Raw genomic sequence first — 112352 nt, 5'->3', positions numbered from 1 at the left:
GAGCGGTCCCTGTCCGGGCTCACCGCGGTCGCCGCGATGGTGACGACGGCGGAGATCTACCTCGAGCACTACAAGGCGGGTTTCGGCAACAAGTGGATGTGGTCGCCGGTGCTGGTCACCCCTCCGGTCGTGGTGGCCGGCGTGGCCGGCGTGTTCAGCAAGCGCTGGGCCAAGACGGCGCTGCCGGTGACCGCCGCGGTCTACACGCTCAACGGCCTGGCCGGCGAGTACTTCCACGCTCGCGGCGTCTCTCGCAAACCCGGCGGCTGGAAGCTGGCGTCATACAACGTGCCGATGGGGCCGCCGATCGCCGCGCCGGGTCTGATGTGTGTCGTGGGCGGCATGGGGCTGCTCGCCGCGATCCTGCGCCGGGAGAAGTGAGGTCGATGACGAGCGGGAACACCGAACGGATAGACAGGACAAGGGCGAGCACCTGCCGCACCTGCGATCGGACGGCCAGCCGCCGCACCCGTCCTGGTTGCCGCGGCAGCGGCGCGGGACGACACCGCAGATGATCGGGCGCTACCCCGACTACGACGTGCTGGACAGTGCCGACAGCTGGGACGAGGTGACCCGCGCCGTGGTCATGGCGCGGTTGGATCCGCCCGGCCCGATGCGGTTCTTCGCGCCGGCGGAGGAGCCGACGCTGCGGGCGTTCTGTGACGTCGCGACGGGCCAGGACGCCGATCCGCGGGTGCCCGTTGCGGAGGCGGTGGACACCAAGCTCGCCGACGGCCGGCTGGACGGTTATCAGTACGCCGACATGCCCGACGATCGCGAGACGTGGCACAAGGCGCTGGTCGGCCTGGAGCAGACCGCGCAGCAACGGTTCGGGACGGCGCTCGCCGACCTGGAGATGCGCCAGCAGGAGCAGATCGTCGGAGATCTCTCGACCGGAGACCTCAGCGGCGGGGTGTGGGACGAACTGGACGTCAACCTGGTGTGGAAGGTGTGCATGCGCGCGATCCTCGCCGGCTTCTACTCCCATCCCTGGGCGTGGAACGAGATCGGTTTCGGCGGACCCGCCTACCCACGCGGTTACATGCGCACCGGTGCTCTGAACAGCACCGAACCCTTCGAGCGTCCCGGTGCGGACGCCGAGGACCCCGTCGCAGCCGTGCAGGACGACCCGGAGATGTTTCCGTCATGAGCGTGAAGAAGACACTGCGCACGATCGCCAAGGGCTCGATCGGCCCGGAGGACAACGATTCCCGCTACCTGCTGGACGTGCATTCACGCGCCCTGCCGGGCCGGAGGACGATGCAGCAGTACCGCGACGAGGACGAGGTCGACCTGGTCATCGTCGGTGCCGGAGCCGGCGGGTCGGTGCTCGCGCAGCGGCTGGCACGCCAGGGCTGGCGGATCGTGATCATCGAGGCCGGTCCCTTCTGGGATCCCGACCGCGACTGGGTGTCCGACGAGGTCGGTTCGCACGGCCTCTACTGGACCAGCAAGCGGATCATCGGTGGCGAAGATCCGATCGAGCTGGGCAAGAACAACTCCGGTCGCGGCGTCGGCGGCTCGATGGTGCACTACGCCGGTTACACCCCGCGTTTCCACCCCTCGGACATGGAGACCTTCACCCGCGACGGCGTGGGCGCGGACTGGCCGATCCGATACGAGGACCTGCTGCCGCACTACGAGCGCGTCGAGCGTGAGCTGCCGGTGGCCGGGCAGGACTGGCCGTGGGGGCATCCGCACAGTTATCCGTTCAGCCCGCACCCGGTCTCCGAGGCCGCCAACGTCGTATGGCGCGGAGCCGAGTCCCTCGGCATAGAGATGCGGGTCGGGCCGGTGGGCATCGTCAACGGCACCTTCGGCAACCGCCCGCACTGCATCTATCGCGGCTACTGCCTGCAGGGTTGCAAGGTCAACGCCAAGGCCAGTCCGCTGGTGACGCACCTGCCGGACGCGCTGGCGCACAGCGTCGAGATCCGTTCGGAGTGCATGGCGTCCCGGATCGAGCTGGACGAGACCGGCCGCGCCAAGGGCGTGGTCTACCTGTCCGAGCCCGGTGGTGCCGAGCGCCTGCAGCGGGCCAAATTCGTTGCCGTGGCTGGTTATTCGATCGAGACGCCGCGGCTGTTGTTGGCGTCGACGTCGGCGCGGCACCCGCACGGCATCGGCAACGACCACGACCTGGTGGGACGTTACGTGATGGTGCAGGGCGCGACCCAGACGGCCGGCCGTTGGTCGGAAGAGCTGCGGATGTACAAGGCGCCGCCGCCGGAGGTCTCCAGCGAGGACTTCTACGAGACGGACAGCTCGCGCGGTTTCGCGCGCGGCTTCTCGATCCAGACCGTCTCGCCGCTGCCGTGCGGCTGGGCGGAGCACGTGCTGGCCGACGGCCACTGGGGTCGCGCCATGCGTGAATACATGCGCGACTACAACCATTGGGCGACCGTGGGCGTGCTCAACGAGCTGCTGGCCGACCCGGACAACCGGATCACCCTGGCCGACGAGACCGACGCCTACGGGCTGCGGGTGGCGCGGATGGACTACTCGCTCACCGACAACGACAAGGCCAACATGGCGTACTCGACCAAGGTGATCACCGACATCCTCAAGGCCGGCGGTGCCCAGGACGTGCTGACCATCCACCGTTACGCCCACCTCATCGGCGGCGCGCGGATGGGCAGCTCACCCGAGACGAGTGTGGTCGACGCCAACCAGCGGTCGTGGGAGGTGCCCAACCTCTTCCTCGCCGACGGGTCGGTCTGCCCGACCCAGGGCTCGGCCAACCCGGCGCTGACGATCATGGCGCTCGCCTCCCGGCTCGCCGAACGGATGGCGGACGGCTCGGCCATGTCGGACGACCCCGAGCAACGCGCCGGCACAACACCTGCCCGACAGCAGGTCGGGTGATCGGCTGGCCGAAACCGCGAAGCACTTCTATTGCACTGCCAGGTAAGGAGATTCAGCATGAGTGACACCGTCAGCGATTTTGTGATCGACCGCCTCATCGAGTGGGACCTGCATCAGTTCTACGGGTTCCCCGGTGATGGGATCGGCGGTTTTGACGGAGCGCTGGAGCGGGGCGAGCGCGACGGGAAGGACTTCCGCTACATCCGCCCGACCCACGAGGAGATCGCTGCGTTCATGGCGTCCGCGCATGCCAAGTTCACCGGCGACGTGGGCGTCTGCATCGCCACCTCCGGGCCGGGCGCCATACACCTGCTGAACGGTCTCTACGACGCCAAGATGGACAACCAGCCGGTCGTGGCCATCGTCGGACAACAGGGCCGCGCGGCGTTCGGCAGCGACACGCAGCAGCAGGTGGACCTGGAGCGGGTCTTCCAGGACGTCGCCGGCTACGTGCAGACCGTGGTGACTCCCATGCAGGCTCAGCTGGTGGTGGACCGTGCGGTGCGTATCGCGGCGGCGCAGCGGACTCCCACCGTGGTGATCCTGCCGGCCGACGTGCAGAACCTGCCGATGCAGGCGCCGGCGAAGGAGCACTGGGTCGCACGCACCGGGGTGGGTTACGCGTCGACGGAGCTGACGCCCGACCAGGCCGAGTTGCAGCGCGCTGCCGAGGTGCTCAACGCCGGCAAGAAGGTGGCCATGATCGTCGGTCAGGGCGCCCGTGGCGCCACCGACGAGGTCATCGCCGTCGCGGAGCGGCTCGGTGCCGGTGTCATCACCGCGCTGCTCGGCAAGGATGTCGTGCCGGGCGACCTGCCGTATCACACGCAGCAGCTCGGGCTACTCGGCTCCAAGCCGAGCTACGACATGATGCAGGACTGCGACACGCTGCTCATGGTCGGCAGCAACTATCCGTATGCCGAGTTCCTGCCCAAGACCGGTCAGGCGCGCGGCGTGCAGATCGACCTGTCAGCAGGGCATCTCAGCTTGCGCTACCCGATGGAGGTCAACCTGGCCGGCGACACGAAGTCGACGCTTGCCGCGTTGCTGCCGTTGTTGCAGCGGCAGGAGGACCGTTCCTGGCAGGAGGGCGTCATCGAGGGGATGAAGGACTGGGAGACCGTCCTGCAGGAGGAGGCCGAGGCGAAGGCCGATCCGATCAACCCGCGGTACGTCTACCACGAGCTCAACAAGCGCATGCCGTCCAACGTCATCGTCACCGCCGACGCCGGTTCGACGGCCGACTGGTACGGCCACCACATCAAGCTGAGCCGGGAGGGCAGCGGCAACCTGTCGGGCATGCTCGCGTCGATGCTGGCGGCCATGCCGTATGCCGTCTCCGCCAAGTTCGCCCATCCGGACCGTCCGGTCGTGTGCACCATCGGTGACGGTGCGTTCCAGATGCTCGGCATGAACGAGATGATCACCGTCAAGCGGCACTGGAAGTCGTGGGACAACCCGACCTTCATCGTCCTGATCTTGAACAACGGTGACCTGACACAGGTTTCGTGGGAGATGCGCGAGGCCGGCGATCCGCGCTACGACACCTCGCAGCTGGTCGAGCGCATCGACTACGCCGGTTATGCCGAGCTGCTCGGGCTGAAGGGGATCAAGGTGGAGCGCCCGGAGGACGTGCCGGGAGCGTGGGATGCGGCGTTCGGCTCGGACCGTCCCGTCGTCCTGGACATCCACACCGACCCCAACGTCCCACCGCTGCCGGCTCACGTGTCGCTGAAGGAGGCCAAGGGTTTCCTGGCCGCCATGCGCAAGGGTGACCCGGCCGAGACGTCGGTCATCAAGGAATCCGTCCGTGCCGTCGGCGCCGAGCTGAAGGCAGGAGTCCAGAACGCGCTCGGTCGCGATGACTGATCGCGCGGCGGCCGGTCCAGCTGCCGTCCCGGTGCAGCGCATCGAGGTGGCGACCTACCGATTCCCTACCGACGCACCGGAATCCGACGGCACCTTCGCCTGGAACGCCACCACGATGGTGCTGGTCCGGGCACACGCCGAGGATGAGGTGGGGATCGGTTACACCTACGCCGGTCCGGCGGTCGCCACGGTGGTCGACCACTCGTTGTCCGACGTCGTGCAGGGCCGGGACGCCCTCACCCCGGGGGCGTCCTGGGCGGCGATGCAGCACCAGGTGCGCAACCTCGGCAAACCGGGCATCGCGGCGCAGGCGATCGCGGCCGTGGACATCGCGCTGTGGGACCTCTACGCCCGGCTGATCGGCCAGTCGCTGTCGGTCGCGGCCGGCGCCGTCCACGACGGTGTGCCGGTCTACGGCAGTGGCGGTTTCACGTCATACGACGATCAGCAGCTGGCCGGGCAGCTGGCCGGCTGGGTGGAGGCGGGCATCCCGCGGGTCAAGATCAAGGTGGGTCGTGAACCGGACCGGGACGAGCACCGGATCACTGTGTCCCGCAATGCGATCGGTCCGGACACCGAGCTGTATGTCGACGCGAACGGCGCCCACCAGCGCAAGCAGGCACTCGCGTGGGCGGAGCGCTTCGCAGCGCACGACGTGCGGTGGTTCGAGGAGCCGGTCAGCTCGGACGACCTGGCAGGTCTGCGTCTGCTGCGTGACCGCGGTCCGGCCGGAATGGACATCGCGGCAGGCGAATACGGCTACGATCTGCCCTACTTCCATCAGATGCTCGACGCCGGTGCGGTCGACTGTCTCCAGGTCGACGCCACCCGGTGCCTCGGCGTCAGCGGTGCGCTGCGGGTGTCCGCGTTGACCGACGCCCGCAGCATCGACCTGTCGCTGCACTGCGCGCCGCAGATCAGCGCGCACGTCGGCACGGCGATCTGGCACCTGCGGCACCTGGAGTATTTCCACGACCACTCCCGCATCGAGCAGCTGGTCTTCGACGGTGTGCTGCAACCGGATTCGGATGGTGTGCTCGTCCCGGACCGTAGCCGGCCGGGCCTGGGCGTGACGGTCCGCGAATCCGACATCGCGGACTACCGAGTCAACTGATCTGCGTTCCCTCGGAGTGCGCGGCCGGCCAGGCGGGTGCCGACCGGTCGGCATACGCCGCGGCGAGTATGTCGACCACCTGCTCCCGAGGGAGTGCACCGCTCCACCCGGTGAAGGCGTCGCTGATCTGCACCGAGCCGGCGACCGCCTCGGCGTCGCCGAGCACCGCGAACGCGTAGTCGCGGTGCGCTCGGCTCGCCCTGATGCGCGATCCGAGTGATCCGGACGCGTCCAACTGGGCCCGCAGACCGCGAGCCACCAGCGTATCCACGAACTCACGCGCGACGCCGTCGACCGCTTCGGAAACCGGCAGCGCGTGCAGCTGGACCGGGTTGAGCCACAACGGCAACCGCCCGTCATACCGTTCCAGAAGTGCTGCGGTGACTCGCTCCATGGAGCCGACGGTGCCGCGATGGATCATCACGACCAGATGGCGGCCGCCGTCGGCTCCGTCGTACCGTAGGTCGAAGCGCTGCGGCTGCACGAAGTCCACCTGCACGGTCGCAATGCTTTCCTCGTGCCCATTGCCGTCGATGATCTGCAGGTCGAGCTTGGGCCCGTAGAACGCGGCCTCTCCCTCCGCCTCCACCAGCTCCAGCCCGTATGCCGCCAGGTCGACTCCCGCGGCCGCCTGTCGCAGTGCTTCGATCGCGTCCGCCCACAGGTCGGGATCACCCAGGTAGCCCGGACCGTCGTCCGCGAGCGACAGCCGCACGTAGTCGACCGGCATGCCGAGGACGCGTTGTGCATGCAGCGCCGATCGCAGCGCGCGTTCGGCTTCGCTCGCGACCTGCTCCGGTCGGCAGAAGACGTGGGTGTCGTCCAGGGTGATCTGCCGGACGCGGGTCAGCCCGGACACCACGCCGGAACGTTCGGCGCGGAACATCGGCGCCAGTTCGTTGAAGCGGAGCGGCAATTCGCGGTAGGAGTGCTGGCGGGCGGCATACACCATGGCGTGATGCGGGCAGTTCGCCGGCCGCAGCACCAGCTGGTCGCCGGGCGGTTCGTCACCGAGCGCCATGGGAGGAAACATGTCGGCGGCGAACTTGGCCCAGTGCCCCGACTTCTCGAAGAGCTCCCGCTTGCCCAGCACCGGGGTGTGTACGCCGACGCAGCCGTCGGCGCGGGCGACGTCCCGCGCCAGTCGTTCGAGCTCGTCGCGGATCACCGAACCGGCCTGCAGCCAGAGTGGCAGCCCGGAGCCGACCAGCGGATCACTCGCGAAGAGGTCCAGATCGCGGCCCAACGCCCGGTGGTCGTGCGGTGAAAGGTGTTGCTCGTCAGGTGATTTCATGGTTTTCCTCGGGTGAAGCCCCGGGGACACCTGCGGCACGAAGAACGCCCCGGAGGTGACTCCGGGGCGCCAAAGTGCGGTTGGTTCAGTGCAGCACGGCTCGGCCGGAGGGATCCGGCGTCGTCGTCCGCTGCGCGTGATGCATGTCGGGAAGCGTACCCGTCGGCTCAGCGGTCCGCCACGAGATATGCCGCACCGGCGCTGACCGCAGCGGCGGCGAACACCGACGGCCAGGCGCCGATCTTCTTCGCCAGCGGGTGCGAGGCGCCGAACGACCCGAGGTAGATCGCGCTCAGCGCGGCGGTGCCGGCCGGACCGGACTTGGCCAGCCAGCTGCGGCCGGCATACGCGCCGGCCGCTGCCAGCACGACGCCGCCGAGCGGGCGGATGCCGGTCTCGCGGGCGGCGAGGAAGCCGCCCACCAACCCGAGGGCGGCGAGCGGTGCGGTCTGGACGTCGGTCGCGTTACGAAAGGCCATGTGAACGAGAGTAATCCGGGAGTCTGAGCGCTGCAGAGGTGGCTACTTGTTCGCCCAGGAGATCGTGACGCGACGGTTCTTCGCGCGGCCCGTCGGGTTGTCCGAGCCGTCGGGTGCGGTGTTGGCGGCGATCGGTTGCGACTCCCCGTTGCTGGCGATCTTCAGTTGTATGCCGGGCAGCTTGCTGCGCAGCTGCGCCGCGACGGCGTCCGCGCGCCGCTTGCCGAGCTTCAGGTTGAACGCGTCACTGCCCATGGAGTCGGTGTTGCCGACCACCGCGACGGTCTTGCCGTCGACGTGGGACTTGATCGAGATCGCCGTCTGGTCGACGACCTGCTCACCGGCCGGGGTGAGCTTCGCGCTGCCGTAGGCGAAGAGCACGTCCGCGTTCAGGTCGACCGTCGAGGTGTCGCCGACGTTGCAGACGACATACCGCCCGGCCGGCTTTCCGCCCGCGGGTGGTCTGCCGGCGACGGTCTTCTTGCCGGACTTGTCGACGTAGAACAGCCCGCTCTCGTCCGCGGCGCCCTTCGAGCCGTCGGACCCGACGAACTGCAGGCCCTGCTTGTTGGCGCAGGTGACCGAGCCGTCCGGCAGCACCCCGATGACGCCGGAGGGGTCGGAGATCACGCCGGCGCCGCGGGTGTTCACCGTGGACGGCGTGCCGTCGGCTCCGATCCAGGTCGCCCGGGTGGGGGTGAGTGTGAGCACACCGCGCGAAGTCCGGCTCGTGGTGTGGTGCAGGTCGGTGATCGGCGCGCCCGTGTCGACGCTGAAGCGGATGCCGTTGGTGTAGACGAAGGTGATCGTGCTGCCTTCGGCATACCAGCCGCCGTCGTCGCCGAGCGCGCCGTCCTCGGGACCGACCGTGGCGGGCCCGCCGCGGTTCGACGCCGACGTGGAGGCCGTGCGGCCACCGGCCGTCGCCTCGGACACCGCCGGGCCGTCCTGTTGCTGGCACGCGCTGAGTGTCCCGGCCGTCGCCAGCAGCACCGCCGCCGCGGTGAGCGATCTGATCCGTGTCATCTCCCCTGTCCTTCCACCGTCGGTCGCGAGGTATGACGCAGCCACTCCCGTGTCCGCTCCGTCGAACGCGCCTACGATCGACACCATGTCACCTCGTATCGCCACCGCACAGCGCGTCGACCGGGAGGAGTTGCTGGACTTCGTCCGCACCCGTCACCGGGCGACGCTGGTCACCCACAAGCGCAGCGGCGGACTGCAGCTGTCTTTGGTCACCTGCGGCGTCAGCGCCGACGGGGAGGTGCTGATCTCGACCTACCCGCAACGTGCGAAGGCCGCCAACATCCGCCGGAACCCGCAGGTGTCGCTGGTGATCCAGTCCGACGACTGGGACGACGCCTACGTCCAGCTGGACGGCACCGCGCGCGTGATCGACCTGCCCGAGTCCGTCGAGCCGTTGGTGGAGTACTTCCGGTGCATCTCCGGAGAGCACCCCGACTGGGACGAGTACCGGCAGGCCATGCGGGACCAGGGCAAGTCGCTCATCGCCGTGAGCATCACCGACTGGGGCCCGATCGCCACGGGCGGCTTCCCGCCGGACGTCGCGGCGCGCAGCTGACGACGTGCCCTGTGGCCAGCTGTGCCCCGGCGCGGTGAGAGGTCAACGGATGTCGTGAGAGTCGAAGCTCGCGACATCCGTTGACCTCTCGAGGTGGCCCCCTCCGGATCAGCAGCCATGTGTCCGGATCCCGACCGCGGATGCGCGTCATGGGCGCCATACGAGAACGGCCCGCACTCGGTGAGAGTGCGGGCCGTTTCGGAGTACTGCGTAGCTCTCAGTGCATCATCACGGGCGCGGCTTCCTCGCCGGCCGCCGGCTCCGGCAGCGGCTTGCGGGGGAGCATCATGGCCGGGATGACCGTCAGCAGGCACAGCACCGCAGCGACCCAGAAGGTCGTGCTGAACGAGCCGGCCAGGTCGTGCAGCGCGTGCGCCATGAATTGCTTCATGCCACCGGCCTGCGCGATCGCCTGCAGCTGGTCATGGGTCGGCGGCAGGGGGTTGGGCTTGTGCTGGGCACGCTCCTGGATCGCCTGACCGAGCTGGACGTAGTGCGAGGCCTTCTGCCGATCGGTCAGCACGGTGGACAGCACGGCCACTCCGACGGACGAACCGATCTGCTGGACGATGTTGATCAGTGTCGAGCCGCGGGCGATCTCGTGCGACTTCAGCGTCTTCAGCGCCGACGTCATGATCGGCATCATCGTGCCGCCCATGCCCAGACCCATCAGGAACAACACTGGCAGGATGTACCAGTAGCTGGTGTTCTCGTCGATCTGGGTCAGCATGAACATGCCGACGATGATCCCGACGAGGCCGAAGGGCACGATCCGACCGACGGGCATCTTGTCCACCAGCGAGCCCGCCAGCGGCATGGTGATCATGGCGCCGATGCCCTGGGCCGCGACCAGCAGACCCGAGTCGAAGGTCGACTCACCGCGCACAGCCTGGAAGTAGGTCGGCACCAGCAGCAGGCCACCGAAGAACGCCGCGACGAACAGGAACATCGTGATCGTCGACAGCGACAGCAGTCGGTTCTTGAACAGGCGCAGGTCCAGCAGCGGGTGCTGCGGCTTGAAGGTGTGCCGGATGAACAGCAGGATCAGGATCAGGCCGATGATGCCGGTGATCAGCACCTTGGCGGAGCCGAACCCGTCCGTCGGGATCGACGAGACGCCGAAGAGGAACAGCGCCAGACCCGGCGACATCATCAGCATGCCGACGAAGTCGAAGGACTCCGACGGGGTGGGGCTGTCGTTCTCCAGCGCGAACCACGCGTAGACCATCGCGACGATGCCGATCGGCACGTTGATCAGGAAGATCCAGTGCCAGCTGGCGTGCTCGATCAGGTAGCCACCGAGGATCGGGCCGCCGATCGGGCCGAGCAGCATCGGCACACCGAGGATCGCCATCAGCCGGCCCATCCGCTTCGGGCCTGCCGCGTGCGTCAGGATCGTCATACCCAAGGGCATCAGCATGCCGCCGCCGAGACCCTGCAGCACCCGGAAGCCGATCAGCACCTCGATCGAACCCGCGGTCGCACACAGCGCCGAACCGATGGTGAACAGCAGGATCGCCAGGATGTAGAGACGCTTGGTGCCGAAGCGGTCCGCGGCCCAGCCGGTCAGCGGGATGACGGTCGCCAGGGCGAGGGTGTATGCCGTCACCGTCCATGCGACGGTCGAGTAGGCAATGGGGTCCCCGCCGCCCGCGAAGACCCGCTGGAAGGTCGGCAACGCGACGTTGACGACCGTGATGTCGAGGATCGACATGATCGCGCCGAGGACGACGACGCCGGCGACTTTCAGGACCGCGCCGTCGATTTCCTCGGGGTACTCGGTTGGTGCAGCGTTCGACACGCTCTGTCCTCCTTGGGGACATTGACGAGGCTTTCGGCAATAGCCTGACCGGGATCGGTTTCAGCGCGGTTTCACCGCCACACGGACACAGCCGCCCCCCGGGCTATACGACCAGCGTATTACTCGGAGGCTCTCTCCGGAAACGCATTTTCCGTGCGCTGTGTCACGACGCCAGGAGAGCCGCGATCCGGTCGATCGTCCGTGCCGTCGCCGCGGCGTCCCCGTCCGGCAGATCGGTGTCGGTGAACAGATGACCGGTGCCAGGTGTCACGAAGTCCTCGAAGGATGCGCCCGAGTCGCGCACCGCACGGCCCAGTGCCTGCACGTCCGGCACCTGCACGAAGGGATCCTCGGCATACCGGTGCACCTGCACGGGCTGGCCGCTCCATCGGCCGCGATGCGGCGGCGCGACGCTGTGCAGGAGGATCACGGCGGCTGCCTCCGGGCGGTCCGCGGCCAGTCGCTGGGCGAACGCGGCGCCGAGCGAGAAGCCGGCCAGCACGGCGTCGGGCGGCAGGTCGTCGAGCACCGGGCGCACCCGCATAAGCAGCTGAGCCGGACCGACGTCGTCCCGGTGCGACAGTCCTGCGCAGGTGTCGTCGAAGACGTTGCCGCCGTAGTAGTCCGGAGTCAGCACATCGTGCCCGTGCTGGCGCAGCGCATCCGCGAACCGGATGACCGCCGGGCGCAGGCCGAAGGCGGAATGCAGCAGCAGGATGGTGCTCATGGCGTCACGTCTCCTTCGTGATGAGGGCCTCAGCGGAAGTGTCGACCTTCGCGGGCGGCGCCGCACGCAACACGACCGCGAGCAGGCCGCCGAGCACCATCACCACGCCGACCAGCCAGAGTCCGGTCTTCTCCGTGCCGGTGCCGTCCTTGAGCCAGCCGGTGAAGTAGGGCGCGAAGAAGCCGGCCGAGTTGCCGACGGAGTTAATCAGCGCGATCCCGCTGGCCGCGGCCGCGCCGGACAGGAAGTTGGTCGGCAGCGCCCAGAACGTCGGCAGCGCGCACATGATGCCGGCCGCGCAGATCGTCACGGCGACCATGGCGGCGAACGGGCTGCCCAGGTAGAGCGTGATCGGTATGACGACGCCGCCGAGGATGGTCGGTCCGGCGACGTGCCAGACGCGTTCGCGGGTCCGGTCACCGTGCAACGCCCACGGGATCATCACGAGGGCGCCGACGACATACGGGACGGCATTGATCAGGCCGCGCTGCACGATCGAGTAGCTGGTGCCGTACTGGTCGGCGAACCCGGCGATGATCGTCGGCAGGAAGAAGCCGAGCGCGTAGAGACCGTAGACGATGCCGAAGTAGACGAATGCCAGCGCCCAGACCCGCGGCCGGGTCAGCGACTGCAGGATGCTGACCTGATAGGCCCGGCGCCGGCCGCGTTCCTCGGCGTCCAGGACCCGTTGCAACGCGTCACGTTCGCCGGCCGGGAGCCACGTGGCGTTCTCCGGCCGGTCGGTCAGGAAGAACCAGGTGATGACGCCGAGGATGATCGCCGGCACACCCTCGAGCAGGAACATCACCCGCCAGCCGTCCAGCCCGAGCCAGCCGTGCGCGTGGTCGATCAGCAGTGACGAGACCGGTGTGCCGATGGCACTAGACAGTGGCACCGCAACCATGAAAAGCGCTGTCATCCGGGCACGTTCGCGCTGCGGGAACCAGAACGTCAGGTAGAGCACGATGCCGGGGAAGAAGCCCGCCTCGGCGATCCCGAGCAGGAAACGCAGCACGTAGAGCGTGCCGGCATTGGGCACGAAGGTGATCGCGGCGGCCACGATGCCCCACGTCACCAGGATGCGCGCGATCCACCGGCGCGCGCCGAACCGGTGCAACGCCATGTTGCTGGGCACCTCGAGCAGCAGATAGCCGAGGAAGAAGATGCCCGAGGCGAAGCCGAACATCGACCCGGACAGGTGCAGGTCGTCGTTCATGCCGTTCGGGCCGGCGAAGCCGATGTTGGTGCGGTCCAGGTAGTTGACGAAGTAGAGCAGAGCCACGAATGGCACCAGCCGGCGCACGGAACGGCGGACGGCGCTGCGCAGCAGCGGATCCTTCTGGGGATCCGGCTCGGTGCCGCCGGGTGCTGCCGCCGCGGGGTCGCCGGTCAGGTCGGTGCGTTCGGCGCGCGACGTCATACCAGCAAACGTATCGAAGGGTAGCGACGAAGGAGCGTATCGAGACCGCGCCGGAGTAAGAATGGCTGCGTGGACGGCGTAGAGGTCTGGCACGTGAGGGACGGCGAACTGCTCGGGGACCGGCCCGACTCCTGGGTGTACGTCTGGCGGCTGCCGGACGGTCCGGACCCGCGGGCGAACATCCTGTATGTCGGCACGACCGGTATGCCGCCGGCGCTGCGCAGCTGGCTGCACCTGCACGCCAAGGACAAGGAGCTGGGCCGACTGCGCAAACGCTTCCCGAAGATCGATTCGGAGGCCGCGGACGTCTACGCGTTCCCGGTGCCGGCCGGTCTGGAGCGGCCGGCGGTGAAGCACGCGCTGGTGCATGCGCTCGCCGACGCCGGGCTGCTCGCGCCGGAGTATGTCGGGCCGCCGCTCGAGGGCGCATCGCGAGCGAGCGACGCCATCGCGTCCTACGTCGCCGACGTGGTGGCGCAGCTGACCTAACAGAAGCTGGTCGAGTGCCGGAGGAGCGCAGCGGGGGAGGTGTATCGAGACCAAGAGCACCGGTCCCGTGGTCTCGATACGCGCTCGCCTAGCGGCTCGCCTACCCTTCGATACGCCCGCTCGTTCCTCGCGGGCTACTCAGGACGGCGCTCGACCGACGTGTCGGTCACCCGAAGAGGATCGCGGCTTCGTCCCAGCGCTCGCGGGGGACCGTCTTGAGCACGGTCGTGGCGGAGTGCAGATCGACCCGCTCGATCCGGGTGCCGATGAGCGACACCATGGTGCCCCACTGCTTCTCGATGACCGCGTCGACGGCGGCGGTGCCGAAGCGGGTCGCCAGCACCCGGTCGTATGCCGAGGGCACCCCGCCACGCTGCAGGTGTCCCAGGGTGGCCGCGCGTGTCTCGATGCCGGTGACCTGCTCGATCTGCGGAGCCAGCCGTTCGCCGATGCCGCCGAGTCGCGGCCGCCCGAACGCGTCCAGGCCGCGCGGTGCGTGCACCCGACGTGAAGATTCGTTCCTCATCTTCATGTCAGGTGCCTGGTGCTGTTGGTCCGTCCTTCGGCCGGAACGTTGCTCCTCACCGGACGGCACGAACCCCTCGGCGACCACGACCACTGGTGCCCGGCCGCGGTCGCGGGCATCCTCCACCCAGCCGCAGATCTGCTCGACCGACACCTCGACCTCCGGGATGAGGATCGCGTGGGCGCCGGCGGCGATGCCGGCGTGCAGGGCGATCCAGCCGACGTGCCGGCCCATGACCTCCACGACCATGCACCGGTGGTGCGACTCGGCGGTGGTGCGCAACCGGTCGATCGATTCGGTCGCGACCGAGACCGCGGTGTCGAAACCGAACGTGTAGTCGGTCGCGGACAGGTCGTTGTCGATCGTCTTGGGCACGCCGACAACCGGGATGCCGTCGTCGGCCAGTCGCCGAGCCGCGGTCAGGGTGCCCTCGCCACCGATGGCGATCAGCCCCGTCATACCGCGCGCGTCCATCACCTCGCGGATCCGGTCGGCGCCGCCGTGCTCGAACGGGTTGGTGCGCGACGTGCCCAGGATGGTGCCGCCGGCACGGGAGATGCCGCGCACGTCGTTGCGGGGGAGCGGCACGATGTCGTCCTCCACCAGCCCGCGCCATCCGTCGTGGATGCCGAGGAACGGCACGTCGTGGATCCGGTCGCCCTTGATCACGGCCCCGCGGATGACCGCATTGAGGCCGGGACAGTCGCCGCCGCTGGTCAGGATTCCGATGCTCACGGGTCCATCGTGGTGGGTGGCGGCCGATTGCGGGCAACTTGTCCGGCATGCTGTCTCAGGTGACGAAACCGATGTGCCTGGTCTTCCTGCTGCGCGACGGGCCGAGCGGGCCCCAGGTGCTGCTCGGACTCAAACAGCGCGGCTTCGGCACCGGCCGGATCGTCGGCATCGGTGGGCACGTCGAGCCGGGGGAGTCCGATCCGGACACGGCCGTGCGGGAGACCTTCGAGGAGACGGGCCTGCACGTCATACCGACGCAGTTGGCTGAGGCCGGCCGCATCATGTTCCACTTCCCGGCCAGTCCGGCGGCCGACATGTCCGTGGCGCTCTACCGGTGCACCACCTGGACCGGTGAGCTGGTGGCCTCGGACGAGCTGGATCCGCAGTGGCACCCGGTGGCCGACCTGCCGTTCGAGGCGATGTGGGACGACTCGCGGATCTGGTTGCCGCACGTGTTGCGCGGCGAGTGCATCGCCGCCGAGATCACGTATGACGCCTCCGGTGCACTCGTGTCCGAGGTCTCCTTGCGGGTGGTCACGCCGTAGTCACCTGCAGGCCAGGTGCACTGGGTAATGTGTTGGGCACCTGTGGGCGCGCCGCGAGCGGCAGGCCCGCAGGATCCACGGACTCTCGACGCGTCCGTGACTCGGGCGATCTATGCGAGGTTCGATGACCACCATCAGTTACACGCGAGCAGGTTCCGGCGATCCGCTGGTGCTCATCCACGGCATCGGTCACCAGCGCTCGGCGTGGGGCGACACCTTCGAGCTGCTGGCCGAGGACTTCGACGTGATCGCGATCGACCTGCCGGGCTTCGGCAGGTCGCCGCGGCCGGACAAGCCGCACAGTTACCGGATGGACAGTTACGTCGATCAGCTCGAGGAGTTCTTCGCCGAGGTCGGCCTGGACCGGCCGCACGTGGCCGGCAACTCGCTGGGCGGCATGTTCGCACTCGAGCTGGCGGCCCGTGGTGCGGTGCGCACGGCCACCGCGATCTCGCCGGCCGGGTTCTGGGGGCCGCTCGGCCTGGTCAACGCGGTGATGAACCTGGCGATGATGAAGGCCTCCACCTACGCGCCACGCCCGGTGCTGAAGGTGTTCTCCGACAAGGCCTTCCTGCGCAAGGTGAGCCTGCGCGCGCTCTATCGGCACCCGGAGCTGCTGCCCGCCGACGTGGCCTTCGACGACGCCCTCAACCTGCGCACCTCGCCCGGTTTCTTCCCGGTCGCCTGGTATGCCGTGCGCTCGCGCTACCGGCGCCAGCCGCTGGTGCCGGTGACGGTCGCGTGGGGCACTCGGGACCGGCTGCTGCTTCCCTCGCAGGCCACCGCCGCCCGTGCGGCGCTGCCGATGGTGTCGCACCTGACGCTGCCCGAGTGCGGTCACGTGCCGATGATCGACAACCCGGAGCTGGTGGCGGGTGCGATCGTGCAGACCGTCGTGCAGGCCGCCTACCGCACCGGGCAACCGCTGGTGCACTTGACCGGTGCGTGAGTTCAGTTCGCCCGTAAGGCGATTCCGGCAGCGGTGAGCTGGTAGTAGACATACCGTCCGCGCCGGAACTGGCTGAGCAGCCCGGCGCGCTCCAGCACTTTCAGGTGGCCGCTGACCGTCGGCTTCGGCAGGGCGAGCTGGTCGGCCAGGTCGGTGGTGCTGACCGGCACCGTCGCCTGTCGCAGGATCCGCGACCGGGTGCTGCCCATCAGCTGCTCGAGGCTGGAGGCCGGCTCCTCCTTCTCCGGCAGCCAGAGGGTCGCGGCGCCCCAGGCCGGGTATCCGATCGCGACCGGCATGTCTGCGGAGTCGTGCTCGTCGGGGCCGTGGATGATGAAGCCCGCCCCCTTGAAGACCACTGGCGTGAAGACGAGCCCGCCGGGCGGCACCGGGATGTCGATGTCGAACTCGTGCTGCAACTCCAGCACCTGCCCGTCGAAGCGGATCTGCTCGTTGAGGTCGTTCAGGACCCCGCCGACGCCCTCCCGGACGATGCGTTCGGCGCGCATGTTCAGGTCCCGCAGGGCGATGGCGTGCGCCCGGTCCCAGAAGGGCTGCAACACCCCGCTGAAGTACTCCACCAACGCCTCCTGTGCGACGACCCGCAGCCCGGCGGCGTCGTGCCCGGCGAACGGCGAGTCCTGGCCGCGCAATTGCTCGGCGACTGCCTGCACGTCCCGGTCGGGGATCGTCCGCACGAGTTCGCGCAGCCGTTCGGTCACCGCCGCCGGGGAGTTGTCGACGTCGTAGGCGTACCCCGGCACCACCAGCAACGACGGCGCGGCGGGATTCGTGGTGAGCCCGCGCAGGGTCGCCACCCCCGGCGCGTCCTGGTCGCGCAGCGCCGCCGCCAGCGGGGCATGCAGCGAACGCGAGGAGGGCTGCACGAACAACGACATGCTGGACAGCACGTTCCAGGCCGGGTCGACCACGAATCTGATCGCGGAGATGTCGCCGGCCGAGCAGCGCACGCGGATCATCGCCGTTGCCTTTCCGATCGGGGGTCCGGCGCTCAGTATCGCCGATCGGGGACGAAGCGCGGCCCGAGCGCGCGGCTCAGTCGGCCCGTTCGGTGGGCGGGTGCGGGCGTTCGGTGTTCTCGTGACCGGGCTCGAGGTCGGCCACCCGCGATTGCCGCACCGGGTCGAACGCCGCCGACCAGGCATCGACCACTTCGCCGGTGATGCACAGGTGGTCACCGCCCTCGTCCAACAAGCTGCAGCGGCGCAGCACCACGCCGGCCGGGCACGCAGCCAGCAGCGGCACTCCACCCGGGCCGTCGCGCACCGTCAGGCCGGCGAACTTGTCGACGGCGTCGCCGGTCTCGGAGCCGAACCGCTGCACCAGTGCGAGCTCGCCCACCGGCACGGCGTGGACCGCCAGGTGGCTGGCCCGCTGGGCCACCCGCGCGGTGTGGTTGGCCTTGGACAGCCACACGCAGTAGCGGGGCGGATCCATGCTCGACTGGGTGTGGAAGCCGACCAGGCAGCCGGCGCGCTCGCCGTCCAGCGCCGTGGTGACGATCACCAGGGCAGGGTCGAACGACCCGGTGAGTTCTTCCCACGCGTCCGTCATCGCTGTCACCTCCGACACGGTACGGCCCGGACCCTGCGGCGGCTGCGTCACGCCGACTTGCCGGCGGAGGACGACTCCTTGTCCTCCAGACCCACCGCCATACGCAGTTCCTGGACGGAGGAGTGGTCGATGCCGCTCTTGGTCATCAGCTCGCCGAGCGCGGCCGAGATCGCGTTGAGCTTGTCCTGCAGCGCGTCGTCGGCGCGCGTCTGACTGTTCTGCAGCAGCGCGACCATCAGGAAGGTCACGATGGTCGTGACCGTGTTGATGATCAACTGCCACGTGTCCAGGTTGCCCAGCACGAAGTACGACGGTGCCCACAGCACGACCAACAGCACGCAGAAGGCGAAGAACCAGGCATTGGAGAAGAACCGCGACGCCGATGTCGCGAAGCTGTCGAAGAATACGAGGTGGTCGGTCACATCGGACGGCATGTGTGCCGAGGTAGCCGGATCCGTTGTCGCGGAGGCGTTCTGGTGATGCGGTCTGTCCTCGGGCGCCTCCGGCGCATCATCGGTGGACGTCTGTGTCATGTCTGCATTCCTTCGTGAAGAGCGCGACCGGATGGGATTGCGGATGGTGTACCCGCTGCCGGCCGCATCAACCGCCCGGCACGACCTCGATGTCGATCGGCTTGCAGACGCCACCGTTGGACTTCTCCGCCGAGCACGCGGTGACGCCGACGAACAGATCCGTCTCGGCACGGACGACGAAACGGTCGCCCGCCCGCGAGGTGGGCGGGTCGATGTGCATGGTGCCGTCCGGGTCGAACCACACGTTCATGAAGACGTTCAGCGTGGTCGAGATCGTCGTCGGCTGCACGCCGAAGCGGTCCAGCGCCTGGCAGAGATTGGCGAAACAGCTCGGGTGCGGCGCACCATCGAATTCGGGGTAGAGCAGATCGAAGGTCTGTTGACTGCACGGGGTCAGGATGAAGTCGTGGCGGCCGCAGGTGTCCTCGGTGATCGTCAGCATCGGACGGCTGGTGTTGCTGTAGAGCGTGTCGCCGGTCGTCAGGTAGATCTTGTCGGCGTAGTCGATGGTGCGGCCGCTGCTGAGCCAGTCACCGGTGCCGTCCGCGGCCACGCAGAACAAGTCGCTCACCTGGCCGCCGGTGGGGTCGGTGATCACCAGCTGGTCACCGGCGGTCAGCTGCAGTCCTTCGCCGGTCTGCGGGGCGAGGCGATGCTTCATCGATTCTCCTTGTTGGGGTGGGGGGTCTGGGCGGCGTTCAGGTCGACCGGCGGCGTCCAGGTCTCGTCGACGGCACGACCCGAGTATTGCCGTGCCTCGGAGGATTCGCCGAAGTCCTCGACCATCGGGTTGACGCAACCTTGCAGCCGCACGTCGCGATCGCGGATCCGGTCCTGCATCCGGCCGTAGTGCCCGCTCGCGCGCAGCTGCTCGAACTGCTGGTGGGCGTTGAACACCAACGTCGGCCACGGTGCGCGGCGCGCCAGCCGGGAGGCGTCCGGGTGCAGGCCGACGATGAAGAACGGCGTGCCGGCGACGCTGAAGGAGAAGTGCGGGTCGGCCGGGTCGTCCGACACCTCATCGGTCCACGGCTCCTCGTCGGCCTCGGCGAGCAGTTGCAGCTGCTGCCACAGCAGCTGTTCGAAACGTTCCTCGGTGAGCCGGGCGGGCTCGGGGAAGACGGCGAGGAACGACGCAAATCCCTCCTCGAAGTCCACCGTCGAGGCGAACCGGTCCAGCGTCGGCAGCAGCAACTCCGCGGCCTCCGGGGAGCCCAGGCGGGGAAGGATCTGCACCGTCGCGCGGGCCTGGGTCAGCACCGATCGTGCTCCGACGCACGGATACTCGGGGTGCAGGATCATCCTGCGGAAGGTCTCCTCGACCACTGCCGGATCCAGCTCACCCGCCGGTGGGACGGTCCACGTCTCGGTCGGCGGGCCGGACACATTGACCGCGGCATGTTCCTGCGCCATGACAGCTCCTTCGCTCAGGGGTGACCCGCGCTGAATACCCGCCGTGGTGCGGCTGAACCGCGGCCGGGGCGGCATACCGGTCGGCGCACCGAGGCGGCATAGGATCGGGACATGGCCGAACTCCACTCGTACCCGGTCGCTTTGAGTTGGCACGGATCGACCGGCGAGGGGTATGCCGCCTACCCGCGCGAGCACCGGGTCGCTCCGGCCGAGCTGACCGGCATGCGGATGTCGTCGGATCCGCACTTCGGTGGCGACCCAGCGCTGCCGAACCCCGAGCACCTGCTGGTGATGGCGGCGAGCAGCTGCCAGCTGCTGTCCTTCCTGGCTGTCGCGGCGCGTGCCAGATTGGATGTCGTCGACTACGCCGACGCAGCCGAAGGCACCATGCGCGAAGGGGATTCGCCGATGTCGGTCAGCGAGATCGTGCTGCGCCCCGTGGTGACTCTGGCGGCCGGCAGCCGACTCGACCAGCTGCAGCGCCTGACGCGCATCGCCCACGAGCAGTGCTTCATCGCCAACTCTTTGCGCTCGCACCTGACGATCGAGGCGCGCTTCCTGATCGACGGCACGGAGGTCGCCCGGGTCAGTCTCTGACCGGCAGGCCGAGTGCCTGCCAGGAGGCGAAGCCGCCGACGACGGTCGCGACCCGTCGAACGCCTTGGCGGGCCAGCGATTCGGCAACCGCGGGCGACGCCGATCCGTCCTGGCACAGCACGATGACGGATTGCCCCGGTTCCCCCTGCGGGCCGGCGTCCTCGAGCGGCCGTGGCGCCAGTGACACGGCAGGTTCGCCTGCGGCCGCCCGCTGCCGCGCGGGTCGTATGTCGACCAGCGCCGCTCGTTGCCAGAGCACCTCCTGGAAGGCCGCGCGCGGACTGAGCAGTTGCACCGGGCCGGGCGCCGCCGGCCGGATGGGGGTCGCCGTCGACGCGGCGACGAAAAGGTCCGACTGCCAGGTCATCTCGGAGACGGCAGCGGTCGTCATACAACACCCACGAACTGATCGACCGCACGATGGACGAGCCGACCAAAATCACATGAGATGATGTGTAGCATAACATCACGTTACCTGCTGGCGTCGGCCGCTGGCAACTGCCGCCGTCCGCATCGCGAACAATCCGGCCCGGCATGCCATGCTCGTGGCCATGGCTGCTGACAACCCCGTGACCCTGCTCATCCTCGGTGCCGGTGGTGACCTCACCCATCGACTGTTGCTGCCGGGAGTGGGCAGCCTGCTGAAGATCGAGCCGGCCCGGAAGATCGAGATCATCGGCGCCGACCGGGCGGATCTGTCTGCGGCACAGTGGAAGAGCCGGGTCGAGGACGCCTTCGGCACCGTGCCGGTGCCGGCGCGGCCCACCCGCTCGGTGCTGTCGCGCACCAGATACCAGCAGACCGACCTGCTCGATCCCGACCAGCTCGCCGCTCTCGTCGCCAGCTGCACCGGCCCGCTGGTCATCTACTTCGCCCTGCCACCGGCCGCCTCCATCCAGGTCTGCCGGCTGCTGGAGGACATCCCACTGCCGGACGACACCAGACTGGCGCTGGAGAAGCCCTTCGGCGGCGACGAGAAGTCCGCGAGCGCCTTCAACGCCCAGTTGCACCGGGTCGTCCCCGAGGAGCAGATCTTCCGGGTGGACCACTTCCTCGGGCAGTCCACAGTGCTCAACCTGATCGGCCTGCGCTTCGCCAATCGGATCCTGCAACCGATCTGGAGTGCCGAACACATCGAGCGCGTCGAGATCATCTACGACGAGGATCTCGCGCTGGAAGGCCGGGCGGGTTACTACGACGGAGCCGGTGCGCTGAAGGACATGCTGCAGTCGCACCTGTTGCAGGTGCTCGGCATCTTCGCGATGGAATCGATCGCCGACCTGTCCGCGCAGGAGGTGCAGGACCAGAAGGCGCAGGTGCTGCGCGCCACGCACCTGTGGGGCGGCAGTCCCAAACGGTCCAGCAAGCGCGCCCGCTACACCGCCGGCCGGATCGGCAACCGGAAGATCCCGGCATACACCCGGGAGAAGGGCGTCGACCCGTCGCGGGAGACCGAGACGCTCGCCCAGGTGCAGGTCGAGGTCCGCAACAACCGGTGGGCCGGTATGCCGTTCACGTTGCGCAGCGGCAAGGCGCTCGGCGCACCGCGCAAGCAGGTCATCGCCTACTTCCGGCCGGTGCCGCACCTGCCGAGCGGCTTCGACAACACGGCCGCGCCGGACAAGCTGATCATCGATCTCAAACCGGGTGCGGTGTCGTTCGTGCTCACGATGAACGCCGAGGGGAACCCGATGGACCTGGAGCAGAAGACGTTGCGGGCCGAGCTGGCGCCCGGCTGGATGCTTCCCTATGGCGAGGTGCTGCGTGAGATCCTGGACGGCGACAGCCTGCTGTCGGTGCGTGGCGATGCCGCCGAATCGTGTTGGCGCATCATGGATCCCGTGCTGAAGGCGTGGAAGGCAGGGCGGGTGCCGATGGAGACCTACCCGGCGGGTTCCGCCGGGCCGGACGGCTGGCTGCCCGACGACTCCGTGGTCGGTTAGGGCGCGACACCGACCCAGTCGAACAGCGTCGACGCGAGCGTGTAGTGCTCGCCGTCACGCTCTTCCTCCACCTCGGCCGGACGCAGTTGCACATCGGCCACCGTGAAGTCGGCGAAGACGTCTGCGAGCATCTCGCGGGAGGTGTCGATCGACAGGTCGCTCTCCAGCAGCGCCGGTCGACGACTGCCGTCGCTGCGGATCTCGACGCGGTCGGCGATGATCCCGAGCGCCACCACACCGCCGGGCCGCATCGCGCCCCGGATGCGCGACAGCAGGTCTCGCACCGCGCCCGGCCGTGGCAGGTGCTCGATCGCGGAGAACGCGAAGACCAGGTCGGCCGGCTCCGCGAAGTCGAAATCGTGCAGATCCGTTGCGCGCGTGTGCACCACGGTGGATATTCCGGCCGGGACGGCGTCTGCGAGCTGCTCGAGGGCGGACGGTAGGAGGTCGACGGCATACACCTGCGAGCCGGGCGGCAACCGGCGCAGCATCGGCACCGTGTGCCGGCCGATGCCGGATCCGAGGTCGTAGGCGACCGTCGGCCGGTCGTCCGGCACCAGGTCCAGTGCGGTGGACAACAACGGATCCGGCTCGGCCAGCCAGGTCCCGGACTCGCCGAGATCCGTTGCCGCATACAGCTCCTCGTGGTACCGAACGGTTTCCTGACGCGCCTGCTCGAAGTCGCTCACCGCACCCTCATACCCCGAGTCGGCCGTCATACGACATCCGGCGACCTCACCAGCGGTTCATCGCGGTGAGCCCCGCCCGCACGACCCGGTGCCGGGCCACCCGGGCCAGCGTCGTCTCGCCGCGCGTGATGCGGGTGAAGACGCGCCAGCCGGGCGCCGTCCGCAGCAGCGTGTGGAAGGCGCGGGGATGCCGCTCGAAGGCGCGCAATGTGCGCTCGCCGACGGCCATCTCGGCACCCAGTCCGTCCGCGATCCCTCGTGCGTATGACGCCAGACCCGCCTCCGGTGCAGCCGTGTCCGTGCCCACCCGGGCCGCCGCCGCACCGGCGAGCACGCCGGAGCGGACGGCGTACGAGATGCCCTCGCGAGTCCAGGGCTCGAGCAGTCCGGCCGCGTCCCCGGCGACCAGCACCCGGCCGCGCCCGAGCGGTGAGCCGGCGGCCCGGCAGCGGGTCAAGTGTCCGGAGTCCCGGACGACCGGCAACGCGGAAAACCGCTGGTGGTCAACGAAATCGGTCAGATACTGCTTGGTCTCGGCGGGTGAGCCCTTCGCCATGATGACCCCGACGGTGAGCACATCCCGTTTGGGGAAGACCCACGCGTAGGACCCCGGCACCGGACCCCAGTCCAGGTGCACGCGGCCGGCCCAGGCGCGGCGTGCGGCGGCGTCCGGCGCGAGTTCGACCTCCAGGCCCAGGTCGACCTGGCGCAGTTCGACCCCGACGTACCGGCCGATCCGGCTCGCCGATCCGTCCGCGCCGACGACGGCACGAGCCTCGATCGCGCCGGCCGAGGTCGACAGGGTGACCAGGGCACCGCTCTGCCGCACGGCTGTGACGGTCACGCCGGTGCGCACCTCGGCGCCGGCGGCGCGCGCGGCCTCCAGCAGTGCGGCGTCGAACTCCGTGCGGTCGACCAGGCTGAGGATGCGGTCGCCGGTGGACTTCTCGAAAACCGACCTCCCGCGCATCGTGAACGAGGCCCGCGTGATCCGTTGTTGCACCGGCACCTCGAACCCGGCCGGCAGCGACGCCAGCGTCGGGCCGATCAGGCCGCCCCCGCAGGTCTTGTAGCGGGGGAACGTCGCCCGATCCACCAGCAGGGTCGAGGCGCCGGACTCGGCGGCCGTCTGCGCCGCACGGCTGCCGGCCGGTCCGGCGCCGACGACCACGACGTCATACACCGGCGGCGTCACGGGTGCAGGCTCGTCATGCGGGCGTATGCCGACCGGATGTGCTCCTCCACGCACGCGACGGCTTGCGGCGCGTCCTGCGCGGCGATGGCGTCGACGATCGCATGGTGCTGTGCCCGCAGGACGGCGCGCGCATCCTCCCAGCGCTCCAGGGCCGCGAGGCCGGAGAGGATCGGCAGTCGCATCGACTCGCGGATCGCGATCGTCAGGTCGCTGGCCAGCCGGTTGCCCGCCGCCTCGGCGATCGCGACGTGCAGGCCGGTGTCGTGGTTGTTGAACTCGGCAATGGTGAGGGTGTCGTCGTCCATGGCCTCGAGCAGGTCGCGCATCCGGGCCAGATCGTCGGCGGTCGCTCGCCGGCTGGCCAGGCCGGTCGAGAGCCGTTCGAGTGCGACCCGCACCTCGGTCACGTCCGGGGTGGGGAAGTTGGCGAGCGCGACGTGCAGGCGCAGCAACCGGGTCAGCGCCTGGTGCGGCGCCCCGGTGATCGTCGTGCCGCCCGCCGCGCCCGCGCCCACCGAGGAGCGCACCACCCCGGAGGCCTGCAGGGTGCGCACCGCCTCCCGCACGGCCGCCCGGCTCACTCCCACCCGTTGGGCGAGTTCACGTTCGGCCGGCAGGTGCGACCCGACGGTGTACTCACCGCTCAGGATTCGTTGCTCGACCCAGTCGACGACCAGCTCCCAGGCCTTCTTCGGCGTGACGTCATCGGACACGACGGTGAGCCTACGACGTGCCGGAAGGGGGTTACGCAGCGGCGGTTCGCCTGGTATGTTCTGCGTCACATTAATGGTCTGACCATTATGTCCCCTGCACCGGTCCCCTGTCTGGAGCTCGCACATGCCGACCTACCAACCACCCGTCACCCCGGTCGCGGACAGCCTGTGGCTGTCCGCGGTGATCGCCGCCCTACCACTGCTGAGCATCTTCCTCACGCTCGGACTGCTGCGCTGGAAGGCGCATTGGGCCGGCCTGACCGGCCTGGTCATCGCGTTGATCGTCGCCGTCGCGGCCTTCAAGATGCCGGTCTCGCTGGCGTTGCTGTCCGGGTCGGAGGGTGCGGCATACGGCCTGGTGCCGATCATGTGGATCGTCTTCAGCGCGATCGTGCTCTACCAGATCACCGTCGTCAGCGGCCGCTTCGAGGACCTGCGCGCGGCGTTCCACCTCGTGTCGAACGACCCGCGGGTGCAGGCGATCATCATCGCCTTCTGCTTCGGCGCGCTGCTGGAGGCGCTGGCCGGCTTCGGCGCACCGGTGGCCATCACCGGCGTCATGCTCGTCGCGGTCGGCTTCTCGCCGTTGCGGGCCGCTGCCGTCGCGCTGCTGGCCAACACCGCTCCGGTGGCGTTCGGTGCGATCGGCATCCCGATCATCACCGCGGGCAACCTGACGCACATCGACTACAACGTCGTCGGCGCGTATGTCGGCCACCAGACCCCGGTGCTCGCGCTGGTCGTCCCGCTCATGCTCGTCTTCCTGGTCGACGGCCGCCGCGGCGTCCGGCAGACCTGGCCGATCGCACTCGTGGTCGGCGCGGCCTTCGCTGTGGCGCAATGGGTTTCGGCGTCATACATCTCCGTCGAGCTGACCGACGTCATCGCCTCTCTCGTCGGCCTCGCCGCCGCCGTGATCATGCTCCGCTTCTGGCAGCCGCAGGGCCGCGACGAGGCCAACGAGTCCATTGCCGAGGCCCGCAAGCTCGAATTTGCCACTGTCGGAGCCGGATCCGGTGATGCGGGGACAGGCGTCGCGGAGGACGACATCGCCTTCACCTCGGCCGAGGAGATGGATCAGCGAGCCGGCGATCTCACTCCGAGTCGCATCGGTATGGCGCTGCTTCCCTACCTGTTGGTCATCGCGGTCTTCGCCGCCGCGAAGCTGATCGACCCGATCAAGAACTTCCTGGCCGACACCGACGTCAAGATCGAGTGGCCCGGCCTGGACGGCCACGTGCTCAGCGCGTCCGGCGCCGTCAGCAAGACCACCGTCTACACCCTGCCCTGGCTCTCCTCGCCCGGCTCGCTGCTGCTGATCTGCTCGGTCGTCGTCGCGCTGGTCTACAAGGTGAGCCCGGCGCAATGGGGCCGCGAATTCGTCGAGACCGGGGCAAAGCTGCGCTTCGCCTTCCTGACCGTCGCCTCCGTGCTGGGCCTGGCCTACGTGATGAACCTGTCCGGTCAGACCGTCACGATCGGCACCTGGATCGCCGGCACCGGCGCGGCATTCGCCTTCCTGTCGCCGATCCTGGGCTGGCTGGGCACGGCCGTCACCGGTTCGGACACCAGCTCCAACGCGCTGTTCGCGACGCTGCAGCAGACCGCGGGTCACAAGGCCGGCATCGACCCGACGCTGCTGGTCGCCGGCAACTCCGCCGGTGGTGTGGTCGGCAAGATGATCAGCCCGCAGAACCTCACCATCGCCGCCGTCGCCGTGGGCCTGGTCGGCCGCGAGTCGGACATCCTCCGCAAGGTCATCCTGTGGTCGATCGGCCTGCTGGTGATCGTCTGCCTGCTGGTCGGCCTTCAGTCGACCGTGCTTGCATGGATGCTGCCATGACCTCAGCACCGCGCGTCGCGCTCTTCGCCACCTGTTTCAACGACACGGTCTGGCCGGAGACGCCGCGCGCGACGGTGACGCTGCTGGAACGCCTCGGTGTCACGGTGGACTTCCCGGTCGAGCAGACCTGCTGCGGCCAGATGTTCACCAACACCGGGTATGTCGACGAGGCGCTGCCGCTGGTCCGCTCCTTCCTCGAGGTGTTCGGGTCGTATGACGCGGTCGTGGCGCCGTCGGGGTCCTGCACCGGGTCGGTCCGCGAGCAGCACGCGTGGATCGCCCGGCGGTGCGGTGACGAGGGACTCGCCCGCGAGGTGGAGCAGTTCGCACCCCGGGTCCACGAGTTGTCCGAATACCTCGTCGACGTGCTCGGTGTGACCGACGTCGGGGCCTATTTCCCGCACCGCGTCACCTACCACCCGACCTGTCACTCACTGCGCATGCTGCACGTGGGGGACCGGCCGCTCCAGTTGCTGCGGGCGGTCCGCGGCATCGACCTCGTCGAACTGCCCGGCGCCAACGAATGCTGTGGATTCGGAGGGACGTTCGCGATGAAGAACGCAGACATCTCCGTGGCGATGGGCTCCGACAAGGCACGGCACATCCGCGAGACCGGCGCCGAAGTCGTCGTCGCAGGGGACAACTCCTGTCTCGCCCACATCGGCGGACTGCTCGACCGCAGTCGCTCGGGCGTCCGCTCCTTGCACCTGGCGCAGATCCTGGCATCGACCGAGGAGGACCCGGCATGAGTAACCCCGTCGGCACGACCACCCCGACATACCTCGGTATGCCGAAGTTCCCGAAGCTCGCGGCTCCCGAGCTGCGCAATCCGGTGCTGCGGCACAACCTGCAGATGGCGACGCACACCATCCGCGACAAGCGGGCGCAGGTCGTCGGCGAGGTCGACAACTGGGAAGAGCTGCGGGTCGACGGCGCCCGCAGCAAGGACGCCGCGCTGAACAACCTGGACCACCACCTGGAGGAGCTGGAGCGCAACCTGCAGGCTGCCGGAGCCACCGTGCACTGGGCGCGCGATGCCGACGAGGCGTGCTCCATCGTCACCGAGCTGGTGCAGGCCGCCGGCACCGATGAGGTCGTCAAGGTCAAGTCGATGGCCACCCAGGAGATCGAGCTCAACGAAGCGCTCGAGGCGGCCGGCATCGACGCGTGGGAGACCGACCTCGCCGAGCTCATCGTGCAACTCGGTCACGACCGTCCGTCGCACATCCTGGTGCCGGCGATCCACCGCAACCGCAGTCAGATCCGCGAGATCTTCGCCCGCGAGATGGGCAAGGTCGGGCGGCCCGCGCCGGACGACATGACCGACGAGCCGGCCCAGCTCGCCGAGGCCGCCCGCAAGCACCTGCGGGAGAAGTTCCTGCGCGCGAAGGTGGCGATCTCCGGCGCGAACTTCGCCGTCGCCGACACCGGGACGCTCGTCGTGCTGGAGTCGGAGGGCAACGGCCGGATGTGCCTGACCCTGCCCGAGACGCTGATCAGCGTGGTCGGCATCGAGAAGGTTGTGCCGACCTGGGACGACCTCGGCACCTTCATGCAGTTGCTGCCCCGGTCCAGCACGGGGGAGCGGATGAACCCCTACACGACGATGTGGACCGGCGCGACGCCCGAGGACGGCCCGCAGGACGTGCACGTGGTGCTGCTCGACAACGGCCGCACCCACGTCCTGGAGGACGAACTCGGCCGCCAGGCGCTGCGCTGCATCCGCTGCTCGGCCTGCCTGAACGTCTGCCCCGTCTACGAACGCGCCGGCGGGCACGCCTACGGGTCGGTCTATCCCGGCCCGATCGGCGCCGTCCTGACCCCGCAACTGCGCGGGACCACGAGCGAGATCGACCAGTCGCTGCCCTATGCCTCGAGCCTGTGCGGCGCCTGCTTCGAGGCGTGCCCGGTGCGGATCGACATACCGCGGATGCTCGTCGAGCTGCGCAGCCAGGTCGTCGACGAGCACCGCGGCGGTGTGCCCTCCGCCGAAGCGGCCGGGATGCGTGCAGCATCCTGGATCTTCGGCAGCCACAAGCGGTTGGAGGGCGTGCAGGCCGGTGCCGCCGCGGCCGGCCGGCTGCTCGGCAAGAAGACCTCCATCAGCCAGTTGCCCTGGCCGGCATCCGCCTGGACGCAGGCGCGCAACGCACCCGTCCCCGCGAAGGAGTCGTTCCGCTCCTGGTGGCGACGCACCCACGACGAGGAGTCGACATGACAGGCGCACGCGAGGAGATCCTCGGCCGGATCCGGCACGCGCTCGACGAGACCGGCGCGCGGCAGGCCGACACCCCACCCGATCCCGGTCGTATGGCGCCCCGGTTGCCCGCCGGCCCGGAGCAGCACGAGGCGATGGTGCAGCGCTTCGTGGAGGTGACCGCGGACTATCGCGCCGTCGTGCAGCGGTGCACCCCGGAGGACATCGCCGCGCACGTCGCCGCGGCGCTGCGCACGAATGACGCCGAGCGGGTCGTCATACCGCCCGGACTGGACCAGGACTGGCTGAGCGTGGTCACCGCGCACACGGTGACCGACGACGGGCTGACCACCGCCGAGCTGGACGGCTGCGACGCGGTCGTCACGGCGGCCTCGGTGGGCATCGCCGAGACGGGCACGATCGTGCTGGACCACACGCCCGACCAGGGGCGCCGGGCGCTGACCCTGGTGCCGGACGTGCATGTGTGCGTCGTGTCCGAGAGCCAGGTGACCGCGGACGTCCCGGGCGCCATACGGCTGCTGCGGCCGGCGATCGACGCCCACCGGGCGCTGACCTGGATCAGCGGCCCGAGCGCCACCAGCGACATCGAGCTGAACCGGATCGAGGGAGTCCACGGTCCGCGTCACCTGCACGTGGTGGTCGTCGCGGACTGAGCAGCGGGCGGGGGCGTCACCGGTGGGCGATCTGGCGTGCCAGGTGACCGGCGGGTAACTTTGGTCCCCGGACGACCCCCGATCGGCGAGCCGAGGAGATGCGATGCCCTTGCAGGATCACTACGAGGTGCTGGTGGTGGGGGCGGGCCTGTCCGGCATCGACGCCGGTTACCGCATCCAGACCATGTGTCCCGGCACCGACTACGCGATCCTGGAGGCCCGCGAGAGCCTCGGCGGCACGTGGGACCTGTTCCGCTATCCCGGGATCCGCTCCGACTCGGACATGTTCACCCTCGGGTTCCCGTTCGAGCCGTGGACCGGTGAGAAGTCGATCGCCGACGGCGCCGACATCCTGGCCTATCTGAAGAACACCGCGGCCAAGTACGGCATCGACGAGCGGATCGTCTACTCCACCAGGGTCACCGCCGCCGACTGGTCGAGCCAGGACGCCCGCTGGACGGTCACCGTCACCACCCCCGACGGCGAGCGCGAGGTCACCGCCGACTTCCTCTACCTCTGCTCCGGCTACTACAACTATGAGCAGGGTTACCGGCCGGACTTCCCCGGCATTGAGGACTTCCCCGGCGAGGTCATCCACCCGCAGTTCTGGCCGGCCGACGGCCTGGACGTCGAGGGCAAGCGGGTCACCGTCATCGGCTCGGGGGCGACCGCGATGACTCTCGTGCCGGCCCTCGCCCGGAAGGGCGCGGCCGTCACGATGCTGCAGCGTTCGCCCACCTACGTCATCAGCCTCCCGTCCCGGGACGCGTTCGCCCACACGCTGCGCAAGCTGCTTCCCGGCAAGCAGGCGTATGCCGCCACGCGGCTGAAGAACGCCGCCACCTCGGTGGGGTTTTACGAGTTCTGCCGCCGGGCCCCCGGCCTGGCGACCAAGGTGCTGCGCGGCGGTGTCGAGCGCCAGCTCAAGGACAGCGGCGTCGACATGGCCGCCTTCACCCCCCGCTACAACCCGTGGGACGAACGCTTGTGCGTCGTGCCCGACTCCGACCTCTTCACGGCGATCCGGCAGCACGACGTGGAGGTCGTCACCGACACGGTCGAGCGCATCGAGACCGACGGCATCCGCACCGGCTCGGGCCGCAGCATCCCCGCCGACGTCATCGTGACCGCGACCGGGCTCAACGTGCAGCTCGCCGGCGGTGCGACGGTGCGGGTCGACGGGCAGGAGTGCGACCCGGGCAGCCGCTACATCTACCAAGGGCTGATGCTGGAAGGCGTGCCCAACGCGGCGATCTGCATCGGTTACACGAACGCCTCCTGGACGTTGCGCGCCGACCTGTCGGCGAAGTTCTTCTGCCGGTTCGTCAATCACGTCCGGCAGCAGGGGCACGCCTACGGCTACCCGACCGTCGAGCGCGAGATGCCGACGTCGCCGGCACTGGACCTGGCGGCCGGTTACATCCAGCGGTCCATCGCGACGCTGCCCAAGCAGGGCGACCGCAAACCGTGGTTCCTGCGGCAGAACTACTTCGCCGACCGGCGGGACGCCCGACGGGCCGACGTGACCGACGACATGACGTTCGTGCGACCCGGTGAGCGGCGTTCGCCGAACGACGACGTGCACCGTGCCGGTGCCGCCGTCGGGAGCGTCGCCTGATGACGGCACATCACGCATGAGGATCGCGCTCGCGTCATACCGCAGCAAGCAGCACTCGGGTGGCCAGGGCGTCTACGTGCGCAACCTGTCCCGTGAGCTCGTCGCGCTCGGTCACGACGTCGAGGTCTTCAGCGGCCCGCCCTACCCGAAGCTCGACGACGGCGTGCGGCTGACACCGGTGCCGAGCCTTGACCTCTACCGCGCGGACGACCCGTTCCGGCGGCCGGCGCTGCGCGAATTCCGTGCTGCGGTGGACGTTCTGGAGTTCGCGACGATGTGCACCGCCGGCTTCCCGGAGCCGCGTACCTTCGGCATGCGCCTGTCGCGGCTGCTGCGCGATCGGACGGGCGACTTCGACATCCTGCACGACAACCAGACGCTCGCACCCGGGCTGTTGGCACTCGAGCGCCGCGGCCTGCCGTTGCTGACCACGATCCACCACCCGATCAGCCGTGACCGGCGCCTGGAGCTGGACGCGGCGACCGGCTGGGACCGGATCACCAAACGCCGGTGGTACGGCTTCGTGCAGATGCAGCGTCGCGTGGCGCGGCGCAGCGAGCACATCCTGACGGTGTCGCGGGTGTCCGCCCGGGATATCGCGGCCGACTTCGGGGTGCCGCGCGACCGGATGCGCGTCGTCCCGGTCGGTGTCGACGTCGACCGCTTCCGCCCGCGCGAGACACCGCGGGTGCCCGGGCGCATCGTGGCGATCGTCAGCGCCGACGTGCCGTTGAAGGGTATGCCGGTGCTCGTCGATGCACTGGCCGCGCTGCCGCACGATGCGTGGAGCGAACTCGTCGTGGTCGGCACACCGTCCGAGGCGACCGGCAAACGGCTCGCCGACGCCGGGCTGGTCGACCGGGTGACGTTCCGCAGTGGATTGACCGACGAGGAGCTGGCGCAACTCGTCGCGTCGGCTTCGCTGCAGGTCATCCCCTCGCGCTACGAGGGCTTCTCGATCCCGGCCGTCGAGGCGATGGCGTGCGGCACGCCGGTGGTGGCGTCCGGCGTGGGAGCGCTGCCCGACCTGTTGGCCGACGGGGTCGGCCGCCTGGTGCCGGCCGGGGATCCGGCGGCGCTGGCGGCGGCGATCGAGCAGGTGCTCGACTCACCGGCGGAAGCCGTCCGGATGGGAGCGGCCGGCCGGACCCGGGCGGTCGAGACTTACAGTTGGCGCGCGGTCGCCCGGGCCACGGCTGAGGTCTACGCCGAGGTGATCGCCGCGAGCGGGCGCACGATGCCCGCGGAAGTCGCGCCAACCGAGGCGGGGAACTACGAGGAGTCACCACGATGATCACGATGGACTTCGACTCGGCCTTCCCGGTCTCCCCGGGGATGAGCGTGCTCGACGTCGGCGCCGGACAGGGCCGTCACTCCTTCGAGGTGCTGCGCCGCGGCGCCGTGGTGACCGCGTTCGACCAGTCCGAGTCGGACCTGGCCGACATCAAGACGATGTTCGGCGCGATGGAGCTCGAGGGCGAGGTGCCCGAGGGTGCGTCCGGCACGGTCCTGCACGGTGACGCGCGCTCGATGCCGTTCGAGGACAACAGCTTCGACCGGGTCATCGCCTCGGAGATCCTCGAGCACGTGCACGAGGACGAGCAGGTCATGGCGGAGATCTTCCGGGTCGTGAAGCCCGGTGGGCTGGTGGCCGTCTCGGTGCCGCGCAGCTGGCCGGAGAAGATCTGCTGGAAGCTGTCGGACTCCTACCACGAGGTGGAGGGCGGGCACATCCGCATCTACCGCGCCTCCGAGCTCGTCGCCAAACTGCAGCGGGCGGGCCTGGCGCCATACAAACAACATCACGCGCACGCGCTGCACGCGCCCTACTGGTGGCTGAAGTGCGCCGTCGGCCCGGACAACGACACCAACCCGGCGGTCAAGGCCTATCACCGGCTGCTGGTGTGGGACATGATGAAGGCGCCGTTCGTGACACGGGCCGCCGAGAACGCTCTCAATCCGTTCGCGGGCAAGAGCTTCGTGGCCTACCTGCGGAAGCCGGAGCAGGCGTGACGGTGATGCGACGGCTCGGCGCGCTGGCCGTCCCCGGCGTGCTGACCGCCGAAGAGTGTGCTGCCACAGCGCAATTCGTGCTGCGGCAGCAGCGCTCCAGTGGCGCGATCTTCTGGTATGACGGCAGCCACCTGGATCCCTGGGACCACGTCGAGGCGGCGATGGGGCTGACCGTGGCCGGGCACTGGTCCGCGGCCTGGCGCGCCCTGGAGTGGTCGGCGGCCACCCAGCGCAAGGACGGCTCGTGGCCGATGGTGCTGCGTGACGGCGGCATCGAGGACGCCGGCTCCGACACCAACCAGTGCGCGTACTTCGCGGTCGGAGTGTGGCACTACTACCTGGTCACCGGCCGCACCGACGGCCTCGCGCGGCTGTGGCCGACGGTGGAGGCCGCGATCAACTTCGTGATCCGGGCGCAGCACCCCGGCGGGCAGCTGGGCTGGGCGGTCGGCACCGACGGCGGGGTGGCCGACTTCGCGCTGCTGACCGGCAGCGCGAGCGCACTGCAGTCGATCGAGTGCGCCTGCCTCATCGCCGCGACTCTCGGTCACGACCGGCCCCGCTGGCGGTGGGCCGGCAATCGGCTCGCCGAGGCGCTGCGCGAGCGCCCGGAGTCCTTCGCCGACCGGTCGCGGTTCTCGATGGACTGGTACTACCCGGTGCTCGCCGGTGCGGTGCGCGGACCGGCGGCGATCGCCCGCATCGACGCGGGCTGGGCCGATTTCGTCCGGCCGGGTCACGGCGCGCGATGCGTCAGCGACCAGCCGTGGGTGACCTCCGCCGAGTCGGCGGAGCTGGTCGCCGCACTCGACGCGACGGGGGACACCGACCGTGCGCTGGCCGTGCTCGCCGACCTGCAGGGTCTGCGCGACCGGGAGACCGGCGGCTACTGGACCGGCCGGAACCTGCCCGACATGGTGCTCTGGCCCCGGGAGCAGACGTCCTGGACGGCGGCCGCCGTGCTGTTGGCGGCCGATGCGGTGACCCAGACGACCGCCGGTGCGGCGCTCTGGCGCGACGCCGGATGGCCGGGCGACGAGTCCGTCGCGGCGGTGCAGGCGGCCGGCGGCGAGGCGGCCGGGTGATGCCCGTGCCTTCGGAGCTCGCCGAAACCGTGGCGGCGACAACGGGATTCATGCCCGTCGACGAGGGCGAGGCACTGTATGACGTCGCGCTGCGCGCGAACCCCGGCACCTGGCTGGAGATCGGCACCTATTGCGGCAAGTCGACCCTGCTACTGGGCGCTGCCGCCCGCGCGCGCGACGCACGACTGGTGACCGTCGACCACCATCACGGCTCGGAGGAGAACCAGCCGGGCTGGGAGTGGCACGACAGCACGATGGTCGACCCGACGAGCGGCCTGCTCGACACCTTGCCGCACTTCCGGCCAGTGCTCGACGCGCTGGCCGACGTGTGCTCCGCGGTTGTCGCACGCACGGAAGTTGTTGCCAGTTGGTGGAATTCACCGATCGATCTGCTCTTCCTCGACGGCAACCACACCGAGCAGACCGCGCAGCACGACTATCGGGCGTTCGCGCGGCACTTGGTCCCGGGTGGCCTGCTGCTGGTGCACGACGTCTTCCCGGACCCGGCCGACGGCGGTCAGGCGCCGTGGCACGTCGTACAAGCAGCGATCGCCGACGGCTTCGGCGAGGTCGCGCAGCACGGATCGCTGCGGGTGCTGTCCGCGCCTGGTGCGAGCGATTGACGAGCTCGGCGACTGACGCCGTTGGTCGTGACTGACGCCGTTGCAGCGGCGTCACTCGCTGTTTCGAGCGTCAGTCGGTGAGAATGCCGGCATGTCCCTGGTTCGCGTCGGTATGACGCTGTTGCTGCTCGGCGCCGTCGCCTCGTGTGGCACGAGCGCCACCGGGAGCGGTCCGGCGCCGTCCGCCGCCGCGGCGTCGGTGACGATGTCCCGGTCCGCTGGCGCCAGCACGACGCAAAGCGTTGCGCCGCGGCCGAGTTCGAACAACGCCACGCCTCCGCCATACATCGGCCGGGTGGTGTGGGTACGTCTGCCGAGGGGGGCGAGTCTGCAGGTCCATCCGACACCGCACGGCCGGGTCGCCCAGGGCGAGGATGCGGAGCAGCAGGCCTGGCGGGAAGTGCTGCGGAAGGCACCCGACGCCGGAAGCCCAGGGATGCGAGCGCAATTCGACTGTCACTGGGTCTTCGCCCGACTCGCCCGCCCGAACAAGCCCAGTTGGAACCTCGAGCCCTGGCGCCCCGTCGTCTCGGCGCAGCGAATGTATGACGCCGGCTGCAACCCCGGCGGTCCGGAGAGCTGACGCCGACTGCGCCGGCTACTCCTGGTCGGGGTTGGCCTGCTTGGCCTCTTCCTCGGCGATCTGCGCACGCACCTCGTCCATCGGCAGCTTGCGGGCCTGGTCGATCAGCGAGTTGAGTTCCGGTCCGGGCAGGGCGCCGGCCTGCGCGAAGACACGGATGCCGTCGCGGAAGATCATCAGCGTCGGGATCGAGGTGATCTGCAGGGCCTGGCTCAGCGCCGGTTCCGCGTCCGTGTCGACCTTGCCGAAGGTGATGTCCGGGTGCTCCTTCGAAGCATCCTCGAAGATCGGCGCAAACATCTTGCACGGGCCGCACCAGTCGGCCCAGAAGTCCACCAGCACGATGCCGTCGGACTGCACCTCGTCGGTGAAGGTGTCGGTCGTGAGGGTCTTGGTTGCCATTGCGGTGCTCCTTGAGTCGGTCCTCGGTGAAGGCTGCCGACATTCGGTGTCGGCCGCGGTCCCGGTCCGCAGCGGATCGGCCGCCCTCCTCAGTGCCAACGAGCGGACGCCGCGGATCCTTCCGCGGCCGACGAACCGGACGTCCACATCCCAAGATGCCGATCTCGTATGGTGATACGACCGAGATTGCGTTTGGCAAACGGGTCCGTCCCATGTTCTGCTGATGGCATGTCTTCGCACGTCACGCCGCTCATGCGCATCGCCGACCGGCGACGTATGACGCCGTGGCATGTCTGCCGCTCCTGAGCCGACCGTCGTTCAGCTCGCCGCAGACCACCAGCGCCCCACGGCGGCGCGACCTTTCCCTTTTCCACGGAGACTTCGATGACAACTGCTTCACCCGGCGTCCGGGATTTCACCAGTGACCAACTGGTCCGCATGGCAAAGCTTTTCGCGCACGAAGCCGGAGTGACCAGCACGATCGAGCGCACCGGTGCCGAGCGGCAACGACACCAGCTGACCAAGACACCCCACCTCGAGGTCTGGGTGATGACCTGGCCGCCCGGGGCGTCGACCGGGTGGCACGACCACGGCGTCGCCGCCGGTGCGATGGTCGTCGTGGAGGGTGAGCTCATCGACCGGCAGTGGAAGGGCGGCACCGAACACTGGTCGGAACTGTGCGAGGGTGACGAGAAGTCGATCGGCCCGCGCACCGCGCACAACCTGACCAATGTCGGCGATGGCTATGCGGTCACCATCCACGCGTATGCGCCGGGACTGACCGAGATGACGCCATACGCCTGGGAGAACGGCCAGCCGGTCGCGATCGACGCCGGCGCCTGACCGCCCGGAAGGGACCGCTGTTGCAAAGATGGCGGTCATGAGCGCCGACCGAGCCGAGGACGTCAGCAGCGCACCGTCACCATCGGAGTTCCGCCGACGGCTGGTCCCGATGCGCGGCCGGGACCCGCGCGAGGGGGAGCGGGCGTCCACGCCGCTGGAGCTGCTCTTCGACCTCATCTTCGTGGTGGCCGTGGGTATGTCGGCGGCGCAACTGGCCGACATGGCGGCGGAGGGACATATCGCCAAGGGGGTTTTCGCCTTCCTCTTCGCGATGTTCGCCATCTGCGTGGCGTGGATCAGCTTCAGTTGGTTCGCGTCGTCGTTCGACACTGATGACTGGCTCTACCGGACCCTGACGATGCTGACCATGGTCGGCGTGGTGGTCTTCGCGCTCGGCCTGCCGCCGATGTTCCACTCCGTCGATGCCGGTCACCACGTCGACACCCGGCTGATGGTCATCGGGTACATCGTGATGCGCGTCCCACTCGCCGCACAGTGGTGGCGGGCCTCACGGCAATCCGGGCGATACCGGCTGGTCGCGCTGCGCAACATCCGGAGGATGCTGGTGGTGCAGGCCGGCTGGGTGGTCTTCGGATTCGTCCCGATGACGCTCGCGGTCACCGTGGTGATCGGCGTCCTCCTCGGGGCGTGCGAGCTGCTGATCCCGGTCCTCGCGCAGGGCGGCGCCAACGGCACCCCGTGGCACCCGGACCACATCGCCGACCGGTACAGCGCCTTCGCGATCATCACCCTCGGTGAGGGGATCGTGGGCACCATCGGCTCCTCGCAGGGTCTGCTGGGAGGGGCGGCCGGTGAGGCGTGGAGCTGGAACGCCGTCGCTGTGGTCATCACCGGCATCGGGCTGACCTTCGGCATGTGGTGGGTCTACTTCCTGATGCCGTTCGGGGTCTGCCTGCAGTATCGGCCGACCTACGGCTACTTCTTCGGCTACGGCCACATCCTCGCGTTCGTCGGGGTCGCCGGCGCCGGAGCCGGGCTGCACATCCTCGGCCTCTACCTGGACGGCGGATCCGCGCTGACCGAGACTGCCGCCGTCACGCTGCTGGCGTTCCCGGTGGCGCTCTACCTCGCGACGATCTACACGTTGCACGACGTGCTGATCGGCCGCTTCGACCCGCTGCACCTGATCAACCTGGCGCTCACCGCCGGTCTGCTGGCCGGCGCGATCGTCCTGTCCGCGGTCGGGGCGCCCATCTCGATCTGCCTGCTGCTGATCATGGCGGCGCCGTTCGTGACGATCATCGCCTACGAGGCGGGCGCGCACCGGTGGCAGGCGGCGCAACTGGCACGTCTGGCCGCGGGGCAAAGAGCGCCGCACTAGGCTCTCTACTCATGAGTAGCACCATCGACGTGACGGTGGCCGACGGCATCGCCGACGTGCGGCTGGACCGCCCGGACAAGCTCAACGGCCTGACCCTGCCGATGCTGCACGACCTCGCCGCAGCTGCGCGGGAACTACGCCGGGACAAGCAGATCCGCGCGGTCGTGTTGTCCGGTGCCGGTGACTCGTTCTGTGCCGGACTGGACTTCAAGGCGGTCACCAGCGACCCGAAACAGCTTCCGCTGGGCATGCTGCCGCGGCCCTGGCGGGGCACGAACGTCTTCCAGGAGGCGTGCTGGGCCTGGCGCCGTGTGCCGGTGCCGGTGATCGCTGCCGTGCACGGGCACTGCTACGGCGGCGGGCTCCAGATTGCTCTCGGAGCGGACCTGCGGGTCACCGCTCCCGACGCGAAATGGTCTGTGCTGGAAGGCAAATGGGGCTTGATCCCGGACATGAGTGGCGTGCGGACGCTGTCCGAACTGGTCGGCATCGAGACCGCGAAGCGGCTCACCATGACGGCCGAGATCATCTCCGGCGAGGATGCCGCCCGCATCGGCCTGGCCGGTCAGGTCGATGCGGAGCCGTATGCCGCCGCGCACGCTCTCGCGGAGTCACTCGCGCAGCGGTCGCCGGACGCGGTGGTCGCCGCGAAGCGGCTCTTCGACCGGACGTGGCGGTCGTCCCCGCGCCATACCTTTGCGCGGGAGCGGTGGGAACAGACGAAACTGTTGCTGGGGAACAACTTCCGGATCGCCCGCACCGCCGGTCTGCGGCGCGAGGAGCCGACCTTCCAACCCCGCCGCTAGTGCGACAGCCGCAGGATGCGATGCAGCTGCGGCCACGCCAACCGGCCGAGCTCCCGGTTGGTGTCCTCGGTGCCGCCTCGACGCATCGATTGCCCTGCCACCACCGGTGTTTCGCCGGGGAGCAGGGTGCGGTGACCGGCGGTCTCCAGCGTGACGGACGTGGTGGCCAGTGCATGGTGCGCCCGTCGGGCGGCGATGCGCGCGGCGAAGTCCACCGACGGCCAGACCTGGTCGTCACCGCCTGCGACGAGTAGCAGTTCACCGATCCGCTCGACCGGGATCTGCGCTGCTGCAACGGTTTCCGGGTCGGCAACCGTGAGGCTCCGGCGGTACATGCCGACGTATGCCGGCGGATCGGTGTCGGGACGCCAGCTGGTGTCGAACGGCACCGCGGGCACCGGGCGACCGTCACGGGTCCAGTGCGACAGCTGCGAGCCGTCCGGATCGACGAAGCTCCACGCCACCGGACTCGGAGCGAATCCGATGCAGGCGTCGACCCGTTCGTCACACGACGCGGTGAGCAGGGCTGCCTCGGCACCGAACGACATCCCGGAGACGACCAGCCGGTCACACGCGCCGGCGATGCGGTCCAGCGCGCGGGAGAAGGTCTCCAGCGGCACGAGCCGAGGGCCGGCCGGCTGACCCGGCCCGCCGAACCAGCGGATCGACATCGCGAGCGCACCATGTGCGGCCAGCACGCGGGCACGGTCGGCGTCGATGCGGCCACTCGAGCCGCCGATGGTGAGCACGCCCGTCCCGCAGTGTTCGTCGGGTATGAGGAGCAGGCCCTCCGGGTCGGTCAGCCTCTCCTCCCGCATGGTCCGAGCCTAGCGTGGCGGGCCGGAGACGGCGGGTGCGCGGGCGGCTGATCTGGCGAGCACCCCGGCGACGAGGCTGGCCAGGGCGAGCAGGCCCAGGCCCAGGACCACGTCGCGCTCCGGCCAGTGGTCGACCAGCACCGCAACGGCCGTCGGCACACAGAACCCGACGTACGTGAGCGAGTAGAACACGGCGTTGGCCATCGCCAGCTCCGTTGCGGGAGAGGATCGTTCGACGCGGGTCAGGCCACCCACCAGGTTCATCCCGTAACCCGCGCCGAGCACGATGGAGACGATGATCACCAACGCCACGGACGGATGCGTCACGACGAGCGCGGTGAGCAGGACGCCGGCCACCGTGGCGAGCATCCCCAGGACAGTGACCTGTCCGGGACGACGCGACTCGAGCCGCCGGGCGGGCTGCTGGACCAGCACCCCGGTGCCCAGCGTGAGGCCGCAGACAGTGCCCGTGAAGGCCAGCGGTGCGCCGGCGATCTGCCGTGTGATCAGGGTCGGCAGGATGACCATGCTGATCGCCGGGCAGGCGAACACCCACGGCGCCATCGGTCCGATGCGGGTCCAGAAGTGCCGGCTGAGCGCGTAGTGCCGCACGTCACCGCTCGGAGCCGCTACGGCGCTGCCTTGCGTGGCTGCTCGGCGGCCCGGTTCCTGAGGTGCGTTCCAGACCAGCACGGCGGCGACGACGGTCAGCGCGATGTGCACGGCATACGGCAGCACCTTCGGCGCCGGCAGCCATTGCGCCATGAAGCCGACGAGGAAGGCGCCGCCGCCGAACCCGGCCGACAGGGCGATGGCCGCGCGGCGGGCGCCCGTCCCGACGGGCGCGTCGGTGGACAGTTCCTTCACCCAGGTGGTGCCCGGTGCCATCGCGGCGCCGGTGCACACGCCGTACAGGACCCGGCCGATGAACAGTGGCACGGGCGCGGACTCGCCGATCGCCAGCAACAACGAGGACAGCGCGGTCAGCACCATCACCGGGCGCATCACCCGGCGGTGCCCGAAACGCCCGCCGAGTTCGGCGGAGATCAGCAGCGCGGGCACCAGGCCGAGGACGTATGCCGCGAACATCGCCGTGACCAGCGTCTGCGAGTAGTGATCGGTCGCGCGATAGACCAGCAGCAGCGGGGTGAACTGGTTGGCGCCCCAGCCGACGACGAACATGGCGGACGCGACGCGGAGCCAGCCAGGGAAGCGCATGGCGTCAAGGATGACAGCGGACGGCCGGGTCGACGGCAGCGCCCACGGTGACTTGGCAGACTGCGGGTATGAACTTCTACTCGGCATACGACCAGGGCTTCGCACGCATCGCAGCGTGCACCGTCCCGACGGCGATCGCCGATCCCGACGCCAACGCGGCGATGATCATCGAGCAGATCCGCGCATGTGATGCGGATTCCGTTGCGGTGGCGGCATTCCCGGAGATGTGCCTGACCGGCTATGCGATCGATGACCTGGTGATGCAGGACGCTGTGCTCGATGCGGTCGAGCGTGCGATCGGTGACATCGCGGCAGCGACGGCGGACCTGCTGCCGGTCGTGGTCGTCGGTGCACCGTTGCGCAAGGGGTTGCGGCTCTACAACTGTGCGGTGGTGATCCACCGCGGGGTCGTCCTGGGCGTCGCGCCGAAGAGCTATCTGCCCAACTACCGGGAGTTCTACGACAAGCGCTACTTCGCGCCCGGGGACGATCAGCGTGGTGCGTCGATCACGCTCGGCGGCACGGCCGGCGGTGCGTGCGTGCCGTTCGGGCCGGACCTGATCTTCGCGGCCGAGGACCTGCCGTCGCTGGCGCTGCACGTCGAGGTCTGCGAGGACATGTGGGTGCCGATCCCGCCGTCGTCGGTCGCCGCACTGGCGGGCGCGAACGTGCTGGTCAACATCTCGGGTAGTCCGATCACGGTCGGTCGGGCGGCGGACCGGCAGGCGCTCGCGGCGGCGCAGAGCTCGAGATGCCTTGCGGCATACATCTATGCGGCGTCGGGGTATGGCGAGTCGACCACGGATCTCTCCTGGGACGGCATGACGATGATCCACGAGTGCGGGACGCTGCTCGGCAAGGGCGAGCGCTTCCCCCAGGAGGCCACTCGCACGGTCGTCGACGTCGACCTGGATCGGCTCCGGCAGGAGCGACTGCGGGACGGTTCGCTGGCGGACAACGCGCGAACTCATCCTGACACCAGGGATTTTCGGCAGGTCGCGTTCCGGCTCGACCCGCCACGCGAGGACATCGGGCTGCGCCGCAAGCTGCAGCGCTTCCCGTTCGTGCCGGACGATCCGGCGCACCTGGCGCAGGACTGCTACGAGGCCTACACGATCCAGGTCACCGCGCTGAAACAGCGGCTGCGGGCGATCGGCGGCCCGAAGATCGTCATCGGCGTCTCGGGAGGTCTGGACTCCACGCATGCGCTGCTGGTGGCGGCCCGTGCGATGGACGAACTGGGGCGTCCGCGCAGCGACATACTCGCCTACACCATGCCCGGCTTCGCCACCGGCAGTGCCAGCAAGTCGGCCGCGACCGAGCTGGCGCACGCGATGGGGGTGACCTTCGAGGAGCTCGACATCCGGCCGGCCGCCACCCAGATGCTGCGCGACCTGGGCCACCCGGCCGGTGACGGCGCGCCCGTCTACGACATCACCTTCGAGAACGTCCAGGCCGGGTTGCGCTACGACTACCTCTTCCGCATCGCGAACAAGGAGGGCGGCATCGTCCTCGGCACCGGCGACCTGTCCGAGCTGGCGCTCGGCTGGTGCACGTATGGCGTCGGCGACCAGATGTCGCACTACAACGTCAACGCCGGCATCCCCAAGACGATGATCCAGCATCTGATCCGTTGGGTGATCGGCGCCGGGCACTTCGACGAGTCCGCGGCCGTGACGCTGCAGACCATCCTCGACGCGGAGATCAGTCCCGAGCTGGTGCCGGCCGGCGCCGACGAGAAGCCGCAGTCCACCGAGGACGCGATCGGCCCCTACGCCCTGCAGGACTTCAACCTGTTCCACACGCTGCGGCACGGCATGCGGCCCACCCGCATCGCGTTCCTGTCGTGGCACGCGTGGCACGATGCGGCGGCCGGTGACTGGCCCCCGGGCTACCCGCCGGAGCGGCGGACGGCATACGAGCTGCCGGAGATCCGCTCGTGGCTGGAGCTTTTCGTCCGGCGGTTCTTCGCGTTCAGCCAGTTCAAGCGGTCGGCGCTGCCCAACGGTCCGAAGGTCGTGGCCGGGGGTGCGCTGTCGCCGCGCGGTGACTGGCGCGCGCCCAGCGACGGCAATGCCGCGGCCTGGCTGCGCGACCTGGCCGAAGGTGTGCCGAAGGAATAGCTGGGTGACTGCACCTCGGCGCGCCCCCGGGGGTGTACCGAAGTCTCCCCAGGGTCGGGAATGGTCCGGGTATGACGTCCGGGGGTGTACCGAAGTCTCCCCAGGGTCGCGAATGGTCCGGGTCTGGGGCCGCTTGGTGTACCGAAGTCTCCCCAGGGTCGGGAAAGGTCCGGGTCTGGGGCCGCGGGGTGTACCGAAGTCTCCCCAGGGTCGGGAAAGGTCCGGGTCTGGGGCCGCGGGGTGTACCGAAGTCTCCCCAGGGTCGGGAAAGGTCCGGGTCTGGGGCAGCGGGGTGTACCGAAGTCTCCCCAGGGTCGGGAAAGGTCCGGGTCTGGGGCAGCGGGGTGTACCGAAGTCTCCCCAGGGTCGGGAAAGGTCCGGGTCTGGGGCCGCGGGGCGTACCAAACTCTCCCCAGGGTCGGGAAAGGTACGAGCCACGGCACGCCCGGCCGGCTCAGCCCTTCGCCCAGTCCAGGATCCGCCAGTGCTGGGAGTTGCCGTTGCGGACCAGGTAGTAGGTCCACGGCTCATGGGTGGGCTTGTCGCCCTTGGTCAGGCCCTTGACGTGCCGGAACGTCGACGTTGTGTCGACCACGACGCACTGCTTCCAGCCGCCAGCGGTGTCGCTGTCGCACTTGCGCCCGGTCGTGACCGGGCCGGTGCTGATGATCCGCAGCTCCTCGACCCGCGGACCGTGCAGATCCCACCACGCCGCGTCGACGCCCTCCTTGTCGCCCACGACCATGGCCTTGGCGGTGGAATAGTCCCGTTCGTTCAGCGCGTGGGCGAAGGTGCGCACCACCTGGGCGGGAGCCGCGGACGTCGGCGGTATGGCGACGGTCGTGCGCGGTTTGCCCCACAACCACAGGCCGAACACGCCCAGCAGGACGAGGAACGCCAGGCACAGTCCGATGACGTTCTGTGCCCTGCGCATGGGTCGAGTATCCGTCGTCGACCCGGTCGCGTGAAGGGTCGTCTCGAATTACCGGTCGAATCCACATCATCTTGTGACCTGTCCGACGGCTCGTCCACAACCCCGACGCGCGGCGCTCGTCATCCACGCGGCGCCGGGCGCCGACCGCGATTGTCATCCCCGAGGGCTACCGTCGGAGCGTGAACAAGCCGGCCGCACTCCAGCTGCCCGACCGAAGGGCGGCACTCGGGCTCGGGGAGGTGCACCGATGACGAGGGACGACTCCTCGGTGCACCTGCGCGGCGCCGAGTGGGTGCAACGGGTGACACCCGATCAACTCGCCGAGCGGATGGGCGAGCTGACCCTGGCCCGCGCGGAGCTGTATGTCGACTCCGAACGGGTGCAGTCGATCAACACCGGCGATCAGGGCAGGCTGCTGCTGGCCACCGTCGAGGGCAACCGGGACCGGCCCTACACGGTGATGATCACCCGGATGCAGGACTTCGAGGGGGTGCCCGAATGGCACTCGCGGTGTTCCTGTCCGGTGGCGACCGAGTGCAAGCACGTCGCGGCGACGCTGCTGACGGCACGCGACCACCTGGGGGGTGGCGCGCCGCAACTGCCCGCGTGGCGCAAGTTCGTCCAGGAGCAGCTGGAGGAGCCGCGCATCGATCAGCACGACGACGGCGTGCGCCTCGCGCTGCGGGTGTCGGCCGGTCATGAGCTGCGCGGCCGGCGGCGCGTCACCCGCATCGCGCTGAGCCTGGCCCACCGCACCAAGGCCGAGCGGTGGTCCAAACAGGCCTCCTGGGACGAGGTCGGACTCAACCGCATCCGCCGACGCTTCCATCTCGCACAGGCCGACGCGGTCACCGCGCTGCGCGACGTCACCGCCGGCCGCCGGCACGCCTGGTCGCTGGGCGCCCCACTGGTCCAGCTGGATGAGAGCAATGCCGGGGTATGGCCCGCGCTGCGCGAGTGCCTCGCCGCGGGAGTGGAGCTGCTGCCGGCATACAACGGCCACGGTGAGGTCCGCTTCGTGCCCGATCCGGTCCGGGTCGCCGCCGATTTCGGCGCTCGCGACGATGGCTCCTTGCGCGGGTCGGCGAGTGTCGTGGGCCTGGGCGAGCAGACCGGCGAGATCGTCGTCCTGGGCGACCCGGGCCACGGCATCGCCCGCGTCGGCCACGACGGCAGCATCGTGCTGGCAGCACTCGACGGCCCGCTGAGCTCGGCGTCACGGGCGTTGCTGCTCGACGGGCCGGTGGACGTGCCGGCGGAGGACGCGGAGGAGTTCCGCGACCTCTACTATCCGCGGCTGACCCGCCAGCTGCACCTGGTGGCCGGCGACGGATTGCCGGTGCCGGAGCCGATCCGGTTGCGGCTCACCCTCAGCGCGCCGGAGCCGCAGGCCATCCATGTCTCGGCCGAGATGCTCTACGCCGGCAAGCACGCCAAGCCGGTCGCCCTCGACAGCTACGACCGCACCCGCGACCGCGCCGGCGAGCACGCGCTGGTGGCCCGGCTCGAGGAGACGCTGCGCGAGCACGAGCTGATGGAGCTGGTCGGCGGGCTCGGCTGGTGGCCCGTGGGACGCAGCCTGCTGCGCGGGTGGCCGGCGGTGCGGTTCGCGGAGAGCCTGACCGAGTTGGAGGAGTGTGACGACCTCGACCTGGTCATCGACGGCGAGCTGCCGTCGTTCGAGGAGAGCACCGTGGCGCCGGTGATCCGCATCGGCGCCTCGGACTCCGAGGACACCGACTGGCTCGACCTGCACGTGACCGTCACCATCGACGGTGAGGAGGTGCCCTTCGCCGAGCTGTTCGCCGCGCTGGCGCGGGGCGACGAGGCCATGCTGCTGGCGTCCGGCACCTGGTTCAGTCTCGACCGGCCCGAGCTGCTGCAGCTCGAGCGGCTGATCGCCGAGGCGCGAGAGCTGTCCGACAAGCAGCGCGAGGGCCTCGCGCTCAACAGATTCCACGTCGGCTTGTGGGAGGAGCTCGAGCAGCTGGGCGTCATCGATCAGCAGAGCGAGCGATGGACCCGCCAGCTGGAGCGGGTGCGTGACCTCGACCGGTTCACCGCCCCGAGCATTCCGCGGTCGCTGCACGCGACGTTGCGCTCCTATCAGCTGGACGGCTTCACCTGGCTGGCCGCGCTGTGGGACTGCGCGCTGGGCGGCGTGCTGGCCGACGACATGGGTCTGGGCAAGACCCTGCAGACGTTGGCGCTGCTCGCGCGAGCCCGGGAGGAAGGCGAGCTGGACGTGCCGGTGCTCGTCGTCGCACCGAGTTCGGTGGTCGGCACCTGGGTGAGCGAGGCGGCCCGATTCGTGCCGGACCTGCGCGTGGTCGCCCTCAGCGAGACCGGCAAGCGCCGCGGCAGCACTGTCGCCGAGGCCATCGCGGGCGCCCATGTGGTGGTGACGTCATACGCGGTGCTGCGGCTGGACGCCGACCAGTTCGCCCAGACCCGCTGGAACGGTTTGGTGCTCGACGAGGCCCAGTGGGTCAAGAACCACACGTCCAAGACCTTCCAGGCGGCCAAGCGGATCGGTGCGCCGTTCACCCTCGCGATCACCGGCACCCCGCTGGAGAACTCGCTGATGGACCTGTGGTCGATGCTGGCGCTCGCAGCGCCCGGGCTCTATCCGCGCCCCGACCTGTTCAAGCAGCGCTACCGCAAGCCGATCGAGCGGGGCGAGTCTCCGGAGCTGCTCGACCAACTGCGCCGTCGCGTCCGGCCGCTCATGCTGCGTCGCACCAAGGAGCAGGTGGCCGGCGATCTGCCACCCAAGCAGGTGCAGCTGCTCGGGGTGGAGCTGACCGCCAAACACCGCCAGACCTACGAGCGGCACCTGCAACGTGAGCGGCAGCGGGTGCTCGGGCTGCTGGAGGACCCGGAGGGCAACCGCGTGGCGATCCTGGCCGCGCTGACCCGGCTGCGGCAGCTGGCCCTCGATCCGAGACTGGTCGACGAGGTGCCCAGCACCGAGAGCGAGATGTCCGCGAAACTGGCCCTGCTGGTCGAGCAGATCGGCGAGCTCGCAGCGGAAGGCCACCGCGCACTCGTCTTCAGTCAGTTCACCACGTTCCTGCGATTGGCGCGCGACGCCCTCGACAAGGCCGGCCTCGCCAGTTCCTACCTGGACGGTCGCACCCGCAAGCGGCAGCAGGTCATCGACGACTTCAAGAACGGCGACGACCCGGTCTTCCTGATCTCGTTGAAGGCCGGCGGTGTCGGCCTGACCCTCACCGAGGCCGACTACGTCTTCGTGCTCGACCCGTGGTGGAACCCCGCGACCGAGGCGCAGGCCATCGACCGCGTGCACCGCATCGGGCAGGACAGACCGGTCATGGTCTACCGGCTGGTCAGCGCCGGCACCATCGAGGAGAAGGTCGTCGCGCTGCAGGAGCGCAAGCGCGCGCTCTTCGAGAAGGTCGTGGACGGCGACGGCGGTGTCGGGGGCGCCATCACGCCCGACGACATTCGGGCGTTGCTGGAATGAGTCGCGGCGTGCAGTCGCGGCGTGCACCGGGCCCGCGGGCCGCACCGGCCGGCCGTCACCGACGGCCCGCCGCGCCACCTACCGGCCGGTAAGAATGTCTAGGGTGGCAGGCATGCGCACACTTCTCGCTGCTCGCACCCGTCGGCCTGCCCGCTCCTATGCCGCCGCCCGGTGCCTGGTCACCGGCGGCTGCTCCGGTCTCGGTCAGGCCCTGGTTCGCCTGTTGGTGGCCGACGGTGCCCGCGTCCTGGTGGGCGACGTGCACCAGGACGCACCGGAGGGATCGCTGCCCGAGGGCGTCGACTATGTGCGGCTCGACGTCAGCCGCGACGAGGACTGGGACGCGGCCCGCGCCTTCGTGGAGTCCACCTACGGCGGGTTGGACCTGCTGGTCAACAATGCCGGCATCGCGGCCGGCGGCCGGATCGACGTCGCGGACATGGAGGAGTGGCGGCGCATCACCGACATCAACCTGCTCGGCGTCGCCCGCGGATGTCACACCTTCGTGCCGATGATGAAGCAGCAGGGCAGCGGACAGATCGTCAACACCGCGTCGCTCGCGGGGCTGGTCCACGCGCCGGCGATGGCGTCATACAACGCGGTCAAGGCGGGTGTGGTGGCGATCAGCGAGACGTTGCGGTCGGAGCTGGCACCGTGGGGCATCGGTGTGTCGGTCATCTGCCCGTCGTTCTTCCGCACCCATCTGGCCGAGTCGTTCCACGGCAAGGACGTGGACATGGAGGCCAGCGGCACCGACATGATCACCAAGGCGCCGCGGTCGGCGGACCAGGTGGCGGCGGTCGCCTTCGCCGGCATGAAGGCCGGCAAGCACATCATCCTGACCGACCGTGACGGTCACATCGCGTATGCCGCCAAGCGCTTCGCGCGACCGATCTACGATCGAGCGATGAACGCGGCCGGCCGGCAGGTCGGCACGGGCCGGCCGGCGACACCGAAGATCGTCGAGAAGCTCCAGGCGCTGGGCACCAGGAAGAAGTGAGGTCTGAGATGAGTTCGGTCGCCATCATCGGCGGGCACGGCAAGGTCGCGATGCTGCTGGCGCGGCAGCTGGTCGGCGAGGGCCACCAGGTGCGATCGCTGTTCCGCAACGAGGACCACGCACCCGAGGTCGCCTCGACCGGCGCGACGCCCCTCGTGGCCGACGTGGAGCAACTCGACGTCGCCGCGCTGGGCGACCTGCTCAAGGGCGTCGACACCGTGGTCTGGTCGGCGGGCGCCGGCGGCGGCAACCCGGCGCGCACCTATGCGGTCGACCGCGACGCCGCGATCCGCAGCATGAACGCCACGGCAGAGCTCGGCATCGAGCGCTACGTCATGGTTTCGTACTTCGGTGCCTCGCCGGATCACGGTGTCCCCGAGGATGACTCGTTCTTCGCGTATGCCGAGGCCAAGGCCGCGGCCGATGAATATCTGCGCGGCACGGGCCTGCGGTGGACCATAGCTGCGCCCAGCCGGCTCACCGACGACGAGCCGACCGGACGCATCGAGGTCGGGGGCCAGGACGCGCTGGCGGCCGGTGCCGTCTCACGGGCCGACGTCGCGGCCGTGGTGGCCGCCCTGATCCCGGCGGACAACACCATCGGGGCGATGGTGCGGTTCAACAACGGCGGCACGCCGATCGCCGACGCCGTCGCCGCGTTGTAGGTCCGCCGCGGCTCACACCTCGAAGTAGGCGCCGGCCTTGATGTCCTCCAGCAACGTCGGGCCGGTGGGGACCCACCCCAGCAGCGACTGGGTCAGCTCGGAGCTGGTGGCGCCGTCCGCGCCGACGAACCGGCCGAGGAAGCCGAAGTGCGCCGGCGCGTCGTCCGGATCGACCGACACGACCGGCAGTCCGAGTCCGGCGCCGATCGCTTCGGCGACGTCCTTCAGGGGCACGCCCACTTCCGCCGTGACGTGCAGCCGCGCCCCGGGTGCGGCGCCCTCCAGACCGAGCCGCACGAGCCGGGCGGCATCCGAGCGGTGCACCGCCGCCCATCGATTGGTGCCGTCGCCGACATACCCGGACACGCCGCGGTCGCGGGCGGTGGCGACCAGGTAGGCGATGAAGCCATGGTCTCCGGCGCCGTGCACCGTGGGCGCGAACCGGGCCGCCACGGCGCGCACGCCCTGGTCGACGAACTCGAAGGCCCGGTTCTCGGCGCCGCCGCGCAGGGAGTTCGGACCGACATGCGGGCTGGGGTCGTCCTCGGTGGCCGGCCGGCCGTGAACGAGGCCGGCCACCCCCGACGCGAAGACGAACGGCCGATCGCTGTCGACCAGTGCCTCACCGATCGTCTCCACGGCTGCGCGCTCGGCAGCGGCAGAAATCGCCGGATTCGCCCAATCATGTTTGTTGGCAAGGTGTATGACGCCGTCCGCTGCCTGCGCTCCGCGGCGCAGCGAGTCCAGGTCGTCCAGGTCGCCGCGCAGCACCGTCACGCCTTGTGCGTGCAGCGCGGCGGCGGAGGCGTCGGAGCGGGCCAGACCGGTCACCTCGTGGCCTGCCTGCAGCAGGTCATCGACGGTGGCCGAGCCGATCCAGCCGGAGGCTCCGGTGACGAATACGTGCATGGCTGAGTCCTTTCGGGAGGAGCACTTCACATCGACGTGATGTCACTAACTGACATCAACGACGGTACACCTTGATGTCAGGGACTGTCATCAGTACCATCCGGGTATGGCGCGATGGCAACCCGGAGCACGGGAACGACTGCAGGCGGTCGCCCTGCGGTTGTTCGCCGAGCACGGGTTCGAGCAGACGACCGTCGCCGAGATCGCCGGAGCGGCCGAACTCACCGAGCGGACGTTCTTCCGCCACTTCGCCGACAAGCGCGAGGTGCTCTTCGCCGGACAGGAGGACTTCCTGCAGTTGTTCACCGACCCCATCGAGGCGGCGCCCGCGGGCACCCCGGCCTATGAACTCGTCCGGCGTGCGCTGGAAGCGGCGGGTGAGTTCTTCCCGCTGGAGCGCCGGACGTTCGCCCGGACGCGTGCCGCGATCATCGGCAGTGAACCCGCGCTGCAGGAGCGTGAACTCGGCAAGCTGGCCAGCTTGAAGACGCGGCTCGGTGAGTTGATGCGAGATCGCGGGATCGGTGAACCGACGGCGACACTCGCCGCCGAAGCCGGTGTGACGATCTTTCATCTGGCGTTCCAGCAGTGGATCGCCGACGGCGAGGAGCGCAGCATGGCCGAGCTGGCGCGGGAGCGGCTCGACGCGATGGCGGCCCTGGTGTCGGTCTGAGTCAGGTCCGGGAGCCCGCGGCGCGCTGGCAAAGGGCGGCAGGTCCGCTGACCGTTCACGGGCGGCCCAGGTTGACGCCACAGCAGTGCCACAAGCAGCGGCGTCACGGTTCTCGCCATGGATTCGGTGACCGCACCACTGCGGAGCTCAGATCAGGCAGTCCGTAGCGGCGCATCCTCGGGTGCCGGTGCTGTCCTGGCCCCGGATCGGCTCTCCCGGATGTGGCGCGGACACGAGGAGGATCCGCCCTGGGCCCGTCCGTCGATGATCGCGCTGCTGGTCGCGACGGCGGTGCTGTACTTCTCGAACCTGACGGCGAGCGGGTGGGCGAACTCGTTCTATTCGGCTGCGGCCCAGGCTGGTTCGGTCGACTGGGAAGCCTTCTTCTTCGGCTCCTCGGATGCGGCCAACTCGATCACGGTGGACAAACCACCCGCCGCGCTGTGGGTGATGGCGCTCTCGATCAGGGTCTTCGGCCTCAACTCGTTCGCCATCCTGATGCCGGAAGTACTAATGGGCGTCGCGACGGTCGGCCTGGTCTATTCGATGGTGCGGCGACACTTCGGCCCGGCAGCCGGCCTTCTCTCCGGTGCCGTGCTCGCGCTGACTCCGGTGGCAGCGTTGATGTTCCGGTTCAACAATCCCGACGCCCTGCTCGTCCTGTTGATGACACTCGGTGCCTGGGCCACGTTGCGGGCGATCGAACAGGGCTCCGCCCGGTGGACGGCGCTGGCCGGGATGTTTCTCGGCTTCGGCTTCCTCACCAAGACGTTCCAGGTCTTCCTCGTCATACCGTTCTTCGCGATCGCGTATGTCGTCGCCGCGCGGACCGGCCGGACGCGTCGACTGCTCGGCCTTGGTGCCGGCCTGGTCGCGATGGTCGCCGCCGCGGGGTGGTGGGTGCTCATCGTGCAATTGACTCCGGCCGGTGCGCGGCCGTACATCGGTGGCAGCCAGACGAATTCGTTCTGGGATCTCACCTTCGGTTACAACGGTTTCGGCCGGTTGAGCGGCCAGGAGACCGGTTCGGTCGGTAGCGGAGGGCCGGGCGGTGCCGGCGGCGGCACGTGGGGCGTCCCGGGTCTCACCAGGATGTTCGGATCGGAGGTCGGCAGTCAGGTCTCGTGGCTGCTTCCCGCCGCGCTGGTCCTGCTCGGCGCCGGCATCGCTCTGCGGGGCAGGCGGCCGCGGACCGACGCACGCCGGGCGGCATACCTCGTCTGGGGCGGCTGGCTGCTGGTCACCGGCCTGACCTTCTCGTTCATGGCGGGCATCTTCCACCAGTACTACACGGTCGCTCTCGCACCGGCGATCGCCGCAGCGGTCGGCATGGGCGCGCAGGAAGCCTGGGAGCGCCGGCGTGATGCGGTCGGGTCGATCACCCTCGCGGCAGCGACGGCCGCGACTGCCACCTGGTCGTTCATCCTGCTCACCCGGGTGTCGGCCTACGGTGACTGGCTGCGGCTGTCGATCCTGGCGGTCGGTATGGCGTCCGCCGTCCTGCTGCTGGCGCTGAAGTGGTTGCCTCGCACGGTGATTCCCGTGGTGCTGGTCGCCGCGATCGCCGCCGGGTTGGCCGGGCCCGCGGCATACAGCTGGAGCACGGTGACCTCGGCACACACCGGATCGATCCCGACGGCGGGGCCCAGTGGCATTAGCGTCATGGGCGCGGGTCCCGGGGCGCCGCCCGGACGGGCCGCCGGCCCGGGACGGCCGCCGGGACAGGCTGCCGGCCCGGGCCCGAGCCGGCGTGGGGGTGCAGGCGGGGTGGGCGGACTGCTCGACGCGAACACCCCCGGCACTGCCATCGTCACCGCGCTGCAGGCGGATGCCGGCAAATACACCTGGGTCGCCGCGGCCATCGGCAGCAACAATGCCGCAGGCCTACAGCTGGCAACCGGGGAGCCGGTGATGCCGATCGGCGGTTTCAACGGCAGCGATCCGTCGCCCACGCTGGCGCAGTTCCGGAGCGACGTGGCGGCCGCGCGCATCCACTACTTCCTGGCCGGTGGCGTCGGCGGTGGCGGGCAGCAGGGCGGTTCCGATGTGGCGCAGCAGATCACCTCGTGGGTGGAGGCGCACTACACGGCAGTGACGCTCGGAGGATCGACCTTCTACGACCTCACCCAGCCGACCGGTTCGCCGTCCGCGAGCAAGTGAACACGAAGGTAGGCCGTGGAAATCCTCCAAGAACAGAGGAGTTCGCCAGACGTTCCGGCACGGACCCGGTCGTCGAAGCGCACCTGTCGGTGCTACGGGGGACGCTGGGTCGTGGTGGCATCGACGAATCAGCAGTGGTGACACAGGTTTCGGACGTCGGCGGCTGACGCGACGATCAGTCAAGTTCCGGCGGTTCTTCGGCGCCCTCGCGCTCGTCGCGGTCGGCCCACTCCAGCAACGTGTCGAGCCGGAACGCCTCGTCGTCGATGCCGGCCGTGAGGTCGCCGCGCTCGGCATACCGCTGCGGCACGGTGGCGATGGTGCAGTCCTGCGGCTCGATGTCGTCGAGCTCGTCCCAGCTGAACGGTGTCGAGACGGTGCCCGCCGCATTGCCGCGCACCGAGTAGGCGGCGGCGATGGTGTGATCGCGGGTGTTCTGGTTGTAGTCGACGAAGACCATGCTCGGGTCGCGGTCCTTGCGCCACCAGGTCGTCGTCACGTCCTCGGGCGCGCGGCGTTCGACCTCGCGGGCGAAGGCGAGCGCTGCCCGGCGGACGTCCTGGAAACCCCACTCGGGCTCGATGCGGACGTAGACGTGCAGGCCGGACCCGCCGGAGGTCTTCGGGTAGCCGGTGATGCCGAGTTCGTCGAGCAGTTCGTGCGCGACGTGCGCGGTGCGCCGCACCCGACCGAGGCCCGCTTCGGGCATCGGGTCCAGATCGATGCGCCATTCGTCGGGCCGCTCGACGTCGAAACGCCGCGAGTTCCACGGGTGGAACTCCACGGTCGACATCTGCACGGCCCAGATCACCGCACCGATCTCCGTCACGCACAGCTCGTCCGCCGTGCGATTCCAGCGCGGGAAGTGGATGTTGACGGTTTCCAACCAGTCCGGCGCCCCACGGGGCACCCGCTTCTGGTGCACCTTCTCACCGGTGACCCCTGTCGGGTAACGGTGCAGCATGGTGGGCCGGTCGCGCAGCGCCCGCACGATGCCGTCACCGACGGCCAGGTAGTAGTGCGCGAGATCCAGCTTCGTCTCCCCGCGCTCGGGGAAGTAGACGCGATCCGGGTGCGAGACACGAATCAGGTGCTCGCCGGCCTCGACCTCGGTCGCGGGTGTGCTGCCCTTGGCTGCCATGGGCCCAACGTAGTCGCCGGCGCCACTCTCCGCTGCGGCTCGCGACCGGGCGCGCGTCGCGTCCATGGCGTGCATTGGTCGCGACTTTCGCGGGCATCCGCGACACGGGCCGGCCGCACCGCGACGCAGCCCTCAACTCGCCGGCTCCAGCGCGGTCCGCTCACCCGTCCAGCGTCGCCGGATCCACCGGTCGTGGCTGGCGAGTATGACGGTGACCGGGCTGAGGTCGAGCGCCTCCTCGAGTTCGTCGACCAATGTCAGCGACAGGTGGTTGGTCGGTTCGTCGAGCAGCAACAGGTCCGGCTGCTGGGCGAGCAACAGCGCCAGTTCCACCCGGCGTTGCTGGCCCAGGCTCAGCTCACCGATCGGACGCCCGTGGTCGCGCGGATGCAGCAGCCCCAACGACGACAACGAGATCGACAGGTCGGCGAAGAGCGCACCCGCCGACATCGACCGGTCGGCCAGGCTGACGTCCTGCGTGAGCAGGCCGACCTGGCGGGCGTGGACATCGACCCGGCCGGAGTCCGGGACGCGCCGCCCGGCGATCACGTCCAGCAGCGTCGACTTCCCGGCGCCGTTCGCGCCCGTGACCAGCAGGTGGTCTCCCGGTGCCACGTCCAGCCGGTCGCACCGCAACCGGCCGGCCACTCGCACGTCACGCAGCGACACCGCTGCGATCGGCTCGCGGTCGAACGAGCCCGAGAACTGCATCACCGCAGGCGGTTTCGGGATCCGCTCACGCTCCAGCAACTCGATGCGCTGCTCGGCGTTGCGGCGTCGGCGGCTCACCGTCGCCTGGACACGCTGGCCCTTGAACCCGTAGATGAACTTGTCGTTGTCCCGCGGTCCGCGGTCGTGGGCGATGTCGGTGTTGGTCGTGCGCGCCGCCGCGCGCAATCCGTTGAGCTCCTCCTGCTGCGCCTCGAACTCCTCCTGCCAACGCTCGCGGGCAGCATGTTTGGCCGCCAGGTAGTCGGTGAAATTGCCCGAGAAGAGGCGGCCACCCCGACCATCGGTGCCGAAGTGCGACGGATCGAGATCGACGATCGCGGTGCACACGTGATCGAGGAAGACCCGGTCGTGCGAGGCGACCAGTGTGGCACCCGTCATCGAATTCAACTGTTGTTCCAGGAAATCCAGCGCTTGATCGTCGAGATGGTTCGTCGGTTCGTCGAGCAGCAAGACCTCGGGACGGCGGGTCAGCAGCGCCGCGAGGGCCAACCGGGAGCGTTCGCCGCCGGACATGGACGCGACCGTCCGCGTCGGCTCCAGTGCGCCGAGTCCCAGCCGGTGCGCCGCGACCTCGGCACGGCGGTCCGCGTCCCAGGCGTCGTGCAGGGTGGCCCAGTCCAGCAGTCGCGCGTAGTCGTCGGCGAGCTCGGGCTGGTGCTCTAATCGCGCCGCGAGGGACTCCAGGTGCTCGACGGCTTCGTGCAACGGCGCCAGGGCGTCATACAACACCTCGGAGAGGGTGGCCGAGGGGTCCAGCCCGCTGTCCTGACTGAAGTAGCCGCAGTCCTCCGGCCGGCGCACGGCACCGCCGTCGGCATCGCGCAATCCGGCGACGAGGTGCAGCAGCGTGGACTTGCCGGAGCCGTTCTCGCCGACCAGCCCGACGGTCGAGCCGGGTGCGACGGACAGGCTCACGCCGTCCAGGACGCGGCGGTCGGCATACGAGAAGACGAGATCGGTGATCTGCAATGACATGAAGCATCCGTTCCACGAGATGTGGGTGGGCTCGCCGGGCAGGTGCCGCCGCGGGCGCGAGCGATGACGGATTCAGCTCTTCATGGTCCGGACACTGTGACATGTGCGATCCGGTGTGCACAATTCATTAACGGTTCCCGAACCCCTGACCAACTGGTTACTCGTGGGTAAGCTGGGTTGCCCGGAGCCTCGGAGTCAGCAGCAAGGAGTCGTTCCCGTGAGCCCACAGACCCGTCAGCGCGTCAGCCTGCTCGATCTCGGCAAGGGCGCACTCGGCATCCTGCCGGACCTGCCGTTGCTCGCCCGCGAGGCGCCGGGCCTGTTGTTGCGCAAGCCGACCGCCAAGAACTCCCTGGGCCTGATCTTCCAGAAGAACGCCGCCCGGCACCCGGACCGCTCGTTCGTCAAGGGCGAGGACGGGAAGGGCGGCGTCCGCACCCTCACGTATGGCGAGGCCAACGCGTTGGTCAATCGTTACGCCCACGTGCTGCAGTCGCTCGGCGTCGCGCGCGGCGACGTGGTCGGGCTGATGGCGCACAACGGGATCGACAACCTGCTGGTGATGCTCGCGACGGTCAAGCTCGGGGCCATCGCCGGCCTGCTCAACCACCATCAGCGCTCCGACGTCCTCGCGCACAGCCTCGGCATCCTGGACGCCCGCGTCGTCGTCGTCGAGGACGACTGCGCCGACGCCTTCGCGACGGCAGGCGGTGCCGCCAGTGCCCAGAAGACGCTGACGTTCACCGAGTTGCATCAGGCGGCCGAGGCGCAGTCGGAGCAGGATCCGGCGGTCTGCGAGCAGATCGTCGCCCACGAGAAGGCGTTCTACATCTTCACCTCCGGCACCACCGGTATGCCGAAGGCGTCGGTGATGAGCCACTTCCGCTGGCTGAAGTCCTACAGCGGCCTGGGCGCACTCGGCGTGCGGCTGAAGCCGGCCGACACGATGTACTGCCCGTTGCCGCTCTACCACAACAACGCGGTCACGGTCGCGCTCGGCGCGGTGCTGGTCAGCGGGGCGGCGATGGCGATCCCGCCGAAGTTCTCGGCGAGCCACTTCTGGGACGACTGCATCCGGTATGACGCCACGGCGTTCGTCTACATCGGCGAGTTGTGCCGCTATCTGCTCGCCCAGCCGCAACGGCCGGTCGACCGCGAGCACGGCATACGCGTCATCGTCGGCAACGGACTGCGGCCCGACATCTGGCAGGAGTTCCAGGGGCGCTTCGGCATCGCCCGGATTGCCGAGTTCTACGGCGCGAGCGAGTGCAACATCGCCTTCATCAACGCCTACAACCTCGACCAGACCGCCGGCACCTGTCCGTTGCCCTACTCGGTCGTGGCCTACGACACCGAGACCGGTGCGGCCACCCGGGACGCCAAGGGCCGGCTGCACAAGGTGAAGAAGGGTGAGGTCGGGCTGCTGCTGGCGAAGGTGACCGGCCGGGCGCCGTTCGACGGTTACACCGACGAGGACGCCACCGAGGCGAAGCTGGTGCGGGGCGGGTTCAAGGACGGCGACATCTGGTTCAACACGGGCGACCTGGTCCGCCACCAGGGGCTGACCCACGTGGCGTTCGTGGACCGGCTGGGCGACACCTTCCGGTGGAAGGGCGAGAACGTCGCGACTACCGAGGTGGAGGGCGCCATCGACGAACTCGCCGAGGTCGACGACGTCACCGTCTACGGCGTGCAGGTGCCCGGCACAGACGGCAAGGCAGGTATGGCGGCCGTCGTCCTCCACGACGGAGCGGAGTTGGACGGGCGCGCCTGGGCCGCCCGGCTGGCCGGCTCCTTGCCGTCATACGCGGTGCCGCTCTTCATCCGGATCACGGATTCGCTGGAGCACACCTCGACGTTCAAGAGCCGCAAGGTCGAGCTGCGCAACCAGGGGTTCACCGAGGCCGGCGACGACTCCGTCCTGGTGCTGACCGACGCTGCGGGCGGCTATGTGCCGATGTACGACGGCTATGTCGACGACGTCGTGTCAGGCAGGTACCCGCGCGTCTGACCGTCGCGCCCCTGACCGAGGCGCCCCCGACCGACGCGCCGCTTCGCCGACAGGACACGAAACGCACCGACAGGACACGATATCGGGCGTGATCGGGCCCGGTTTTCGTGTCCTGTCAGTGCGTAATGTGTCCGCTCGGTATTCAGCGGGCGGTGACGAGTTTGGCCTCGGGCAGATGGCCGATCTCGTTGTAGGTCAGCAGCTGCGGGAGGCCGTCCTTGTCGAGTTGCAGCCGGGTGACGCCGGTGTTGTAGCCGGCCATCGAGGTGGCGCGCCAGATGCTCTCGATCGCCAGGTCGTTGGTGTCGGGGCGTTCCGGGTCGCGCACGTCGCGGTCCCAGGGTTCGCGCACGAGCAGCCGCGCGATGATCCAGGAGATCAGGCCGACGCTGGAGACCACCAGGGTGCACTCGGCGTCGCCGTCGAGCAGCGACGACATCGCGGTGCGCACCCGGGTGTCGAAGGCGGCGAAGCTCTCGGTGTAGTCCTCGTCGTGCTCGCCGCCGGCCCAGCGGGCGATCGCCTGGGTGAACATGTCCTCGAAGGCGGCCCGCGGGCGCAGGGTGCGGACCATGTCGGCCTTGAGCACCAGCATGTTCTTGTATGCCGGCTTGAACGCGTTGATGACCTCCACGTGGTCCAGCTCGTTCCAGGCCGCGTCCACGTCGGTCGGCGTGACCCACCCGGCGGCGACGCAGATGCCCGCGGCGGTCTGGCGTTGCCGGTTGAGGCTGCCGCTGACGATGCGGTCGGGCCGGACCTCCCGGGTGCTGAAGAACTGCCCGAGCAGCCGCGCCTGGGTGCGGCCGACGTCGCTGAGCTGGTCGTAGTCGCTCTTGCCGAACGAGGCTTGGCCGTGCCGCACCAGCAGGATCGAACGAGGCATGGCATCAACCTAGCCGGGGCCCCCGCGAAGTGTCGGCGGGGGAGCGCAGCGGCCGTCGGGCTGTTTGGGTATGCCGGGCGGGGGTAGCGACAGGTACCGGCTGCACGCGTCCAGCGACCGACAGCGCACCCGATCAGGAATCGAGATGATGACCATGCGATTCAATCCATTGCACAAGAACGACGACGATGTCGCCGACCGGGAGCGGTCGGCGGACGACGTACGCGATCCGGCAGTGCGCGATGACGCACGCGGTGACGCACCGGAGGACCGGCGCGCGGTCCGGGACGCCGGTGACGCGGAGGCGGTCCGGCCGGTGGCATCCGACGTCGTCGTCGAGAAACGCCGGATCGCCCCGCGTGCACCGCAGTTCGGCAGCGGATTGTGCGGGTTCCTCGCCGCGGTCGGCAGTTACGTCGTCATCGCGTCCGTCGTGCACGCCGTGGTGGCCCGGGCCGGCTCCGGCCACACCATCGCGAAGGCCCTGGACGGCGCTCGCGCCGGCCAGCCGGCGTCGGTCACCTGGAGCGGCGCCATCGCCCTGCTGATCCTGGCCTTCCTGGTGTGCCTCATCGGCGGCTACGTCTGCGGCACGATGGCGCGCAAGCACGGAGCGCTGGAGGGGCTGTCGGTGTGGTTCTGGGCAGCGATCGCCGCCGTGGTGGCGTCATTGATCGTCGAGGCGTCCAGCACGAAGTATGCGGTGCTCTACCAGTTCGACCTGTTCCCGCGGATCCACGTCGGGTCCTGGCACGGCAGTTCAGCCGCCATCATCACCGCGATCGTGCTGGCGGCGGCCGGGTTGATCGGTGCAGTCGTGGGCGCCGTGATCGGCGCGGCAGCTCACCGCCGGGTACGGGTCGAGGCGACCGCGTCCCGGTCGCGCTGGTAGGTCCGCCGGGCGATGGTGATCAGCACGATCCCTTCGCCGACCAGGGCCAGCAAGGTGAGCGCGAACGCGTCACGCAACCCGTGGTGCCCGGCGAACACCGAACCGGCCAGGAAGCCGAAGAGCAGTGGGCTGCCGCCTTCGGCAGCGTCACGCAGCAGCGTGCGCACGGCCTCGGCCCGCCCCCAGGTGTTCGCCCGCACGATGTCGAGCCGCGCCGCGTCCAACGGGGCGGTCGAGGCACCGATGCCGGCGCCACCCACGAGCAGCAAGGGCATGGCGAGCCAGAGGTGGTGCGTCAGGATGCCCGGCAGGAACGCCGCGGTCGCGACGAACACACTGCACGCAGGCACGACGATGCGGGCCGTCGGATGGCCGTTGCGCAGCAGCCGGTCGGCGAAACGCCCGCCCAGCACGAGGCCGATCACCGCGGCCACCCCGATGAACAGCCCGACCAGAACCGCGACGGGTTGCGCCAGTGAGTACTGCTCTTCGGCGAATTGCACTGCGAAACCACGCACTCCGGCGAAGAAGAGATATCCCAGCGCCGATGCCACGATCAGCACGACGTTCGTCCGTATGCTCAGCACATACCGGACCGCCTGCCACAGCGACAAAGGGCCGCCGGGATCGCCGGACACCGTGGGCTCCGCCTGCGCGCCGCGGTTCGGCTCGGGCAGCCGGTGCAGCAGCCAGCACACCACGATGGTGGGAACCGCGAGGGACACCAACGGGATCCGCCAGTTGATGGTGGCCAGTTCGCCGGCGACCACCAGGCCGAAACCCGCACCGATCAGTTCGCCGCACAGCACGTAGCCGTAGATCCGGGCGCGGTGTCTGGCCGGCACGTAGTCGCCCATCAGCGAGGCGATGGCCGGCCCCGCGGTGGCGGCGACGCCACCGAGTCCGAGGCGCGCGGCCAGCAGCCACCGGTAACCGGGTGCTGCGGCCGATGCGGTCATTGCAACGCCCCAACAGGCAACACTCCAGGTGAGCAACCGCGTGCGATTGAAGCGGTCCACCAGCACACCGGCCGGCACCGACATGACCGCACCGACGATGATCCCGACGCTCAGCAGGAGGCCGATCTGGGTGACGGTGATGCCGAGCCCGGACTCCAGGGCGGTCGCGTCCGACCCGATGGCCGAGCCGTCGGCGGCCTGCAGAGCCAGCACTGCGGCGAGGGTGAGGACGACGTGCACCGGCCGGGCCCCGTCGACGTCCTGGCGGATCCCTCGCAGGCGTGCCTCCAGACTCGCGCGCACCCTGGCGCGGCTACCCGCTGTGCCCGGCAGCCAAACCGTCCCGCGCCGCCGAGGCCGCACCGGAGCCGGTTGCTGCTTGCGCCGCCGGCTGCGCACCGGCGCCCGCGACGAGAATGGCCGCGCTGCCCAGGACAGCGCGGCCGGCACGCCGCAGGAAACCGGACGAATCGTCGTGGTGCAGCAACGTGCTCGTGGTGCTCATGCCGACCACTCAACCGGCCGCCGGTGTGGCCCCGCTGTGCGAGCCGTATGGCGGTCCGGTGAGGGCCGGCAGTCGCCGGATCAGGCGGTGCGCGGGACCGGCTTCGGCAGCGCCATACGAGCCCGGCGCCGCTTCTCCTTGTTAGGGGAGTAGACCGCCTTGATGGTCTCCCATCGGTCTTCGTCCGGGAGCGCCAGCTGGCAGATCTTCTTCCAGGTCTGGAAGAGCTGCTTGGGCAGCGGGCCGGTGGTGTAGGGCAGGCCGTACTTGCGGCATACGGCGCGCAGCTTGGGCGCGACCTCGATGTAGCGGTTGGACGGCAGGTCCGGGAAGCAGTGGTGCTCGATCTGGTGCGACAGGTTGCCGGTCAGGATGTGGAAGAGCTTGGAGCCGGACAGGTTGGCCGACCCGAGCATCTGGCGGATGTACCAGTCACCGCGGGTCTCGCCCTCGATCATCTCCTCGGTGAAGACGTCCACCCCGTCCGGGAAGTGGCCGCAGAAGATCACCGCGTGCGCCCACACGTTGCGGACCACGTTGGCGGTGACGGTGCCGGCCAGGCCGCGCTTGAAGGAGTTGCCGGCCAGCAGCCCGGCCGCCGGCGTCGCGAGGTAGTCCTTGGCGACCTGGCGGATCGCCTTCTTCTTCAGGGCCGCGAGGTCGGAGTTGAACTCCTCCTTGGTCTTCAGACCGGCCGAGACCATGTCCCACTCGAGGTCGTAGGACGCGATGCCCCACTCGAACAACGGCGCGAGGGCGGCGTTGACGACCGGGTTGAAGATGTCCCGCGGCTGCCACGGCTGGTCGTCGCTGACCCGCAGGATGTTGTAGCCGACGTCACGGTCCTTGCCCAGCACGTTGGTCCAGGTGTGGTGGATGTCGTTGTGCGTGTGCTGCCAGCCCCGGGCCGGGGCCACGAAGTCCCACTCCCAGGTGGTGGAGTGGATGTCGGGGTCGCGCATCCAGTCCCACTGGCCGTGCAGCACGTTGTGCCCGATCTCCATGTTCTCCAGCACCTTGCACAGCGCGATGGCGCCGGTGCCGAGCGTCCAGCCGAGCTTGCTCTTGCTGAAGGCCAGCGCGATGCGGCCACCGGCGTCCAGGCCGCGGGCGATCCGGATCACCCGGCGGATGTATGCCGCGTCCGAAGCGCCACGCTGGGCGATCACCTCGTCGCGGATCGCGTCCAGCTCGACTCCGAGCTGGTGCACCTGCTCGTCGGTCAGGTGCGCGGCATCGTCCGGCCTGACCAGGGGTGCGCCGGTGGTCGGCAGGACGCCGGTGCGCTTCTTGACCGCGGTGGGGGTCGCGGTGGTCTCGTTGGTCAGTTCAGGAGTGAGCGTCACGATCTTGGGGTCCTTGATCAGATGTCGAGGTGGCAGGTCCCGGCGGCAGCCGAGATGCAGGTCTGGATGAGGTCGCCTTCGGTGTCGTTGATCTCGCCGGTGCGCAGGTCACGCACGCGGCCGGACAGGAGCGGGGTCAGGCAGGTGCGGCAGATGCCCATGCGGCAACCACTGGGCATCAGCACGCCGGCCTCCTCGCCGACCTCGAGCAAAGGGGTGCTCGCATCGGCCTGGACCTCGCGGTCGGACTTCTCGAAGATCACCGTGCCACCGTCGCCGCTGACGTCGGTGAGCTTCGCGGTCTCGAAGCGTTCAACGGTCAAGGTCTCCGGAAGGTTCGCGTCCCGCCACAGTCGTTCGGCGTCGTCGAGCATCGCGGCCGGTCCGCAGACGTAGGTCTTGCGGCTGCGCCAGTCGGGGCACAGGGCGTCGAGGTCGGCGACGGATCCGAGGTCGATCCGTCCCTCGGCGCTGGTGTAGCGGTGCACGACGTGAAAGCCGGGGTGCCGCTCGGCCAGCTCGGCGAGTTCGTCACCGAACAGGGCGGATTCGGCGTCCCGTGCGGAGTGGATCAGCACCACGTCGGCGTCCGAACGCTTGGGCAGCAAGGTGCGGATCATCGACATCACCGGGGTGATGCCGCTGCCGCCGGTGAGCATCAACAGCGGACGCGGACCGGTCGGCAGCAGGAACTCGCCCTGCGGCGGTGCCAGGAAGAAGATGTCACCGACACGGGTCTCGTGCGCCAGGTGCGCCGACACCTTGCCGCACGCGGTGACGGTGATCTCCGGGTCGCCACCCGCCGGCGCGGACAGCGAATAGGACCGCCACTGCCGGACACCGTCGATCTCCACGCCGATGCGGGCCCATTGGCCGGCGTCGTGCGGTGACCAGCCATCACCGGGCCGGAAGGCGATCGTCGTGGAGTGCGCGGTCTCGGGCCGGACCGCGGTGACCACGCCGCGCAGCTGGCGGGCGGAGGACAGTGGATTGATCAACGCGAGGAAGTCGTGCGGCGGCGCAGGATGCGTGAACACGGAGGCAGCGCGCATCGCGACCGACTTCAAACCCATGCCTTCCACTGTAATTGGCTCGCCGCGCTGATTCATCCGCCTCCGGCCTACAATGGGCAGCGTCGATTTATCGCGGCACCACAAAAATCGTCCGGAGGGGCCGGTATGACGAGCGCGGCACGTCCAGCTGGGAGTGCGCTGATCGGCGCCGAGATGCCGTGGGCGGCGCTGCCGCGCGATGTCAGCGAGTTGCTGAAGGGGTCCCTGCCGGATCTGGTGGAGGAGATCGTCTCGCGCATCCCGCAGGAGGTGCCCGAATACTCCCGTCCGCTGGAGGGCGATTTCGGCACCGCGGTCCGCCAGGGCGTGGAGATCGCGCTGGGCAGATTGTTCATCGACCTGCCCGGGCGTGACGAGCCCGCGTTGATGCCCGCCACCCGCTCGGTCTACCGGCAGATCGGGGTGGGGGAGGCGCGCACCGGGCGTTCGCTGGAGGCGCTGCTGTCGGCATACCGGCTGGGCGCGCGCGTGACGTTCCGCGCGGTGTCCGCGATCGCCGACCGGGTCGGTCTGGAGCCGCGGCTGATGCTGCCACTGGGCGAATCGATCTTCGTCTACATCGACGAGATCTCCGCCGCCAGCATCGAGGGGTTCACCGAGGAGCAGTCGCGCCAGCTCGGTGAGCGCGACCGGCGCCGCGAGTCGCTGCTGCGCCGGCTGCTCGCCGGCAAGCTGCCCGAGGTCGAGGCGCGGCGGCTGGCCGGTCGGGCCGGCTGGACCATCCCGGCCCGGCTGGTCGCGCTGATCGTGCCCAGCGAGCACGGGGAGGGGCTGCGGGCCGCGCTGGGCGACGACGCGCTGATCAGCGGCCGCACCGGCGAGGTCGTCATCCTCCTGCGGGCACCGGAGACGGCTGCCGACCGAGAGGCGCTGACCGCGATGCTGCGCGGCCGCCCGGCGTGGGTGGGCCCGGCGCGCACCTGGGAGCGCGCCGAGGAGTCCTACCGGGCGGCGACCGTGGCCGCGACCATCCCCGCGCTGGCACAGGACGATGCGGGCGTGCGCTGGGTGGACGACCACCTGACGGCCATCGCCCTGCAGGCCGATCCACTGGTGATGGCCGACCTCGCCGCGCGATGCCTGGAGCCGATGGCACAGTTGCGGCCCGGGCAGCGCGAACGCCTGGCCGAGACACTGCTCGTCTGGCTCAAGCATCGCGGCGAGCGCGGCCGGATCGCCGAGGAACTGCACGTGCATCCACAGACGGTCGGCTACCGGCTCAGCCAGTTGCGCGACGTCTTCGCCGACGACCTGGACGACCCCGACCGGCGGTTCGAGCTGGAGTTGGTGCTGCGCGCCGGTCATCGCCCCGAGGAGCGATGACCCCGCGTGCCACGAGTGACATGGCGGTGACCGGACCAACCTCCCGTCTCGTAAGTTGGCCACCGTGACGACTGCGAAGCGACCGGGCCACCCCGATGAGCGATATGTCGACCTCGACGGGGTGCGGGTCCACTACGTGACCGAGCACGGCCCGGCGGACGGGCCCCGCTTCGTCCTCGTCCACGGTCTCGGCGGCTCCTGGGCCAACTGGGCCGACGTGATGCCGCTGCTGGCGCAGCGCGGCCGGGTGGTGGCGCTCGACCTGGGCGGGCACGGGCTGACCCAGGCGACGCCGGCGCAGTCGACGGTGCCGGCCAACCTGACGCTGCTGCAACGCTTCGTGCACAGCACCAGTCCCGATCGCCCGGTCGTGGTGATCGGCAACTCGATGGGCGGGTTGCTCGCCGCACAACTGGCGGCGCTGGACACGCGCGCGGTCGCCGGTGCGGTGCTGATCGATCCCGCCATACCGCCGACACCTTCGGCTCGACCACACCCGATGGTCGTGGCCGGGTTCGGCATCAGCTCGCTGCCGTTCGTCGGGCCCCGGGTGCTGGCCGGGCAGAGCAAACGCGTCGCGTTGGAGGAGCAGGTGGACTTCACCATGCGGTTGGTCACCAGCAACTTCGACCGGATCAGCCCCGAGCTGCGCCGGCTGCACCTCGACGACACTCTCGAGCGTCGGCAGACCATCCAGAACGCCGACGCCCAATACCTCGCGGCGACCAAATCCGTGCTGTGGCAACTGTTCCGGCGCGGCCGGTTCACCCGGACCATGTACCGGATCCTGCAGCCGGTGCTGCTCCTGCACGGCGCCCAGGACCGGCTGGTGCACGTCAAGACCGCACGGGCACTGGCCGCCGCGCACCCGCAGTGGACGTATGTCGAGGGCGCCGACAAGGGCCACACGCCCATGCTGGACTACCCCGAGTGGGTGGCCGAGGAGGTGCTCGACTGGGTCGACGCGCACCCGACGACGGGCCTGCATGGAGCCGTGTCCGCCGGGGCGTGACGGGTGTCACGCGATTTGGCGAGTCGACGGCGCCCCGGGCATTCTGGACGAATGAGCACTACGCACGTCCATGCCCGCCGGCTGAGTGTGGTCGCCGCGGTCGCCTGCGGTGTCGTCGCGCTGAGCGCCTGCTCCGGCGGCAGCTCCACCGGCGCTTCGTCCTCGGCCCCAACCGCCGCGACCACGTCGTCGTCGGCGGCAGCGAGCACGACTAGCTCCCCCTCGGCGAGCCGTTCGGTCCTGAGCAGCCCGAGCTCCTCGGCCAGTGGATCGGCCTCCGGCAAGACCTCCGCGTCCAGCAGCGCCAGCGCGAGCAAGAGCACCAAGCCGACCGTCAAGGCCGATCCGGTCGGCGCGTGCAAGACCGCCAACAGCAAGAGCAACGCCGCGATCAGCCAGTGGAACACCGCGGTCGATTCGCAGTCCAAGAGCAAGCTGGACGCTGCGGCGCGCAATTTCAAGTCGACCGCGACGGCGCTGCGCAAGCTCGAGGGCAAGGCGCGGCAGAAGGGTTTCACCTCGCGCGTCAAGGCGGTCGCGGGTGACCTGGAGACGATGGCGAGCAACCGCTTCGCCGGCAAGACGGTCGACCCGTCGACCTACAACACCGACTCCGAGAGCCTGCGGTCCTACTGCCAGAAGGTGCTCACCACCCAGTAGTCACTCGTCGCTCGTGGTGTCAGCTGCCGCCTTCTCGGCTGCCGACACCGCTTCTTCGGCGTCCGTGCGGGCGGCGGTCGCCGCTTCCGCGCGAGATCGGGCGCTCTGCGCGGTGCGACGCGCCGCCGCGAGCGCGCGGTCCGCAAGATCGGCCGACTCCAGCGCCGCTCGTTCCGCGCGCCGCGCCGCTGCCAGGGCGTCCCCAGCCTCGGAGAGGGCGTGCTGCGCGGCCCGGCGCTCGCGCTCGGCCGCCTCCGCCGCGGCAGCAGTGTCGTCGGTGTCCGTTGCTTCGGTGTCCGTTGCCTCGGTGTCCGCGGTGTCGGTTGACTGCGCTGCCGCCGGCTTGCGCAGTGGCGTGGCGACCGCGTCGCGCAGATCCATCTCCCCGAATCCGCTGTATCGCAGACCGGTCACCAAGCGGCCACTGGACACTGCGTGGGCCGCGTCCGCGTCGGCGACAGCGGCGGTGAACGTGTCGGACAACTGCTCCCGCACTGCCGTCGACACCGGCTCGTCCGCCGCGTCGGCGATCTGCTTCACCAACCGCGTGATCAGCGAATTGCGTTCGCCGCTCAGCGATTTCATCGCCTTGGCATCGAGCGCCGACTGCGCCTCGCGCAGCTTTTCGCCCAGATCGAGCAACTCCTCCAGGCTCTCGCCGTCGTCGCGGTGCAGCCGATTGACGAGCTCGGCCGCGGTCGTCGGCCGGCGCAGTGCCTTGATCCGCTTCGCCAATTCCTTGTCCCCTGCGGTACGTGCGCTCTTGGTGGCGGCGTCGCGTCGGGCGATGAACTCCTCGGCGGGGCCGCCATACAGCTGCTCGACGGTGGTGTCGAAGTCGTCCGCGGCCATGCGACCAGTCAACAGCACGCGGAGGGCCCGGGGCGCGGGTCGTCGCCGCCGGCCGGTGATACCGGCTAGTAGGTTGAGGGTTCGCGACTTCGAAAGGTGCACCATGGACGCTGACGTCATCATCGTCGGAGCAGGTCTGGCCGGCCTCGTCGCGGCGGGCGAACTGATCACGGCCGGCAAGAAGGTCGTCGTCGTCGACCAGGAGAACGCCGCGAACCTGGGCGGGCAGGCGTGGTGGTCCTTCGGAGGCCTGTTCTTCGTCGACTCCCCGGAGCAGCGCCGGATGGGCATCAAGGACTCGGCCGAGCTCGCCTGGCAGGACTGGCAGGGCAGTGCCGCCTTCGATCGGCTGGACGACGAGGACAGCTGGGCGAGCACGTGGGCGCGGGCGTATGTCGAGTTCGCGGCCGGCGAGAAGCGGTCCTGGCTCAAGGAGCGCGGGATGAGCTGGCTGGCGATCGTCGGCTGGGCCGAACGGGGGGACGGGCGCGCCGACGGACACGGCAACTCGGTGCCGCGGTTCCACATCACCTGGGGCACCGGGACGGGAGTGGTGCAGCCCTTCGTCGCCGCGGCCCTCGCCGCGGCCGAGACCGGTCAGGTGCGCTTCCTGCATCGTCACCGGGTCGACGAACTGGTCCGCGCCGGCTCCGCGATCACCGGGGTACGTGGCCGGATCCTCGCAGACGACAACGCCGCTCGCGGTGAGCAGTCGTCCCGCGATGAGGTCGGTGACTTCGAGCTGACCGCCCAGGCGGTGATCGTCAGCAGCGGCGGGATCGGCGGCAACCACGAGATGGTGCGCAACTGGTGGCCGCAGCGGCTGGGCACTGCCCCGCGGGAGATGATCACCGGCGTGCCCGCGTATGTCGACGGCCGGATGATCGACATCGCGGAGCGGGCCGGCGCACGCACGGTGAACCGGGATCGGATGTGGCACTACGTCGAGGGCATCCGCAACTGGGCTCCGGTGTGGCCGCAGCACGCGATCCGCATCCTGCCCGGGCCCTCGCCGATGTGGTTCGACGCGTTGGGGCGGCGACTGCCGCACCCGTACCTGCCCGGTTTCGACACGCTGGGTACCCTGCGCTACCTGCGGACCCGGCCCGAGCTGGCGCCATACGATCACTCGTGGTTCGTGGTGACGCAGAAGATCATCGAGAAGGAGTTCGCGCTGTCCGGCTCCGAGCAGAACCCCGACCTTACGAACAAGGACCTCAAGTTGCTCGCGTCCCGAGTGCGCAAGGGTGCACCCGGACCGGTCGAGGCGTTCAAGCGCAACGGCACGGATTTCGTTGTGGCGGAAGACATCTCGACGCTCGTCGATCGGATGAACGCGTTGACCGCGGAACCGTTGCTGGATGCGGCGCAGGTGGAGCGGCAGATCGTCGAACGCGACCGTGAAGTGGCCAACCCGTTCAGCAAGGACGCACAGCTGACCGCCATACAGGGTGCTCGGCGCTATCGGGGCGACCGGTTGATCCGGGTGGCCAAGCCGCATCGCATCCTGGACCCGGCCGCCGGGCCGTTGATCGCGGTCAAGTTACACGTGCTGACGCGAAAATCGTTGGGCGGCTTGCAAACGGACCTGCAGTCGCGCGTACTGGGACCGACCGGTGAACCGATCGAGGGTCTCTTCGCGGCCGGCGAGGCCGCCGGTTTCGGCGGCGGGGGCGTGCATGGCTACAACTCGCTGGAGGGCACCTTCCTCGGCGGATGCATCTTCTCCGGCCGTTCGGCGGGCCGGGCCGCCGCGGCGCAGGTCGGCTGATGGCCTCGGAGGAGGTGGGACCGCTGCGGCGCCTCGGCCTGCGGATCTTCCGGATGACGCCGACGCAGCTGACGTGGCCGTTCGTGCGCCTGGGCTCGCCCACGTTCACGGTCGGTGCCGTCGCGCTCATCGAGTACGACGGCCGGCTGCTCGCGCTGCGGCAGAGCCATCGGCGTGGGGTCAGCCTTCCCGGAGGGCTGGTCGAGAAGGATGAGCACCCGGCCGAGAGCGTGGCGCGAGAAGTCATGGAGGAGACCGGCATCCGGATCGACCCCGGTGACATTGTCGCCACCACCTTCGAGACCCGGGTGCGTCACATCGACGTGCTCTTCCGGGTCGTGTGCGATCGCGAACCCGCGGTCGAGGTCGGCAGCGAGGCGACATCATACGAATGGCTGCCGTTGGATGACTGGACCGACATCGACCGGGCCACCGAGCGCGTGCTGCACGCCGTGCGGGCAGTGCGGCACGACCCGCGGCCGGGTGTGGTCCTGGACTGATCCGGCCGAGCATCCGCCCGATGACCGAACGGTGCCCGGCCGTCCCCTCACTCGCCCGCTCTCGGATCCGCCTCCGCCGCCGCGCGATTCGCCACCCGGACGATCCACCACGCGCCCGCCAGCATCACGCCGTACCCGACGCGGCCCAGGCCGCGTCGGAGGCCGTCGTGCGGCCGGTGCGGATGCCGGCCAGCCCGTTGCGCGGCACGGTGCCACGCGCCGCCGCACGGGTGGTGACGTAGAGGACGGAACTGCAGATCACCAGGCCGACACCGCCCAGGAGCCCCATCACCATGCCGCCAGGCTAACGTTCCGGCTACGGGCCTTCGATCCACTCAGCCGAGGAGTGACGGAACGTTGTCCGGGTCCATCGCCCGCAGGGCGGCATACCCGATGCCCGTCGTTCCGACCATCAGGCTCTTGGTGAAAGCACCCCGGGAGGGTGCATCCGAGCGCACCATCGCCGATGATCGGACCACTGCATCGGTGAGCACACGGCGAGAGCGATCGGCGGCGTTGCCAGTGAGCTGTGCGCACCGGAGCAGGATGTCCGCGGTTCCGAGGTCGCCGTGGCAGTAGCTGAAGCTGCGGCCCAGGCACTCCTGTTCAGTGAGGTCGCGCAACCGCTGCACTGTCTCGCCGGTTATCGGGTAATGGCCGGCACCGGCACGAAACAGCTCGCAGCCCAGCAGAATTCCGGGTGAGCCGTGACACCAGCCGTATGCACGCCCCGTCTTGTTGCGGGACGTGTGGAACGCCCGTTCGTCGAGCGCATAGAATGAGCGAAGTTCGTCGCCGAGCCGAGTGGCGAGTTCCTGTCCGTGCTCCAGGCCCGTCCACGGGCCGAGCTGAGCGAGTAAGCCGACGACCCCGTGCGCGAACCCGGAATGTTGTATGACGGCAAGGTCGCCGCCGCGGGTGCTGGCGGCGAGCGAGGCGATCGTATGGCGGGCGATGCCGCGCAGCAATGGCTCGTCCTCGGGACACAGTGACGCGAGGTCGCGGCAGGCACCGAGCAGGCCGGCGGCTCCGGACAACACGTCGCCGGTGTCGGCGCCGAGGTTCGTTCGTCCGGCCAGCTGCTGGAGCGCGACAACCTGCATCCACCGGCGGTCCGGCGTCAAGTGGGCATACTCGACCAGCGTCTTCACGATGCCGGAGACTCCCACGTGGTCGCCGGTCGGAAAGTCCTCCAGCATCTGCGGCGTGCTCTCCAGTTGCCGGGCGAACGGCTCCAGGACGTCGCCGGCCGCCTCCAGGTATGCACTGCGGTCGAGCACCGTCCCGGCCCACATCAGAAAGCGGGCGACGCCGACGAAGCCGCCATACAGGTTGTGATCCATGGCGCCTGGCGACCACAGGGCTTTCCCGTCGCCTCCGACCCGCACGTCGACCCAGTTCGCCACGTCGCGCGGTCCGTGGCCGTGGATCATGTGTGCCACCAAGTCGTTCGCGACGGAGGACGAGATCTCACGCAACTGCTGTCCGTGGCTTGCGCCGGACGCGTGCACGGCTGCAATGGCGGGGGAGGCGTAAGGCTCTCCGCACTTCTCGGCGAACGCCGACCGGCCGAGGGACGCCTGTTGGCGGATGTCATCGGCGCTCAGAGCTCGGATCCGAGCGATTGACGCGTGCAGCGGAGCGACGCCCGCTGCCGCACTCACCGCACGTCCGCGGGAGTCGAAGATCTCGCCGGAGTCGAGGTCCAGCGAAAAGTAGGGGACGTCGTCATTCAGCACGTCGAATATCTCGGAGGTGAGGATCTCCACCGAATCCGACTGGTCGACCAGGCCGAGCCGCTGCATCGCCCGTGCCGCTTCATCGGCGTCGGCGGCGAGGGAGGGATGCGTCAGCATCCGCATCACCCGGCCATAGCCGCCGGTGGGGGCCATCAACTGCCGCGCTCGAGCCCCGGCGAAGCGCGAGCGGACGTGTTCCAGCACCTCCTCGCGCGACTTCAGGACACTGTCCAACGCGGACTCGATGCCGTCCGTGACGGCACGCATGGCCGACCACGGGTCGAGTGACATGTTCGCCAATCCGTAGGTGTCGTCGGCGTCGGTCAAGGGCAGTTGTTCGAGACGTACTTCCATGTCGTCACGACCGGCGTTCTTCACGACCAGCGAGTTGACCGGCGACAGCGCCTGCCCGTCGAAGCCCATGGCGCCGATGTCGACCGCTTCGTCGCCGATGCGCATGACCGTCGGCAGAAGCATGGTCCCGAGCACCGATTCGTCGAGCAGACGCCAGATCGCGTCAGTGGCGGACGCGACCGAGCTGTCCGGGGTCGATCGGAACAGGCATTCCAGGTCGATCAACGCCGGGCCGCCACGGCGTGCGATGACGTTTTCGAAGTGCAGGTCGTGACCACCCAGGAGGTACAGCACGGCGGCGTGAGCGCCCAGCGCACGGCAGTATGCCGTCTCCTGCTCGGGCGACGAGGGGGGATCGGGTTCCAGGAACTGCATGATCATTCCGGTGCCGGCCGGAAGGACCCAGGGCGCCATCAGCCGGCAACCGGCGGCCTGCATGATCGGCTTCGCCACGGCCGCATACCCGAGGTCCAGCTGCGGACTGCGAGGCTTGTAGACCAGACGCGCAGCGGAGTCGAACGTGATGATGCACACGCTTCGTGACCCGCAGTGGGTATCACCGAGACCCGTCTCGATCCGGTCGATGCAGGTGGACACAGCAGGTTCGAGAGATGTCACCTGCGGCAACGCGCCGGCGATCGCGCGGACGACGTCGGCGAGGTAGCCGGCGACCCTGTCCAGCTTGGCAGCCGAGCGAGCGGCCATGAACTCATGGTCGCGCAACACCTGCTGAGCGTTCTGCACGGCGAGCACGGTCGAGAAGTGCTGGAAACGCTCCTCCGGCGAGGTGCCGGGCAACTCCCCGCGCTGCGCGAGTGCCCGCATGCGGGACACGAGGGTGCGAGCCCACATGCGATCGGTCACTTCGTAGAGGGTGCGCTGTAGTTCAGCGCAGCAACGTTCGGTCAACGACAGCCCGCAATCGACGGCCGTGCGCTCGACCTTCGACACGGCGTGCGCGATCGTGCCGCCGAATGCGGACTCCAGGAACTGCGGGAAGTACAGACCGGTGTCGGTGCCGACCGGCCGCCGACCAGCCTGGGCGGTGACGTCCCGTCGCAAGTCACCGGGAATACATTCTGCGACGCAGATGCCACGCAGTCGGGCCTGCAGTTCCTCGCCGTACTCCGCCGGTAGGAAGTAGGTGCCTGGCACGAACGGGCCCGTGCTGCGACTGGCGGATGCTCGGCCATGGCCGGTCCGCGGGTCAGACTGCGTACTGCTCATCGTGGAAGCCTCCGGACTGCGCTGCGAACATCTCCCGGTAGATGCCGGGCCGTGCGATCAGTTCGTGGTGCTGGCCGTGCAGCCTGACGACACCGTCCTCCAGCACGTAGATCCGGTCCGCCCGGACCACCGAAGCGAGGCGGTGTGCGACCACAACCATCGTGCACTTGAGTTCGTGGAGATTGGCCACGATCTTGGACTCGGTCGCCGAGTCCAAGGAGCTGGTTGCCTCGTCGAGGACCAGGATCTCTGGGCGGCGCACCAAGGCCCGTGCGATGCCGATCCGCTGTCGCTGGCCACCGGAGACGTTGCTGCCCATATTGGTGAGAAGGGTTTCGTAACCCATCGGCAGTTTCTCGATGTCATCGTGAATGCAGGCGTGCTTGGCCGCCTCGACGATCTGCGCTCGCGACACGTCGGCGCCGAAGCCGATGTTGTCCGCGATGCTGGCGGTCTCGAGCAGCACCTCTTGTGGAACGAACCCGATCAGGCTCGCTCGCGTGTGCGGAGCCAGTTCGGTGACGGGTACCCCGCCGACCGAGATCTCGCCCTCGTCGAGGCTGTAGACACCCAGCAGCAGCTTGGCGAGGGTGCTCTTTCCCGATCCCGTCGGCCCGACGATCGCCACCGTCTGATGCCGCGGGACATCCAGGTCTATGCCACGTAAGGTGGCCGGCGCCGTCCTGGTGTATCGAAAGGTCGCTCGACGCACGGCGATCTCCGCTCGTGGCCGTCGCGTCACAGTTCCTCGCTCCTCGACCGGCGACTCGACGATGTCCCGGATCCGTCGTGCGAGGGATCGGCAGGTCATGTATTGCGTGACCGAGGAATAGATGGCCGTGGCCGACGAGAACAGCGCGATCGCCACCCCCTGGCCGGCGATGGCATCGCCGATGCTGATGTCGCCGCGCTTCCAGAGCCACAACCCGCCCAGCAGCACGGTCAACGGCCCGGCAAGCTGCAGCATGCCGATGAATGCATTGGCGGCGCCCTGCATCCGTGTTCGCTTCCGCAGGTAACTCAGTGCGCCGTTGTTCTCGGTGCGCCAGCGGTCATAGACGTAGCCTTCGCCGCCGGCGGCCTTCAGAGCCAGAATCGACTGAACGGCCTCCACCTGAAGCGTCTGTGCCTTGCCGGTCTGCAGGATCTCGTTCTGGATGACGTTGTAGATGGGACCACGACTGCCGAACAGCACACCGAACGCGATGCCGACCAGCACACAGGACAGCAGTCCGAGCTGGACATTGGTGTAGAACATGTAGCCCAGGTAAGCGGCTAAGCCGCCTGCCTGGAACACGCCATTCCACAATTGACCGGCCAACATGTCGCGAATGGCCGCGACGCCGGACAACCGGTAGGCCAGCTCGCCGGGCTGACGGGTGTCGAAATACTTGAAGGGCAGCCGCAGCATGTGCGCCATGATGCGTTCGCTCGACTCGGCACCGATCCGGGTCGAAACGCGGGCAACGAGTTCCGACCGCAGCATGCCGATCAGGATCAGTCCCGCCCCACCGGCGAGCAGCAGCGGTATCCACGACTTGAGCACCGATCCCGCTGCATTTCCGACCGCTTGATCGACCAGTCGTTTGGTCGCATAGGGCAGCGCCAGATCGACCGCGTATATCGCCAGCGAGATCAGCACGACCTGCAACAGCAGGCCGCGGGAGTGTTTGACCGCGTCGACGAACGGCCGCTCCGTCTCATGTCGCGGCTCGCCGGCCCGGCCGCGACGATCGGGCGAGACTGTTTCGGCCGACCCGGGAAGGATCTCCATCGCGACGCCGCTGAACGATTCCTCGAACCTTTCGAGATCGACGGACCTGCGCCCGACAGCGGGGTCGACGATCCGTGCCCGCCGCCTGCCGATCTTTTCGACGACGACGAAATGGCTGTTCTCCCAGTGCGCGATCACCTGGCCGCCCACTTTGCGCAGGCCTTCGGTGTTGGCCTTGTACAGCTTGGTGCTCAGCCCGCGAGCCTCCAGCAAAGAACGCAGCTGCCCGATCGAGGCGCCGTCGCGGCCGAGGTCGAGTTCCGCGCGTAGAAAGACCGTGCTGTCGCGACAACCGCGAGAGTGCAGAACCATGGCTGCACAGCACAGGCCACACTCCGTGGGCGTGAGTTGCAGCTCCGGCCGAAGACGTCCCATTGGTGGACCAACTCTTTCTGTATGCCGAATTGTCATGCGACGTCAACCGGTGGAGTGGATTCCACGACCGTTCCCGGCCGTAGAATCCACCCACTCGGATATTCAGGATCCCTGCCGGGATCCAGCGGAATTACCGGTTGCCGAATTCAGCAGCTCTTCTGGCATTCGACGGTGAGAGTACACAGGCGACCCTTGTCGCCCCCGAGGTAACTGACACCGCACGCGAGCGGGGAGATGATCGTCTCCACCCAGCCGGCTCCGGTCGCGGCGCCCTGGTCCTCGACCTCTTCGAGGATGCTGACGACCGGGTCATTTCCGTGCTTCATGTTTCTTCCTCTCACATTGATTTTGCGGTCATCCAGGCCCTGTGCCCGAACCGTCATGACGGTGGAGTTCTCCGCTGGAACCCGAAACGAATGCCCCATGTGCCGGAGGCCGAATGCGCGATTGAGTTCCCAGATGGCGCCCCGCCTGACACCTCGCATGCTAGGCATATCGCGCCACGATATTCTGCAAATCCCACGTAAGTAGTTGTTAAGGACCTCGTCAAGCGGTCTTAAACTTCCTAGAACATCGTAAATATTTGTCGCAATGGTTGCGATGACTGAGATGTTGTGCCAATGCTTAATTGGCCCACAGGGGGTCGCGTTTTGTCGCAATCAATCAAGTATATGGAGAGGATTTGTCATGCCCAGAATTGGCAAAGACGCCAGCACCGGCTACGTGTCCGAGGAGGAGCTGCTGGAGTTGTTCGCGCCATCCGAGGACGTCACGGGTGCCGGTGCGGTGCAGCCGATGAGCACCGCCATCGCTTGTGCGATCTCGGCCACCGTGGCGTCGGCGACCGCCATCAGCGCGGCGTGGGGTGATGGCTGCCCTTCGACCGCCTGCACCAGCCGCTGCTGAACCCACCATGTCTGGTGCCCGGGTTCACCCGGGCACCAGACGTTCCGTCCTCCGCCGTCGCCCAGGAGCTGGCCCATCCCATGAAGCAACTCTCCTTTGCCTATCTCGACGCCGTCATCGACGAGAGTCTCGAGCGTCGCGCCGGGCTCTTCTCGGGTCTGTACGCGGAGTCGCTGCGTGAGTACTCCCGCGGAATCCGCCAGTGCGAGGACGACCTCGATGCACCGGGGCGGGCCGTCATCGACTGGCGCTCCATCGCGAAGCAGCTGGTTGACGCGGTCCTGGAGAACCTGCACCGTATCGGTGTGCGCACGGCGATCTCGATGTTCCGCGCGCAGCGAGAAGAGCCCGGCGGCCTCTCGTACCAGGGCTTTCACGCCTGGCTGTCGACCGACTCCGGCCGAGCCGAGGTGCTCGCGCACTACCCCGAACTGGGCAGGCTGCTCCGCCTGGTCGTCGAACGCCACCTGAGAGCCGATCGCGAAGTGCTGACAGCGCTTGTGGCGGACGCGTCAGTGCTGCGCCGCGATCTCGCCGCCGGGACCCGCGTCATACATCTCTCACCAGGGCAAGGCGATTCTCATCGTGGCGGCCGAGGAGTCTGTGTGCTGCGGTGGGACACCGACATACGGACTGTCTTCAAGGCGCAGGAGAGCAGCCTCTACGGTCCGCTGTCCAGCGTCCTCGATGCAGTGGACGGGGACAGAACGCTGTTCGGTCCTGTCTGTCCGAAGTCGATAGTGCGCTCGCAGTACCTGTGGCAGGAATTCGTTCAGCACTCCGACGTGTGCGCACAGGCCGATGAGCCGGCAGCGGGCGCGGCAGAATATTTTCGCCGATTCGGGCGGGTTTCGGCGTTGCTGACCATTTTCGGCGCGAACGACCTGCACCACGAAAACGTCATCGCCACGGCGGACGGTCCGATCGTGGTCGACCTGGAGACCCTGGTGTCCCTGCCGGACCGGGCTCCCAGTGAGCGGTATGCCGAGATGGCACGAGATGTGGAGTTGTCGCCGCTGCACACCCTGCTGTATCCCGTGCGCACGATCGGCGGTGCGCTCGATATGGACCTGTCGGCGTTGGGCAACATCGGCAACGAACCGTCTGAACGACTGCGCTCGTTCGTGATCGTCGATGCGGGCACGGACGACATCAGATTCGACACCACCGCGGCCGAGGTGGCGCCGGACGGGGCGAACCTCGCGACGCTCGCCGGCACGGCGCTCGATCCTCGTGACTGGGTGGACCACATCACCGCTGGTTATGCCGAGGGCCGGGAACGGCTGTGCGCGCACCGCGACCGCCTGGAGGACATTGCGACGACCTCGGTGTGGTCCGTCCGACAGATTCTGCGCCCGACCTTCATCTACTGGAGATTCCTGGAGGCATCGACCCATCCGGCATACCTGGGTTCAGCGGAAGACCGCCGCACGTTGTTCCGGAAGATGCCGGCCCAACACCGCGGACTTGATCCGTCGTGTGGTGACGTGGTGTGCGGTGCCGAGGTCGACGCGCTGATGGAACTGGACATCCCGTTCTTCGAAATCGATGCCGACAGCCGCGACCTGCGGGTGAACGGCACGGACCAGCACATCGAGGACGCGGTGCCGATGACCGCGCGCATCGCACTTGCCGAACGCATCGCGGCATCCTTCGAGCGGCCATTGAGCCGCGATTTGAGTTACATCCGCTTCTCACTCTCTGCCTCGGCCGACGATCTGTGGGAGCCGGGAGTACGGCGAAACCGGCGCAAAATGATCGACGGCTCGCTTCCTCCACTGTCGGACACCAAGGAGTGGCACGGCATACTCGCCGATCTGGTGGTCGGGCAGGGCGCGAAGGCGACCTGGATGTTGCCACGATTGCACCGCGGCGGTCAGCGTCTCGACGTGGCGAATTCACTTCTGTACGAAGGCGGCGGGCTGCTGGTGTATCTCGCCCAGGCGACGCAGCAGGGATGCGACGGCGCGGCCGAGATCGACATTGCCTCGATCTACCAGAACGCCGCCGATGCGCCCTTGGCGGCCGATCCCTACCCGGCGGCAGCATCACCCTTCAACGGATTGCTGTCGGGGCGCATCGTCGGCCTCGAGATGGCCCGACGCGGGATTGAGATCACCGACCTGCCGGTCGCGACACTGCCGGACGACGGGCTCTTCGACGCGACGACCCTTACCGCGGATTCCTTCGACTACATCAACGGACTCTCGGGCTACCTGACCTATCTGGCAACGTATGCCGATCCCGATGGGCCCCGCGTTCCGGCGGTCACGCGAGAGGACCTTCTGACGCGTCTCGTCGATGTTGATGGTGACGCGTCGACACATCGCGGCCCGCTCGGCTTGGCCCACGGGCGCCTCGGGCGCATCGCCGCCCTGGCCGTGTCGGCCGCAACCACGGACGTGGCCGGCACTGGCGTGCGCGCGCACCTGGAAGAATTCGCCGAGCACTATCTTCGCCACCGATGGCGGGACGCTTCACTCGCCGACGTCGACTCGAGTGCGGGCTGGTGCAAGGGATACTCGGGCGTGGTCTGCGCCCTCGCGCAAACCCTCGGTGTGATCGGATATTCCAGCGCAGAGATCAGGCGCGAACTCGATGCCGAGATATCCGCCGTCATCAATGCGCCGATCTCCACGGATATCAGCCTCTGCCATGGCGTGGCCGGCAGGATCGCCGTGTTGTGTGCGTTGTCGGTGCGGCTTGCTGATCCGGCGTTGCGCGATGCGGCGATTGCTTTACGGGATGACTTTCTCGATCGTTACGACGATGGCGGCTGGGACAGCGGAATAGGTGCGGCACCTGATATGCCGGGTTTCATGCTCGGCCTGTCGGGTTGGCATTACGCCCGACTGCTAACATCGGATCCTTCAATATCGCTGCCACCCGTGTTCAGTGTTGCTCTCGGCGACAGGAACTCGATCCCGTGGCACCACCAACCCAGCATTCAATCGAATGGAGCGAATGGCGTATGTTGAAACCGGCCAGCATATGGGAACGCGTGATCTGGGTTGCCTTACCCATCATTGTTGTCGGCGCAATCGTCGCAATCATCGTTCAGGGAAACGGTGCAGCGGCTTGGGTCCTGCTCATTGCAGCAGCGTTCGCGATCGTCAATCTCATTGAAATGCGCCGCCGAGCCAGGAAGTCGCGCACACAGTCGAATGCGTGACACTCCGGCGGCGCACCCGGCATACAACGGCGGCAACTGATGCGAGTCTCCGTGATGTACCCGATGTTCGTCGCGGATCCGCAACACGTGGTGCCGTTCGCGGAGCTGGTCCAGCGCGGACTCGCCGACCGCCTGTGGGCCGGAACGTCGCTGTATGCCGACAGTTCGCAGCTGATGGCCTACCTGGCCGGCGCCGGTTACCGCATCCCGTGCGGGCTGTCCGTGCAGCTCTCGCCCACGCGGCATCCCTATCAAGCTGCGCTCGAGGCCCGGTCGCTGGCATTGCTCAGCGGATCCCCGGTCGTCGCGGGTTTCGGCGCAGGGCCGCCGAACCTTGCCCGGGAGTTGCGCGACGGCTCGCAGCCATCCGCACGTGAGGTCGGCAGGTACATCGACTCCGTGCGCAGCTATCTGCAGGTCCCGGCCACGGGGCTGGTTCCTTCGATGGAGCATCCGCCTGTGGAGCTGGGCGCCGGAGTGCTCCGTCCGCGGATGGCGGAGGCGGCCGGCCGTTGGGCCGACGTCGCCATCACGCTGCTGACGCCGACGCGCTACATCTCCGAAGTGCTTGCGCCGGCACTTGCCGCGGGCGCCCGGGCCCGCTCGGCGCCACCTCGCATCGCGTCGATAGTGCACGTCGCCGTGGCCCGCGAAGGGCGTGCTCCGGCAGAGCTGGCGTATGCCGGGTTCTTCGGTCACCTGACTCTTCCGCATTACACCGACATGCTCCGCCGCGCCGGTATCGATGCGCACCCCGACGACCCGGTCGCCGGGTCGATGCGCATCAGCGAGGCTCAGTTGAGCGTCTTCGGCAGCCCGGCGGACATTGCGGACGAACTGCGCGAGTACGCCGCCGCGGGCGTGGACGAGGTCGTGCTGAGCACGGCAGGAGTGCTCGCGACCGAAGGACCACGAGCGGCCCTGATCGACGCCCTGGCCGTGCTCCGGGCGGTGCACGACAGCTGACCGTCCGGAGGCGAGGGGTACCGGCCGGCATACCGGCGCGACACCGGTGATCCCGTGCCCTTGTCTCAGATGGCGTAGGGATAGATCCCGAGCATGTAGGCGCCGAACCAGGCGCTGGTGACCGTGGTCGCGACGCCGACCGTCACCTGGGTGGTGCGCGACCGCTGGGCGAGCGCCAGGGCGATCGGGACGAGCAGCACGAAGGCCGGCAACAGGAGCCGGACACGCGAGTTCATCAGCCCGGTCGACAGCAGCACGGTGGCTGCAGCGAGCGTGCCGTAAACGCACACCTGCCACGGCAGGCGGGTGACGAAGGTGAGCACGATCAACACGACCGTCGCCAGGATGACCCAGGCCGTCACGACGTCGCCCGCGGTCTGGCTGGTGGACAACGTGTCGATCAGATAGTGCAGCGTCGCTGCTCCGGCGTCGAAGCGGGTGCCCCAGCCGTCGCTCTGGATCCGGAACCAGGCAGTCGGGGATCCGGCACGCACGCCTACGACGGCCATCCACCCCAGCCACCCCAGCGGCGCAAGCGCTGCGCCGGCCCACGGTCGCCAGCCGTCGCGACGGTGCGCGAATGCGGCGATCAGCAGGACCGCGATCAGCGCGACCGCGGTCGTGCGGGTCAGTCCCGCGCACATGGTGAGCGATCCCGCTGTCAGCCAGCGCTTTTCGAGAATCGCCCACAGCGCCCAGCCGGCGAAGGCGCAGTAGATCGCCTCGGTGTAGGCCATCGTGAGCACGACACTCATCGGGGTCGAGGCGAAGAGCACCGCCATGATCTGCCCGGCCCGGTCACCGCGCGCCTCGTCGGCGGGCCACCGGCGCAGTGCGCACCATCGGCCGATCCGGTATGCCGCCACCGTCGCGGCCGCTCCGGCGACCAGGCTGGTCAGGATGGCCGCGGCATACGTGCTGATGCCCGGAAACGCGTCGACGGCCCGGACGAACATCGGGTAGCCGGGAAAGAAGGCGTAGGCGGTGTCGGCGGTCTGCTCACCGTGAGCGTCGGTGAGGTTCGCTGGCAGGTCGTTGTATCCGTGGTGTGCGAGCGCCAGCATCCATTGCCCGTCCCAGGCCGCGAGCATGTCGTGCAGGGATTTGCCGTTGCGGTTGCCGACATACTGCAGCCACCCGGCGCCGATGGCGCGCACCACGACGAAGACGGCGGCACCGGTCAGCCACGACCGCCCGGCCGGCGTGTGCGCCCACCGCGCACGTGCCGCCGGCGGGGAGCTGCTCAGAGGTACTGCCCCGTTGGCCCCGTCGGTCCATCGGCGGGGCCCGGGTGCGTGCCCTGACCGGGCGGTAGGCCGCGCCGCATCGCCTGCAGCTGGGCTTGGGCCGCCATCTGTTGCGCCACGATCGCGGTCTGTATGCCGTGGAAGAGCCCCTCGAGCCAGCCGACCAGCTGCGCCTGGGCGATCCGCAGTTCCGCGTCGCTCGGCGCGTCGTCGGTGAAGGGCAGCGCGATGCGCTCCAACTCCTCGACCAGCTCCGGCGCCAGGCCTTCCTTCAACTCACCGATGGAGCGGTGATGTATGTCGGCCAGGCGTCGCCTGCCCGCCTCGTCCAACGGCGCGTTGCGGACCTCTTCGAGCAACTGCTTGATCATCGAGCCGATGCGCATGACCTTCGCCGGCTGCTCGACCAGATCCGCGGGGTTCTCCTCCGCGGGCGATGCGGCCTGCTCGTCATCGGCCTCGTCACCACTGGGTGGCGTTGCGACACCCATGCCGTCCTGCGTCACGACGACGATCCGCTGCTGGTCCTCCGGGCTGTCCTGGTTGTGCTCGTCAGGCGTCATACCGTCCATCCTGTCAAATGCGGCCGGTTCGGCTGGTCGTTGCGTGGCTGATCATGCGGTGAGCAGCAGCTTGCCGATGTGCTGCGACTCGGCGAGCGCCCGGTGTGCGTCGGCGGCCCGCTCCAGCGGCATGGTCTCCTGCACGACCGGGCGCACGGCGCCGCTGTCGATCAGCGGCCAGACGTGCTCGCGAACGCTCGCGACCACCCGCGCCTTGTCCGCACGGTCGCGCGCACGCAGACCGGTGGCGATGACCGATCCGCGCTTGGCCAGCAGGGCGGCGATATCGAGCTCGCCCGTGCGGCCGCCCTGCATGCCGATGATGTCCAGGCGGCCGTCCGGCGCCAGCGCCTCGATGTTGCGCGCGAGGTACTTCGCGCCGACCACGTCGAGGATGACGTCGGCGCCGCCCTCGGCCGACATGACCTCGACGAAGTCCTGCTCGCGGTAGTTGATCAGGATGTCCGCGCCCAGTTCAGCGCAGCGCTGCAGCTTCTGCGCCGAGCCCGCGGTGACCGCGACCCGGGAGCCGAACGCCTTGGCCAGCTGGATGGCCATCGTCCCGATGCCGCTGGAGCCGCCGTGCGCGAGCAACAGCTCGCCCGGTTGCAGGCGCGCGGTCATGAACACGTTGGACCACACCGTGCACACGACCTCCGGCAATGCCGCCGCCTCGACCAGGTCGAGGTCGGCGGGAACCGGCAGCAGCTGCCCGACCGGCACCGAGACCTGCTCGGCATACCCGCCGCCGGCCAGGAGGGCGCAGACCCGGTCGCCGACCGACCAGCCGGTGACCGCGGAGCCGATGGCGCTGATCGTGCCGCTGACCTCGAGGCCAGGGATCTCGGACTCACCCTTGGGCGGCGGGTAATGCCCTTGGCGTTGCATGAGGTCCGCTCTGTTCACGCCGGCAGCGGCCACGTCGACGAGCACCTCGTCGTCACTGATGGTGGGGGCCGGTAGGTCGGAGAGGGTCAGCACGGACTCGTCGCCGAAGGTCGGCAGGGTGATCGCACGCATGGCATCGACGGTACGGGGGCGGTCGCCGGCTGATCCCGACGGCACCACTCAGCCCTCGCCCATGCCCTCCACGGGCGCGTCGCCGTCCCCGCCGCCGCGGACCTTCGCGGCGATGCGCTTGCCCACGTCGCCGTCGATGCCGGCCCAGTAGTCCAGCGCCCGATCCAGCACCTCGTCGGTCAGGCCGCCGAGCAACGAGCCGCTGACCTGCTCGACCAGCGCCTCGCGCTGAGCCTCGTCCATCACCTCGCGCAGCAGCGTGCCCGGCTGGCCGAAGTCGTCGTCCTGCGCGTGCAGCCGGTATGCCGCGCGCACCATCTCGGTGTCGGTCTCCCACCCGTCCTCGGCCGGACCGGTGCTGTCGGACCAGGCATGTCCCGTGCTGTTCGGTGCGTAGACCGCGGCGTTGCCCTGCTGGTCGTAGTTCATCTGCCCGTCGAACAGGTAGCTGTCCACCTCGGTGCGCGGCCGGTTGACCGGCAGCTGGTGGAAGTTGGTGCCGATCCGGTTGCGCTGAGCGTCGTGGTAGGCGAACGCCCGGCCCAGCAGCATCTTGTCCGGCGACAGGCCGATGCCCGGCACCAGGTTGCCCGGCGAGAACGCCGCCTGCTCGATCTGCCCGAAGAAGTTGTCCGGGTTGCGGTCCAGCGTGAACCGGCCGACCGGGATCAGCGGATAGTCGGCGTGCGGCCAGACCTTGGTCAGGTCGAACGGGTTGAACCGGTAGTCGGCCGCCTCGGCATACGGCATGACCTGCACCGAGACGCGCCAGCTCGGGTGATCACCGCGTGCGATCGCCTCGAACAGGTCGCGCCGATGGAAATCGGCGTCCGAACCGGCGACGGCGGCGGCCTCGTCGTTGCTGAAGAACTCCATGCCCTGGTCGGTGTGGAAGTGGTACTTCACCCAGAACTTCTCCCCGCCGGCGTTGATCCACATGAACGTGTGCGACCCGTAGCCGTTCATGTTGCGCCAGGTGCGCGGCAGCCCGCGTTGTCCCATCACGTAGGTGACCTGGTGGGCGGATTGCGGGTTGAGGGTCCAGAAGTCCCACTGCATGTTGTTGTCGCGCAGTCCGGAGTCCGGCAGCCGCTTCTGGCTGCGGATGAAATGCGGGAACTTCATCGGGTCGCGCAGGAAGAACACCGGGGTGTTGTTGCCGACGACGTCGTAGTTGCCCTCGGACGTGTAGAACTTCATCGAGAAGCCGCGCACGTCCCGCCAGGTGTCGGGGCTGCCCATCTCACCGGCGACGGTCGAGAACCGGATCAGCATGTCGGTGCGTGCGCCCTGGGCGAAGACGGCGGCCTTGGTGAACGCCGAGACGTCCTCGGTCACCTCCAGCACACCGAAGGCGCCCGCTCCCTTGGCGTGCGGCTGGCGCTCGGGCACCTTCTCCCGGTTGAAGTGCGCCATCTGCTCGAGGAAGTGCACGTCGTGCAGCAGCAGCGGACCGTTGCTGCCCACCGACAGGGTGTCGCGGTCGCTGGGTGAGGGAGCGCCCCATCCGGTCGTCGATCCGGTGCTTGGACGGTCAGTCATCTAATTTCTCCGATCGGGTGTCGTGCCTCGTCGCGCCCGGCGACCGCGGCGTCGCGATCGCCGGGCACGTGGGGCCCATACCCACTCGGTCGGCTCTGCACCGGTCGGCGCCGTCATTCGCGCCTCAAGCGCGTCAGTCGCCGGTTCGCAGGATCGTCACGACCACTGCGGGCACGGAATGCTGTCCGTCGGCGGGTTGTTCAAATTTGTATGACGACCTCCACCGTCCCGGTCCTGCATCGCGGTGTCGTCGTCATCGGCGCCGGGCAGGCCGGACTCTCGGCGGCGCACTTCCTGCGCAGAGGCGGACTCGAACCCGGCGTCGATTTCGAGGTGCTCGACGCCAACCCCACGCCGGGCGGCGCCTGGAGCCACCGGTGGGACGCGCTGACGCTGGGCGATGCCCACGGCATACATGACCTGCCGGAGTTCCCGCTCGGTGAGCCCGATCGCACCGAGCCGGCCCGCGAGGTGGTCAAGCGCTATTACGACGCCTACGAGCAGCACGAGGGCTTGCGCGTGCGGCGTCCGTGGCGGGTGACCGCCGTCGACGACGCCGGCGACGGCCCCTTGCGCGTTCGTGCCGAACACGCCGGCGGGCAAAGCGATCTCGTCGCCGATGCGGTGATCAGCGCGACCGGCACCTGGGACCGGCCGTATGTCCCGACCTACCCCGGCCGGTTCGCCGGGATCCAGCTGACGACACGCGACTTCCGGGCGCCGGAGGACTTCCGCGGCAAGCGGGTGCTCGTGGTCGGCGGCGGCGCCTCGGCCGTGCAGTTCCTCCTGCTCCTCGAGCGGTATGGCGTCTCCACCGTCTGGTCCACCCGGCGCCCGCCGCAGTGGACCGATCGGACCGTTGACCCGCGCTGGGGCGCCGAGGTGGAGAAGCGTGTCGCGGCCAAGACCCGCGCCGGCCTGCCCGCAGGTTCGGTGGTTTCCAACACCGGACTGTTGCGGCGACCGGACTACGACGCCGGTATCGCCCGCGGGACGCTCGTGAGCCGTGGCCCGATCGCACGTCTGACCGCGGACGGCGTCGACTTCGCGGACGGCACACACGAGGACATCGACGTCATCCTGTGGGCGACCGGCTTCCGGGCCTCCCTCGGGCACCTGGCGCCGCTGAAGCTTCGCGAATCCGGCGGCGGCCTGCTCGTGGCGGACGACGACGTGTCACTGGTGCGAGAACCGCGGCTCTTCGTGGTCGGTTACGGACCCAGCGCGTCCACGTTGGGTGCCACCCGAGCGGGTCGCCGGGCGGCACGGGGTGCATTGCGACTCCTGGGGCGTTCACGCGTCGCCGCCTGAACTCTTCTGATCGAGCCGCCGCGGCGGCGGGCGGTGGCCCAGTCGTCGGCTGAGGTCCGCCGCGGCAGACCGGATGGCCGCCACCAGGGGACCGGCAGCAGGGGGGTCCTCCGCGGGGTAGGTGATCGCGATCCCGGCGGCGGGACCTCCGTTGTGGTCCAGGGCCGCGACTGCCACGGAGGCGAAACCTGCTGAGACGGAGCCGGTCTCGACGGCATACCCGCGTCTGCGGACCTGGGCGAGTTCCGAGTTCAGGGCGGTCAGCGACGTCGGTCCCAGGCCGTTGCGTTGCACGAAGGACTCGCGGTCGGGGTAGAGCGCCCGCACCTGGGGGCCGGGCAGCGCGGCGAGCATGGCCAGGCCGGACGCGGTCACCGCGGCCGGCAGCCGCACCCCGACGTCGGTGACCAGCGACGGTCGCCGCGGGGCACGCTCCTCGATGACATAGAAGACGTCCCGGCCGTGCAGCACGGCCAGGTGTGCGTTGTGCGTCGTGCCTTCGACCAGTCTGGCGAGCACCGGCCGGGCGATCCGTTGCAGCGGCGCCTGCCGCACGTATGCCGTGCCCAACTCGAACGCCGCGACGCCCAGCCCCCACCGGCGGTCGTCGGACAAGTGGGTCACGAAGCCGGCGTCGGCCAGCACCGCGAGCAGGTGGTATGTGGACGACCGTGGCAGCCCCAGCTGACGCGCGATCGCGGCGGCCGGCATCGGTTCGGCGTGCCGGGCCAGTAGCTGCAAGAGGGCGACGGCCGAGGCCGCCGCAGGGGCGTTCGCCATACCGTGCAGTGTCTCAGATCCGAGACACTAAGCCGCGCCAGCTGCTGTCCGTGCCGCGGCGGCGGGTATGCAATGGGTCACATGAGCGAAACTGTTGTTCTCGGAGTCGGCGCCCTCTCCATCGGCGATGTGGTCGCCGTCGCCCGGCGCGGCGCCCTCGTGGAGATCTCCGAGGAGTCGCTGGCCGAGGTGGCGCGCAGCCGCGCCACCATCGAGCGGCTCGCCGACGACCCGATCCCGCACTACGGCGTCTCCACCGGTTTCGGTGCGCTCGCCACCAAGCACATCCCGGCCCGTTCGCGCGCCCAGTTGCAGCGCTCGCTGGTGCGCTCGCACGCGGCCGGCTCGGGCCCCGAGGTGGAGCGCGAGGTCGTGCGCGCACTCATGCTGCTGCGTGCCAGCACCCTCGCCACCGGTCGCACCGGCGTGCGCCCCGAGGTGTTGCAGACGTACGTCGGGATGCTCAACGCCGGCATCACGCCGTGCGTCCGCGAATACGGCTCGCTCGGCTGCTCCGGCGACCTGGCTCCGCTGGCCCATTGTGCACTGGCGTTGATGGGCGAGGGCGAGGTCCGGGACGCCGACGGCCGGCAGCAGTCCGCGGCCGACGCGCTCGCCGCCGCCGGTCTGACCCCGGTCGAGCTGCGGGAGAAGGAAGGCCTCGCGCTGATCAACGGCACCGACGGCATGCTCGGCATGCTGTGCCTGGCGATCACCGACCTGACCGAACTGACCAAGGTCGCCGACATCACGGCCGCGATGTCGATCGAGGGACTGCTCGGGACCGACGACGTCTTCGCTGCCGACCTGCACGAACTGCGTCCGCAGCGCGGCCAGGGCGACAGTGCCGCCAACCTGCGAGTCCTGTTGAAGGACAGCGCGATCCGTGAAAGTCATCGCGACCCGGCCGCGTGCACCCGCGTGCAGGACGCCTACTCGCTGCGCTGCTCGCCGCAGGTGGCCGGCGGTGCGCGGGACACGATCACCCACGCGACGAGTGTGGCCGGCGCCGAGCTCGCCGCCGCCGTCGACAACCCGGTGGTGACCAAGGACGGCCGGGTCGAGTCGAACGGCAACTTCCACGGCGCACCGATCGCCTACGTGCTCGACTTCCTGGCGATCGTGACGGCCGACCTGGCCAGCATCAGTGAACGACGCACCGACCGATTCCTCGACGTGGCGCGCAACAACGGGTTGCCGCCGTTCCTGGCCGACGACCCGGGCGTCGACTCCGGTCACATGATCGCCCAGTACACCCAGGCGGCCATCGTGTCCGAGCTGAAGCGGCTGGCGAACCCGGCGTCGGTCGACTCGATCCCGTCGAGCGCGATGCAGGAGGACCACGTGTCGATGGGTTGGTCCGCGGCACGCAAGCTGCGTCGTGCGGTCGACGGGCTGCGCCGGGTGCTGGCCATCGAGCTGCTCACCGCCGCGCGCGGCATCCGGTTGCGCGAGCCACTGCGCCCCGGGCCGGCGACGGCTGCGGTCATCGCCGCGCTGCCGGGGATCGGCGTCCCCGGACCGGACCGTTACCTCGCGCCTGAGATCGACCAGGCCGTCGAGTTCGTCGCCACGGGCGACGCGCTGGCCGCGGCGGAGACGGTCACGGGTGCGTTGCGCTGACGCTGGTCTCGATACGGGCTCGGCCAGCGCCTCGCCCTACTCGACCGGCGTGGGTGGCTGGGCCAGCGCCTCGCCCTACTCGACCGGCGTGGGTGGCTGGGCCAGCGCCTCGCCCTACTCGACCGGCCCTATTCGGAATTGACTGACAACGAAAGGATCTGACGATCATGGAAGGTGCACGACCCGTACGCGCCCCCCGCGGGACCAGCCTCACCGCCCAGTCCTGGGCGACCGAGGCACCGATGCGGATGCTGATGAACAACCTCGACCCCGAGGTGGCGGAGCACCCCGACGACCTGGTCGTGTATGGCGGCACCGGCCGCGCCGCGCGCGACTGGCGCTCCTTCGATGCGATGGTGCGCACCCTGGAGAAGCTGAAGGCCGACGAGACGATGCTCGTCCAGTCCGGCCGCCCGGTGGGCGTCATGCAGACCCACGAGTGGGCGCCACGGGTGCTCATCGCGAACTCGAATCTCGTGCCGGACTGGGCGAACTGGCCGGAATTCCGCCGGCTGGAAAAGCTCGGCCTGACGATGTACGGCCAGATGACCGCCGGTTCCTGGATCTACATCGGCACCCAGGGCATCGTGCAGGGCACCTACGAGACCTTCGCCGCGGTCGCCGAGAAGCGCTTCGGCGGCACCCTCGCCGGCACGCTCACGCTGACCGGCGGTTGCGGTGGCATGGGTGGCGCACAGCCGCTGGCCGTCACGCTCAACGACGGCGCCTGCCTGATCGTCGACGTCGACGAGTCCCGGCTGCGTCGCCGGGTCGAGCACCGCTACCTCGACGAGGTCGCCGACAACCTGGACGACGCCATCGAGAAGGCCGTCTCGGCCAAGAACGAGCGTCGCGCCTGGTCGGTCGGCGTCGTCGGCAACGCCGCCGAGATCTACCCCGAGCTGCTGCGCCGCGGTGTGCCGATCGACGTCGTCACCGACCAGACCAGCGCCCACGACCCACTGTCCTATCTGCCCGAAGGCATTCCGCCCGAGGACTGGCACGACTACGCCGCCAAGAAGCCGGAGGAGTTCACCGACCGGGCTCGTGCGTCGATGGCCAAGCACGTGCAGGCCATGGTGGAGTTCCAGGACGGCGGCGCCGAGGTCTTCGACTACGGCAACTCGATCCGCGATGAGGCGCGCCTCGGCGGCTACGACCGGGCCTTCGAGTTCCCGGGCTTCGTGCCGGCATACATCCGCCCGCTGTTCTGCGAGGGCAAGGGCCCTTTCCGCTGGGCGGCGCTGTCCGGTGACCCGAAAGACATCTACGCGACCGACAAGGCCGTGATGGACCTCTTCCCGGACAACGACCGGCTGCAGAAGTGGATGCGCGGCGCCAAGGAGAAGATCGCCTTCCAGGGCCTGCCGGCCCGCATCTGCTGGCTTGGTTACGGCGAGCGTGACAAGGCCGGACTGGCCTTCAACGACCTGGTCGCCCGTGGCGAGGTCAGCGCGCCCATCGTCATTGGCCGCGACCACCTGGACTGTGGTTCGGTTGCCTCGCCATACCGCGAAACAGAGGCAATGGCAGACGGATCCGACGCGATCGCGGACTGGCCGCTGCTCAATGCCCTGGTCAACACCAGCTCCGGCGCGAGCTGGGTGTCGATCCACCACGGCGGCGGCGTCGGCATCGGCCGCTCCATCCACGCGGGTCAGGTCTCGCTGGCCGACGGCACCCCGCTCGCGGCCCAGAAGCTGGCCCGGGTGCTGACCAACGACCCCGGCATGGGTGTCATCCGGCACGTCGATGCCGGTTACGAGCGTGCTGAGGAAGTCGCCAGCGAACGTGGTGTGCGCGTCCCGATGCGGGAGGACTGAGCGCGATGGCGGCCGGCGGCGCCCAGTTCGAGAAGCGCAGCATCGAGGTCGTGCCGGCGTCCGAGCGGCACGGTTCTCCGATCAACCAATTCACGTTGTGGTTCGGCGCGAACATGCAGATCACCGCCGTGGTCGACGGTGCGCTCGCGGTCGTCTTCGGCGCCGATGCGCTGTGGGCCATCATCGGTCTGCTGATCGGCAACCTGCTCGGGGGTGCGGTGATGGCGCTGCACTCCGCGCAGGGTCCGCACCTCGGGCTGCCGCAGATGATCAGCAGCCGTGCGCAGTTCGGTGTGCTCGGGGCGGCCCTGCCGCTGGTCCTCGTCGTGATCATGTACCTCGGCTTCGCGGCGACCGGCACGGTGCTGTCCGGGCAGGCGATCAACAAGATCCTGCACGTGGACGCCAAGGCCGTGGGCATCATCATCTTCGGCCTCCTGACGTTCGTGGTGGCGGCGTTCGGCTATCGGTGGATCCACACTCTGGGCCGTGTCGCGACGGTGCTCGGCATCCTGGGCTTCGCCTGGTTGACGTTCCGCGTGTTTCACGAGAACAGCGCGCACACGTTGTTCGGCACTCCCCACGTCGACGGTGCGCCGTTCCTGCTGGCGATCGCGCTGGGTGCCGGCTGGCAGCTGACGTTCGGGCCCTACGTCGCCGACTACTCGCGCTACCTGCCGCGCACGACCACGATCGCCAGCACCTTCTGGGCGACCTTGGGCGGCAGTGTGATCGGATCGATGTGGTCGATGTCCCTCGGTGCGCTGATCGCGTCGGTCCCGAAGTCGACGTTCCTGGACAACCAGGTCGGCTACGTCGGCGAGTTGGCCGGTGGCGGTCTCATCGCGTTCGTGATCTACGTCGTGATCGTGGTCGGGAAGCTGACGGTCAACACCCTCAACGCGTACGGCGGCGCGATGACCCTGCTCACCACGACCACCGGGTTCACCCGTCGCAAGCAGGTGCCGCCGCTGGTCCGCATCGCGTTCGTCTTCGGCTTCCTCATCGTCTCGGTGCTCATCGCATGGGTGGGATCCGCCGACTTCCTGGACAACTTCAAGAACTTCGTGTTGTTGCTGCTGACCGTCTTCATCCCGTGGAGCGCGATCAACCTGGTCGACTACTACCTGGTCTCCAAGGAGCAGGTCGACGTGCCGGGCCTGTATGACGAGAACGGCCGCTACGGCCGCTACAACGTCTGCGGCCTGGTGACCTATGTGATCGGTGTCGTCGTGCAGGTCCCGTTCCTGTCGCAGAGCCTCTACACCGGGCCGATCGCGAAATCCCTTGACGGCGCGGATGTTTCGTGGATCGTCGGCCTGGTGGTGACCGCACTGGTCTACTACCCGTGGGCACGCGCGACCAAGCGGTCTCCGGAGCGGACGATCCTGCCGGACGACCTGGAGAGCATGGAGGAGGAGCTCGTATGAATGACAAGAGTCTCGATACGGGCTCGCCTAGCGGCTCGCCCTACTCGACCAGCTTGGGGTTCGATCGGATGTGGGCCGACCTGGAGCCGATAGGTCGGACGTCGACCGGTGGTTACCGGCGCTTTGCCTGGACCGCGGAGGACCACACGCTGCGCGAGTGGTTCGCCGGCGAGTGTGCGGCGCGGGGCCTCGACCTGGTCGAGGACCGCATGGGCAACCAGTGGGCGTGGTGGGGAGACCCGGATCGTGACGGGCCCGGCGTGGTCGTCGGCTCGCACCTGGACTCGGTGCCCGACGGTGGCGCGTATGACGGGCCGCTCGGCGTGGTCTCCGGCCTTGCCGTGGTGGATGCGTTGCGAGACAACGGTTTCGTTCCCGCCCGACCGGTCGCCGTGGTCAACTTCGGTGACGAGGAAGGTGCTCGGTTCGGCGTGGCCTGCGCCGGTTCGCGGGTGATCACCGGCGCGATGACCGCCGAACGTGCCCTGGGCCTGACCGACGCCGACGGTGTCACCATGGCCGAGGCGCTGCGTCGTGCCGGCCGCGACCCCGACACGATCGGTGCCGACCCCGAGACGTTGCGCCGCGTCGGCCAGTTCGTCGAGTTGCACGTGGAACAGGGCCGCGCGCTGGCGGACCTGGACCACGCCACGTCGGCGGTCGCCGTGGGCACCGACATCTGGCCGCACGGCCGCTGGCGGATCGATCTGCCCGGCACCGCCAACCATGCCGGTACGACGGCGTTGCCGGACCGGCAGGACGCCATGCTGTCCGCCGCGGAGGTGGTGCTCGCCGCACGCTCGGCGGCGGCGAGTAACGGCTGTGTGGCCACCACCGGCAAGATCGAGGTCGAGCCGGGTGGCGTGAACGCCATACCCTCCCATGTGCGCCTGTGGCTCGATGCCCGCGGAGCGGACCAGAACGCCGTGCGGGCAACGGTTTCCGCCGTCGCGGCGGCGGCCGCCCGGTGCGGCGGGACGCTGTCGGAGGAGTCGTGGACCGACACGACCCGCTTCGACGACGACCTGTCCGGCCGGCTGCGCGAGATCCTCGGCGCGCACACGCCGATGCTCGGCACCGGGGCGGGCCACGACGCCGGTGTGCTCGCGACCGCGGGCGTCTCCACCTCGATGCTGTTCGTGCGCAACCCGACCGGCGTGTCGCACTCGCCTGCGGAGTTCGCCGAGCGCGACGACTGCCTGCGCGGCGTCGAGGCACTGACGAAGGTGGTCCAGGAGCTGGCGTCATGAGCGAGTTCTGGGCCGAATACGCGCTGCTGCCAGACGGCTTGGCGCGGAATGTGCGGTTCCGAATCGAAGGCGATGTCTTCGACGCGATCGACGTCGGCCAGCCGCAGGGCGATGCGCAGCGGCTGCCCGGCGTCGTGCTGCCCGGCTTCGCCAACACCCACAGTCACGCGTTCCACCGAGCCCTGCGCGGCCGCACGCACACCGGCGGCGGCACGTTCTGGACCTGGCGGGAGGTCATGTATGGCGCCGCGCGCCGGCTCGACCCGGACAACTATCTCGCGCTGGCCCGGGCCACCTACGCCGAGATGGCGCTGGCCGGTGTGACCAGCGTCGGCGAGTTCCACTACGTCCATCACAACCCGGACGGCACGCCGTACGACAACCCCAACGCGATGGGCGAGGCACTCCAGCAGGCCGCCCGTGACGCCGGCATCCGACTCACCCTGCTCGACACCTGTTATCTGGCAGGCGGATTGACCCCGGACGGGCATCAGCCGCTGAGCCGGCAGCAGCGCCGGTTCGGTGACCGCGATGTGTCGCGGTGGGCTGAGCGGGTGTCCCGCCTGTGGGGTGACGGCACCACCCGCATCGGTGCCGCCATCCACTCGGTCCGCGCCGTGCCCGAGGCGGACCTGGCGAGGTTGGCCCACTACGCCCGGGCCGGATTGCAGGTGCCGGCGATCCACGCGCACGTGTCGGAGCAGCCGGCCGAGAACGACGCCTGCCAGGCGTTCTACGGGCGCACACCTGTGCAGCTGCTCGCGGACACCGGAGTCCTCGACCAGGACTTCAGTGCCGTGCACGCCACCCACCTGGCCACGAACGACATACAGCTCCTCGGAGGCAGTCGGGCCACGGCGGCCTTCTGCCCGACGACCGAGCGCGACCTGGCGGACGGCATCGGCCCGGCCCGCGAACTGCTGGACGCCGGTGCGCGCCTCAGTCTCGGCTCGGACCAGCATGCGGTGATCGACCCGTTCGAGGAAGTTCGCGGCCTGGAGTCGCACGAGCGGCTGCGCACCCTGCACCGCGGCCGCATCGCCCAGGACGAGCTGTTGCGTGCCGCGACCGCACACGACACCATCGGCTGGTCGGACGCCGGCCGGCTGCAGGTCGGCGCCAAGGCGGATCTGGTGGCCGTGGACCTCGGCTCCCCGCGAACCGCAGGTGTGCCACCGGAGTTCGTGCTCACGGCGGCCACCTCGGCGGACGTCACCGACGTCGTCCGGGACGGTGAGGCGGTCGTCACGGGCCGCCGGCACCGGCTCGGCGACGTCGGCAATCTGTTGACCCGGGCCATCGATCAGCTGTGGGAGAAGGAGACATGACGTCATACGCACTCGTCGGGATCGGGCAACTGGTCACCAACGACCCGACCCACGAGGACGGTGACGGGTCGCCGCTCGGCCTCATCGACCGCGCCGCCGTCGTCGTCGAGGGTGACCGGATCGTCTGGGCCGGCGCGGAGTCCGCAGTCCCGGACACCGACGCACGCCAGGACCTCGACGGTGCTGCGGTCATACCGTCGTTCGTCGACAGCCACAGCCACTTGGTCTTCGCCGGCGACCGGTCGGCGGAGTTCGCGGCCCGGATGACCGGTGAGCCGTACGACGGCGGCGGCATCGCCGTGTCGATGGCGGCGACCCGCGCCGCCGACGACGACCAGTTGCGCCGCCTGGTGGCCGCTCGTGTCGCCGAGATGCGCGCACAGGGCACCGGGGTGGTGGAGATCAAGAGCGGCTACGGACTCGATGTCGACAACGAGGCACGCGCACTGCGCATCGCGCGTGAGTTCACCGAGGAGACAACCTTTCTCGGCGCACATGTGGTCCCGCCAGAGTTCGGCGGCAGCGACTCCGCACGAGCCGAATACCTCGACCTGGTCTGCGGCGAGATGCTCGCCGCGTGTGCGCCGCACGCTCGCTGGATCGACGTCTTCTGTGAGCCGCACAGCGCCTACGCGTTCACCGGTGAGGAGTCCGAGCGGGTCCTGCGGGCCGGGCTCGCCGCTGATCTGCAGGCCCGGGTGCACGGCAACCAGCTGGGGCCCGGCCCCGGCGTGCAACTGGCCGTGCAAGTGGGCGCCGCGAGTGTCGACCACTGCACTTACCTGTCCGACGCGGACGTCGAGGCTCTGGCTGGATCCTCAACGGTGGCAACCCTGTTGCCCGGGGTGGAGTTCTCGACCAGGTCGCCATACCCCGATGCACGCCGCCTGCTCGACGCCGGCGTCGAGGTGGCACTGGCCAGCGACTGCAACCCCGGCACGTGCTACTCCAGCTCCATCCCCTTCGCCATCGCCGTCGCCGTCCGCGACATGGGTATGACGCCCGCCGAGGCGCTGCACGCCGCAACCCGCGGTGCGGCGAAGTCGTTGCGCCGTCACGACATCGGCGTCATACGGGAGGGTGCCCGGGCGGACCTGACGGTGCTGGACGCGCCGTCCTACCTGCACCTGCCCTACCGCCCGGGTGTGCCGATCGCACACTCCTGGCTCCGGGAGCCGGTGACGGGCTGAGGCCGGCTCACAGCCAGTTGCGTCGCTTGAAGGCGGCATACAGCGTGACCGACAGGCCGACGATCAGCGCGGTGCTCAGCCAGAAGCCCCAGTCCGTGCTGAACCCGGGGTAGGGGACGTTCTGGCCGTACCACCCGGTGATCAGCGTCGGCACCGCGATGATCGCCGCCCACGAGGTCAGCTTCTTCATGATGTTGTTGAGCGCGGCGTCGCCGAGCGCGAGGTTGGTGTCCTGCACCGACTCGACGGTGTCCCGCAACGACTCCGACCATTCCGCGGCCCGCATGGTGTGGTCGTAGAGGTCCTGGTAGTACGGCAGTAGCTCGTGCTGGTCGTCCTCGGTGGTCACCCGCCGCAGCAGGGTGGTGACGACCTCGCGCATCGGCAGCGCCACCCGGCGCATCCGGCTGATGCGCTTGTGCAGGTCGAACGCCTCACGGGCGATCGTCGGTCCGGCGTGGCGCTCGGCGAACAATCGGCTCTCCAGTGCGTCGACCCGGTCGTCGATGCGCGTCGTGGCATCGAAGTAGCCGTCAACGACGGTGTCCAGGATCGTGTGCAGCAGGGCCCTGGCACCCCAGCGCGTCAGCGCCGGCTCGTCGTTGAAGGCGTCCTCGACGTCGTCGACCGGGAAGTTGCCGCCCAGCCGCACGGTGACGACCGCACGGGGCAGCACGATGATCGACATCCGGTGCAGGTCACTGTCCTGCGCGGCGTCGGTGAGGGTGAAGCAGGTGATGAAGAAGTAGGAGTGGAAGCGGACCGCCTTGGGCCGCTCGTGCTGGGTGAGCGCGTCCTCCACCGTGTGTTCGTCGATGCCGATGGCGTCGGCTAGCTCGCGCAGGTCGTCCTGCTGCGGGTCCAGCAGGTCGATCCAGGTCAGGGTGTCGTCCTCGGCGAGCAGCCGCGGGACGTCATGCAGCGTGATGTTGCTGGTGTCGATCCGGCCGGAGCGCCATACCCGGCTCCGACGCTCGCAGGTCATCCGCCGTGCTTGATGCTGTAGCTCACCTTGTCGCCGTCGACCTTGTCGACGACCGCGGTCACCTTCTGCTTCTTGCCGTCGAGGTCGACCGTGCACTCGACAGAGGCCTTCACCGTGGCCTTGAGGTTGTCGTCGCACGTGACGTCGCCGACCTTGGAGCCGGTGGCGGCCGCGCTGACCTTCTCCTTGATCTGCGACTCCAGATCGCTCTTCTTGACCACCCTGTCGCCACATCCGGCGAGCAGCCCGACGACTGCGACGCCTGCCGCGAGACCAGCCGCACCACGGCGGACAGAGTTCTTCATGGAGCCTCCAGCTGTCATGCGCATCACGGCCCCGAGCTTACGTGGTGCGTCCCGGCCGGGGCATCCCGCCGGCCCGGCGCCATACACGCGTCATACAGCTGTCATGCCGGTGTCATACGTCGCCGAGCAGCTGCAGCGGCTGCTCCACCGCGTCGGCCACGAAGCGCAGGAAGCCGCCGGCCACGCCGCCGTCACAGACCCGGTGGTCGAAGGTCAGGCCCAGCTGGGTGACCTTGCGGACCGCGAGTTGCCCGTCGACCACCCAGGGCCGGTCGACGATCCGCCCGACCCCGAGCATGGCGGCTTCCGGGTGGTTGATGATCGGCGTGCTGCCGTCGACCCCGAAGACGCCGTAGTTGTTCAACGTGAACGTGCCGCCGGTGAGGTCGGCCGGCGCGAGGGTGCCGGCGCGGGCCGCGTCGACCAGTTGCACCATCCGCTCGGCCAGCTGCCGGGTGGTCATCCGGTCGGCGTCGTGCACGACCGGGACGACCAGGCCGCGCGGCGAGTCGGCCGCGAAGCCCAGGTGTATGGCGCCGTGCCGCACGATCTCCTGCCGGTCGGTGTCGACCGAGGAGTTCAGCTCCGGATGCCGGCGCAGGCCCGCGACGCAGATCCGGCCGAGCAGCGCGAGCAGTCCGCCTCGCTCCAGGCCGATGGCCCGGCGTGCCTCGACCAGTCCGGTGGCGTCGGCGTCCACCCACGTGGTGGCATCGGGGATCTCGCGGCGCGACGTGGTCAGTTTGTCGGCGACGGCGCGGCGGAGGCCGGTCAGCGGAACACGTTCGTCGCGCCGGTCGAGTGCCCGGGGGAACGCAGCGGAGGAGGGTGTATCGAGACCTGGCACTCGATCAGCATCAACCGCCGCCTCGACGTCGGTGCGCCGGATGACGCCGTCCGGGCCGGGGGTGATCGAGCGCAGGTCCAGGCCGTGCTCGGCGGCGAGCTTGCGCACGATCGGTGAGATGACCTTCGGCGCGACCAGACTGACGGTCTGTTGCACGGCTGACGGCGGTATGACGCCGTCACTCGTGCCGGGCGCCGTCAGTGTCGACGAGTCGCGCGCGGATCGTCTGCGGAGTCGAGCGGCGCGCCGGCCGGACGAACCGGAGGCCCCGGTGTCGGTGGTGCCGTAGCCGACCAGCACCGCGCCGGAGCCGTCGGCCCCGTTGTCGTGATCGCCGCTCGGCGCCGGGGCAGCCCCGGTCGCAGCGTCCGACGTGACTGTCAGCAATGCGGATCCGACGGCGATCGTCTCGCCCTCGGCACCGTGCCGGGTGTGCACCCGGCCGGCATACGGGCAGGGCACCTCGACGGTCGCCTTGGCGGTCTCGACGACCACGACGTGCTGGTCGATGGTCACTTCGTCACCGTCGGAAACCAGCCACTCGACCAGGTCGGCCTCGGTCAGGCCCTCGCCCAGGTCGGGCAGGTTGAAGGTCTGCTCAGCCATGCGCGCCCACCCCTGCGTAGGTGAGGTCGGGCTGGTCGTCCCACTGCAGCCGGGAGATGGCGTCCAGGATGCGTTCCACGCCGGGCAGATAGGTCTTCTCCAGCATCGGCGCCGGGTATGGCGTGGGCAGCCCGCTGACCCGGGCAACCGGCGCGTGCAGCGAGTGGAAGCACCGCTCGGTGACCCGGGCGGCGACCTCGCCGGAGACGCCGGCGAAACCCTGTGCCTCGGCGACCACCACGCAACGTCCGGTACGCCGCACCGACCGCACGACGGTCTCGTCGTCGAAGGGCACGATGGTGCGCAGGTCGATCACCTCGACACTCCAGCCCTCCTCGGCGGCGGCTTCGGCGGCCTTGAGCGCCGTCGGCACCGACGGGCCGTAGGTGACGATGGTGACGTCGTCGCCGTCGCGGCGCACCTTCGCCTTGCCGAAAGCCGGCCGTTTGCACGGAAGTTCGATGTCCTGCTTGGACCAGTAGAGCGCCTTGGGCTCCATGAAGATCACCGGGTCCGGATCATCGATCGCTTCGCGCAGCAGGCTGTAGGCGTCCGCCGCGTCGGACGGCGTGACGACCTTCAGGCCCGGTGTGTGCGCGTAGTAGCCCTCGCTGGAGTCGCAGTGGTGCTCGACACCACCGATGCCGCCGGCATACGGCACGCGGATGACCATCGGCAGCCCGACCGCACCCGAGGTGCGGTTGCGCATCTTGGCCACGTGCGAGGTGATCTGCTCGAACGCGGGGTAGGCGAACGCGTCGAACTGCATCTCGACCACCGGACGAAAACCGGTGAGACACATGCCGATCGCGAAGCCGACGATGCCGGCCTCGGCCAGCGGCGTGTCGAAGCAGCGTTCCTCGCCGAACTCCTGGGCCAGTCCGTCGGTGATCCGGAAGACGCCGCCGAGCGTGCCGACGTCCTCACCGAACACCAGCACGTCGTCGTCGGCGGTGAGTGCATCGCGCAGTGCAGTGTTGAGGGCACCGCCCATGGTGATTGTCATCAGTTGGCCTCCGCCTCGATCTCCGCCGCGACCATCGCGCGGGCTTCGTCCAGTTGCGGTGTGGAACCGGCGAACACGTTGTCGAACAAGGAGATCGGGTCCACCGACGGGTCGGCGTTCATCCGTTCGCGCAGCTCCGCGGCCTTGGCCTCCGCCTCGGCGTTGGTCGCGGCCACCATGTCGTCGTTGAGCTCGCCGCGCGCGCGCAGCCAGGCCTCGACGCGGGCGATGGGGTCGCGGTCCAGCCATGCGGTCACCTCGTCCGAGGAGCGGTAGCGCGTGGCGTCGTCGGCGTTGGTGTGCGCGTCCATCCGATAGGTGTGCGCCTCGATGAGGAACGGGCCCTTGCCGCTGCGGCAGTGCTCGAGGGCGACGTCCATCACGGCCAGCACGGCGGCCGGGTCGTTGCCGTCGACCTGTTCGGCGGGGACGCCGTACCCGATCCCCTTGTAAGCCAAGGACGGTGCCTTGGTCTGCTTGGAGAGCGGGACGCTGATCGCGTACTTGTTGTTCTGGACGAAGAAGATCACCGGCGCCTCGAAGACCGCGGCGAAGTTGAGGGCCTCGTGGAAGTCGCCCTCGCTGGTCGCTCCGTCGCCGATGAAGGCGAGCGCGACGTGATCGGTGCCGCGTCGCTTCTCCCCGTATGCCGCGCCCGCGGCGTGGATCAGTTGCGTCGACAACGGCGTGCACTGTGCCGCGGTCTTGGTCGCGATCGGGTCGTAGCCGCAGTGACTGTCGCCGCGCAGCAAGGAGAGCACCTCGACCGGGTCGATGCCGCGGGTGACCAGCGCCATCGATTCGCGGTAGGTCGGGAAGAGCCAGTCGTCGCCGGTGACCGACATCGTGGCGCCGACCTGGCAGGCCTCCTGGCCGCGGGAACTGGGGTAGACCGCGAGCCGACCCTGCTTGGTCAGCGCCGTGGCCTGCACGTCGAAGCGACGCCCGACGACCATCGCGTGCCAGATGGTGCGCAGCCGTCCGGCGCTCGGCATCGGATAGTCCCGGCGGGCGCCGGCCTGCTCGACCTCGGCGCCGGTCGGATCGATCAGCTGGACCGGGTTGGGCGACGGCAACAGCGCAGCCGTCATCGTCTCGGCTGTGGTCTCCATCACACCAGTGTCTCGCGGGCCGGGCATATTGCCGGTGATGCCCGCTCATCACGAGACGGCTGGCGCCATACTTGCTGTATGGCGAAACAAACGTCCAGCAAACCCGGCCGGTCAGCGGGTGCGACCGGACGGTCGGCGGAGCACCGGGTGCTCGACGACGTCGACCTGCAGATCGTCGGCGCCCTCGAACGCGATGCGCGGCTGTCGGTGCGCGCACTGGCCGAGCGCCTGCACCTGTCCCGTGCGGCGACCTACGCACGCCTGCAGCGGCTGCTTGACGACGGTGTGATCGACGGTTTCTCCGCACGGGTGGTGCCGCACCTCGTCGGGCTGCAGACCACCGCATACGTCGCCCTGCAGATCGAGCAGAACACCTGGCGCTCGGTGTCGGCCGCTCTCGCGGAGCTGGACTACATCGAGTCGATCTCGCTGCTCGGCTCCGAATTCGACGTGCTGGCGCTGGTGCACGCTCCCGACAACCAGGCGTTGCGCGCGCTGGTGCTGGAGCGGATCCAGGCGATCCCCGGCGTCATCGGCACGCGGACCTGGTTGTCGTTCGAGGAGATCCGCGGAGCAGGGGCCCCCTGGGAGAGGTGACGGGCGACGGACCGAGCTCGGTCTCGATACACGGCCTCGTACCTCGGCCGCACTCGACCAGCGCTACCGCAGGAGGTCGCCGCGGCCGAACATCTCGGCGGTGGCGGCGGCGGACGGTGAGCCGGCATCGACGTCGGCGCCGGCCTCCAGCAGCAGCCAGACGATGGTGTCCTCACCCTTGAACACCGCTCCGGCCAGCGGTGACTGGCCGCGGTGATTGAGCCGGTTGACGTCGGCGCCGCGCTCGAGCAGCGCGGACACCACGGCGGGCTGACCGTGGTAGGCCGCCAGCATCAGCAGTGTGTTGCCGCTGGGGTCGGCCAGATCGACCGGCATGCCGTCATCCAGCCGGGCGAGCAGGGCCTTGGTGTCGCCGCTGCGCACGAGGTCCGCGCAGGCGGCGGCATACGGTGCGGGTGCCTCCGGATTCGCGTCGCTCATAAGGCGACCCTAACTCAGTGGAGGCGTGCGCATCAGCCGGCGAAAGCCGAGGCTGCCGGGGGCGTCAGGCGTGCTCGGCCTTCGCCTCGGCCTTCTTCTGGGTGGCGGCCTTCTCCCGGGCCTTGAGGACCGGCGGAGGAAGGTGGCCCGCGGACTTGGTGTAGTAGTCGGACGCCTTGCGCTGGGCGTAGGCGCGGAATCCGCCGGCGATCGCCGAGGAGAGGATGGCGAACACCGCGACCTGTGTCGCGGAGTAGTCGGGATCGTGCTTGTCCACCGGTGGTTTGCCGCCGGTGGCGGTCTTCCAGGTGGTCGCGGTGACCTTCCGCGCGGCCACGCCCGCGGCGATGCCGGACACCTTGACGAGCACCTTGTATGCCATCCCAGCCATGACCTGTCACTCTCCGTTCCGTGTGCCGGCGCGGTCGTCCGGCGCCGCGCGATTGTCCACCACGAGCCTGCCACATCCGCTCCCTGCGGCGACACGACGTCGCTCCCGGCGGGTGCGACACGCTCGCTGACCGACTGTCCGGTCGGGGTTGCGCGGAGTCGCCGTCGCGCCAGGGAATGTTTGTTTACTATGTGCCCAATGGTCGTTTCCGGGGAGAACAACGCCCCCTCGTCGTTCTCCTCCCGCGTGTCCTGGGACACGGTCCGTTGGGGGATCCTTGGCCTGTATGCCGCCGTGCTCGCCGTCTTCTGTGCGACCCGCGGGGTGCCGATGGACCGCGTCGGGCTCACCTTGTGGATCGTCGCCGGACTGAGCGCCGTGTGCGTCGGACGGGGGTGGCGCACCTGGGGCCGGATGATGCTGGACTGGTTGCCGTTCCAGGGAATCCTGCTCGCCTACGACTACAGCTACGGGGCGGCCTCGCACTTCTCCGGCGGGCTGATCGCCGGTTTCCCGGAGGAGGGCGCGCACAACCGCATCGGTATGCCGTTGCACGTCACCTTCCCGATCCGTGTCGACGAGTGGCTGTTCGGCGGTCACCTGCCCAGCCAGTGGATCCAGCAGCACCTCGCGGGTGCGGTGCAACACGCGCCGTGGTGGTCGGTCTTCGTCACCCTCTGCTACTGCAGCCATTTCATGGTCTCGCCGATCATCGCCGCAGTGCTGTGGGTCCGGTCGCGGGAGCGCTTCCGCGTCTGGGCGGCGCTGCTGGTGGCGCTCGCGGTGGCCGGCATCGCGACCTACTTCCTCTTCCCGATGAGCCCGCCGTGGCTGGCGTCCCAGCAGGGCTACCTGCCGGGGTCGGCGGTGCTGCGCATCTCCGGGCAGGGCTGGGCGTGGCTGGACTTCCACGGCGCCGTGGAGGTGCTCGGCGACGCGCAGGACCGCTCCAACCCGGTCGCCGCGATGCCGTCGCTGCACATGGCGACGGCAACCCTGGTCGTCGGCTTCTTCTGGTTCAGCGTCCGTCGCTGGGCGCGGCCGCTGCTGCTGCTCTATCCGGCGTTGATGGCGTTCACCCTGGTCTACTCCGGCGAGCACTACGTCACCGACGAGATCGCCGGGGTCCTCTACGCGTTGGTGCTGTTGGCGGCCTGGCGCGTGTTGCACCGCCGGCCGCTGCACCTGCCACGGGGGCTCGGCGGACCGGGAGTCTTAGCGAGTTGGAAAATGCCGCACCGTCAGGCACTGCTCGACACGACCGACCGGCCCGTGGACGTCGTTCAGCACTGACGAAGTGAGGCCGAGCCCGTTCGGCCCGAAACTCACGCTGGTGTCGAGGCCGACGAAGGACGGGTCCGGTTCACGCAGGAAGTGCAGCGTCAGGTCGACGTTCGGGAACATCAGCTCGGTCGGCCGCGCCCGCGTCGCGATTCCGTTGGCCGTGTCCACCAGCATCGTGTATGCCGCGATCGGCGCCGCGTGCACACCCTCGATGAGATTGCAGTTGCTGCGGATCCACACCTGGCGACGGCCTTCCCGGCCGCCGGGCACAGCGCGTAGCTGCAGCGAACGGATGTAGCCGCCCGGCCACTCGTCGCTGCCGTCGAGGACCTCCGCACCGGCCGAGGCATCCTCCGGGTGCGGCATTGCGGGCAGCTCGTTGCCGGCCACGTCGGACATGTCGGAGACGGCCAGCCGCCAGGCGCGGGCGCGGATGATAGTGCGGCCCCCGATGGTCAGCGTCGCCTCGAGCAGCTCGATGGTGCGGCCGGGACGGATCGTCTCGACGTGGATCGTGCTCTCCTGCAACGGAATCATGCCGAGGATGTCGAAGCAGATCCGACCGAGTTGCATGTCGTCGCGTCGCTCGTGCATGGCCAGCTCGTGAGCGATCAGACCGCTGATCGGCGCCATGTGCTGCTCAGTCTCCTGCCAGGCGCCCTGCACGTGGATCGTCGGCTGATAGACGCCCGGCCGGACGGGGACGTAGTAGGAGTTCGGGGCGGTGGCGGCGTCATACAGGTCGGTCACGGGACAGCAGCGTAAGCGAGGGGTTCAGTCGGCTGCGGACTGCACCGAGAGGCCCAGTGCGTCGACCAGTGCCGGCAGGCCGGACTCCCAGCCGGCCGACACGTTGCGCACCTTCCAGGAGTCGCTGCGCCGGTAGATGCGGGCCAGCACGGCGGCGCGCTCCCGGACCAGCTGCGCCGGCAGCTGGAACTCCTCGCGCTGGTCGCCGCCCTCGGCATACAAGGTGGTGCGCAGGCCGGGCAGGTCGCCGAGGACGGCCGGTGCGTCGACCGCCATACCGAGGACGACGGCGTGTACGTCGGGCCCGAGCGCCGAGGCGTCCAGGTGGATGCGCCCCGAATCGGCCAGCCGGAGGGCGCCGTCGGACGAGGTGCGGTTGTTGAAGAACACCAGACTCTCGTCGCCCAGGGCACGGTCGTCGGCGCCGAGCTCGCAGGCGATGAGGTCGACACTGCCGGCGCCGGTGGCGTCCACGCGCAGCGTCAACCGGGTGCCGGACAGCGGGGCGTTCTGCCCGCGGGAAAGGGTGAAGACCGCCTGGCGCGGCGCTGCCCCGGTGAGGGTGCGGGGGACGGGTGTGGTGGCCGACGCTTCCGGCAAATGCGCGACGCGGACCGGTGTCACCCGCCGGGTCGTCGCCGGAGCGGCCCCGACCGCGGCCTGCAACCGCTCGGCCAGCTCGACCGCGCCGTGCGGGCGGTGGTCCGGGTCCTTCGCCAGCGTCGCGTGTATGACGTCACGCAGCGGTTCCGAGACGGAGTCCGGCAAAGCCGGGACGGGCTGCTGCACGTGCGCCAGGGCGAACCCGACCGCGGTGTCGGCGTGGAACGGCAGGTGCCCGGTGAGCAACTGGAACCCCACCACTCCGAGCGAGTAGAGATCGGACTGGGCCGTCGCCTCCCGGCCCAACGCAGCCTCCGGCGCGAGGTACTGCGGGGTGCCCATCACCTCGCCGGCGCGTGTCATGGAGGAGGCGTCGAGCGCTCGCGCGATGCCGAAGTCGGTCAGTTTGGCGACGAGTTCATCGTCGACGACGATGTTCGCCGGCTTCACGTCGCGGTGCACGATGCCCTTGGTGTGTGCAGCGTGCAGCGCGTTGGCCGCCTGCACCAGCAGGTGCACCGCATCGACCTCGGGCAATGGTGCGCGCTCGGCGATCAGTGCCGACAACGGTTCTCCGTCGACCAGCTCCATGACCAGGAACGCGGTGCCGCCGTCCTCGCCGTAGTCGTGGACCTGGGCGATGTTGCCGTGGCTGAGCTGCGCGGCGTTGCGCGCCTCGGTGCGGAAGCGCACGACGAATTCCGGGTCGTCGGTCAGGTTGGTGCGCAGCAGCTTGATGGCCACCCGACGCGCCAGCACGGAGTCGGTGCCGCGCCATACCTCCCCCATGCCGCCGCCGGCGATGCGCGAGGACAGCACGTAGCGGCCGCCGACCTCGGTGCCATCGGTGCGGTGCATCCCTCGAGCCCTCCGTTAACCCTGCCCAACCCCACCATGCCTGTGGTGTGCAGCGTAACGACGTCCGGCAGGTGTGCACGCGTTCCCTCGGGCAGCCGGACCGGCATACATTGAGGGGCGAAACTTCGATGCTCTTGCGAGGAGAACAGTGAGCAGCCTGCGCGGCATGTTCGCCGACACCAGGCCGTTGCAGGTGCCCGCCTTCCGGCGGCTCTGGAGCGCCAACATCATCACCGTCATCGGGGCCCAGCTGACCGTCGTCGCGGTGCCGGCCCAGATCTACGCCGAGACGCACAGTTCGGCATACGTCGGGCTGACCGGTGTCTTCGGATTGGTGCCGCTCGTCATCTTCGGGCTGTATGGCGGTGCGCTCGCCGACGTGATGGACCGGCGGCGGCTGCTGATGATCTCGACCGTCGGCCTGATCGGCTGCAGCGCGCTCTTCTGGGCGCAGGCGGCCAGCAAGGTCGACAACGTGTGGGTGATCCTCACGCTCTTCGCGGTGCAGCAGGCGTTCTTCGCCGTCAACCAGCCGACCCGGTCGGCGATCCTGCCGCGGCTGATCCCGCTGGACCAGCTGCCGGCGGGCAACTCGCTGAACATGACGGTGATGCAGTTCGGCGCGATCGCCGGACCGTTGGTCGGTGGTGCGCTGATCCCGGTGCTGGGGTTCCAGTACCTCTACCTGACCGACACCATCTGTCTGTTCGCGACGCTGTGGGCGGTCATCACCCTCCCGGCGATGCCACCGACGCACGACGGGACGTCGAAGGCCGGGTTGCGTTCCGTCATCGACGGATTCGTCTATCTGCGCGGGCACAAGGTGCTGCTGATGTCGTTCCTGGTCGACATCATCGCGATGGTCTTCGGTATGCCGCGTGCCCTCTTCCCGCAGGTCGCGCACGAGAGCTTCGGCGGTCCCACCGACGGAGGGCTCGCCTTCGCGCTGCTGTTCGCGGCCATCCCGGCGGGTGCGGTGGTCGGCGGCATCTTCTCGGGGTGGGTGTCGCGCGTGGAGCGGCAGGGTCTTGCCGTGGTCGGCGCCATCGTGGTGTGGGGCGCCGCCATGGTGGTCTTCGGCATCGGCGTCGGGCTCGCCGACGGCCGGGCCGACGTCTTCCTGATGCTCGCGCTCGCCGGGCTGGTGGTCGGCGGCGCGGCCGACATGGCGTCGGCGGCGTTCCGGTCCACCATGTTGCAGGAGTCGGCCGCCGACGATGTGCGGGGCCGGTTGCAGGGCGTGTTCACGGTGGTCGTCGCCGGCGGTCCACGGGTGGCCGACGTCGTGCACGGCGGTGCGGCTGCGGTCGTCGGCACATCGGTCGCCGCCACGGGCGGCGGCGTGCTGGTGGTCGTGTTGGTGCTGGTGGCGGCGGCCGCCATACCGGTGTTCGTTCGCTATCGCGTGGTGCGCGACGCGGGGATGAGCACCGCCACGAGCGCATCCGCGCCCTGACACAGCCCCGCCCCCCATCACCGAGCGGACACATACGCACCCAGAGGACACGAAAAACCGCACGAATCGGGCGGTTTTTCGTGTCCTCTCGGGATGCTTCGTGTCCGCTCGGTAGGGGAGCGTGGCCGTGGGCCGTGGGCCGCTACTCGGCGGCGGCCGCCGCCAGCTCGCCCTCGGACGACTCTGCCGGTGGTGCCTTCTCGTCGGCGTGACCGGGCCACCAGGCGAGGTGCCCGATGAGCGCGGTGAGCGCCGGTGTGAAGATCGTGGCCATCAGGAACGCCGCCATCACGATGCCGCACGACAGGGCGAAGCCCATCGACGACAGCAGCGAGTTGCCGGCCAGCATCAGCGACCCGAACGACCCGGCGAGGATCAGGCCCGCCGCGCCGATCGTCGGACCGGCGTGACGGATGGCGACGGCCGCGGCGTCCCGGGGCGACAAACCCTGCTGCGCCTCCTCGCGCAGTCGCGACACCATCAGGATGTTGTAGTCGGTGCCGAGGGCCACCACGAACATGTACATGATCAGCGGCAGCATGAACATCAGGCCGCTCTCACCCTGGATCCCCTGGAAGATCAACGTGGTCGCGCCCAGGGTGGCCAGGAAGCCCAGGCCGACCGACACCATGAGATACCACGGCGCCACCAGGCTGCGCAGGAGCAGGCCGAGCACGATCATGATCAGGATCGCTGCGACCGGGAAGACCAGCGCATAGTCGCGGTTCATGGCGGACTTGATGTCGACATAGACGGAGGTGATGCCGCCGACATACGCCGTCGCACCCTCGGGCGCCTCGTGATGGGCGACGTCCCTCAACGGTCCGCCGACGGTGTCGAGGGCCTTGTCCGACTCGGGGCTGTCGGCCAGGATCACCGAGAAGTCGGCGGTCTTACCGTCCGTGGACAGCTTCGGCTCGGCCACCTGGGCGACGCCCGGCACCTTCGCCAGCTTCGTCCGGTATGCCGCCAGCGCGGACTTGTCGAGCTGCGAGCCCGACTGGACGTAGACGTCCGTCGGCTCGGTGGCACCGGCCGGCATGTCGCGCTCCAGATCGTGCAGTGCGACAACGGATTCGGCGTCCTTGGGCATGGACGAGCCGGCCAGGTCGAAGGTCGGCTTGAAGCCGATGGCGCTGACCGCGAGGACCAGCATGATGACGCCGGAGACGGCCGCGAACACGGCGGGGCGCTTGCCGAGCGACCGGCCGATGGCGGCATACCGAGCGCTGCTCGGCTCGTGGCGCCACGCCTTGCTCGGCCAGAACACCTTGGTGCCCAGCAGGGACACGACCGCCGGCACAAGGGTGAGGCCGGCGATCAGGGTGACGGCCACCGCGATCGCGAGTGACGGACCCATGGCGCGCAGCATGCCGAGCGAGGACAGCGCCATCGCCAGGAACGCGATGATGACGACGCCGGCGGCCGAGGCGATGGCCTCGCCCACGCGGGTCACCGCCGTCACCATCGCCTGCTTCGGGTCCTCCCCGGCGCGCAGTCGCTCGCGGTAACGGAACATCAGGAAGAGGATGTAGTCGGTGCCGACACCGAAGAGCACGACGATCAGCAGCTGGTTGATGGAGCTGTCCGCCTTGAGTCCGAAACCCTTGGCGGCGAAGCCGATCAGGCCGTTGGCGACTTGGCTCACGATGCCGATCAAGATGATTGGCAGGAAGGCGATGATCGGGCTGCGGAAGATGACCAGCAGCAGCACGATGATCAGCAGGATCGTGGCGATGCCGATGATGGCGTCGGAGTTGCCGGACGCCTCCTGCTGGTCCAGGCTCTGCGCGATCGCTCCGGTCGTGCCCACCGTGAGGTCGGTCCCCTTGACCATGGCGTGCAACTGGTCACGGACCGCCTTGGCGGTGTCGTTGAGTTCCTTGTAGTTGCTGCCCGTCTGCTCCGGCGTCTTGAACAACAGCGTCTGCACCAGCTTCTTCGGCGACGCCGGCGCCGGGATCACCTGCTGGACGTTCTTGATGTGCTTCGCGGTGAGGTCAGCCGCGAACGACGTGACCTTCGCCTGGTCGGCGGCGGTGAGCGGCTTGCCGTCGTCGCGTTGGAAGACGCCGATCATCGACGGGGTGAACGCCGCCGGGAACGCCTCCTGCTGGACGTCGGCGGCCTTGATGGATTCGTAGTGGCGGGGCAGGAAGTCGCTCTCGTCGCTGCTGTTGGGCAGTGCCGGGGCGAAGGCCACGATCGCGATGGCGGCCACGATCCAGCCCGCGATGATCTGCCACGGGTGTTTGACGACATACCGGCCGAGGCTGGCGAACATTGATCTCCCCTGAGGTCGTTGCACATGGTGCGGTGACGGAGTGGTGGTGACGGTGTGGGCCGCACACCGGCGGCACATGATCCATCATGGCGGGCCGGCTGCCGTGGCGCATTCGACCAATGGCTGAACCCTCTCCGACTGGAGGATGAGATTCCTGCACCTTGCTGATCGAGCGTGGTCCTGAGCAGCGCGTGAGGCACGAGCGCGCGTATCTAAGGTGTCGGGGGGGCGAAGCGGAGGAGATGTATCGAGATCATGAGGACCAGCACCTGAGACGATGACCTCGTGGAACCAACAGTTCTCTTCTCCGTCGCGCCCGACTACTACCGCTTCGCCGTCGCCGAACTCCGCGCCGCCCTCGACGTGACGAAGGCACAGCGTGTCGGCCCCGATGCCGGCGTGGTGCATCTCGGTTCCGGCACCCTGCACGGCGCGGCCGACGCATGCTGGGGTGGCCAGATCCCGCTGGTGCGGCATCTGGCGCGTGCCGACGCCGTCCGTGGGGCGGGCACCTTCGACACGCCCGCCGACCTCGCCGAGTGGGCAGAGAGCGTCCTGCTGGCCTCGCTGGAGGTCGGCGACACCGTCAGCCTGCACACCTGGGACAGCGGCGACGCGAAGTTCGCGCCGGGCAAGGTGCGTCGGCCCTTGCTGGAAGCATTGCTGGACAACGGGATCCGGGTGGTGACCAGCGGAGCCGACACCGTCGCCAGTGTGTGCATCGGCACCGACCGGATCGTCGCGGGAGTCAACCCGAGCGAGGTGTCGCTGTGCGACTGGCCAGGCGGTCGCATCCGGCTGGCCACCGTGCCGGAGCAGGTGTCGCGCGCCGAGTTCAAGCTCGAGGAGCTTTTCTCGTATGTCGGCGCCCCCGTCGGGGACGTCGCGGTCGACTTCGGTGCGAGCCCCGGCGGCTGGACGAGAATCGTGCACGCGCAAGGGTTTCGGCAGGTGCACGCCGTCGACCCGGCCGCGCTGGACGATCGGGTGTCGGTGCTGCCCGGCGTCATACATCATCGGCAGACCGCAGGCGATTTCATCAACGACTTCGGCACGACGTATGACGGCGCACCCATCGATCTCATCGTCAACGACATGCGCATGGTGCCGCAGCTGACCGCTCACACGATGGTCGACGCCGCAGCGTTGCTGCGACCGGGCGGACAGGCCGTCATCACGCTGAAACTGGGCACCAACAACCCGGAGAAGCAGATCGACGATGCGCTGAACGTCCTTGCCGCGGCATACGATCCGAGCTTCATGCGGCAGCTGCAGCACAACCGTCACGAGGTGACGGTCGTCGCCACGCGACGCTGACCGTCAGGCGGCTGCCGTCGTGCGCAGCTGCCGTCGCTCCAGCAGTCCCCAGGTGGAGCTGGTCACCAGGTAGAGCATCGCCGCGAGTGGCATGAACGCCGCGAAGAGCACCGAACCCCACGGTAGGTATGGCGCCACGCGCCGCACCCGTTCCGCCGCGGCGACGATCTCGGCCGACTGATCGTCGGGAAGGTGCAGCGCCGGCTGGTGGGTGCGCGCGTCGAGCACCGTCAGCCAGGTGATCGCCGCCAGCAGCGCCAGCAGCCCGATGAGCACCAGCACGCTTGGTGCGCCGGCGCTCGCCAGGTGCGCGGACATCGGCGCCCCGAGCATCGACTGATCGAGCAGCAGGTTCTGCTGTCCGGCGATGACCGGGCTGGTGAAGAGACGATAGACGGTGGCGAAGACCGGCGCCTGCGCGAGGGCGGTCAACACCCCGGGACGACGCATCAACGGGTGCAGCGCCAGGCGCGTCAGCAGGGTCAGGCCAACCACGAGCAGTGGCGCGGGAACGTGTGCGGCAGCCGGCTGGATGGCGGCATACAGCAGGTGGACACAGGGGTCGAGCAGGGCGAGCAGGTGCATGGGAAGTCCTCCGGATCAAGGGAATCGGCGATCGGAGGTGGCCCCGGGGGCATCGGTCAGGCCGGGGCCACCGATGCGGCCCCGGGTGCTCTGGGCTTGGGATGTCCGGCTGCTGCCGGATGGGTGCTCGGCAGTATGGCGTCGGGTGCGCGCGCACCGTGCGGTCCACACCAGCCGGTGCACGTGGCGACCGGCACGACGAAGCGGCCGAGCACGGACAGCAGCAGCGCGCCGGCGAGTACGACGCCGGCCAGCGCCGGAGCCGGTCCGGTGTCGGCAGCGAGCGCGAGGATGCTGAGCAGCCCGCACAGCACCGCCAGGCGCTCGCGGCCGCGCGCCACACTTTCGGTCGCCCTCACCCGACCAGTGTCCGCCAGCTCGGGGTCACGGACAAGGTGGCCCGTTCCGCGCGGCGTGTCCAGGGGAGTGGTTGAGTGGAGTGATGGCTGACCTGACGACCGAGATCCTGACCGACCTGTTCACCCGTGTGCACGACGAGCTGCCCTCACAGCTGGACGGATTGACCGCAGAACAACTGCTGTGGCGCCCGGCATCCGACGCCAATCCGATCGGTTGGCTCGCCTGGCACCTGACGCGTGTCCAGGACGATCACCTGGCCGGGGTGGGTGATGTCGAGCAGGTCTGGACGCGTGGCTGGTCCGCACGATTCGGGTTGCCGTATGACGACTCTGCGATCGGCTACGGACAGACCAGCGAGCAGGTCGGCGCGTTCTCCGTCGCTGACCCGGCGTTGCTCACCGGATATCACGCGGACGTGCACGCGTTCACCCTGGAAGTGTTGCAATCACTGCAGACTCGCGCGGACTACGACCGGATCGTGGACGAACGCTGGGATCCGCCGGTGACCGCCGCCGTGCGGCTCGTCTCGGTGGTGGGAGACATCACCCAGCACTTCGGCCAGCTCGCTTACGTGCGCGGATTGCTCGACCAGCGTTGAGGATCCGGGCCAACCGAGGGCAGGCCTCGGGCGTCCTACGAAGAGAGGTCGATCGGCGAGAGATCGATCGTGAGCAGGGAGGACCACGATGAATCGCATGTCAACACGTGCTGTTCTCACCGCAACGGGCGTCGGTATGACGCTGCTCCTCGCGGCGTGCGGGTCCGGCGGTTCGAGTTCGGCGGCGGGATCACCGTCCGGGGCTGCCGACACTGGCTCGACGGCTTCGAGTCCGGCACAGACCGACACCGGAACGGCGGGTACGGCAACGGGCAGTAGCACTTCGGGCTCGGCGTCCTCCACCGCAGAGCCGGCGCCGTCGACGAGCGGGACGCAGCCGGGCAAGCCCCCGGCCACACCGTCCATCCACCCGTCCGCCGGCGACCGTCCGGTGCCCGTGTGCAGCATCGACCAGCTGCGGATCACCGTCGGCCGGGGCAATTCCGACATGCAGGGCGCGCACCGGCCGCTGCGCTTCACCAACACCGGCAAGACCGCCTGCAAGCTGACCGGTGCACCCGGTGTGTCGTACGTCGCGGGTGACGATGGGCATCAGGTCGGCAAGGCGGCCAAGCGCATCGTCGGGCACCAGCCGATGGTGTTGATCCCGAACGAGACCGTGTCGGCAGGGCTCTTCCTG

104 protein-coding genes (2 of these 104 running past the window's edge) are annotated in these 112352 nt (G+C 69.2%); 54 read left to right on the top strand and 50 right to left on the bottom strand.

The window, feature by feature from the left end; translation table 11 throughout:
- The 5 genes from ACYVBN_RS09565 to ACYVBN_RS09545 all read left to right on the top strand — a co-directional run.
- Positions 1-381: the 3' portion of a hypothetical protein gene (locus tag ACYVBN_RS09565; protein ID WP_460600299.1), read on the top strand. The gene continues 90 nt to the left of window position 1, outside the view; the window shows 381 of its 471 coding nt (coding positions 91-471); the start codon falls outside the window, past its left edge; it ends in the stop codon at positions 379-381.
- 130 nt (positions 382-511) lie between these two features.
- Positions 512-1150 (top strand): gluconate 2-dehydrogenase subunit 3 family protein, encoded by a 639-nt coding sequence (locus ACYVBN_RS09560; protein ID WP_460600298.1) that lies wholly within the window; start codon positions 512-514, stop codon positions 1148-1150.
- Positions 1147-2865, top strand: a complete 1719-nt coding sequence (locus ACYVBN_RS09555) for a GMC family oxidoreductase (RefSeq protein ID WP_460600297.1) — start codon at positions 1147-1149, stop codon at positions 2863-2865. The genes ACYVBN_RS09560 and ACYVBN_RS09555 overlap by 4 nt, the downstream gene beginning before the upstream one ends.
- A 57-nt stretch (positions 2866-2922) precedes the next feature.
- The gene (locus tag ACYVBN_RS09550) at positions 2923-4734 is read left to right on the top strand and encodes a pyruvate oxidase (RefSeq protein ID WP_460600296.1); all 1812 of its coding nucleotides are present in this window, start codon (positions 2923-2925) and stop codon (positions 4732-4734) included.
- Positions 4727-5848, top strand: a complete 1122-nt coding sequence (locus ACYVBN_RS09545) for an enolase-like domain-containing protein (RefSeq protein WP_460600295.1) — start codon at positions 4727-4729, stop codon at positions 5846-5848. Before ACYVBN_RS09550 ends, ACYVBN_RS09545 begins: the two co-directional genes overlap by 8 nt.
- Here the strand turns inward: ACYVBN_RS09545 and ACYVBN_RS09540 are convergent.
- The 3 genes from ACYVBN_RS09540 to ACYVBN_RS09530 form a co-directional block, all read right to left on the bottom strand.
- Entirely contained in the window at positions 5841-7142 is a 1302-nt protein-coding gene (locus tag ACYVBN_RS09540; RefSeq protein WP_460600294.1) for an aminoacyl--tRNA ligase-related protein, read from the bottom strand. The genes ACYVBN_RS09545 and ACYVBN_RS09540 overlap by 8 nt on opposite strands.
- A gap of 167 nt (positions 7143-7309) precedes the next feature.
- The gene (locus ACYVBN_RS09535; RefSeq protein WP_460600293.1) at positions 7310-7621 is read right to left on the bottom strand and encodes a hypothetical protein; all 312 of its coding nucleotides are present in this window, start codon (positions 7619-7621) and stop codon (positions 7310-7312) included.
- A gap of 42 nt (positions 7622-7663) precedes the next feature.
- Positions 7664-8647: an OmpA family protein gene (locus ACYVBN_RS09530; RefSeq protein ID WP_460600292.1), complete on the bottom strand. Its 984-nt coding sequence runs from the start codon at positions 8645-8647 to the stop codon at positions 7664-7666.
- Positions 8648-8732: 85 nt separating this feature from the next.
- On the opposite strand from ACYVBN_RS09530, the gene ACYVBN_RS09525 reads away from it, so the two are divergent.
- Positions 8733-9203 (top strand): PPOX class F420-dependent oxidoreductase, encoded by a 471-nt coding sequence (locus tag ACYVBN_RS09525; RefSeq protein WP_460600291.1) that lies wholly within the window; start codon positions 8733-8735, stop codon positions 9201-9203.
- Positions 9204-9420: 217 nt separating this feature from the next.
- Here the strand turns inward: ACYVBN_RS09525 and ACYVBN_RS09520 are convergent, their stop codons facing one another.
- The 3 genes from ACYVBN_RS09520 to ACYVBN_RS09510 all read right to left on the bottom strand — a co-directional run bounded on the left by ACYVBN_RS09520 (position 9421) and on the right by ACYVBN_RS09510 (position 13151).
- On the bottom strand, positions 9421-11004 hold the full coding sequence (locus ACYVBN_RS09520) for an efflux MFS transporter permease (protein WP_460600290.1): 1584 nt from the start codon (positions 11002-11004) through the stop codon (positions 9421-9423).
- Positions 11005-11167: 163 nt separating this feature from the next.
- Positions 11168-11731, bottom strand: a complete 564-nt coding sequence (locus ACYVBN_RS09515) for a dienelactone hydrolase family protein (RefSeq protein ID WP_460600289.1) — start codon at positions 11729-11731, stop codon at positions 11168-11170.
- A 4-nt stretch (positions 11732-11735) separates the two neighbouring features.
- Complete coding sequence (locus tag ACYVBN_RS09510) at positions 11736-13151, bottom strand: MFS transporter (RefSeq protein ID WP_460600288.1); 1416 nt, start codon at positions 13149-13151, stop codon at positions 11736-11738.
- 93 nt (positions 13152-13244) lie between these two features.
- On the opposite strand from ACYVBN_RS09510, the gene ACYVBN_RS09505 reads away from it, so the two are divergent.
- Entirely contained in the window at positions 13245-13640 is a 396-nt protein-coding gene (locus ACYVBN_RS09505; protein ID WP_440281039.1) for a hypothetical protein, read from the top strand.
- Positions 13641-13806: 166 nt separating this feature from the next.
- Here ACYVBN_RS09505 and ACYVBN_RS09500 read toward each other — a convergent pair whose 3' ends face one another.
- Positions 13807-14901, bottom strand: coding sequence for a 6-phosphofructokinase (locus ACYVBN_RS09500; RefSeq protein WP_460600287.1), 1095 nt, complete (start codon positions 14899-14901; stop codon positions 13807-13809).
- A 59-nt stretch (positions 14902-14960) separates the two neighbouring features.
- Between ACYVBN_RS09500 and ACYVBN_RS09495 the strand changes: the two genes are divergently transcribed.
- Together ACYVBN_RS09495 and ACYVBN_RS09490 are read left to right on the top strand one after the other, a co-directional pair.
- Entirely contained in the window at positions 14961-15446 is a 486-nt protein-coding gene (locus ACYVBN_RS09495; RefSeq protein WP_440281037.1) for an 8-oxo-dGTP diphosphatase, read from the top strand.
- A gap of 124 nt (positions 15447-15570) precedes the next feature.
- Complete coding sequence (locus ACYVBN_RS09490; protein ID WP_460600286.1) at positions 15571-16395, top strand: alpha/beta fold hydrolase; 825 nt, start codon at positions 15571-15573, stop codon at positions 16393-16395.
- A gap of 2 nt (positions 16396-16397) precedes the next feature.
- On the opposite strand, the gene ACYVBN_RS09485 is transcribed toward ACYVBN_RS09490, so the two are convergent.
- From ACYVBN_RS09485 to gntA, 5 genes are all read right to left on the bottom strand, one after another.
- Complete coding sequence (locus tag ACYVBN_RS09485) at positions 16398-17375, bottom strand: ArsR/SmtB family transcription factor (RefSeq protein ID WP_440281035.1); 978 nt, start codon at positions 17373-17375, stop codon at positions 16398-16400.
- Between the two features lie 76 nt (positions 17376-17451).
- Complete coding sequence (locus ACYVBN_RS09480; RefSeq protein ID WP_460600842.1) at positions 17452-17970, bottom strand: flavin reductase family protein; 519 nt, start codon at positions 17968-17970, stop codon at positions 17452-17454.
- Positions 17971-18017: 47 nt separating this feature from the next.
- Positions 18018-18503: a low affinity iron permease family protein gene (locus ACYVBN_RS09475; RefSeq protein ID WP_440281033.1), complete on the bottom strand. Its 486-nt coding sequence runs from the start codon at positions 18501-18503 to the stop codon at positions 18018-18020.
- A 67-nt stretch (positions 18504-18570) separates the two neighbouring features.
- Entirely contained in the window at positions 18571-19164 is a 594-nt protein-coding gene (locus ACYVBN_RS09470; RefSeq protein ID WP_440281032.1) for a DUF1989 domain-containing protein, read from the bottom strand.
- The gene (gene gntA / locus ACYVBN_RS09465; protein WP_460600285.1) at positions 19161-19916 is read right to left on the bottom strand and encodes a guanitoxin biosynthesis heme-dependent pre-guanitoxin N-hydroxylase GntA; all 756 of its coding nucleotides are present in this window, start codon (positions 19914-19916) and stop codon (positions 19161-19163) included. Before gntA ends, ACYVBN_RS09470 begins: the two co-directional genes overlap by 4 nt.
- A 111-nt stretch (positions 19917-20027) precedes the next feature.
- Here gntA and ACYVBN_RS09460 point away from each other — a divergent pair, with 111 nt between their 5' ends.
- A complete protein-coding gene (locus ACYVBN_RS09460) occupies positions 20028-20513 on the top strand; it encodes an OsmC family protein (RefSeq protein ID WP_460600284.1) in 486 nt (161 codons plus the stop codon).
- Here the strand turns inward: ACYVBN_RS09460 and ACYVBN_RS09455 are convergent.
- Positions 20503-20904 carry a rhodanese-like domain-containing protein gene (locus ACYVBN_RS09455; RefSeq protein ID WP_460600283.1) on the bottom strand — a complete coding sequence of 134 codons (402 nt, stop codon included), beginning with the start codon at positions 20902-20904 and terminating at the stop codon, positions 20503-20505. The two genes, ACYVBN_RS09460 and ACYVBN_RS09455, sit on opposite strands and share 11 nt — an antisense overlap.
- A 160-nt stretch (positions 20905-21064) precedes the next feature.
- Here ACYVBN_RS09455 and ACYVBN_RS09450 point away from each other — a divergent pair, with 160 nt between their 5' ends.
- Entirely contained in the window at positions 21065-22456 is a 1392-nt protein-coding gene (locus tag ACYVBN_RS09450; RefSeq protein ID WP_460600282.1) for a glucose-6-phosphate dehydrogenase, read from the top strand.
- Here the strand turns inward: ACYVBN_RS09450 and ACYVBN_RS09445 are convergent.
- The 3 genes from ACYVBN_RS09445 to ACYVBN_RS09435 are packed head-to-tail and all read right to left on the bottom strand — an operon-like array spanning position 22453 to position 25053.
- Positions 22453-23175 (bottom strand): class I SAM-dependent methyltransferase, encoded by a 723-nt coding sequence (locus tag ACYVBN_RS09445; RefSeq protein WP_460600281.1) that lies wholly within the window; start codon positions 23173-23175, stop codon positions 22453-22455. The two genes, ACYVBN_RS09450 and ACYVBN_RS09445, sit on opposite strands and share 4 nt — an antisense overlap.
- A 16-nt stretch (positions 23176-23191) precedes the next feature.
- Positions 23192-24340, bottom strand: a complete 1149-nt coding sequence (locus ACYVBN_RS09440) for a geranylgeranyl reductase family protein (RefSeq protein ID WP_460600280.1) — start codon at positions 24338-24340, stop codon at positions 23192-23194.
- A complete protein-coding gene (locus tag ACYVBN_RS09435) occupies positions 24337-25053 on the bottom strand; it encodes a FadR/GntR family transcriptional regulator (RefSeq protein WP_460600279.1) in 717 nt (238 codons plus the stop codon). The genes ACYVBN_RS09440 and ACYVBN_RS09435 overlap by 4 nt, the downstream gene beginning before the upstream one ends.
- A gap of 124 nt (positions 25054-25177) precedes the next feature.
- Between ACYVBN_RS09435 and ACYVBN_RS09430 the strand changes: the two genes are divergently transcribed.
- The 10 genes from ACYVBN_RS09430 (at position 25178) to ACYVBN_RS09385 (ending at position 35689) form a co-directional block, all read left to right on the top strand.
- A complete protein-coding gene (locus ACYVBN_RS09430) occupies positions 25178-26896 on the top strand; it encodes an L-lactate permease (RefSeq protein WP_460600278.1) in 1719 nt (572 codons plus the stop codon).
- The gene (locus ACYVBN_RS09425) at positions 26893-27645 is read left to right on the top strand and encodes a (Fe-S)-binding protein (RefSeq protein WP_440281023.1); all 753 of its coding nucleotides are present in this window, start codon (positions 26893-26895) and stop codon (positions 27643-27645) included. The genes ACYVBN_RS09430 and ACYVBN_RS09425 overlap by 4 nt, the downstream gene beginning before the upstream one ends.
- Complete coding sequence (locus ACYVBN_RS09420; protein ID WP_460600277.1) at positions 27642-29114, top strand: lactate utilization protein B; 1473 nt, start codon at positions 27642-27644, stop codon at positions 29112-29114. The genes ACYVBN_RS09425 and ACYVBN_RS09420 overlap by 4 nt, the downstream gene beginning before the upstream one ends.
- Positions 29111-29767, top strand: a complete 657-nt coding sequence (locus tag ACYVBN_RS09415) for a LutC/YkgG family protein (RefSeq protein ID WP_460600276.1) — start codon at positions 29111-29113, stop codon at positions 29765-29767. The genes ACYVBN_RS09420 and ACYVBN_RS09415 overlap by 4 nt, the downstream gene beginning before the upstream one ends.
- A 103-nt stretch (positions 29768-29870) precedes the next feature.
- Complete coding sequence (locus ACYVBN_RS09410) at positions 29871-31385, top strand: flavin-containing monooxygenase (protein ID WP_460600275.1); 1515 nt, start codon at positions 29871-29873, stop codon at positions 31383-31385.
- A gap of 16 nt (positions 31386-31401) precedes the next feature.
- Positions 31402-32679 carry a glycosyltransferase family 4 protein gene (locus ACYVBN_RS09405; RefSeq protein ID WP_460600274.1) on the top strand — a complete coding sequence of 426 codons (1278 nt, stop codon included), beginning with the start codon at positions 31402-31404 and terminating at the stop codon, positions 32677-32679.
- Positions 32676-33398: a class I SAM-dependent methyltransferase gene (locus tag ACYVBN_RS09400; protein ID WP_460600273.1), complete on the top strand. Its 723-nt coding sequence runs from the start codon at positions 32676-32678 to the stop codon at positions 33396-33398. Before ACYVBN_RS09405 ends, ACYVBN_RS09400 begins: the two co-directional genes overlap by 4 nt.
- Positions 33399-33403: 5 nt before the next feature.
- On the top strand, positions 33404-34483 hold the full coding sequence (locus ACYVBN_RS09395) for a glucosidase family protein (protein WP_460600841.1): 1080 nt from the start codon (positions 33404-33406) through the stop codon (positions 34481-34483).
- The gene (locus ACYVBN_RS09390) at positions 34483-35106 is read left to right on the top strand and encodes a class I SAM-dependent methyltransferase (protein ID WP_460600272.1); all 624 of its coding nucleotides are present in this window, start codon (positions 34483-34485) and stop codon (positions 35104-35106) included. Before ACYVBN_RS09395 ends, ACYVBN_RS09390 begins: the two co-directional genes overlap by 1 nt.
- Before the next feature lie 91 nt (positions 35107-35197).
- Entirely contained in the window at positions 35198-35689 is a 492-nt protein-coding gene (locus ACYVBN_RS09385) for a DUF2599 domain-containing protein (protein ID WP_460600271.1), read from the top strand.
- A gap of 15 nt (positions 35690-35704) precedes the next feature.
- On the opposite strand, the gene trxA is transcribed toward ACYVBN_RS09385, so the two are convergent.
- Positions 35705-36091 (bottom strand): thioredoxin, encoded by a 387-nt coding sequence (trxA, locus tag ACYVBN_RS09380; protein WP_440281015.1) that lies wholly within the window; start codon positions 36089-36091, stop codon positions 35705-35707.
- A 384-nt stretch (positions 36092-36475) separates the two neighbouring features.
- On the opposite strand from trxA, the gene ACYVBN_RS09375 reads away from it, so the two are divergent.
- Genes ACYVBN_RS09375 through ACYVBN_RS09365 form a run of 3 tightly spaced genes read left to right on the top strand, consistent with a single transcriptional unit; the run spans position 36476 to position 39082 of the window.
- On the top strand, positions 36476-36934 hold the full coding sequence (locus ACYVBN_RS09375; protein ID WP_460600270.1) for a cysteine dioxygenase: 459 nt from the start codon (positions 36476-36478) through the stop codon (positions 36932-36934).
- 37 nt (positions 36935-36971) lie between these two features.
- Positions 36972-38276 (top strand): low temperature requirement protein A, encoded by a 1305-nt coding sequence (locus ACYVBN_RS09370; RefSeq protein ID WP_460600269.1) that lies wholly within the window; start codon positions 36972-36974, stop codon positions 38274-38276.
- Between the two features lie 11 nt (positions 38277-38287).
- Positions 38288-39082 (top strand): crotonase/enoyl-CoA hydratase family protein, encoded by a 795-nt coding sequence (locus tag ACYVBN_RS09365; RefSeq protein ID WP_460600268.1) that lies wholly within the window; start codon positions 38288-38290, stop codon positions 39080-39082.
- Here ACYVBN_RS09365 and ACYVBN_RS09360 read toward each other — a convergent pair.
- Both ACYVBN_RS09360 and ACYVBN_RS09355 read right to left on the bottom strand, forming a co-directional pair.
- Positions 39079-39900, bottom strand: coding sequence for an alpha/beta hydrolase family protein (locus tag ACYVBN_RS09360; protein WP_460600267.1), 822 nt, complete (start codon positions 39898-39900; stop codon positions 39079-39081). The genes ACYVBN_RS09365 and ACYVBN_RS09360 overlap by 4 nt on opposite strands.
- 9 nt (positions 39901-39909) lie before the next feature.
- A complete protein-coding gene (locus ACYVBN_RS09355) occupies positions 39910-41118 on the bottom strand; it encodes an MFS transporter (protein WP_460600266.1) in 1209 nt (402 codons plus the stop codon).
- A gap of 68 nt (positions 41119-41186) precedes the next feature.
- Here ACYVBN_RS09355 and ACYVBN_RS09350 point away from each other — a divergent pair, with 68 nt between their 5' ends.
- Positions 41187-43241, top strand: a complete 2055-nt coding sequence (locus tag ACYVBN_RS09350; protein WP_460600265.1) for a glutamine-dependent NAD(+) synthetase — start codon at positions 41187-41189, stop codon at positions 43239-43241.
- A 454-nt stretch (positions 43242-43695) separates the two neighbouring features.
- Here ACYVBN_RS09350 and ACYVBN_RS09345 read toward each other — a convergent pair whose 3' ends face one another.
- Positions 43696-44175 (bottom strand): hypothetical protein, encoded by a 480-nt coding sequence (locus ACYVBN_RS09345; RefSeq protein ID WP_460600264.1) that lies wholly within the window; start codon positions 44173-44175, stop codon positions 43696-43698.
- A 247-nt stretch (positions 44176-44422) separates the two neighbouring features.
- Between ACYVBN_RS09345 and ACYVBN_RS09340 the strand changes: the two genes are divergently transcribed.
- The 3 genes from ACYVBN_RS09340 (at position 44423) to ACYVBN_RS09330 (ending at position 49327) form a co-directional block, all read left to right on the top strand.
- Positions 44423-47662, top strand: coding sequence for a DEAD/DEAH box helicase (locus ACYVBN_RS09340; RefSeq protein ID WP_460600263.1), 3240 nt, complete (start codon positions 44423-44425; stop codon positions 47660-47662).
- 112 nt (positions 47663-47774) lie between these two features.
- Complete coding sequence (locus tag ACYVBN_RS09335; protein ID WP_460600262.1) at positions 47775-48662, top strand: SDR family NAD(P)-dependent oxidoreductase; 888 nt, start codon at positions 47775-47777, stop codon at positions 48660-48662.
- 8 nt (positions 48663-48670) lie between these two features.
- Positions 48671-49327, top strand: coding sequence for an NAD(P)-dependent oxidoreductase (locus tag ACYVBN_RS09330; RefSeq protein WP_460600261.1), 657 nt, complete (start codon positions 48671-48673; stop codon positions 49325-49327).
- Positions 49328-49339: 12 nt separating this feature from the next.
- On the opposite strand, the gene ACYVBN_RS09325 is transcribed toward ACYVBN_RS09330, so the two are convergent.
- Positions 49340-50236 carry an SDR family oxidoreductase gene (locus ACYVBN_RS09325; RefSeq protein ID WP_460600260.1) on the bottom strand — a complete coding sequence of 299 codons (897 nt, stop codon included), beginning with the start codon at positions 50234-50236 and terminating at the stop codon, positions 49340-49342.
- A 106-nt stretch (positions 50237-50342) separates the two neighbouring features.
- On the opposite strand from ACYVBN_RS09325, the gene ACYVBN_RS09320 reads away from it, so the two are divergent.
- Both ACYVBN_RS09320 and ACYVBN_RS09315 read left to right on the top strand, forming a co-directional pair.
- Positions 50343-50909 (top strand): TetR/AcrR family transcriptional regulator, encoded by a 567-nt coding sequence (locus ACYVBN_RS09320; protein WP_460600259.1) that lies wholly within the window; start codon positions 50343-50345, stop codon positions 50907-50909.
- 219 nt (positions 50910-51128) lie between these two features.
- The gene (locus ACYVBN_RS09315) at positions 51129-53069 is read left to right on the top strand and encodes an ArnT family glycosyltransferase (protein WP_460600258.1); all 1941 of its coding nucleotides are present in this window, start codon (positions 51129-51131) and stop codon (positions 53067-53069) included.
- Between the two features lie 175 nt (positions 53070-53244).
- On the opposite strand, the gene ligD is transcribed toward ACYVBN_RS09315, so the two are convergent.
- The gene (gene ligD / locus ACYVBN_RS09310; protein WP_460600257.1) at positions 53245-54210 is read right to left on the bottom strand and encodes a non-homologous end-joining DNA ligase; all 966 of its coding nucleotides are present in this window, start codon (positions 54208-54210) and stop codon (positions 53245-53247) included.
- 132 nt (positions 54211-54342) lie between these two features.
- Positions 54343-55917 carry an ABC-F family ATP-binding cassette domain-containing protein gene (locus tag ACYVBN_RS09305; RefSeq protein ID WP_460600256.1) on the bottom strand — a complete coding sequence of 525 codons (1575 nt, stop codon included), beginning with the start codon at positions 55915-55917 and terminating at the stop codon, positions 54343-54345.
- Positions 55918-56134: 217 nt separating this feature from the next.
- Between ACYVBN_RS09305 and ACYVBN_RS09300 the strand changes: the two genes are divergently transcribed.
- Positions 56135-57928, top strand: coding sequence for a long-chain-acyl-CoA synthetase (locus tag ACYVBN_RS09300; protein ID WP_460600255.1), 1794 nt, complete (start codon positions 56135-56137; stop codon positions 57926-57928).
- Between the two features lie 142 nt (positions 57929-58070).
- Here ACYVBN_RS09300 and ACYVBN_RS09295 read toward each other — a convergent pair whose 3' ends face one another.
- Positions 58071-58814, bottom strand: a complete 744-nt coding sequence (locus tag ACYVBN_RS09295) for a histidine phosphatase family protein (RefSeq protein WP_460600254.1) — start codon at positions 58812-58814, stop codon at positions 58071-58073.
- A 145-nt stretch (positions 58815-58959) separates the two neighbouring features.
- Between ACYVBN_RS09295 and ACYVBN_RS09290 the strand changes: the two genes are divergently transcribed.
- Positions 58960-59706, top strand: coding sequence for a hypothetical protein (locus ACYVBN_RS09290; protein ID WP_460600253.1), 747 nt, complete (start codon positions 58960-58962; stop codon positions 59704-59706).
- Here ACYVBN_RS09290 and ACYVBN_RS09285 read toward each other — a convergent pair.
- The 4 genes from ACYVBN_RS09285 to ACYVBN_RS09270 form a co-directional block, all read right to left on the bottom strand.
- Positions 59658-60968 (bottom strand): MFS transporter, encoded by a 1311-nt coding sequence (locus ACYVBN_RS09285; protein WP_460600252.1) that lies wholly within the window; start codon positions 60966-60968, stop codon positions 59658-59660. The genes ACYVBN_RS09290 and ACYVBN_RS09285 overlap by 49 nt on opposite strands.
- Before the next feature lie 10 nt (positions 60969-60978).
- Positions 60979-61170, bottom strand: coding sequence for a hypothetical protein (locus tag ACYVBN_RS09280; RefSeq protein ID WP_460600251.1), 192 nt, complete (start codon positions 61168-61170; stop codon positions 60979-60981).
- An 80-nt stretch (positions 61171-61250) separates the two neighbouring features.
- A complete protein-coding gene (locus tag ACYVBN_RS09275) occupies positions 61251-62519 on the bottom strand; it encodes a fatty acid desaturase family protein (protein WP_460600840.1) in 1269 nt (422 codons plus the stop codon).
- Positions 62520-62533: 14 nt separating this feature from the next.
- Entirely contained in the window at positions 62534-63589 is a 1056-nt protein-coding gene (locus tag ACYVBN_RS09270; protein WP_440280992.1) for a ferredoxin reductase, read from the bottom strand.
- Positions 63590-63694: 105 nt separating this feature from the next.
- Between ACYVBN_RS09270 and ACYVBN_RS09265 the strand changes: the two genes are divergently transcribed.
- The 3 genes from ACYVBN_RS09265 (at position 63695) to ACYVBN_RS09255 (ending at position 66584) form a co-directional block, all read left to right on the top strand.
- Positions 63695-64912 carry a PucR family transcriptional regulator gene (locus ACYVBN_RS09265; protein ID WP_460600250.1) on the top strand — a complete coding sequence of 406 codons (1218 nt, stop codon included), beginning with the start codon at positions 63695-63697 and terminating at the stop codon, positions 64910-64912.
- Between the two features lie 64 nt (positions 64913-64976).
- Positions 64977-65924 carry an alpha/beta fold hydrolase gene (locus ACYVBN_RS09260; RefSeq protein ID WP_460600249.1) on the top strand — a complete coding sequence of 316 codons (948 nt, stop codon included), beginning with the start codon at positions 64977-64979 and terminating at the stop codon, positions 65922-65924.
- 51 nt (positions 65925-65975) lie between these two features.
- On the top strand, positions 65976-66584 hold the full coding sequence (locus ACYVBN_RS09255; protein WP_460600248.1) for a hypothetical protein: 609 nt from the start codon (positions 65976-65978) through the stop codon (positions 66582-66584).
- On the opposite strand, the gene ACYVBN_RS09250 is transcribed toward ACYVBN_RS09255, so the two are convergent.
- Positions 66585-67436, bottom strand: coding sequence for a hypothetical protein (locus ACYVBN_RS09250; protein ID WP_460600247.1), 852 nt, complete (start codon positions 67434-67436; stop codon positions 66585-66587).
- A gap of 103 nt (positions 67437-67539) precedes the next feature.
- On the opposite strand from ACYVBN_RS09250, the gene ACYVBN_RS09245 reads away from it, so the two are divergent.
- Positions 67540-69207: an FAD-binding dehydrogenase gene (locus ACYVBN_RS09245; RefSeq protein WP_460600246.1), complete on the top strand. Its 1668-nt coding sequence runs from the start codon at positions 67540-67542 to the stop codon at positions 69205-69207.
- Positions 69207-69707 carry an NUDIX hydrolase gene (locus tag ACYVBN_RS09240; protein WP_460600245.1) on the top strand — a complete coding sequence of 167 codons (501 nt, stop codon included), beginning with the start codon at positions 69207-69209 and terminating at the stop codon, positions 69705-69707. The genes ACYVBN_RS09245 and ACYVBN_RS09240 overlap by 1 nt, the downstream gene beginning before the upstream one ends.
- Before the next feature lie 124 nt (positions 69708-69831).
- Here the strand turns inward: ACYVBN_RS09240 and ACYVBN_RS09235 are convergent, their stop codons facing one another.
- From ACYVBN_RS09235 to ACYVBN_RS09220, 4 genes are all read right to left on the bottom strand, one after another.
- On the bottom strand, positions 69832-70002 hold the full coding sequence (locus tag ACYVBN_RS09235; protein WP_460600244.1) for a hypothetical protein: 171 nt from the start codon (positions 70000-70002) through the stop codon (positions 69832-69834).
- Positions 70003-70042: 40 nt separating this feature from the next.
- A complete protein-coding gene (gene lanM / locus ACYVBN_RS09230; RefSeq protein ID WP_460600243.1) occupies positions 70043-72955 on the bottom strand; it encodes a type 2 lanthipeptide synthetase LanM in 2913 nt (970 codons plus the stop codon).
- A gap of 52 nt (positions 72956-73007) precedes the next feature.
- Positions 73008-75176, bottom strand: coding sequence for a peptidase domain-containing ABC transporter (locus ACYVBN_RS09225; RefSeq protein ID WP_460600242.1), 2169 nt, complete (start codon positions 75174-75176; stop codon positions 73008-73010).
- Between the two features lie 146 nt (positions 75177-75322).
- The gene (locus tag ACYVBN_RS09220; protein WP_460600241.1) at positions 75323-75502 is read right to left on the bottom strand and encodes a plantaricin C family lantibiotic; all 180 of its coding nucleotides are present in this window, start codon (positions 75500-75502) and stop codon (positions 75323-75325) included.
- Between the two features lie 361 nt (positions 75503-75863).
- Between ACYVBN_RS09220 and ACYVBN_RS09215 the strand changes: the two genes are divergently transcribed.
- From ACYVBN_RS09215 to ACYVBN_RS09200, 4 genes are all read left to right on the top strand, one after another.
- Complete coding sequence (locus ACYVBN_RS09215; RefSeq protein WP_460600240.1) at positions 75864-76082, top strand: class II lanthipeptide, LchA2/BrtA2 family; 219 nt, start codon at positions 75864-75866, stop codon at positions 76080-76082.
- An 80-nt stretch (positions 76083-76162) separates the two neighbouring features.
- Positions 76163-79060: a glycoside hydrolase family protein gene (lanM, locus tag ACYVBN_RS09210; RefSeq protein ID WP_460600239.1), complete on the top strand. Its 2898-nt coding sequence runs from the start codon at positions 76163-76165 to the stop codon at positions 79058-79060.
- Positions 79054-79254, top strand: coding sequence for a hypothetical protein (locus tag ACYVBN_RS09205; RefSeq protein WP_460600238.1), 201 nt, complete (start codon positions 79054-79056; stop codon positions 79252-79254). The genes lanM (ACYVBN_RS09210) and ACYVBN_RS09205 overlap by 7 nt, the downstream gene beginning before the upstream one ends.
- Before the next feature lie 39 nt (positions 79255-79293).
- On the top strand, positions 79294-80220 hold the full coding sequence (locus tag ACYVBN_RS09200) for an LLM class flavin-dependent oxidoreductase (RefSeq protein WP_460600237.1): 927 nt from the start codon (positions 79294-79296) through the stop codon (positions 80218-80220).
- 65 nt (positions 80221-80285) lie between these two features.
- Here the strand turns inward: ACYVBN_RS09200 and ACYVBN_RS09195 are convergent, their stop codons facing one another.
- The 4 genes from ACYVBN_RS09195 to ACYVBN_RS09180 all read right to left on the bottom strand — a co-directional run bounded on the left by ACYVBN_RS09195 (position 80286) and on the right by ACYVBN_RS09180 (position 84592).
- Entirely contained in the window at positions 80286-81380 is a 1095-nt protein-coding gene (locus ACYVBN_RS09195; RefSeq protein WP_460600236.1) for a hypothetical protein, read from the bottom strand.
- A gap of 83 nt (positions 81381-81463) precedes the next feature.
- Positions 81464-82030 carry a bacterial proteasome activator family protein gene (locus ACYVBN_RS09190; protein ID WP_460600235.1) on the bottom strand — a complete coding sequence of 189 codons (567 nt, stop codon included), beginning with the start codon at positions 82028-82030 and terminating at the stop codon, positions 81464-81466.
- Between the two features lie 51 nt (positions 82031-82081).
- Positions 82082-83050: an NAD(P)H-quinone oxidoreductase gene (locus tag ACYVBN_RS09185; RefSeq protein WP_460600234.1), complete on the bottom strand. Its 969-nt coding sequence runs from the start codon at positions 83048-83050 to the stop codon at positions 82082-82084.
- Between the two features lie 48 nt (positions 83051-83098).
- The gene (locus ACYVBN_RS09180; protein ID WP_460600233.1) at positions 83099-84592 is read right to left on the bottom strand and encodes a catalase; all 1494 of its coding nucleotides are present in this window, start codon (positions 84590-84592) and stop codon (positions 83099-83101) included.
- Between the two features lie 210 nt (positions 84593-84802).
- Between ACYVBN_RS09180 and ACYVBN_RS09175 the strand changes: the two genes are divergently transcribed.
- On the top strand, positions 84803-85903 hold the full coding sequence (locus ACYVBN_RS09175) for a flavin-containing monooxygenase (protein WP_460600232.1): 1101 nt from the start codon (positions 84803-84805) through the stop codon (positions 85901-85903).
- Here the strand turns inward: ACYVBN_RS09175 and ACYVBN_RS09170 are convergent.
- The gene (locus ACYVBN_RS09170; protein ID WP_460600231.1) at positions 85886-86683 is read right to left on the bottom strand and encodes an IclR family transcriptional regulator; all 798 of its coding nucleotides are present in this window, start codon (positions 86681-86683) and stop codon (positions 85886-85888) included. The genes ACYVBN_RS09175 and ACYVBN_RS09170 overlap by 18 nt on opposite strands.
- 81 nt (positions 86684-86764) lie before the next feature.
- Here ACYVBN_RS09170 and hutH point away from each other — a divergent pair, with 81 nt between their 5' ends.
- The 6 genes from hutH to hutI all read left to right on the top strand — a co-directional run bounded on the left by hutH (position 86765) and on the right by hutI (position 95327).
- On the top strand, positions 86765-88306 hold the full coding sequence (gene hutH / locus ACYVBN_RS09165; protein WP_460600230.1) for a histidine ammonia-lyase: 1542 nt from the start codon (positions 86765-86767) through the stop codon (positions 88304-88306).
- Positions 88307-88473: 167 nt separating this feature from the next.
- Positions 88474-90129, top strand: coding sequence for a urocanate hydratase (gene hutU, locus ACYVBN_RS09160; RefSeq protein ID WP_460600229.1), 1656 nt, complete (start codon positions 88474-88476; stop codon positions 90127-90129).
- Between the two features lie 5 nt (positions 90130-90134).
- Entirely contained in the window at positions 90135-91559 is a 1425-nt protein-coding gene (locus ACYVBN_RS09155) for a purine-cytosine permease family protein (RefSeq protein WP_460600228.1), read from the top strand.
- A gap of 68 nt (positions 91560-91627) precedes the next feature.
- The gene (locus ACYVBN_RS09150; protein ID WP_460600839.1) at positions 91628-92809 is read left to right on the top strand and encodes an allantoate amidohydrolase; all 1182 of its coding nucleotides are present in this window, start codon (positions 91628-91630) and stop codon (positions 92807-92809) included.
- A complete protein-coding gene (locus ACYVBN_RS09145) occupies positions 92806-94137 on the top strand; it encodes a formimidoylglutamate deiminase (RefSeq protein ID WP_460600227.1) in 1332 nt (443 codons plus the stop codon). Before ACYVBN_RS09150 ends, ACYVBN_RS09145 begins: the two co-directional genes overlap by 4 nt.
- Positions 94134-95327, top strand: coding sequence for an amidohydrolase family protein (gene hutI, locus ACYVBN_RS09140; protein ID WP_460600226.1), 1194 nt, complete (start codon positions 94134-94136; stop codon positions 95325-95327). The genes ACYVBN_RS09145 and hutI overlap by 4 nt, the downstream gene beginning before the upstream one ends.
- Before the next feature lie 7 nt (positions 95328-95334).
- On the opposite strand, the gene ACYVBN_RS09135 is transcribed toward hutI, so the two are convergent.
- From ACYVBN_RS09135 to ACYVBN_RS09115, 5 genes are all read right to left on the bottom strand, one after another.
- Complete coding sequence (locus tag ACYVBN_RS09135) at positions 95335-96312, bottom strand: magnesium transporter CorA family protein (RefSeq protein ID WP_460600225.1); 978 nt, start codon at positions 96310-96312, stop codon at positions 95335-95337.
- Complete coding sequence (locus ACYVBN_RS09130; protein ID WP_440283759.1) at positions 96309-96617, bottom strand: DUF4333 domain-containing protein; 309 nt, start codon at positions 96615-96617, stop codon at positions 96309-96311. The genes ACYVBN_RS09135 and ACYVBN_RS09130 overlap by 4 nt, the downstream gene beginning before the upstream one ends.
- A gap of 112 nt (positions 96618-96729) precedes the next feature.
- Positions 96730-98070: a dihydrolipoamide acetyltransferase family protein gene (locus ACYVBN_RS09125; protein ID WP_460600224.1), complete on the bottom strand. Its 1341-nt coding sequence runs from the start codon at positions 98068-98070 to the stop codon at positions 96730-96732.
- Complete coding sequence (locus tag ACYVBN_RS09120; RefSeq protein WP_460600223.1) at positions 98063-99076, bottom strand: alpha-ketoacid dehydrogenase subunit beta; 1014 nt, start codon at positions 99074-99076, stop codon at positions 98063-98065. The genes ACYVBN_RS09125 and ACYVBN_RS09120 overlap by 8 nt, the downstream gene beginning before the upstream one ends.
- A complete protein-coding gene (locus ACYVBN_RS09115) occupies positions 99076-100188 on the bottom strand; it encodes a thiamine pyrophosphate-dependent dehydrogenase E1 component subunit alpha (RefSeq protein ID WP_460600222.1) in 1113 nt (370 codons plus the stop codon). The genes ACYVBN_RS09120 and ACYVBN_RS09115 overlap by 1 nt, the downstream gene beginning before the upstream one ends.
- A gap of 78 nt (positions 100189-100266) precedes the next feature.
- On the opposite strand from ACYVBN_RS09115, the gene ACYVBN_RS09110 reads away from it, so the two are divergent.
- Positions 100267-100785, top strand: coding sequence for an Lrp/AsnC family transcriptional regulator (locus ACYVBN_RS09110; RefSeq protein WP_460600221.1), 519 nt, complete (start codon positions 100267-100269; stop codon positions 100783-100785).
- A 63-nt stretch (positions 100786-100848) separates the two neighbouring features.
- On the opposite strand, the gene ACYVBN_RS09105 is transcribed toward ACYVBN_RS09110, so the two are convergent.
- Complete coding sequence (locus ACYVBN_RS09105) at positions 100849-101226, bottom strand: ankyrin repeat domain-containing protein (protein WP_440283754.1); 378 nt, start codon at positions 101224-101226, stop codon at positions 100849-100851.
- Positions 101227-101290: 64 nt separating this feature from the next.
- On the bottom strand, positions 101291-101617 hold the full coding sequence (locus ACYVBN_RS09100) for a DUF4235 domain-containing protein (RefSeq protein ID WP_440283753.1): 327 nt from the start codon (positions 101615-101617) through the stop codon (positions 101291-101293).
- A 198-nt stretch (positions 101618-101815) separates the two neighbouring features.
- Between ACYVBN_RS09100 and ACYVBN_RS09095 the strand changes: the two genes are divergently transcribed.
- Positions 101816-102910, top strand: coding sequence for a phosphatase PAP2 family protein (locus ACYVBN_RS09095; RefSeq protein WP_460600220.1), 1095 nt, complete (start codon positions 101816-101818; stop codon positions 102908-102910).
- On the opposite strand, the gene ACYVBN_RS09090 is transcribed toward ACYVBN_RS09095, so the two are convergent.
- Entirely contained in the window at positions 102833-103651 is an 819-nt protein-coding gene (locus ACYVBN_RS09090; protein WP_460600219.1) for a thioesterase family protein, read from the bottom strand. The genes ACYVBN_RS09095 and ACYVBN_RS09090 overlap by 78 nt on opposite strands.
- Positions 103652-103675: 24 nt before the next feature.
- Positions 103676-105112, bottom strand: a complete 1437-nt coding sequence (locus ACYVBN_RS09085) for a protein kinase domain-containing protein (RefSeq protein ID WP_460600218.1) — start codon at positions 105110-105112, stop codon at positions 103676-103678.
- A 148-nt stretch (positions 105113-105260) separates the two neighbouring features.
- Here ACYVBN_RS09085 and ACYVBN_RS09080 point away from each other — a divergent pair, with 148 nt between their 5' ends.
- Positions 105261-106568, top strand: coding sequence for an MFS transporter (locus ACYVBN_RS09080; RefSeq protein ID WP_460600217.1), 1308 nt, complete (start codon positions 105261-105263; stop codon positions 106566-106568).
- Between the two features lie 142 nt (positions 106569-106710).
- Here ACYVBN_RS09080 and ACYVBN_RS09075 read toward each other — a convergent pair whose 3' ends face one another.
- A complete protein-coding gene (locus tag ACYVBN_RS09075) occupies positions 106711-108852 on the bottom strand; it encodes an MMPL family transporter (RefSeq protein ID WP_460600216.1) in 2142 nt (713 codons plus the stop codon).
- Positions 108853-109137: 285 nt separating this feature from the next.
- Between ACYVBN_RS09075 and ACYVBN_RS09070 the strand changes: the two genes are divergently transcribed.
- Positions 109138-110169, top strand: a complete 1032-nt coding sequence (locus ACYVBN_RS09070; protein WP_460600215.1) for an SAM-dependent methyltransferase — start codon at positions 109138-109140, stop codon at positions 110167-110169.
- A gap of 3 nt (positions 110170-110172) precedes the next feature.
- On the opposite strand, the gene ACYVBN_RS09065 is transcribed toward ACYVBN_RS09070, so the two are convergent.
- On the bottom strand, positions 110173-110754 hold the full coding sequence (locus tag ACYVBN_RS09065) for a hypothetical protein (RefSeq protein WP_460600214.1): 582 nt from the start codon (positions 110752-110754) through the stop codon (positions 110173-110175).
- 56 nt (positions 110755-110810) lie between these two features.
- Positions 110811-111113, bottom strand: a complete 303-nt coding sequence (locus ACYVBN_RS09060) for a DUF6412 domain-containing protein (protein ID WP_460600213.1) — start codon at positions 111111-111113, stop codon at positions 110811-110813.
- Positions 111114-111196: 83 nt separating this feature from the next.
- Here ACYVBN_RS09060 and ACYVBN_RS09055 point away from each other — a divergent pair, with 83 nt between their 5' ends.
- Positions 111197-111712 carry a DinB family protein gene (locus ACYVBN_RS09055; RefSeq protein WP_460600212.1) on the top strand — a complete coding sequence of 172 codons (516 nt, stop codon included), beginning with the start codon at positions 111197-111199 and terminating at the stop codon, positions 111710-111712.
- 97 nt (positions 111713-111809) lie between these two features.
- Positions 111810-112352, top strand: the 5' portion of a protein-coding gene (locus tag ACYVBN_RS09050) for a DUF4232 domain-containing protein (RefSeq protein ID WP_460600211.1). It continues 174 nt past the right edge of the window; only the first 543 of its 717 coding nucleotides appear in the window; its start codon is at positions 111810-111812; the stop codon falls past the right edge of the window.

The sequence above is a fragment of the Flexivirga lutea genome (genome assembly GCF_054778955.1).
The sequence above is the reverse complement of the archived record's forward strand: the minus strand, read 5'-3'. Positions and strand labels throughout refer to the sequence as shown.

Bases quoted from the DNA above. Each gene is read 5' to 3' on its own strand.
- ACYVBN_RS09560 (WP_460600298.1), top strand. From the start codon at position 512: ATGATCGGGCGCTACCCCGACTACGACGTGCTGGACAGTGCCGACAGC.
- ACYVBN_RS09555 (WP_460600297.1), top strand. From the start codon at position 1,147: ATGAGCGTGAAGAAGACACTGCGCACGATCGCCAAGGGCTCGATCGGC.
- ACYVBN_RS09550 (WP_460600296.1), top strand. From the start codon at position 2,923: ATGAGTGACACCGTCAGCGATTTTGTGATCGACCGCCTCATCGAGTGG.
- ACYVBN_RS09545 (WP_460600295.1), top strand. From the start codon at position 4,727: ATGACTGATCGCGCGGCGGCCGGTCCAGCTGCCGTCCCGGTGCAGCGC.
- ACYVBN_RS09540 (WP_460600294.1), bottom strand. From the start codon at position 7,142: ATGAAATCACCTGACGAGCAACACCTTTCACCGCACGACCACCGGGCG.
- ACYVBN_RS09535 (WP_460600293.1), bottom strand. From the start codon at position 7,621: ATGGCCTTTCGTAACGCGACCGACGTCCAGACCGCACCGCTCGCCGCC.
- ACYVBN_RS09530 (WP_460600292.1), bottom strand. From the start codon at position 8,647: ATGACACGGATCAGATCGCTCACCGCGGCGGCGGTGCTGCTGGCGACG.
- ACYVBN_RS09525 (WP_460600291.1), top strand. From the start codon at position 8,733: ATGTCACCTCGTATCGCCACCGCACAGCGCGTCGACCGGGAGGAGTTG.
- ACYVBN_RS09515 (WP_460600289.1), bottom strand. From the start codon at position 11,731: ATGAGCACCATCCTGCTGCTGCATTCCGCCTTCGGCCTGCGCCCGGCG.
- ACYVBN_RS09510 (WP_460600288.1), bottom strand. From the start codon at position 13,151: ATGACGTCGCGCGCCGAACGCACCGACCTGACCGGCGACCCCGCGGCG.
- ACYVBN_RS09490 (WP_460600286.1), top strand. From the start codon at position 15,571: ATGACCACCATCAGTTACACGCGAGCAGGTTCCGGCGATCCGCTGGTG.
- ACYVBN_RS09485 (WP_440281035.1), bottom strand. From the start codon at position 17,375: ATGATCCGCGTGCGCTGCTCGGCCGGCGACATCTCCGCGATCAGATTC.
- ACYVBN_RS09480 (WP_460600842.1), bottom strand. From the start codon at position 17,970: ATGACGGACGCGTGGGAAGAACTCACCGGGTCGTTCGACCCTGCCCTG.
- ACYVBN_RS09475 (WP_440281033.1), bottom strand. From the start codon at position 18,503: ATGACACAGACGTCCACCGATGATGCGCCGGAGGCGCCCGAGGACAGA.
- ACYVBN_RS09470 (WP_440281032.1), bottom strand. From the start codon at position 19,164: ATGAAGCATCGCCTCGCCCCGCAGACCGGCGAAGGACTGCAGCTGACC.
- gntA (WP_460600285.1), bottom strand. From the start codon at position 19,916: ATGGCGCAGGAACATGCCGCGGTCAATGTGTCCGGCCCGCCGACCGAG.
- ACYVBN_RS09460 (WP_460600284.1), top strand. From the start codon at position 20,028: ATGGCCGAACTCCACTCGTACCCGGTCGCTTTGAGTTGGCACGGATCG.
- ACYVBN_RS09455 (WP_460600283.1), bottom strand. From the start codon at position 20,904: ATGACGACCGCTGCCGTCTCCGAGATGACCTGGCAGTCGGACCTTTTC.
- ACYVBN_RS09450 (WP_460600282.1), top strand. From the start codon at position 21,065: ATGGCTGCTGACAACCCCGTGACCCTGCTCATCCTCGGTGCCGGTGGT.
- ACYVBN_RS09445 (WP_460600281.1), bottom strand. From the start codon at position 23,175: ATGACGGCCGACTCGGGGTATGAGGGTGCGGTGAGCGACTTCGAGCAG.
- ACYVBN_RS09430 (WP_460600278.1), top strand. From the start codon at position 25,178: ATGCCGACCTACCAACCACCCGTCACCCCGGTCGCGGACAGCCTGTGG.
- ACYVBN_RS09425 (WP_440281023.1), top strand. From the start codon at position 26,893: ATGACCTCAGCACCGCGCGTCGCGCTCTTCGCCACCTGTTTCAACGAC.
- ACYVBN_RS09420 (WP_460600277.1), top strand. From the start codon at position 27,642: ATGAGTAACCCCGTCGGCACGACCACCCCGACATACCTCGGTATGCCG.
- ACYVBN_RS09415 (WP_460600276.1), top strand. From the start codon at position 29,111: ATGACAGGCGCACGCGAGGAGATCCTCGGCCGGATCCGGCACGCGCTC.
- ACYVBN_RS09410 (WP_460600275.1), top strand. From the start codon at position 29,871: ATGCCCTTGCAGGATCACTACGAGGTGCTGGTGGTGGGGGCGGGCCTG.
- ACYVBN_RS09405 (WP_460600274.1), top strand. From the start codon at position 31,402: ATGAGGATCGCGCTCGCGTCATACCGCAGCAAGCAGCACTCGGGTGGC.
- ACYVBN_RS09400 (WP_460600273.1), top strand. From the start codon at position 32,676: ATGATCACGATGGACTTCGACTCGGCCTTCCCGGTCTCCCCGGGGATG.
- ACYVBN_RS09395 (WP_460600841.1), top strand. From the start codon at position 33,404: ATGCGACGGCTCGGCGCGCTGGCCGTCCCCGGCGTGCTGACCGCCGAA.
- ACYVBN_RS09390 (WP_460600272.1), top strand. From the start codon at position 34,483: ATGCCCGTGCCTTCGGAGCTCGCCGAAACCGTGGCGGCGACAACGGGA.
- ACYVBN_RS09385 (WP_460600271.1), top strand. From the start codon at position 35,198: ATGTCCCTGGTTCGCGTCGGTATGACGCTGTTGCTGCTCGGCGCCGTC.
- trxA (WP_440281015.1), bottom strand. From the start codon at position 36,091: ATGGCAACCAAGACCCTCACGACCGACACCTTCACCGACGAGGTGCAG.
- ACYVBN_RS09375 (WP_460600270.1), top strand. From the start codon at position 36,476: ATGACAACTGCTTCACCCGGCGTCCGGGATTTCACCAGTGACCAACTG.
- ACYVBN_RS09370 (WP_460600269.1), top strand. From the start codon at position 36,972: ATGAGCGCCGACCGAGCCGAGGACGTCAGCAGCGCACCGTCACCATCG.
- ACYVBN_RS09365 (WP_460600268.1), top strand. From the start codon at position 38,288: ATGAGTAGCACCATCGACGTGACGGTGGCCGACGGCATCGCCGACGTG.
- ACYVBN_RS09360 (WP_460600267.1), bottom strand. From the start codon at position 39,900: ATGCGGGAGGAGAGGCTGACCGACCCGGAGGGCCTGCTCCTCATACCC.
- ACYVBN_RS09355 (WP_460600266.1), bottom strand. From the start codon at position 41,118: ATGCGCTTCCCTGGCTGGCTCCGCGTCGCGTCCGCCATGTTCGTCGTC.
- ACYVBN_RS09350 (WP_460600265.1), top strand. From the start codon at position 41,187: ATGAACTTCTACTCGGCATACGACCAGGGCTTCGCACGCATCGCAGCG.
- ACYVBN_RS09345 (WP_460600264.1), bottom strand. From the start codon at position 44,175: ATGCGCAGGGCACAGAACGTCATCGGACTGTGCCTGGCGTTCCTCGTC.
- ACYVBN_RS09340 (WP_460600263.1), top strand. From the start codon at position 44,423: ATGACGAGGGACGACTCCTCGGTGCACCTGCGCGGCGCCGAGTGGGTG.
- ACYVBN_RS09335 (WP_460600262.1), top strand. From the start codon at position 47,775: ATGCGCACACTTCTCGCTGCTCGCACCCGTCGGCCTGCCCGCTCCTAT.
- ACYVBN_RS09330 (WP_460600261.1), top strand. From the start codon at position 48,671: ATGAGTTCGGTCGCCATCATCGGCGGGCACGGCAAGGTCGCGATGCTG.
- ACYVBN_RS09325 (WP_460600260.1), bottom strand. From the start codon at position 50,236: ATGCACGTATTCGTCACCGGAGCCTCCGGCTGGATCGGCTCGGCCACC.
- ACYVBN_RS09320 (WP_460600259.1), top strand. From the start codon at position 50,343: ATGGCGCGATGGCAACCCGGAGCACGGGAACGACTGCAGGCGGTCGCC.
- ACYVBN_RS09315 (WP_460600258.1), top strand. From the start codon at position 51,129: ATGTGGCGCGGACACGAGGAGGATCCGCCCTGGGCCCGTCCGTCGATG.
- ligD (WP_460600257.1), bottom strand. From the start codon at position 54,210: ATGGCAGCCAAGGGCAGCACACCCGCGACCGAGGTCGAGGCCGGCGAG.
- ACYVBN_RS09305 (WP_460600256.1), bottom strand. From the start codon at position 55,917: ATGTCATTGCAGATCACCGATCTCGTCTTCTCGTATGCCGACCGCCGC.
- ACYVBN_RS09295 (WP_460600254.1), bottom strand. From the start codon at position 58,814: ATGCCTCGTTCGATCCTGCTGGTGCGGCACGGCCAAGCCTCGTTCGGC.
- ACYVBN_RS09290 (WP_460600253.1), top strand. From the start codon at position 58,960: ATGATGACCATGCGATTCAATCCATTGCACAAGAACGACGACGATGTC.
- ACYVBN_RS09280 (WP_460600251.1), bottom strand. From the start codon at position 61,170: ATGAGCACCACGAGCACGTTGCTGCACCACGACGATTCGTCCGGTTTC.
- ACYVBN_RS09270 (WP_440280992.1), bottom strand. From the start codon at position 63,589: ATGGGTTTGAAGTCGGTCGCGATGCGCGCTGCCTCCGTGTTCACGCAT.
- ACYVBN_RS09265 (WP_460600250.1), top strand. From the start codon at position 63,695: ATGACGAGCGCGGCACGTCCAGCTGGGAGTGCGCTGATCGGCGCCGAG.
- ACYVBN_RS09255 (WP_460600248.1), top strand. From the start codon at position 65,976: ATGAGCACTACGCACGTCCATGCCCGCCGGCTGAGTGTGGTCGCCGCG.
- ACYVBN_RS09250 (WP_460600247.1), bottom strand. From the start codon at position 67,436: ATGGCCGCGGACGACTTCGACACCACCGTCGAGCAGCTGTATGGCGGC.
- ACYVBN_RS09245 (WP_460600246.1), top strand. From the start codon at position 67,540: ATGGACGCTGACGTCATCATCGTCGGAGCAGGTCTGGCCGGCCTCGTC.
- ACYVBN_RS09240 (WP_460600245.1), top strand. From the start codon at position 69,207: ATGGCCTCGGAGGAGGTGGGACCGCTGCGGCGCCTCGGCCTGCGGATC.
- ACYVBN_RS09235 (WP_460600244.1), bottom strand. From the start codon at position 70,002: ATGGTGATGGGGCTCCTGGGCGGTGTCGGCCTGGTGATCTGCAGTTCC.
- ACYVBN_RS09225 (WP_460600242.1), bottom strand. From the start codon at position 75,176: ATGGGACGTCTTCGGCCGGAGCTGCAACTCACGCCCACGGAGTGTGGC.
- ACYVBN_RS09220 (WP_460600241.1), bottom strand. From the start codon at position 75,502: ATGAAGCACGGAAATGACCCGGTCGTCAGCATCCTCGAAGAGGTCGAG.
- ACYVBN_RS09215 (WP_460600240.1), top strand. From the start codon at position 75,864: ATGCCCAGAATTGGCAAAGACGCCAGCACCGGCTACGTGTCCGAGGAG.
- lanM (WP_460600239.1), top strand. From the start codon at position 76,163: ATGAAGCAACTCTCCTTTGCCTATCTCGACGCCGTCATCGACGAGAGT.
- ACYVBN_RS09205 (WP_460600238.1), top strand. From the start codon at position 79,054: ATGTTGAAACCGGCCAGCATATGGGAACGCGTGATCTGGGTTGCCTTA.
- ACYVBN_RS09200 (WP_460600237.1), top strand. From the start codon at position 79,294: ATGCGAGTCTCCGTGATGTACCCGATGTTCGTCGCGGATCCGCAACAC.
- ACYVBN_RS09190 (WP_460600235.1), bottom strand. From the start codon at position 82,030: ATGACGCCTGACGAGCACAACCAGGACAGCCCGGAGGACCAGCAGCGG.
- ACYVBN_RS09185 (WP_460600234.1), bottom strand. From the start codon at position 83,050: ATGCGTGCGATCACCCTGCCGACCTTCGGCGACGAGTCCGTGCTGACC.
- ACYVBN_RS09180 (WP_460600233.1), bottom strand. From the start codon at position 84,592: ATGACTGACCGTCCAAGCACCGGATCGACGACCGGATGGGGCGCTCCC.
- ACYVBN_RS09175 (WP_460600232.1), top strand. From the start codon at position 84,803: ATGACGACCTCCACCGTCCCGGTCCTGCATCGCGGTGTCGTCGTCATC.
- ACYVBN_RS09170 (WP_460600231.1), bottom strand. From the start codon at position 86,683: ATGGCGAACGCCCCTGCGGCGGCCTCGGCCGTCGCCCTCTTGCAGCTA.
- hutH (WP_460600230.1), top strand. From the start codon at position 86,765: ATGAGCGAAACTGTTGTTCTCGGAGTCGGCGCCCTCTCCATCGGCGAT.
- hutU (WP_460600229.1), top strand. From the start codon at position 88,474: ATGGAAGGTGCACGACCCGTACGCGCCCCCCGCGGGACCAGCCTCACC.
- ACYVBN_RS09155 (WP_460600228.1), top strand. From the start codon at position 90,135: ATGGCGGCCGGCGGCGCCCAGTTCGAGAAGCGCAGCATCGAGGTCGTG.
- ACYVBN_RS09150 (WP_460600839.1), top strand. From the start codon at position 91,628: ATGTGGGCCGACCTGGAGCCGATAGGTCGGACGTCGACCGGTGGTTAC.
- ACYVBN_RS09145 (WP_460600227.1), top strand. From the start codon at position 92,806: ATGAGCGAGTTCTGGGCCGAATACGCGCTGCTGCCAGACGGCTTGGCG.
- hutI (WP_460600226.1), top strand. From the start codon at position 94,134: ATGACGTCATACGCACTCGTCGGGATCGGGCAACTGGTCACCAACGAC.
- ACYVBN_RS09135 (WP_460600225.1), bottom strand. From the start codon at position 96,312: ATGACCTGCGAGCGTCGGAGCCGGGTATGGCGCTCCGGCCGGATCGAC.
- ACYVBN_RS09130 (WP_440283759.1), bottom strand. From the start codon at position 96,617: ATGAAGAACTCTGTCCGCCGTGGTGCGGCTGGTCTCGCGGCAGGCGTC.
- ACYVBN_RS09125 (WP_460600224.1), bottom strand. From the start codon at position 98,070: ATGGCTGAGCAGACCTTCAACCTGCCCGACCTGGGCGAGGGCCTGACC.
- ACYVBN_RS09120 (WP_460600223.1), bottom strand. From the start codon at position 99,076: ATGACAATCACCATGGGCGGTGCCCTCAACACTGCACTGCGCGATGCA.
- ACYVBN_RS09115 (WP_460600222.1), bottom strand. From the start codon at position 100,188: ATGGAGACCACAGCCGAGACGATGACGGCTGCGCTGTTGCCGTCGCCC.
- ACYVBN_RS09110 (WP_460600221.1), top strand. From the start codon at position 100,267: ATGGCGAAACAAACGTCCAGCAAACCCGGCCGGTCAGCGGGTGCGACC.
- ACYVBN_RS09105 (WP_440283754.1), bottom strand. From the start codon at position 101,226: ATGAGCGACGCGAATCCGGAGGCACCCGCACCGTATGCCGCCGCCTGC.
- ACYVBN_RS09100 (WP_440283753.1), bottom strand. From the start codon at position 101,617: ATGGCTGGGATGGCATACAAGGTGCTCGTCAAGGTGTCCGGCATCGCC.
- ACYVBN_RS09095 (WP_460600220.1), top strand. From the start codon at position 101,816: ATGGTCGTTTCCGGGGAGAACAACGCCCCCTCGTCGTTCTCCTCCCGC.
- ACYVBN_RS09085 (WP_460600218.1), bottom strand. From the start codon at position 105,112: ATGCACCGCACCGATGGCACCGAGGTCGGCGGCCGCTACGTGCTGTCC.
- ACYVBN_RS09075 (WP_460600216.1), bottom strand. From the start codon at position 108,852: ATGTTCGCCAGCCTCGGCCGGTATGTCGTCAAACACCCGTGGCAGATC.
- ACYVBN_RS09065 (WP_460600214.1), bottom strand. From the start codon at position 110,754: ATGCACCTGCTCGCCCTGCTCGACCCCTGTGTCCACCTGCTGTATGCC.
- ACYVBN_RS09055 (WP_460600212.1), top strand. From the start codon at position 111,197: ATGGCTGACCTGACGACCGAGATCCTGACCGACCTGTTCACCCGTGTG.